General features: G+C 59.3%; 92 protein-coding genes, 1 tRNA gene, 1 other RNA gene and 6 pseudogenes (1 of these 100 only partly in view). 41 read left to right on the top strand and 59 right to left on the bottom strand.

Features of this window, described 5'->3' with window-relative positions:
* The first annotated feature begins 10 nt into the window (after window positions 1-10).
* Window positions 11-325 (top strand): helix-turn-helix domain-containing protein, encoded by a 315-nt coding sequence (locus ACYZTX_RS11615; RefSeq protein WP_462034161.1) that lies wholly within the window; start codon window positions 11-13, stop codon window positions 323-325.
* Between the two features lie 183 nt (window positions 326-508).
* On the opposite strand, the gene ffs is transcribed toward ACYZTX_RS11615, so the two are convergent.
* Together ffs and ACYZTX_RS11605 are read right to left on the bottom strand one after the other, a co-directional pair.
* Window positions 509-605, bottom strand: an RNA gene (gene ffs, locus ACYZTX_RS11610) — signal recognition particle sRNA small type.
* Window positions 606-835: 230 nt separating this feature from the next.
* Window positions 836-1003: pseudogene (locus ACYZTX_RS11605) on the bottom strand (redoxin family protein); the annotation flags it as partial.
* A 234-nt stretch (window positions 1004-1237) separates the two neighbouring features.
* On the opposite strand from ACYZTX_RS11605, the gene ACYZTX_RS11600 reads away from it, so the two are divergent.
* Both ACYZTX_RS11600 and ACYZTX_RS11595 read left to right on the top strand, forming a co-directional pair.
* Window positions 1238-2947, top strand: coding sequence for a M60 family metallopeptidase (locus ACYZTX_RS11600; RefSeq protein ID WP_462034160.1), 1710 nt, complete (start codon window positions 1238-1240; stop codon window positions 2945-2947).
* A 20-nt stretch (window positions 2948-2967) separates the two neighbouring features.
* The gene (locus tag ACYZTX_RS11595; protein WP_462034159.1) at window positions 2968-3951 is read left to right on the top strand and encodes a hypothetical protein; all 984 of its coding nucleotides are present in this window, start codon (window positions 2968-2970) and stop codon (window positions 3949-3951) included.
* A 165-nt stretch (window positions 3952-4116) separates the two neighbouring features.
* Here the strand turns inward: ACYZTX_RS11595 and ACYZTX_RS11590 are convergent, their stop codons facing one another.
* The 5 genes from ACYZTX_RS11590 to ACYZTX_RS11570 all read right to left on the bottom strand — a co-directional run bounded on the left by ACYZTX_RS11590 (window position 4117) and on the right by ACYZTX_RS11570 (window position 13122).
* On the bottom strand, window positions 4117-5280 hold the full coding sequence (locus tag ACYZTX_RS11590) for a zinc-binding metallopeptidase family protein (protein WP_462034158.1): 1164 nt from the start codon (window positions 5278-5280) through the stop codon (window positions 4117-4119).
* A gap of 80 nt (window positions 5281-5360) precedes the next feature.
* Complete coding sequence (ligA, locus tag ACYZTX_RS11585; protein ID WP_462034157.1) at window positions 5361-7718, bottom strand: NAD-dependent DNA ligase LigA; 2358 nt, start codon at window positions 7716-7718, stop codon at window positions 5361-5363.
* A gap of 140 nt (window positions 7719-7858) precedes the next feature.
* Entirely contained in the window at window positions 7859-8713 is an 855-nt protein-coding gene (gene zipA / locus ACYZTX_RS11580) for a cell division protein ZipA (protein WP_462034156.1), read from the bottom strand.
* Window positions 8714-8971: 258 nt separating this feature from the next.
* A complete protein-coding gene (gene smc, locus ACYZTX_RS11575) occupies window positions 8972-12460 on the bottom strand; it encodes a chromosome segregation protein SMC (protein ID WP_462034155.1) in 3489 nt (1162 codons plus the stop codon).
* A gap of 2 nt (window positions 12461-12462) precedes the next feature.
* Window positions 12463-13122 (bottom strand): GntR family transcriptional regulator, encoded by a 660-nt coding sequence (locus ACYZTX_RS11570; protein WP_462034154.1) that lies wholly within the window; start codon window positions 13120-13122, stop codon window positions 12463-12465.
* Window positions 13123-13389: 267 nt separating this feature from the next.
* Here ACYZTX_RS11570 and xdhA point away from each other — a divergent pair, with 267 nt between their 5' ends.
* The 4 genes from xdhA (at window position 13390) to guaD (ending at window position 19511) form a co-directional block, all read left to right on the top strand.
* Window positions 13390-14844 (top strand): xanthine dehydrogenase small subunit, encoded by a 1455-nt coding sequence (xdhA, locus tag ACYZTX_RS11565; protein WP_462034153.1) that lies wholly within the window; start codon window positions 13390-13392, stop codon window positions 14842-14844.
* On the top strand, window positions 14837-17236 hold the full coding sequence (gene xdhB, locus ACYZTX_RS11560) for a xanthine dehydrogenase molybdopterin binding subunit (RefSeq protein WP_462034152.1): 2400 nt from the start codon (window positions 14837-14839) through the stop codon (window positions 17234-17236). Before xdhA ends, xdhB begins: the two co-directional genes overlap by 8 nt.
* A 116-nt stretch (window positions 17237-17352) precedes the next feature.
* A complete protein-coding gene (gene xdhC, locus ACYZTX_RS11555) occupies window positions 17353-18198 on the top strand; it encodes a xanthine dehydrogenase accessory protein XdhC (protein WP_462034151.1) in 846 nt (281 codons plus the stop codon).
* Between the two features lie 8 nt (window positions 18199-18206).
* Window positions 18207-19511: a guanine deaminase gene (guaD, locus tag ACYZTX_RS11550; protein WP_462034150.1), complete on the top strand. Its 1305-nt coding sequence runs from the start codon at window positions 18207-18209 to the stop codon at window positions 19509-19511.
* A 179-nt stretch (window positions 19512-19690) separates the two neighbouring features.
* Here the strand turns inward: guaD and ACYZTX_RS11545 are convergent, their stop codons facing one another.
* On the bottom strand, window positions 19691-20455 hold the full coding sequence (locus tag ACYZTX_RS11545; RefSeq protein WP_462034149.1) for a GntR family transcriptional regulator: 765 nt from the start codon (window positions 20453-20455) through the stop codon (window positions 19691-19693).
* Window positions 20456-20800: 345 nt separating this feature from the next.
* Here ACYZTX_RS11545 and ACYZTX_RS11540 point away from each other — a divergent pair, with 345 nt between their 5' ends.
* The gene (locus ACYZTX_RS11540; RefSeq protein WP_462034148.1) at window positions 20801-21991 is read left to right on the top strand and encodes a benzoate/H(+) symporter BenE family transporter; all 1191 of its coding nucleotides are present in this window, start codon (window positions 20801-20803) and stop codon (window positions 21989-21991) included.
* Window positions 21992-22105: 114 nt separating this feature from the next.
* Here the strand turns inward: ACYZTX_RS11540 and ACYZTX_RS11535 are convergent, their stop codons facing one another.
* Window positions 22106-22450, bottom strand: a complete 345-nt coding sequence (locus ACYZTX_RS11535) for a YggL family protein (protein ID WP_007896965.1) — start codon at window positions 22448-22450, stop codon at window positions 22106-22108.
* Window positions 22451-22684: 234 nt separating this feature from the next.
* On the opposite strand from ACYZTX_RS11535, the gene dacB reads away from it, so the two are divergent.
* A complete protein-coding gene (gene dacB / locus ACYZTX_RS11530) occupies window positions 22685-24145 on the top strand; it encodes a D-alanyl-D-alanine carboxypeptidase/D-alanyl-D-alanine endopeptidase (protein WP_462034147.1) in 1461 nt (486 codons plus the stop codon).
* Window positions 24146-24251: 106 nt separating this feature from the next.
* Here the strand turns inward: dacB and ACYZTX_RS11525 are convergent, their stop codons facing one another.
* Window positions 24252-26651, bottom strand: a complete 2400-nt coding sequence (locus ACYZTX_RS11525) for a sensor domain-containing diguanylate cyclase (protein WP_462034146.1) — start codon at window positions 26649-26651, stop codon at window positions 24252-24254.
* A gap of 141 nt (window positions 26652-26792) precedes the next feature.
* On the bottom strand, window positions 26793-29063 hold the full coding sequence (gene rlmKL / locus ACYZTX_RS11520) for a bifunctional 23S rRNA (guanine(2069)-N(7))-methyltransferase RlmK/23S rRNA (guanine(2445)-N(2))-methyltransferase RlmL (protein WP_462034145.1): 2271 nt from the start codon (window positions 29061-29063) through the stop codon (window positions 26793-26795).
* Between the two features lie 529 nt (window positions 29064-29592).
* On the opposite strand from rlmKL, the gene rmf reads away from it, so the two are divergent.
* A complete protein-coding gene (gene rmf, locus ACYZTX_RS11515) occupies window positions 29593-29808 on the top strand; it encodes a ribosome modulation factor (RefSeq protein WP_003223300.1) in 216 nt (71 codons plus the stop codon).
* A 249-nt stretch (window positions 29809-30057) separates the two neighbouring features.
* Here rmf and ACYZTX_RS11510 read toward each other — a convergent pair whose 3' ends face one another.
* Window positions 30058-31077: a quinone-dependent dihydroorotate dehydrogenase gene (locus ACYZTX_RS11510; protein ID WP_462034144.1), complete on the bottom strand. Its 1020-nt coding sequence runs from the start codon at window positions 31075-31077 to the stop codon at window positions 30058-30060.
* A 228-nt stretch (window positions 31078-31305) separates the two neighbouring features.
* Here ACYZTX_RS11510 and ACYZTX_RS11505 point away from each other — a divergent pair, with 228 nt between their 5' ends.
* The 8 genes from ACYZTX_RS11505 (at window position 31306) to cobA (ending at window position 42910) form a co-directional block, all read left to right on the top strand.
* Window positions 31306-32517 (top strand): CmpA/NrtA family ABC transporter substrate-binding protein, encoded by a 1212-nt coding sequence (locus ACYZTX_RS11505; protein ID WP_462034143.1) that lies wholly within the window; start codon window positions 31306-31308, stop codon window positions 32515-32517.
* A 15-nt stretch (window positions 32518-32532) separates the two neighbouring features.
* Window positions 32533-33108, top strand: a complete 576-nt coding sequence (locus ACYZTX_RS11500; protein WP_008146285.1) for an ANTAR domain-containing response regulator — start codon at window positions 32533-32535, stop codon at window positions 33106-33108.
* A 338-nt stretch (window positions 33109-33446) separates the two neighbouring features.
* On the top strand, window positions 33447-34658 hold the full coding sequence (locus tag ACYZTX_RS11495) for a nitrate/nitrite transporter (protein ID WP_462034142.1): 1212 nt from the start codon (window positions 33447-33449) through the stop codon (window positions 34656-34658).
* Window positions 34659-34665: 7 nt separating this feature from the next.
* Window positions 34666-36333: a protein kinase domain-containing protein gene (locus tag ACYZTX_RS11490; protein ID WP_462034141.1), complete on the top strand. Its 1668-nt coding sequence runs from the start codon at window positions 34666-34668 to the stop codon at window positions 36331-36333.
* 293 nt (window positions 36334-36626) lie between these two features.
* The gene (gene nirB / locus ACYZTX_RS11485; RefSeq protein ID WP_462034140.1) at window positions 36627-39095 is read left to right on the top strand and encodes a nitrite reductase large subunit NirB; all 2469 of its coding nucleotides are present in this window, start codon (window positions 36627-36629) and stop codon (window positions 39093-39095) included.
* Window positions 39092-39409: a nitrite reductase small subunit NirD gene (gene nirD / locus ACYZTX_RS11480; RefSeq protein ID WP_007902067.1), complete on the top strand. Its 318-nt coding sequence runs from the start codon at window positions 39092-39094 to the stop codon at window positions 39407-39409. The genes nirB and nirD overlap by 4 nt, the downstream gene beginning before the upstream one ends.
* Window positions 39409-42126: a nitrate reductase gene (locus tag ACYZTX_RS11475; protein ID WP_462034139.1), complete on the top strand. Its 2718-nt coding sequence runs from the start codon at window positions 39409-39411 to the stop codon at window positions 42124-42126. Before nirD ends, ACYZTX_RS11475 begins: the two co-directional genes overlap by 1 nt.
* 10 nt (window positions 42127-42136) lie before the next feature.
* Window positions 42137-42910: a uroporphyrinogen-III C-methyltransferase gene (cobA, locus tag ACYZTX_RS11470; RefSeq protein WP_462034138.1), complete on the top strand. Its 774-nt coding sequence runs from the start codon at window positions 42137-42139 to the stop codon at window positions 42908-42910.
* Between the two features lie 112 nt (window positions 42911-43022).
* Here cobA and ACYZTX_RS11465 read toward each other — a convergent pair whose 3' ends face one another.
* The 8 genes from ACYZTX_RS11465 to ppsA form a co-directional block, all read right to left on the bottom strand.
* Window positions 43023-44057 (bottom strand): OmpA family protein, encoded by a 1035-nt coding sequence (locus ACYZTX_RS11465; RefSeq protein WP_462034137.1) that lies wholly within the window; start codon window positions 44055-44057, stop codon window positions 43023-43025.
* Between the two features lie 107 nt (window positions 44058-44164).
* On the bottom strand, window positions 44165-44755 hold the full coding sequence (sigX, locus tag ACYZTX_RS11460; protein ID WP_282378716.1) for an RNA polymerase sigma factor SigX: 591 nt from the start codon (window positions 44753-44755) through the stop codon (window positions 44165-44167).
* A gap of 87 nt (window positions 44756-44842) precedes the next feature.
* On the bottom strand, window positions 44843-45667 hold the full coding sequence (locus ACYZTX_RS11455) for a mechanosensitive ion channel family protein (RefSeq protein WP_008027407.1): 825 nt from the start codon (window positions 45665-45667) through the stop codon (window positions 44843-44845).
* A 2-nt stretch (window positions 45668-45669) separates the two neighbouring features.
* On the bottom strand, window positions 45670-45918 hold the full coding sequence (locus ACYZTX_RS11450) for a hypothetical protein (protein ID WP_045060997.1): 249 nt from the start codon (window positions 45916-45918) through the stop codon (window positions 45670-45672).
* 63 nt (window positions 45919-45981) lie between these two features.
* Window positions 45982-46977, bottom strand: coding sequence for a zinc transporter ZntB (locus ACYZTX_RS11445; RefSeq protein WP_462034136.1), 996 nt, complete (start codon window positions 46975-46977; stop codon window positions 45982-45984).
* Window positions 46978-47015: 38 nt separating this feature from the next.
* Window positions 47016-47507, bottom strand: coding sequence for a ribonuclease E activity regulator RraA (rraA, locus tag ACYZTX_RS11440; protein WP_462034135.1), 492 nt, complete (start codon window positions 47505-47507; stop codon window positions 47016-47018).
* Window positions 47508-47644: 137 nt separating this feature from the next.
* Window positions 47645-48634 (bottom strand): alpha/beta fold hydrolase, encoded by a 990-nt coding sequence (locus ACYZTX_RS11435; protein ID WP_462034134.1) that lies wholly within the window; start codon window positions 48632-48634, stop codon window positions 47645-47647.
* Window positions 48635-48730: 96 nt separating this feature from the next.
* Window positions 48731-51106: a phosphoenolpyruvate synthase gene (ppsA, locus tag ACYZTX_RS11430; protein WP_462034133.1), complete on the bottom strand. Its 2376-nt coding sequence runs from the start codon at window positions 51104-51106 to the stop codon at window positions 48731-48733.
* A gap of 174 nt (window positions 51107-51280) precedes the next feature.
* On the opposite strand from ppsA, the gene ppsR reads away from it, so the two are divergent.
* Window positions 51281-52099 carry a posphoenolpyruvate synthetase regulatory kinase/phosphorylase PpsR gene (gene ppsR, locus ACYZTX_RS11425; protein ID WP_131062994.1) on the top strand — a complete coding sequence of 273 codons (819 nt, stop codon included), beginning with the start codon at window positions 51281-51283 and terminating at the stop codon, window positions 52097-52099.
* Between the two features lie 119 nt (window positions 52100-52218).
* Here the strand turns inward: ppsR and ACYZTX_RS11420 are convergent, their stop codons facing one another.
* Window positions 52219-53628: an aminotransferase-like domain-containing protein gene (locus ACYZTX_RS11420; RefSeq protein ID WP_462034132.1), complete on the bottom strand. Its 1410-nt coding sequence runs from the start codon at window positions 53626-53628 to the stop codon at window positions 52219-52221.
* A gap of 137 nt (window positions 53629-53765) precedes the next feature.
* Between ACYZTX_RS11420 and ACYZTX_RS11415 the strand changes: the two genes are divergently transcribed.
* Window positions 53766-54650, top strand: coding sequence for a DMT family transporter (locus ACYZTX_RS11415; RefSeq protein WP_462037023.1), 885 nt, complete (start codon window positions 53766-53768; stop codon window positions 54648-54650).
* On the opposite strand, the gene prpD is transcribed toward ACYZTX_RS11415, so the two are convergent.
* The 6 genes from prpD to ACYZTX_RS11385 form a co-directional block, all read right to left on the bottom strand.
* Entirely contained in the window at window positions 54643-56127 is a 1485-nt protein-coding gene (gene prpD, locus ACYZTX_RS11410) for a 2-methylcitrate dehydratase (protein WP_462034131.1), read from the bottom strand. The two genes, ACYZTX_RS11415 and prpD, sit on opposite strands and share 8 nt — an antisense overlap.
* 221 nt (window positions 56128-56348) lie before the next feature.
* The gene (gene prpF, locus ACYZTX_RS11405; protein WP_462034130.1) at window positions 56349-57539 is read right to left on the bottom strand and encodes a 2-methylaconitate cis-trans isomerase PrpF; all 1191 of its coding nucleotides are present in this window, start codon (window positions 57537-57539) and stop codon (window positions 56349-56351) included.
* A 53-nt stretch (window positions 57540-57592) separates the two neighbouring features.
* Window positions 57593-60184 (bottom strand): Fe/S-dependent 2-methylisocitrate dehydratase AcnD, encoded by a 2592-nt coding sequence (acnD, locus tag ACYZTX_RS11400; protein WP_462034129.1) that lies wholly within the window; start codon window positions 60182-60184, stop codon window positions 57593-57595.
* A 203-nt stretch (window positions 60185-60387) separates the two neighbouring features.
* Window positions 60388-61515 (bottom strand): bifunctional 2-methylcitrate synthase/citrate synthase, encoded by a 1128-nt coding sequence (gene prpC / locus ACYZTX_RS11395; RefSeq protein ID WP_462034128.1) that lies wholly within the window; start codon window positions 61513-61515, stop codon window positions 60388-60390.
* 76 nt (window positions 61516-61591) lie between these two features.
* The gene (gene prpB, locus ACYZTX_RS11390) at window positions 61592-62482 is read right to left on the bottom strand and encodes a methylisocitrate lyase (RefSeq protein ID WP_149420202.1); all 891 of its coding nucleotides are present in this window, start codon (window positions 62480-62482) and stop codon (window positions 61592-61594) included.
* Window positions 62479-63198 carry a GntR family transcriptional regulator gene (locus ACYZTX_RS11385; protein ID WP_461979800.1) on the bottom strand — a complete coding sequence of 240 codons (720 nt, stop codon included), beginning with the start codon at window positions 63196-63198 and terminating at the stop codon, window positions 62479-62481. Before ACYZTX_RS11385 ends, prpB begins: the two co-directional genes overlap by 4 nt.
* Before the next feature lie 302 nt (window positions 63199-63500).
* Between ACYZTX_RS11385 and rloA the strand changes: the two genes are divergently transcribed.
* From rloA to pabB, 4 genes are all read left to right on the top strand, one after another.
* Window positions 63501-64037: a retropepsin-like aspartic peptidase RloA gene (gene rloA, locus ACYZTX_RS11380; protein ID WP_462034127.1), complete on the top strand. Its 537-nt coding sequence runs from the start codon at window positions 63501-63503 to the stop codon at window positions 64035-64037.
* A 5-nt stretch (window positions 64038-64042) separates the two neighbouring features.
* On the top strand, window positions 64043-65578 hold the full coding sequence (gene rloB, locus ACYZTX_RS11375) for an osmotic stress tolerance membrane protein RloB (protein WP_462034126.1): 1536 nt from the start codon (window positions 64043-64045) through the stop codon (window positions 65576-65578).
* Window positions 65578-66564: an alpha-L-glutamate ligase-like protein gene (locus ACYZTX_RS11370; protein WP_462034125.1), complete on the top strand. Its 987-nt coding sequence runs from the start codon at window positions 65578-65580 to the stop codon at window positions 66562-66564. Before rloB ends, ACYZTX_RS11370 begins: the two co-directional genes overlap by 1 nt.
* Window positions 66565-66792: 228 nt before the next feature.
* Complete coding sequence (gene pabB, locus ACYZTX_RS11365) at window positions 66793-68130, top strand: aminodeoxychorismate synthase component I (RefSeq protein WP_462034124.1); 1338 nt, start codon at window positions 66793-66795, stop codon at window positions 68128-68130.
* Between the two features lie 85 nt (window positions 68131-68215).
* Here the strand turns inward: pabB and thrH are convergent, their stop codons facing one another.
* On the bottom strand, window positions 68216-68833 hold the full coding sequence (gene thrH / locus ACYZTX_RS11360) for a bifunctional phosphoserine phosphatase/homoserine phosphotransferase ThrH (RefSeq protein ID WP_462034123.1): 618 nt from the start codon (window positions 68831-68833) through the stop codon (window positions 68216-68218).
* Window positions 68834-69006: 173 nt separating this feature from the next.
* Here thrH and ACYZTX_RS11355 point away from each other — a divergent pair, with 173 nt between their 5' ends.
* From ACYZTX_RS11355 to ACYZTX_RS11345, 3 genes are all read left to right on the top strand, one after another.
* Window positions 69007-69747, top strand: a complete 741-nt coding sequence (locus ACYZTX_RS11355) for a phosphoadenylyl-sulfate reductase (RefSeq protein ID WP_282378673.1) — start codon at window positions 69007-69009, stop codon at window positions 69745-69747.
* A gap of 454 nt (window positions 69748-70201) precedes the next feature.
* Window positions 70202-71743 carry an NCS1 family nucleobase:cation symporter-1 gene (locus ACYZTX_RS11350; RefSeq protein ID WP_462034122.1) on the top strand — a complete coding sequence of 514 codons (1542 nt, stop codon included), beginning with the start codon at window positions 70202-70204 and terminating at the stop codon, window positions 71741-71743.
* Between the two features lie 57 nt (window positions 71744-71800).
* Entirely contained in the window at window positions 71801-72529 is a 729-nt protein-coding gene (locus ACYZTX_RS11345) for an aspartate/glutamate racemase family protein (RefSeq protein ID WP_462034121.1), read from the top strand.
* Between the two features lie 129 nt (window positions 72530-72658).
* Here ACYZTX_RS11345 and ACYZTX_RS11340 read toward each other — a convergent pair whose 3' ends face one another.
* Window positions 72659-73582 (bottom strand): LysR family transcriptional regulator, encoded by a 924-nt coding sequence (locus ACYZTX_RS11340; protein WP_462034120.1) that lies wholly within the window; start codon window positions 73580-73582, stop codon window positions 72659-72661.
* A gap of 125 nt (window positions 73583-73707) precedes the next feature.
* Between ACYZTX_RS11340 and ACYZTX_RS11335 the strand changes: the two genes are divergently transcribed.
* Window positions 73708-74454: a 3-oxoacyl-ACP reductase family protein gene (locus ACYZTX_RS11335; protein WP_462034119.1), complete on the top strand. Its 747-nt coding sequence runs from the start codon at window positions 73708-73710 to the stop codon at window positions 74452-74454.
* A 138-nt stretch (window positions 74455-74592) separates the two neighbouring features.
* Here the strand turns inward: ACYZTX_RS11335 and ACYZTX_RS11330 are convergent, their stop codons facing one another.
* Window positions 74593-75288, bottom strand: a complete 696-nt coding sequence (locus ACYZTX_RS11330) for an HAD-IA family hydrolase (RefSeq protein WP_462034118.1) — start codon at window positions 75286-75288, stop codon at window positions 74593-74595.
* A gap of 263 nt (window positions 75289-75551) precedes the next feature.
* Here ACYZTX_RS11330 and ACYZTX_RS11325 point away from each other — a divergent pair.
* The 3 genes and pseudogenes from ACYZTX_RS11325 (at window position 75552) to ACYZTX_RS11315 (ending at window position 81226) form a co-directional block, all read left to right on the top strand.
* Window positions 75552-80409 (top strand): annotated as a pseudogene (locus ACYZTX_RS11325) (RHS repeat-associated core domain-containing protein).
* A 2-nt stretch (window positions 80410-80411) separates the two neighbouring features.
* Window positions 80412-80807: a hypothetical protein gene (locus ACYZTX_RS11320; RefSeq protein WP_462034117.1), complete on the top strand. Its 396-nt coding sequence runs from the start codon at window positions 80412-80414 to the stop codon at window positions 80805-80807.
* Window positions 80789-81226: a hypothetical protein gene (locus ACYZTX_RS11315; protein WP_462037022.1), complete on the top strand. Its 438-nt coding sequence runs from the start codon at window positions 80789-80791 to the stop codon at window positions 81224-81226. The genes ACYZTX_RS11320 and ACYZTX_RS11315 overlap by 19 nt, the downstream gene beginning before the upstream one ends.
* 143 nt (window positions 81227-81369) lie before the next feature.
* Here ACYZTX_RS11315 and ACYZTX_RS11310 read toward each other — a convergent pair whose 3' ends face one another.
* The 7 genes from ACYZTX_RS11310 to ACYZTX_RS11280 form a co-directional block, all read right to left on the bottom strand.
* On the bottom strand, window positions 81370-81582 hold the full coding sequence (locus ACYZTX_RS11310) for a hypothetical protein (RefSeq protein WP_462034116.1): 213 nt from the start codon (window positions 81580-81582) through the stop codon (window positions 81370-81372).
* Between the two features lie 107 nt (window positions 81583-81689).
* On the bottom strand, window positions 81690-81878 hold the full coding sequence (locus ACYZTX_RS11305; RefSeq protein ID WP_462034115.1) for a hypothetical protein: 189 nt from the start codon (window positions 81876-81878) through the stop codon (window positions 81690-81692).
* Window positions 81879-82004: 126 nt separating this feature from the next.
* Window positions 82005-82439: a glycine zipper domain-containing protein gene (locus ACYZTX_RS11300; RefSeq protein WP_462034114.1), complete on the bottom strand. Its 435-nt coding sequence runs from the start codon at window positions 82437-82439 to the stop codon at window positions 82005-82007.
* A gap of 183 nt (window positions 82440-82622) precedes the next feature.
* Window positions 82623-82994, bottom strand: a complete 372-nt coding sequence (locus tag ACYZTX_RS11295) for a hypothetical protein (RefSeq protein ID WP_059404653.1) — start codon at window positions 82992-82994, stop codon at window positions 82623-82625.
* Window positions 82995-83308: 314 nt separating this feature from the next.
* Window positions 83309-83491: a hypothetical protein gene (locus tag ACYZTX_RS11290; protein WP_462034113.1), complete on the bottom strand. Its 183-nt coding sequence runs from the start codon at window positions 83489-83491 to the stop codon at window positions 83309-83311.
* 143 nt (window positions 83492-83634) lie between these two features.
* Window positions 83635-83955 carry a YbjQ family protein gene (locus ACYZTX_RS11285; RefSeq protein ID WP_462034112.1) on the bottom strand — a complete coding sequence of 107 codons (321 nt, stop codon included), beginning with the start codon at window positions 83953-83955 and terminating at the stop codon, window positions 83635-83637.
* Between the two features lie 356 nt (window positions 83956-84311).
* A tRNA-Ser gene (locus ACYZTX_RS11280) sits at window positions 84312-84401 on the bottom strand.
* A 308-nt stretch (window positions 84402-84709) separates the two neighbouring features.
* Here ACYZTX_RS11280 and ACYZTX_RS11275 point away from each other — a divergent pair.
* The 3 genes from ACYZTX_RS11275 to ACYZTX_RS11265 all read left to right on the top strand — a co-directional run bounded on the left by ACYZTX_RS11275 (window position 84710) and on the right by ACYZTX_RS11265 (window position 87440).
* Window positions 84710-85399 carry a crotonase/enoyl-CoA hydratase family protein gene (locus ACYZTX_RS11275; RefSeq protein ID WP_462034111.1) on the top strand — a complete coding sequence of 230 codons (690 nt, stop codon included), beginning with the start codon at window positions 84710-84712 and terminating at the stop codon, window positions 85397-85399.
* 214 nt (window positions 85400-85613) lie between these two features.
* The gene (locus ACYZTX_RS11270) at window positions 85614-86336 is read left to right on the top strand and encodes a 1-acylglycerol-3-phosphate O-acyltransferase (RefSeq protein WP_462034110.1); all 723 of its coding nucleotides are present in this window, start codon (window positions 85614-85616) and stop codon (window positions 86334-86336) included.
* Between the two features lie 132 nt (window positions 86337-86468).
* Window positions 86469-87440 (top strand): magnesium and cobalt transport protein CorA, encoded by a 972-nt coding sequence (locus tag ACYZTX_RS11265; protein ID WP_462034109.1) that lies wholly within the window; start codon window positions 86469-86471, stop codon window positions 87438-87440.
* Window positions 87441-87564: 124 nt separating this feature from the next.
* On the opposite strand, the gene ACYZTX_RS11260 is transcribed toward ACYZTX_RS11265, so the two are convergent.
* The 3 genes from ACYZTX_RS11260 to ACYZTX_RS11250 all read right to left on the bottom strand — a co-directional run bounded on the left by ACYZTX_RS11260 (window position 87565) and on the right by ACYZTX_RS11250 (window position 91764).
* Window positions 87565-88293, bottom strand: a complete 729-nt coding sequence (locus ACYZTX_RS11260; RefSeq protein WP_462034108.1) for an amidotransferase — start codon at window positions 88291-88293, stop codon at window positions 87565-87567.
* Between the two features lie 95 nt (window positions 88294-88388).
* On the bottom strand, window positions 88389-90533 hold the full coding sequence (locus ACYZTX_RS11255; RefSeq protein ID WP_462034107.1) for a 3-hydroxyacyl-CoA dehydrogenase NAD-binding domain-containing protein: 2145 nt from the start codon (window positions 90531-90533) through the stop codon (window positions 88389-88391).
* Between the two features lie 25 nt (window positions 90534-90558).
* A complete protein-coding gene (locus ACYZTX_RS11250) occupies window positions 90559-91764 on the bottom strand; it encodes an acetyl-CoA C-acetyltransferase (RefSeq protein WP_462034106.1) in 1206 nt (401 codons plus the stop codon).
* A gap of 596 nt (window positions 91765-92360) precedes the next feature.
* Between ACYZTX_RS11250 and ACYZTX_RS11245 the strand changes: the two genes are divergently transcribed.
* On the top strand, window positions 92361-93167 hold the full coding sequence (locus ACYZTX_RS11245; protein ID WP_462034105.1) for a c-type cytochrome: 807 nt from the start codon (window positions 92361-92363) through the stop codon (window positions 93165-93167).
* 115 nt (window positions 93168-93282) lie between these two features.
* Here the strand turns inward: ACYZTX_RS11245 and ACYZTX_RS11240 are convergent.
* The 7 genes and pseudogenes from ACYZTX_RS11240 to ACYZTX_RS11210 form a co-directional block, all read right to left on the bottom strand.
* Window positions 93283-93738: pseudogene (locus ACYZTX_RS11240) on the bottom strand (transglutaminase-like domain-containing protein); the annotation flags it as partial.
* Window positions 93737-93886, bottom strand: a pseudogene (locus ACYZTX_RS11235) (alpha-E domain-containing protein); the annotation flags it as partial. The pseudogenes ACYZTX_RS11235 and ACYZTX_RS11240, both read right to left, overlap by 2 nt.
* A 13-nt stretch (window positions 93887-93899) precedes the next feature.
* Window positions 93900-94976, bottom strand: a pseudogene (locus ACYZTX_RS11230) (circularly permuted type 2 ATP-grasp protein); the annotation flags it as partial.
* Between the two features lie 166 nt (window positions 94977-95142).
* Complete coding sequence (locus tag ACYZTX_RS11225) at window positions 95143-95484, bottom strand: ribonuclease E inhibitor RraB (RefSeq protein WP_059404670.1); 342 nt, start codon at window positions 95482-95484, stop codon at window positions 95143-95145.
* 214 nt (window positions 95485-95698) lie between these two features.
* Complete coding sequence (locus ACYZTX_RS11220) at window positions 95699-95932, bottom strand: hypothetical protein (protein ID WP_461973342.1); 234 nt, start codon at window positions 95930-95932, stop codon at window positions 95699-95701.
* A 222-nt stretch (window positions 95933-96154) separates the two neighbouring features.
* The gene (locus ACYZTX_RS11215) at window positions 96155-96346 is read right to left on the bottom strand and encodes a PLDc N-terminal domain-containing protein (protein WP_253438614.1); all 192 of its coding nucleotides are present in this window, start codon (window positions 96344-96346) and stop codon (window positions 96155-96157) included.
* An 83-nt stretch (window positions 96347-96429) separates the two neighbouring features.
* Window positions 96430-96960 (bottom strand): hypothetical protein, encoded by a 531-nt coding sequence (locus tag ACYZTX_RS11210; RefSeq protein WP_462034104.1) that lies wholly within the window; start codon window positions 96958-96960, stop codon window positions 96430-96432.
* 178 nt (window positions 96961-97138) lie between these two features.
* Here ACYZTX_RS11210 and ACYZTX_RS11205 point away from each other — a divergent pair, with 178 nt between their 5' ends.
* Entirely contained in the window at window positions 97139-98620 is a 1482-nt protein-coding gene (locus tag ACYZTX_RS11205) for a methyl-accepting chemotaxis protein (protein ID WP_462034103.1), read from the top strand.
* Window positions 98621-98841: 221 nt separating this feature from the next.
* Window positions 98842-99057, top strand: a pseudogene (locus tag ACYZTX_RS11200) (Mpo1-like protein); the annotation flags it as partial.
* A gap of 27 nt (window positions 99058-99084) precedes the next feature.
* On the opposite strand, the gene ACYZTX_RS11195 reads toward ACYZTX_RS11200, so the two are convergent.
* The 3 genes from ACYZTX_RS11195 to ACYZTX_RS11185 all read right to left on the bottom strand — a co-directional run bounded on the left by ACYZTX_RS11195 (window position 99085) and on the right by ACYZTX_RS11185 (window position 101192).
* Window positions 99085-99882 carry an acyl-CoA thioesterase gene (locus ACYZTX_RS11195; protein WP_462034102.1) on the bottom strand — a complete coding sequence of 266 codons (798 nt, stop codon included), beginning with the start codon at window positions 99880-99882 and terminating at the stop codon, window positions 99085-99087.
* Window positions 99883-100100: 218 nt separating this feature from the next.
* A complete protein-coding gene (locus tag ACYZTX_RS11190) occupies window positions 100101-100868 on the bottom strand; it encodes a CHAD domain-containing protein (protein ID WP_462034101.1) in 768 nt (255 codons plus the stop codon).
* A 45-nt stretch (window positions 100869-100913) separates the two neighbouring features.
* A complete protein-coding gene (locus tag ACYZTX_RS11185; protein WP_462034100.1) occupies window positions 100914-101192 on the bottom strand; it encodes a hypothetical protein in 279 nt (92 codons plus the stop codon).
* A gap of 223 nt (window positions 101193-101415) precedes the next feature.
* Here ACYZTX_RS11185 and ACYZTX_RS11180 point away from each other — a divergent pair, with 223 nt between their 5' ends.
* Complete coding sequence (locus ACYZTX_RS11180; RefSeq protein ID WP_462034099.1) at window positions 101416-102456, top strand: patatin-like phospholipase family protein; 1041 nt, start codon at window positions 101416-101418, stop codon at window positions 102454-102456.
* 144 nt (window positions 102457-102600) lie between these two features.
* On the opposite strand, the gene ACYZTX_RS11175 is transcribed toward ACYZTX_RS11180, so the two are convergent.
* From ACYZTX_RS11175 to kdpF, 6 genes are all read right to left on the bottom strand, one after another.
* Entirely contained in the window at window positions 102601-103299 is a 699-nt protein-coding gene (locus ACYZTX_RS11175; RefSeq protein WP_462034098.1) for a response regulator, read from the bottom strand.
* Window positions 103300-103367: 68 nt separating this feature from the next.
* On the bottom strand, window positions 103368-106013 hold the full coding sequence (locus ACYZTX_RS11170) for a DUF4118 domain-containing protein (RefSeq protein WP_462034097.1): 2646 nt from the start codon (window positions 106011-106013) through the stop codon (window positions 103368-103370).
* A gap of 120 nt (window positions 106014-106133) precedes the next feature.
* Window positions 106134-106679 carry a potassium-transporting ATPase subunit KdpC gene (gene kdpC / locus ACYZTX_RS11165; protein ID WP_462034096.1) on the bottom strand — a complete coding sequence of 182 codons (546 nt, stop codon included), beginning with the start codon at window positions 106677-106679 and terminating at the stop codon, window positions 106134-106136.
* A gap of 154 nt (window positions 106680-106833) precedes the next feature.
* Window positions 106834-108891 (bottom strand): potassium-transporting ATPase subunit KdpB, encoded by a 2058-nt coding sequence (gene kdpB / locus ACYZTX_RS11160; protein ID WP_462034095.1) that lies wholly within the window; start codon window positions 108889-108891, stop codon window positions 106834-106836.
* Between the two features lie 10 nt (window positions 108892-108901).
* Complete coding sequence (gene kdpA, locus ACYZTX_RS11155; protein WP_462034094.1) at window positions 108902-110596, bottom strand: potassium-transporting ATPase subunit KdpA; 1695 nt, start codon at window positions 110594-110596, stop codon at window positions 108902-108904.
* 8 nt (window positions 110597-110604) lie between these two features.
* Window positions 110605-110694: a K(+)-transporting ATPase subunit F gene (gene kdpF / locus ACYZTX_RS11150; RefSeq protein WP_007899818.1), complete on the bottom strand. Its 90-nt coding sequence runs from the start codon at window positions 110692-110694 to the stop codon at window positions 110605-110607.
* Window positions 110695-111099: 405 nt separating this feature from the next.
* Here kdpF and eat point away from each other — a divergent pair, with 405 nt between their 5' ends.
* Both eat and ACYZTX_RS11140 read left to right on the top strand, forming a co-directional pair.
* Complete coding sequence (eat, locus tag ACYZTX_RS11145; RefSeq protein ID WP_462034093.1) at window positions 111100-112464, top strand: ethanolamine permease; 1365 nt, start codon at window positions 111100-111102, stop codon at window positions 112462-112464.
* Between the two features lie 228 nt (window positions 112465-112692).
* Window positions 112693-112860 carry a DUF2897 family protein gene (locus ACYZTX_RS11140; protein WP_462034092.1) on the top strand — a complete coding sequence of 56 codons (168 nt, stop codon included), beginning with the start codon at window positions 112693-112695 and terminating at the stop codon, window positions 112858-112860.
* Between the two features lie 57 nt (window positions 112861-112917).
* On the opposite strand, the gene ACYZTX_RS11135 is transcribed toward ACYZTX_RS11140, so the two are convergent.
* Window positions 112918-113769 (bottom strand): urea carboxylase-associated family protein, encoded by an 852-nt coding sequence (locus tag ACYZTX_RS11135; RefSeq protein WP_462034091.1) that lies wholly within the window; start codon window positions 113767-113769, stop codon window positions 112918-112920.
* Between the two features lie 15 nt (window positions 113770-113784).
* Window positions 113785-114438: a GntR family transcriptional regulator gene (locus ACYZTX_RS11130; protein ID WP_462034090.1), complete on the bottom strand. Its 654-nt coding sequence runs from the start codon at window positions 114436-114438 to the stop codon at window positions 113785-113787.
* A 176-nt stretch (window positions 114439-114614) separates the two neighbouring features.
* Here ACYZTX_RS11130 and ACYZTX_RS11125 point away from each other — a divergent pair, with 176 nt between their 5' ends.
* On the top strand, window positions 114615-115175 hold the full coding sequence (locus ACYZTX_RS11125) for a TetR/AcrR family transcriptional regulator (protein ID WP_462034089.1): 561 nt from the start codon (window positions 114615-114617) through the stop codon (window positions 115173-115175).
* On the opposite strand, the gene fabF is transcribed toward ACYZTX_RS11125, so the two are convergent.
* A protein-coding gene (gene fabF, locus ACYZTX_RS11120) for a beta-ketoacyl-ACP synthase II (RefSeq protein WP_462034088.1) crosses the window boundary here: on the bottom strand, window positions 115172-115343 show its final stretch. The gene runs 1103 nt beyond the window's last position; only the last 172 of its 1275 coding nucleotides appear in the window; its start codon lies off the right edge, out of view — the gene reads right to left on this strand; its stop codon occupies window positions 115172-115174. The two genes, ACYZTX_RS11125 and fabF, sit on opposite strands and share 4 nt — an antisense overlap.

Below are 115343 nucleotides of genomic sequence, written 5' to 3'. Positions count from 1 at the left end.
GAATTAAGCGATGCAAATTTCAAGTTTGGGTGCGGCCATTCGGCGCTACCGCAAGGTCGCAGGGCTGACTCAGGCTGAACTCGGCGAAAAAACCGGTTTTGACCCCAAAACCATCAGCCGCTTCGAAACCGGCACCTACACCCCCAGCGTGGAAGCCTTGTTCCTGCTTGCCGATGTGCTGGGCGTGAAGCTGAAAGCCTTTTTCGCAGATCTAGGCGATGAAGAAGAGCAGCGGGCGTATCTGTTCGGTGTCATACATAAAGCCACCCCGAAGGATCTGGGAAAGCTGATTGCAGCGGTTGACCAGGCCTTGTCCAAACCTTAGTGCCAGAAATAAAAAAGGAGGCCGACGTGTCGCATTCGACAGGTCGGCCTCCTTTTAAAGGTTCGTTCTGAAAAATCGGAAACGAAAAAACACCGCCCCGGACAAGATCCATGGCAGAGCAACAAGAACGTATTTTTTTGACCGATAACGCGAGAGAGGACTCGCGGTGCGTTATGGAGGCAACCCCACCAGCCACACCCCGGCACACAATGTTCCCGCTGTGGCTGCTCCCTTCCGGGTCTGACCAGGTTCACGGGTAATCGTTGCGGGGGGACCGATGGGGTCACCATAACGACGCTCACCTGACGGCGAGCCGCGCCATTGTACCTGTCTGAGACGAAGTTACAACCGTTCGGGCGGATTAAAAAATATGAGCCCGGTCAAGGACATGCGCTGGCCCTGGAACACCGTGACCTGTAGCGGCCTTCGGCAGCTACTACAGGGCTGCGATCTTTTGATCCTATTGCGCCAACACCTCATCCGCCCTGCCGGCTTGCTGCTGGATCAACGCTTGGTAATCAACTTGCGCACCGATGTGGCGCAGGCTGGGGTGTCCACGCTTGGGAAGATATTCAGAATTGTGCGCTTGTCAGCGAATCTCGCCAGGTTCACACCGGACAGATTACCGGCAACCAGGGAAAAGACAGGCCTCTTGGAACCGGGTTGCTCTTGAGCCATGAACGGAGTCCTTCTGACGCTGTTGTGGAAATAGTCGACTTCTACAAGCTTCCACCTTACCGCAAACAAAAACCTAGTAGTTTTGACAGTAGACAAGCCCTGCATTGGAGATAAAGCTGAAGGCGCTTTCTAACAGGTTTGGCCGGACCAACTCGACAGCCCAGTACAGCACTACCGGCGATCGATACATCAATACCCCCGGGCGCAACTTCAATTGTTCGAATGGAGAAAATCATGAATTCAATCATTGAAAATTTTTCGAACGCACTCCAACCAGTTGAACTGGTAGTCACCGATGAAAAGTCCATTCTTCGGGCTGATGCAGAAGTCGATGCTGATGCAGCCAGGAAAAGTGAGGGGCGGTGGTTTAACCACAGTAACCTTCAACCCACTGGCCGTTATGCCCGGAAAGGCACTCAATTAAACGTCATCGTTTCCCCATTGCTGAGCGGTCTCGAACTGGTCATCGGACTGTTTGGGAACTATGGGGAACATAATGGCGGGGAGGAGAAGTCACACGCACGGTTCGCTTTGAATCCGGGGGCGAACGTGATCGTGGCGCCGCTCGATGGCATGATCTACATTCAAAACCGGATATTCAACACCGTTGCGACCGTCGAAGTGAGTGGTGGAGAACCGGTTCCCACCTACATTAAAGGCGTGACCACCAACGCTGACTTCCGTGCGCAGGTCAATCGCTGGAAAACAGCGCCCTTCGTCGAGCTTATCGGTGACTATGTCATCGGTGACTTTCAGAGCCGCAGGGCTCTTCCGGGGCTACTTGATATCGACCTCGACAGAAGAATCGGCATGTTCGACGCGGTCGTCGCTCATACTAACGCCCTCTACGGATTATCAAAGTACGCGTACGATGTCGCGCATAAATCTTCAAACCGCATCTACATCGCCAATCCCGACACCGGAGCCGGTTATGCTTCAGCTACGGATGGGCGCATCACCTTCCAGGTCAACTCTGGTGCAGGTGCGGCTATTCTAACGGGCCCCGAAAATGATATGTGGGGTCTATATCATGAAGTAGGCCACACCTATCAACCCGAAGCTCGCTGGGCTGGCATGGGCGAAGTCTCGGTGAATTTATCATCGCTTGCGGTACAAGAAGCACTGGGTTTTCCAAACACTCTAGACGATACGCCGACACGAAATGCGGTGGCCGAGTTTCGCAAGACGCCAATTGCTGACCGTAACTATTCATCTATTTCCAACGTGTGGCTCAAGCTACTGATGCTCGACCAACTCCGCCGTGGTTTCGGAGGTAACTTTTACGCTCAACTTTCCCAACAGTTTCGCATTGAAAACTCGGCGGGTATTCCCGAGCCAGAAACTGCCCCAGCTGTTCAGCGGCACTTCATGCTCACCGCCGGGAAAGTGGCTAACCGTAACCTGACCCGGTTCTTCGAGGAGTGGGGCATGCCGCTTGATGCCGCGACCCGTTCGGAACTCGCCAAGCTTCCCGAACTCAAGCACGAGATCTGGAACAACATGAACCGACCCACCGACGTCATCGAACGCGACGCTCCTCCTCTCATGGTTCCTGCCACATTGACGTCTCCAGCCGGGGGGTCGTTTGGTGAGAGCCACGCACCTTTATATGAGGGTACAGGTTCGCCGGGGGCAACGGTCACCATCGAGCAGGGTCTGCCTGGCGGCCGCTGGCATCCTGTTGGAACGACCACGGTCAAAGATTCCGGTAACTGGTCGCTCCAGGGTCTGCCGCTCCCTGCCGGTGAGCGGGAAGCGCGGGCAACATTGAGCAATGGGGGCACTGGCTTCGCAAGAAATACCTTCACAGTCAAGGAGGTCGCTGATGTGATTCCTGTGACAATGACGTCGCCGAAGCCAGGCGCTACGTTTGATGTCAACCACGAACCGTTGTATGCCGGCAAGGGTACCCGGGAAGCCTGGTCAAAATCTCGCAGGGTTTGATTTGGGACCTGTTGCTACCTGTGGCAAACGTCAATGTCGGGACAAACGGTGAGTGGTCCAAGGTGGGTCCGAAACTCCCTGTGGGTTGGCGCAAGGCAGTGGCGGCCAACCCGCAAGTCGTAAAAATACATGTCTTCACGGTCACGGAGGTGATTAAGGCCCCAGTCACAATGACCTCGCCTGCGGAAGGTGTTTCGTTTGGTGAGAACCATGTACCTATCTACAGCGGCAAGGGTACTCCGGGCGCGACGGTCAGAATCGAGCAGGGTCCGCGCAAGGGCGCGTGGTATCCGGTCGGCACGGCCACTGTCAATGCTTTCGGGGACTGGCTCTTCATCGGCCAGCGACTCACTGCTAATGAACGGGAAGCGCGGGCGACGCAAGGCGACGGTGGCACTGATTTCGCGAGGAACAGCTTCACGGTTTCCGAGGTGGTTCAGATTCCTGCGACCTTAACGTTTCCTGCTGAAGGTGCTTCGTTTGACGAGAATCACATACCTGTCTATGCGGGCAAGGGTACTCCCGGCGCCACGGTCAAAATCGAGCAGGGTCTGCGTATTGGCGGCTGGCGCTTGGTGGGCGCGGCCATTGTCAACACGAACGGAGTTTGGTCTTACGTTGGCCTGAAACTCCCTGCTGGCGAGCGGGAAGCGCGGGCGACGCAAGGCGACGGTGGCACTGATTTCGCGAGAAACAACTTCACGGTTACGGTTTCCAAAGTGATTGAGATTCCTTCGACCTTAACGTTTCCTGCTGAAGGTGCTTCGTTTGATGAGAATCACATACCTGTCTATGCGGGCAAGGGTACTCCCGGCGCCACGATCACAATCGAGCAGGGTCGGCGTACTGGCCAGTGGTTCTTCGTGGGAGCGGCCATTGTCAATACGAACGGAGATTGGTCCTGCGTTGGCATGACACTAGCTGCTGGCGAGCGGGAAGCGCGGGCCACACAAAGCAAGGGAGGCAGTGGCACTGTGAAAAACAGGTTCACCGTCACAAAATAATCCAACCGGGTCAAAACACTGGACAAGCAAGTGGAACGCCAAGCCGCGGGGGCGCCCCCCCCCCCCCGCACAGACGCCGGATAGAGAATGGCAAGCCAAACACACGTCAACAACACAGAAAGGGGTAACCATAGATGAGCTGCCGCAGGCTGTGAACTTTTGATCTTACTGCGCCAACACCTCATCCGCCCGGCCGCCCTCCTGCTGGATCACCAAGTGGATGAAGTGCAGCTTGGCGATCACTGCCGGCGGCAGGACGAACGGGTAGAAATCCGGCTGGCCCATGCTGCGTGACAGCTCATTGAGCATGCCCGCCAGTTCGATCCACGCATTGACGAATGACAGGAACGCGGCACCGCCGGGATGCTGTGAATCGTAGAGCGTGTCGGGCGGAAATGGCTTGTAGTCGAAGTCCATTTCCCGCGCGCTCATGCCAAATCCCAACGCGGTATCCACCGCGTCCATCATGTGCAGGTAATGAGCCCAGGTTTCGGCCCAATCCTCCCATGGGTGCATGGTCGCGTAGGCGCTGACGTAATGTTGCTGCCAGTCGAGCGGTGCGCCTTGCTGGTAATGCCGTTCGAGGGCCTCGGCGTAGCTGGCGCGCTCGTCGCCGAACAGGCTGCGGAACGGTTCCAGCCAATGGCTGTTGGCGATCAGCCGATCCCAGTAGTAATGCCCGACCTCATGACGAAAATGCCCGAGCAGCGTGCGATAAGGTTCATGCATCTGCACCCGAATCTGCTCGCGATGGGCGTCGTCTGCCTCTTTGAGATCGAGGGTGATCAGACCGTTGGCGTGACCGGTGGTCGGCGGCTTGCCTTCGAGGTCGACACCAATGAAATCGAAGGCCAGGCCAGTCTCTTCGTCCACGGTTTTGGGGATCACCTGCAAACCAAGGCTGACCAACTGTGCGACCAGACGACGCTTGGCCGTTTCGACCTTGCGCCAGCGTTCGTGGTTCTCGGGAATCGACAGGTCGGGGATGGTGTGGTTCAGGCTACAAGCGATGCATAACGCATCGTGGTCATTGGCAGGGAGCAGCCAATTGCACGCGGCCGGGGAATCGAGGTTGGCGCAGCGGCGAAAGACACCCGCCTCGGGATCGGCGTCGAGTAACCAGGTGTCGGCCTGCAAGCCGGGCTGCAGCGACGACAAGCGACTCTGCTCCGGCTGATAACCCAACGCCGCCGAACAGGCCAGGCACTGACTGTTGCGAAAAAACAGCGACTGCCCGCAGCGGCACTGCCAGACCTTGCTGTTGCGCGAGCTTTCGCCAAGGAAGGGCGCAGCGATGCGTGAACTGAGCTGTTCGAAGAAGCGGTACATGGCGATCTCTCCCTGGGGCTTGCCAAGACTAGATCATTCGCTGACAAAGATCGTTCCCACGCACTGCGTGGGACGATCAACTAAACCGCAATACCGTGTTTACTCAGAAACTCGACAAACGCCTCTTCATCCAACACCTTCAATCCCAGCTCATTGGCCTTGGTCAACTTGGAGCCAGCGCCTGGCCCAGCGACCACGCAGTGGGTCTTGGCCGATACCGAGCCCGCCACCTTGGCGCCGAGGCTTTCCAGCTTGTCCTTGGCGATGTCGCGGCTCATCAATTCAAGCGAACCGGTCAGCACCCAGGTCTGCCCAGCCAGCGGCAAACCTTCAACGACTTTCTTCTCGCTCTGCCAGTGCATGCCGAAATCGCGCAGCTGTTTCTCGGCGGATTCAGCAACTTGACGATTTTGCGCAACCACGAAGAACTCGCGAACCGAAGTGGCCTGCTTCTCCGGCAGTGCCTGACGCATATCCAGCCAGTCGGCGCTGAAAACCCCTTTCAGCGAACCAAATTTGTCGGCCAATTTCTGCGCGCCACCCGGCCCCACCGAAGGGATGTGCAACTTGTCGAGGAAACCGCCCAACGTGGTGCTTGCGGCAAACTCCGCACCCAGATCGCCCTGATCCTGAATCTGCAGACCGTGCTTCAGCAGATCGGTAATCACCTGCTGGTTATGCGCATCTTCAAAGAAGCTGTGAATCTCATGTGCCACTTCCAGGCCGACATCCGGCAAGTACGTGAGCACTTGCGGCAAGGCCTGCTGAACCCGCTCCAGCGAGCCGAGTGAACGCGCCAGCACCTTGGCCGTCTCTTCGCCGACATCGGGAATCCCGAGGGCGTAGATGAAGCGTGCCAGGCCCGGCTTCTTGCTGTCTTCGATGGCGCTGAGCAGGTTCTTGCTCGACAGCTCGGCAAAGCCTTCCAGGTCGACAATCTGTTCGAACGTCAGGGCGTACAGATCGGCCGGCGAATTCACCAGGCCTTCATCCACCAATTGCTCGACGCTCTTCTCGCCCAGGCCTTCGATGTCCATGGCGCGACGGGAGACGAAGTGAATGATCGCCTGCTTGAGTTGCGCACCGCAGGCCAGACGTCCAACGCAGCGGTACACCGCGCCTTCGCTGACGGTTTCGCGACCCTTGCTGCGCTTGACCAGTTGCGTGCGCTCGACATGCGAGCCGCAGACCGGGCACTGCTCGGGAATCTGCACCGGGCGCGCGTTATCGGGGCGGCGCTCGGTGACCACTTGCACCACTTGTGGAATCACGTCGCCCGCGCGGCGGATGATCACAGTGTCGCCGATCATCAGACCAAGGCGCGCCACTTCGTCCATGTTGTGCAACGTCGCATTGGCCACGGTGACGCCGGCCACCTTGACGGGTTTCAAGCGCGCTACGGGCGTCACCGCACCGGTACGGCCGACCTGGAATTCCACGTCGAGCAGTTCGGTGAGCTCTTCCATCGCCGGGAATTTGTGAGCAATCGCCCAGCGCGGTTCACGAGCGCGAAAACCCAGTTCACGCTGGGACGCGATGCTGTTGACCTTGAACACCACGCCGTCGATTTCATAGGGCAGCGAATTGCGGCGCTCACCGATGTCGCGGTAGTAATCCAGGCATTCATCGATGCCCTTGGCCAGCTTCAACTCATGACTGACCGGCATGCCCCAGGCTTTGAGTTGCTGCAGGTTGCCAATGTGCGTATCGGCAATATCGGCGGAAATCTGACCGATGCCATAACAGCAGAATTCCAGTGGACGGTTGGCGGTAATCTTCGAATCCAGTTGCCGCAAGCTGCCGGCCGCCGCGTTGCGCGGATTGGCGAAGGTCTTGCCGCCGACTTCCAGTTGCGTGGCGTTAAGGCGCTCGAAACCAGCCTTGGACATGAACACTTCGCCGCGCACTTCCAGGGTCGCTGGCCAGCCAGTACCGTGCAGCTTGAGCGGGATGTTGCGCACGGTGCGCACGTTGACGCTGATGTCTTCGCCAGTCGTGCCATCTCCGCGAGTGGCTCCGCGCACCAGCACGCCGTCCTGATACAGCAGGCTGACCGCCAGGCCATCGAGCTTGGGTTCACAGCTGTATTCCACCGCCGCGCCGCCACCGAACAGATCGCCGACCGGCAGGTCCAGCCCTTCGGTTACCCGACGATCGAACTCGCGCATGTCCGTTTCTTCGAAGGCGTTGCCGAGACTCAGCATCGGCACTTCGTGACGCACCTGAGTGAACGCCGACAGCGCCGCGCTGCCGACGCGCTGGGTCGGCGAGTCGCTGGTGATCAATTCGGGATTGGCCGCTTCGAGGGCCTTGAGCTCATGGAACAACCGATCGTATTCGGCGTCCGGAATGCTCGGCTCGTCCAGCACGTGGTAGCGATAGTTGTGCTGATCCAGCTCAGCGCGCAGCTCTAGAATGCGGTTTTTGGCGGCGGTCATGGGTGTTCTCTCATAAAGCAAAAGAGCAGCCGAGGCTGCTCTATCTCATCTAATCAAGATCAAAAAATCGCAGCCTGCGGCAGCTCCTACAGGGATCGCTAGCTTCTGTAGGAGCTGGCGAAGCCTGCGATCTTTTGACTTTAGCGCTTCTGGGTCAGGGCGCGACGTTCGAATTCAACGATGCGCTGACGGTAGTGCTCGATGGTCTGGGCGGTCAGCACGCTGCGCTGATCGTCTTTGAGCTCACCGTTCAGCTCCTGGGACAGTTTGCGCGCTGCGGCCACCATCACGTCGAAGGCTTGCTTGGGATGACGCGGGCCTGGCAGACCGAGGAAGAAACTCACCGCCGGTGTGCTGAAGTGGTCGATGTCGTCCAGATCGAAGACGCCTGGCTTGACCGCATTGGCCATCGAGAACAGGACTTCGCCATTGCCGGCCATACTTTCGTGACGGTGGAAGATGTCCATCTCGCCGAAACGCAAACCGCTTTCCAGAATGTTCTGCAACAGTGCCGGGCCTTTGAAGCCAGCGGCGTCGCGGCAGATCACGCTGATCACCAGCACTTCTTCGGCGTGCGGTTGTTCCTTGTCGCTGGCCGAACCCGACACCTTGGTGTCATCCGGGAAATCGTCGTCACGGCTGCTGAAGCTCGGGCCGCCGTCCAGATCCAGGCTGAGGTTCATGTCGCCCTGGGAAGGCTCGCCGTGGCCACGCTTGCCGCGCTTGGAACCCGACTCACGCGGCTCACGGGCAGGCATGCTCACCGACGGCAGATCGTGCTCGTCCAGTTGCGGTTCTTTATGGGCATCCAGCACGCGGGGCGGACCCAACAGCTCGGCGCTGGCGTCCTCGTCCGGCAGATTGGACAAACTCCGGTCAAGACGAAATTTCAGTTTTCCCTTGCCGCCGCGCATGCGACGCCAGCCGTCGAAAAGAATACCGGCAATGACAATAATGCCGATGACGATCAGCCACTCGCGCAGACCGATTTCCATGTAATCCCGTGCCTCTATAAAAAATGCTGAAAAATAAGGGGTTTACAACTCGCAAACCGCTTTAAAACGTGGCGCCAACTCTATGTTCTGACAGGCGTTTTGCCCACGTATACGAAAAATTGACATTAAACTAGCACGACCAAAGGCAACTTTACACCGTCTGTCACAATGGCTTGCGCGAATATGTCGATTGGCCAGCAAGTAGGGGCAGGTAAAAAGGTCCTACAACTCAATATCACCTCTCCTACAAGCACCCCTTCAGGCATCCACCATCGCCATCGCCTCCTCGACATCCACTGCCACCAGACGCGAACAACCCGGCTCGTGCATCGTAACGCCCATCAGTTGATCGGCCATTTCCATGGCGATCTTGTTGTGGGTGATATAGATGAACTGCACCGTCTGCGACATCTCTTTGACCAGCCGAGCGTAGCGTCCAACGTTAGCGTCATCCAATGGCGCGTCAACTTCATCGAGCATGCAGAACGGCGCCGGATTCAACTTGAAGATGGCAAAAACCAGAGCCAAGGCAGTCAGGGCTTTTTCGCCACCGGAGAGCAAATGGATGGTGCTGTTCTTCTTACCGGGCGGCTGCGCCATGATCGTCACCCCTGTATCGAGTAGATCTTCGCCCGTCAGTTCCAAATACGCGCGACCTCCACCGAAAACTTTTGGGAAAAGCGCCTGTAATCCGCCATTGATCTGATCAAAGGTATCTTTGAAGCGGTTACGGGTTTCCTTGTCGATCTTGCGAATCACGTTTTCGAGCGTATCCAGCGCTTCTACCAGATCGGCGTTCTGCGCATCCAGATAACGTTTACGCTCGGATTGTTGCTGGTATTCGTCGATGGCCGCGAGGTTGATCGCACCGAGTCGCTGAATGCGTGCGGCAATGCGTTCAAGTTCTTCCTCGGCGTCTTTCTCGTTAGCCTCCGTCGTCAGCGTGGCGAGCACGCCATGGAGGTCATAACCGTCCTCGAGCAATTGATCTTCGAGGGTCTTGCGGCGCACGCTCAGGGCTTGCCATTCCATGCGCTGCTGTTCGAGCTGGCTGCGGATCAATTGCGATTGCTGCTCGGCCTGGTTGCGGCGCTTCTCGGCGTCGCGCAATTCGCGATCCGCGTCTTCCAGGGCGATCTGCGCAGTCTTGAGTTCTTCGTCGACCGTCATGCGCTTGTCGAGCAGCTCTTCAAGTTTCAACCGCAGTTCTTCCAGCGGCGCCTCGCCCTCCTCCAGGTTGAGACTCAGCTGTTCGCGTTTTTCGGTCAGGCGCTCGGACTGCATTTCCAGACGTTCAAGCGCCTGACGCGTGGAATCATGCTGGGCCTTGAGCGACCCCAGACGCACCGCCAGTTGATGCGCGTGATCCTTGTGCTGCCGGGCTTCCTGACGCACCCGATCAAGCCGCTCGCGCAAGCTGTCGCGCTGAGCCAGCAGCAACTCACGCTGCTCGGTGTCCAGCGCCATGCTGTCGATGGCTTCCTGCAATTGCAGGCGCGCTTCGCCGATGTTTTCGTGCTCGAGTGCACGCTGCTCGCCCAGCTCGGTCAGCTCTTCGTCGAGACGGGTACGACGTAACTCAAGCTGTTCGGCCTTGGCTTTACCGGCGGATAACTGAGCTTTCAACTCACCTTGCTGACGCGCTTCGTCTTGCAGCAGACGGCGCAAATGTTCGCGACCGTTTTCTTGCTGACGCTGTTGCGCCCTGAGATTTTGAAGTTGGGTTTCCAGGGTCTCGACCGTGGCTTCGCGCTCATCACGCTCAAGGCCCAGGCGCTGGATTTCCTGACCACGAGCCAGCACACCGCTTTCCGCTTCACTGGCCCGACGCACACGCAAAAAGTGTCGACCGACCCAGTAACCATCGCGGCTGATCAGACTCTCGCCGGCGGTCAATTGACTGCGCAGGGCCAAGGCCTGTTCAAGGCTGTCGACCGGTTTAACCTGCCCCAACCAGGGCGACAGATCGATCTGCGCTTGCACTTTATCGAGCAAGCTGCCGGGCACGCGCGCGCCATCACTGGCCGGGCTGAGCAAGCGCAAGTCGCCTTGGGCAAAACCGGCCAGATCGAAATCGCCGAAGTCATCCACCAGCACCGCTTGCAGGTCGGCGCCGAGCACGGTCTCCACCGCCAGCTCCCAACCGGCTTCGACTTTCAGGCCTTCGGCCAGACGTGGACGGTCGGCCAAATGCTGCTCGCGCAGCCATTCAGCGGTGCCAGTGCCCGGGTCGAGTGCGGCTTGCTGCAAAGCTTCAAGCGAGGCAAGGCGGCCGTTCAGACGCTGCAAATCACCCTGAGCCTGCTGCTGATTCTGCAGCGCCAATTGCAATTCCTGACGCAGTTGCTCAAGGCGTTCGACCTGGGCTTCTTCGCTGGCCTGCAAATCTTCAAGCGTGGCCTCGGAAGCGGCCAACTGCTCGCTGAGCTCCATGATTGCCGCGTCTTCCGGGTCCGCCGACAGCAACGCGCGCTCCTCGCCAAGACGCTTCTGACGATCGGCCAGTCGCTCCATGCTGGTTTCCAGCTGCTGGATCCGCGACTGCTGAACTTCGGATTGGCGACGAGGCTCGGCAGCGGTGAGGTTGAACGTGTCCCACTGTTCCTGCCAGGCGTGCATGGTGGTTTCGGATTCTTCCAGCGCGGCGGCGGCCTCTTCGGCGGCGGCGCTGGAGACTTCCTGTTCCGGGGTGAGCAAGTCCAGCTCTTCGCCGAGTGTCTGCAGCAAGGTGCGGTCGAGGCCCAGATGAGACTCGGTTTCCAGACGCGCACGCTCGGCCTCTTTCAGGTCGTCCTGCAATTGGCGCAGGCGCTGCTGTCCGTGTTGGATGCTCTGCTCGACCCGGGCGATGTCGCCGCCGACCGAATAGAAGCGCCCCTGCACCAGATTGAAGCGCTCGGACAGGTCGTGGTGACCGTCACGCAAGCGTTCGATAGCCGCGTCGGCGTTGCGCTGCTCGGCGACCAACGCTTCGAAAGTGACTTCCTGATTGCCGATGATCGCTTCGCGCTGACCGACCTGCTCGTTCAACGCCTGCCAGCGCAGGGCCGACAGCTGAGCCTTGAGCTGACGCTCCTCGCCCTTGCATTCCTGATACTTCTTGGCAGCTTCGGCCTGGCGGTGCAAGCGCTCCAGCTGACGTTCGAGTTCTTCACGCAGGTCGGTCAAGCGTTCCAGGTTTTCGTGGGTGCGACGAATGCGGTTTTCAGTCTCGCGCCGACGCTCCTTGTACTTGGAGATGCCCGCCGCTTCTTCAATAAAGTTGCGCAAGTCTTCAGGCTTGGACTCGATCAGCTTGGAGATCATCCCCTGCTCGATGATCGAGTAGCTGCGCGGGCCCAGGCCTGTACCGAGGAAGATGTCGGTGATATCGCGGCGGCGGCATTTGGTGCCGTTGAGGTAATAGGTGGTCTGGCTGTCGCGGGTCACTTTGCGGCGAATGGAAATTTCCGCGTAGGCGGCGTATTCGCCGAGCAGGGTGCCGTCGGAGTTATCGAACACCAGCTCGATACTCGCCTGGCTCACCGGCTTACGGCTGGTGGAACCGTTGAAGATGACGTCGGTCATCGACTCGCCGCGCAGGTTCTTGGCCGAACTTTCGCCCATCACCCAGCGGACGGCGTCGATGATGTTCGACTTGCCGCAGCCATTGGGCCCGACCACGGCCGCCATGTTACTGGGGAAGTTCACTGTGGTCGGGTCGACGAAGGATTTGAACCCCGCCAGCTTGATGCACTTTAGCCGCACGCTTAAGCGTCCGTCAGCGCAGAAACCACCAGATCGCAGCTGCGCTGGGTGTACGCCGTCAGCACGATGCGGATCTGCAGAAAATCACGGGCCAGCACGGCGGCGAGCAAGCGTTCGAACAGTTCGAGAAACTCGCTCATCGAGGCCTTGCGCTGGTCCAGGGCGAGGAAATACGCACGGCTCATGGCTGGCTGCAAATTCTCGACGGTTTCCTGCAAATACGGGTTGTTGGCGAACGGATACGCGGCGCGCATCACATTAAAGCTGTCGTCGACGAAGGTGCGGATGTCCTGACGTTCGTAGCTGGCGGTCAGACGCTGCTGGATTTGCACGAACGGCGCCATGTCGGCCTGGACTTGCCAGCCACTGGCCACTGCATTGCCCAGCAGAATGTAAAGCTCGCTCATCAGCGTGCACAGGCTCTGGACCTTGTGGGCCGTGAGTTCTGTCACGTGGGCGCCGCGTCGCGGCAGGATCGCGATCAGGTGGCGGCGCTCGAGGATCAGCAAGGCCTCACGGACCGAACCGCGGCTGACATTGAGGGCCAGCGTGACCTTCTGTTCCTGAATGCGCTCCCCGGGCTTCATTTCGCCACGAATGATGCGTTCGGCGAGGTGGTGAGCGATTTGCTCGGCGAGGCTGTCCGGCGCCTTGAACGTCATGATTGTCCCTTCAAACTCTTCGATCTGCACAAGCGGCGCAGTGTACCGCACATAAAGGGTCATGGCGGAGTGCCCTCTCGGCGGTTTTTGGCACGATTCAAGCAAAAAGCAGGCTATCCCGTGAGGGTCAATAATGAAGGAACGAGTTGTTGATCGACAAAATGCCATTTCCTGACCTTTAAGTCAGAAAACCATTGACCGGAAAGTCAGACCTGATAAATTCGGTTCAAGTCGGTTAACAACAATAATGAGTCTGCGAGGCCTTCCGTGATCCAGTTTTTACTTAACCAGGAACTCCGTAGCGAGCACGCCCTGGACCCAAACCTGACCGTGCTCAATTATCTGCGCGACCATGTGGGCAAACCCGGCACCAAAGAAGGCTGCGCCAGCGGTGACTGCGGTGCGTGCACCGTGGTGGTCGGCGAGCTGCAAACGGATGACGATGGCCGCGAACACATTCGCTATCGCAGCCTCAACTCGTGCCTGACGTTCGTTTCGTCACTGCACGGCAAACAACTGATCAGCGTCGAAGATCTCAAGCATCAGGGCCAACTGCACAGCGTGCAGAAAGCCATGGTCGAATGCCACGGCTCGCAATGCGGTTTCTGCACGCCGGGCTTTGTGATGTCGCTGTTCGCGCTGCAAAAGAACAGCGATCAACCGGATGCTCATAAAGCTCACGAAGCCCTGGCCGGCAACCTCTGCCGCTGCACAGGCTATCGGCCGATTCTGGCCGCCGCCGAACAATCCTGCTGTGGCAAGCAACCGGATCAGTTCGATGTTCGCGAAGCCGACACCATCGCTCGACTGAAAGCCATTGCACCTACCGACATCGGCGAACTCAACAGCGGCGACAAACGCTGCCTGGTGCCGCTGACCGTCGCCGATCTGGCTGACCTCTACGACGCTTATCCACAGGCTCGCCTGCTGGCCGGCGGTACGGATCTGGCGCTGGAAGTCACGCAATTCCACCGCACCCTGCCGGTGATGATTTATGTAGGCAACGTCGCCGAGATGAAGCGCGTCGAACGCTTCGACGACCGCCTGGAAATCGGCGCCGCCACGGCACTCTCCGATTGCTACGAGGCCTTGAAGGCCGAGTACCCGGACTTCGGCGAATTGCTGCAGCGTTTCGCCTCTTTGCAGATCCGCAACCAGGGCACCCTCGGCGGCAACATCGGCAACGCCTCGCCGATCGGTGACTCCCCGCCCCTGCTGATTGCACTCGGCGCGCAGATTGTCCTGTGCAAAGGCGAAGTCCGCCGCACGATGGCGCTGGAAGATTACTTCATCGATTACCGAGTCACCGCGCGTCAGGAAAGCGAGTTCATCGAAAAGATCATCGTGCCTCGCGCCAGCGCCGAACAACTGTTCCGCGCCTACAAGGTGTCGAAACGCCTGGACGATGACATTTCCGCGGTCTGCGCCGCGTTCAACCTGCGCATCGACAATGGCGTGATCGCCGACGCCCGCGTCGCCTTCGGCGGCATGGCGGCAACGCCAAAACGTGCCAAGGCCTGCGAAGCTGTATTGCTCGGCGCCACCTGGAACAACGACACCGTCGAACGCGCCTGCGCTGCATTGGCCGAAGATTTCACGCCGCTCTCGGACTTCCGCGCCAGCAAGGAATATCGCCTGCTCAGCGCGCAAAACCTGCTGCGTAAATACTTCATCGAACTGCAAACACCGCACATCGAGACTCGGGTGACCGCTTATGTCTAATCATCACGCCGTAGAGAAGACCCAAGCCGAACTGGCTGAACTGTTCGCCAAGGACCTGACCACCGGCGTCGGCCGCAGCGTCAAGCACGACAGCGCCGACAAGCATGTATCCGGTGAAGCGCAGTACATCGACGACCGTCTGGAATTCCCCAATCAGCTGCACGTTTACGCACGCCTGTCGGACCGCGCCCACGCGAAGATAATCAGCATCGACACCAAGCCCTGCTACGCCTTTGAAGGCGTACGCATAGCAATCACCCACGAAGATGTACCGGGCTTGAAAGACATCGGTCCATTGCTGCCGGGCGACCCGCTGCTTGCCATCGACGATGTGCAATTCGTCGGTCAACCGGTGCTCGCCGTTGCCGCGAAGGACCTGGAAACCGCACGCAAAGCCGCGATGGCCGCGATCATCGAGTATGAAGATCTCGAACCCGTTCTGGACGTGGTCGAAGCCCTGCGCAAACGCCACTTCGTACTCGACAGCCACACCCATCAGCGCGGCGATTCGGTCAATGCTTTGGCCACCGCCGAGCATCGCATCCAGGGCACGCTGCACATCGGTGGCCAGGAACACTTTTACCTCGAAACCCAGATCTCTTCGGTGATGCCGACTGAAGATGGCGGGATGATCGTTTATTGCTCGACGCAGAACCCCACCGAAGTGCAGAAACTGGTGGCCGAAGTGCTCGATGTGTCGATGAACAAAATCGTCGTCGACATGCGCCGCATGGGCGGTGGTTTCGGCGGCAAGGAAACCCAGGCCGCGAGCCCGGCATGCCTGTGCGCAGTGATCGCGCACCTCACCGGACAGCCGACCAAGATGCGCCTGCCGCGTGTCGAAGACATGCTGATGACTGGCAAGCGTCACCCGTTCTACGTCGAATACGACGTGGGCTTTGATAGCACCGGCCGCTTGCACGGCATCGCCCTGGAGCTGGCCGGCAACTGCGGTTGCTCGCCAGACTTGTCGGCGTCGATTGTCGACCGCGCAATGTTCCACGCTGACAACTCGTACTACCTGGGCGATGCGACCATCAACGGTCATCGCTGCAAGACCAACACCGCGTCGAACACCGCTTACCGGGGTTTCGGCGGCCCGCAGGGGATGGTCGCCATCGAAGAAGTGATGGACGCGATTGCCCGCCATCTGGCCCTTGATCCGCTGGCCGTGCGCAAGGCCAACTACTATGGCAAGACCGAGCGCAACGTCACCCATTACTACCAAACCGTCGAGCACAACATGCTCGAGGAAATGACCGCCGAACTCGAAGAAAGCAGCCAGTACGCCGAGCGCCGCGAAGCGATCCGTCGCTACAACGCCAACAGCCCGATCCTGAAAAAAGGCCTGGCGCTGACCCCGGTGAAATTCGGTATTTCCTTCACCGCCAGCTTCCTCAATCAGGCCGGCGCGCTGATCCACATCTACACCGACGGCAGCATCCACCTGAACCATGGCGGCACTGAAATGGGCCAGGGTTTGAACACCAAGGTCGCGCAGGTTGTGGCTGAAGTTTTCCAGGTGGAAATGGACCGCGTGCAGATCACCGCGACCAATACCGACAAGGTCCCGAACACCTCGCCGACCGCCGCTTCCAGCGGTGCCGACCTCAACGGTAAAGCCGCGCAGAACGCCGCTGAAATCATCAAGAAACGCCTGGTTGAATTTGCCGCGCGGCAGTACAAGGTCAGCGAAGAAGACGTGGAATTCCACAACGGCCACGTGCGTGTTCGCGATCACATCCTGACCTTCGAAGCGCTGATCCAGCAGGCGTATTTCGCTCAGGTTTCGCTGTCGAGCACCGGGTTCTACAAGACCCCGAAAATCTTCTACGACCGCAGCCAGGCTCGTGGTCGGCCGTTCTACTACTACGCCTTCGGTGCAGCCTGTTGCGAGGTGATCATCGACACCCTGACCGGCGAGTACAAGATGCTACGCACCGACATCCTCCACGACGTCGGCGACTCGCTGAACCCGGCGATCGACATCGGTCAGGTCGAGGGCGGTTTCATCCAGGGCATGGGTTGGCTGACCATGGAGGAACTGGTGTGGAACAACAAAGGCAAACTGATGACCAACGGCCCGGCCAGCTACAAGATCCCGGCGGTGGCGGACATGCCGCTGGACCTGCGCGTCAAGCTGGTGGAAAACCGTAAAAACCCGGAAGACACGGTGTTCCATTCCAAGGCCGTGGGTGAGCCGCCGTTCATGCTTGGCATCGCGGCGTGGTGTGCGATCAAGGACGCTGTGGCGAGCCTTGGCGACTACAAACATCAACCGAACATCGACGCGCCGGCGACGCCGGAGCGGGTGTTGTGGGGCTGTGAGCAGATGCGCCAGTTGAAGGCGGCGAAAGCTGCCGAGGCTGAGCCGGAGTTGGCTTCGCTCTAGACCGAGGCGCGGCCTTCGCGAGCAGGCTCGCTCCCACAGGGGGATGCATTCCAAATGTGGGAGCGAGCCTGCTCGCGAAGAGGCCCGAACAGACAACAGAGATGTTGAGGTGAAACATGTACAACTGGATCGACGCCCTCGCCGACCTGCAAACCCGGGGTGAACCCTGCGTGTTGGTGACCATCATCGAAGAGCTCGGCTCGACGCCGCGCAATGCCGGCTCGAAGATGGTCATCAGCGCCACCCAGGCCTTCGACACCATCGGTGGCGGGCATCTGGAATACAAAGCCATGCAGATCGGCCGCGAGATGCTTGCCAGCGGCAAGCAGGACACCCATTTGGAGCGCTTCAGCCTCGGCGCCAGTTTGGGCCAGTGCTGCGGCGGCGTGACCGTGTTGCTGTTCGAACCGATGGGCCAGGTCCAGGCGCAGATCGTCGTGTTCGGCGCCGGCCATGTCGGGCGGGCGCTGGTGCCGCTGCTCGCCAGCCTGCCCTGCCGGGTGCGCTGGATCGACTCGCGGGAAACGGAATTCCCCGAACAGATCCCTCACGGCGTGCGCAAAATCGTCGCCGAAGAACCGGTGGATGAAATCGATGACCTGCCCGCCGGCAGCTATTGCATCGTCATGACCCACAACCATCAGCTCGACCTCGAACTCACCGCCGCGATCCTCAAACGCAACGACTTTGCCTACTTCGGACTGATCGGCTCGAAGACCAAACGGGTGAAATTCGAACACCGCTTGCGTGACCGTGGTTTCGACAGCGCCGTGCTGCAACGCATGCGCTGCCCGATGGGCATTGGCGAAGTCAAAGGCAAGTTGCCTGTGGAAATCGCCATCTCCATCGCCGGCGAAATCATCGCCACCTATAACGCGAATTTCGGCCAGCACACTGCCAGCGCCGGATCATCGATTGCCAAACTGCTGCCAGCTTCACGCCGCAGCCAGGCCTCTAACTGAGAACTCTCATGCCTCTGACTCGCAAAGCCTACCGCGCCGCCATTCTGCACAGCATCGCCGACCCCGCTGAAGTGGGTATCGAAGCCTCGTATGAGTATTTCGAGGACGGTTTGCTGGTGGTCGATAACGGCCAGATCAGCGCCGTTGGCCACGCCAGCGAATTGCTGCCGACTCTGCCGGCCGACATCGAAATCACCCATTACCAGGATGCGTTGATCACCCCAGGCTTCATCGACACCCACATTCACTTGCCGCAAACCGGCATGGTCGGTGCCTATGGCGAGCAGTTGCTGGACTGGCTCAACACTTACACCTTCCCTTGCGAAAGCCAGTTCGCCGACAAGGCTCATGCCGACGAAGTCGCGGGCATTTTCATCAAGGAACTGCTGCGCAACGGCACCACCACCGCGCTGGTGTTCGGCAGCGTGCATCCACAATCGGTGAATTCGTTCTTCGAGGCCGCCGAGCAGCTGGACCTGCGGATGATCGCCGGTAAGGTGATGATGGACCGCAACGCCCCGGACTACCTGACCGACACTGCCGAATCCAGCTATGTCGAAAGCAAGGCGCTGATCGAACGCTGGCACGGCAAGGGTCGACTGCACTACGCGGTCACCCCGCGCTTCGCCCCGACCAGCACCCCGGAACAACTGACCCTCGCCGGCCAATTGCTCGGTGAATACCCAGACCTGTACATGCAGACCCACATCAGCGAAAACCTCAAGGAAGTCGAGTGGGTCAAGGAACTGTTTCCGGAGCGCAAGGGCTACCTGGACGTCTACGACCACTACAAACTGCTCGGCGAGCGCTCGGTATTCGCCCACGGCGTGCACCTGTGCGACGACGAGTGTGCGCGGCTGGCGGAAACCGGCTCGGCGATCGCCTTCTGCCCGACTTCGAACTTCTTCCTCGGCAGCGGCCTGTTCAACCTGCCTATGGCTGAGAAGCACAAATTGAATGTTGGGTTGGGCACAGACGTCGGTGGCGGCACCAGTTTCTCGCTGCTGCAGACCTTGAACGAAGCTTACAAGGTCATGCAGATGCAAGGTGCGCGACTGAGCCCGTTCAAGTCGCTGTACCTGGCGACCCTCGGCGGTGCCCGCGCGTTGCGCCTGGAAGACAAGATCGGCACCCTGCAACCGGGCACCGACGCCGACTTCCTGGTACTGGACTACAACGCCACGCCGCTGCTGAGCTATCGCTTGAAGCAGGCCAATAACATTGCCGAAACGTTGTTCGTATTGATGACGCTGGGGGATGACCGGACGGTGTTGCAGACGTATGCGGCGGGGAATCAGGTGCATCAGCGCTAAGATTTTCCAGGCATAAAAAATCCCCCGCAGCTATACAGCCCGGGGGATTTGTTTTGCCTGTCCTATCGCCTTCGCGAGCAAGCCCGCTCCCACAGTTGATCTCTGGTAGACACAGGATTTGCATTCACAACAAAACCCTGTGGGAGCGGGCTTGCTCGCGAAGGGCGCGCCGCGGTATTTCAGAGCTTCGCGGTCGAGCGACCTGGCTTCTTGGTCTGCAACAAATGCGAGAACACCGCATGCAAATCATCCGACGCGCTTTCTTCATCGAGGTTGAGTTTGCTGTCGATGTGATCCATGTGATGCATCATCAGGTCCACCGCCAGCTCAGCGTTGCGCGCTTCGATGGCGTCGATCAGCTGGGTGTGCTCATCGTAGGAACAGTGGGAACGATTGCCGCTTTCGTACTGGGCAATGATCAACGAAGTCTGGGACACCAGGCTGCGCTGGAAGCTGATCAGCGGCGCGTTTTTCGCCGCTTCGGCCAGCTTCAAGTGAAACTCGCCCGACAGACGGATGCCGGCACCGCGATCGCCACGGGAGAAGCTGTCGCGCTCGTCGTCGACCATCTGCCGCAATTCAGCGATCTGCTCGGCAGTGGCGTGCTGCACCGCCAGTTCAGTGATCGCCCGCTCCACCAGACGACGTGCGAGGAACACCTGACGAGCCTCTTCGACACTCGGGCTGGCGACGACAGCGCCACGGTTCGGACGCAGCAGCACGACACCTTCATGGGCCAGGCGCGACAGCGCGCGGCGAATAATGGTGCGACTGACCCCGAAAATTTCCCCCAGCGCTTCTTCGCTCAACTTGGTGCCGGGCGCCAGACGCTGTTCGAGAATGGCCTCGAAGATATGCGCGTAGACAATATCGTCCTGGGTACCGATACGGCCGGCTTTGCCTGCTCGCGGTTGTTTCTTTAGGGGTTGCAACTGTTCGTTCATGGGCACTCGAGTCGGAAGAACTGCGGCGAATTGACCGTGACTGTAATACGGCACAGTGGGTCGCTGGCAAGTATCGCGTAAAAAACACTGCGATTGTACACAATGGAGGGTGGCAACACGACTGTACGGCTGTTTGCGGACTCGGCTGTATTGCAACGCCTGGTTACTTTTGAGTTTAGGCTTGAACCCAGAATCCTGTAGGAGCTGTCGAGTGAAACGAGGCTGCGATCTTTTGATCTTAGAAAATCAACATCAAAAGATCGCAGCCTCGTTTCACTCGACAGCTCCTACATTGGAAGACTTCACTTCGGAACATCTTCATACGTAAAAAGGAACACCGCGGTCATGAACGACGCCACGCACACGCAACTCCGTCCTTTGGCCGATACGTCGCCTTCGGCGATCGTCGCCGGATTCATCGCGATGATGACCGGTTACACCAGCTCGCTGGTCCTGATGTTCCAGGCCGGGCAAGCGGCGGGTCTGACCAGCGGGCAGATTTCGTCGTGGATCTGGGCGATTTCCATTGGCATGGCAGTGTGCTCGATTGGCCTGTCTTTGCGCTATCGAACCCCCATCACGATTGCTTGGTCGACCCCCGGCGCAGCGTTGCTGATCACCAGTCTGGGCGGCGTGACGTACGGCGAAGCCATTGGTGCCTACATAACCTGCGCGGTACTGGTGACCCTTTGTGGCCTGACCGGCAGCTTTGAACGGTTGGTGAAAAAGATTCCAGCGTCATTGGCCGCAGCTTTGCTGGCGGGAATTCTGTTCAAGATCGGCAGCGAAATCTTCGTCGCCGCCCAGCATCGCACTGCGTTGGTACTGGGGATGTTCTTCACTTACCTGGTGGTCAAACGCCTGTCACCGCGTTATGCCGTACTGGCCGCGCTGTTGATCGGCACGGCGCTGTCAGGGTTCATGGGGCTGCTGGATTTCAGCGGTTTCCATCTGGAAGTGGCGACGCCAGTCTGGACCACACCGCACTTCTCGCTGGCCGCGACCATCAGCATTGGCATCCCGCTGTTTGTCGTGGCAATGACGTCGCAGAACATGCCGGGCATCGCCGTGCTGCGTGCTGACGGTTATACCGTGCCGGCCTCGCCGCTGATCACCACCACCGGCATCGCCTCGTTACTGCTGGCGCCGTTCGGTTCCCACGGAATCAACCTCGCGGCCATCAGTGCGGCGATTTGCACCGGGCCGCATGCCCATGAGGATCGTAACAAGCGTTACACGGCGGCCGTCTGGTGCGGGATTTTCTACGGGATCGCCGGGGTGTTCGGCGCGACGCTGGCGGCGCTGTTTGCCGCGCTGCCGAAAGAGTTGGTGCTGTCGATTGCCGCGCTGGCGTTGTTCGGCTCGATCATCAATGGCCTGAGCATTGCCATGAGCGAAGTGAAGGAACGTGAAGCGGCGCTGATTACCTTTATGGTCACGGCGTCGGGGCTGACGCTGTTTTCCATTGGTTCGGCGTTCTGGGGGATTGTGGCGGGGGTGTTGACGCTGGTGATTTTGAATTGGCGTAAAAGCTGAAAGATCGCAGCCTCGTTTCACTCGACAGCTGCTACAGAGTGAAACGAGGCTGCGATATCTTAATCTTTTGGGCATAAAAAAACGGCGACCCTTGGGTCGCCGTTTTTTAGAACATCAAGCTACCGGATTGATCGGCTTTTCCGGGTACCAGACGTCGATCAGCGGGCTGACGGTTGCTTCAGTCAGTTCGCTGCGGCCTTTGAGCCAGGCTTCAACAGCGGCACGCTGCTCTTCGGACACCGAGCCACGCTTCTGCAGGCAAACCAGACCGAAGTCGTCGCCGCCAACATAGCCCAGACCGTTGGCTTCCATGGCTTCTTTCAGGAACGCGTCGAGGAAAGCATCAATGGCTTCATCAGCCAAATCTTCTTTGAAATCCAGGTTCAGTTCGAAACCCAGCTCTTGAAATTCATCGACGCACAGTTTTTTGCGCAGACGCTGGGAACGGTTAGTCGCCATTGGAACAATCCTCATAAGTAATAACGGGCGGCACTTTAGCAGTTTAAGGCGCCGATTGCCCGTCTCTCTGGGTTGCAGGCCCTACCGTCGGTAAAAAAATAGCGGATTAGACGACCAGGGTACGGCACAAGCCGCTACACCTTGGGGCATAATGCCGACACTTTCATGACCGCTGAGGGAATTTATCTTCATGCCCTCGTCTTTTTTCCCCTCGGCTGTAGGGTTTTATTTCACATGATCAAATCTTTGCGTCCATTGTTACTGGCCGGTTTTCTGCTCCCGCTGGCCTTCTCTGTTTGCGCCGCTCCGATCAACACCGCGCTGTCGCCCAACGTTGAAAAAGCCCTCAAGGCCAGCAAGATGCAGGACAACGCCCTGTCGCTGGTGATGATCCCGCTCAATGGCCCTGGCACCCCAACCATTTTCAACGCTGACGTCTCCGTCAATCCGGCCTCGACCATGAAACTGGTCACCACTTACGCGGCGCTGGAAATGCTCGGCCCGAACCACCAGTGGAAAACCGAGTTTTACACCGACGGCATCCTCAGCGGCGGCATCCTCAACGGTAACCTCTACCTCAAGGGTGGCGGCGATCCGAAGCTGAACATGGAAAAACTCTGGTTGCTGATGCGAGACCTGCGCGCCAATGGCGTGACGCAAATCACCGGCGACCTGGTGCTGGACCGCAGTTTCTTCGTACAACCGCAACTGCCCCAGTTCAACGACGATGGCAATGACGACAACAAACCGTTCCTGGTCAAACCCGATTCACTGCTGGTCAACCTCAAGGCCCTGCGTTTTGTGGCGCGTAACGACAACGGCAGGGTTCTGATTTCGGTAGAACCGCCGATTGCCAAGATTCGCATCGAAAACCTGGTCAAAGCCGTCAACTCCAAGCAATGCACCGGTGGCGTGCGTTACAACCCGGTGACCCAGGCCGATGGCAGCGTCACCGTAACGGTCGGCGGCCAGTTGGGCGAGGGCTGCAGCTCCCAGACTTATCTGTCGCTGCTCGACCACGCGACCTACACCGCGGGCGCCGTGCGGGCGATCTGGAAAGAACTGGGCGGCAGCATTCAGGGCGTGGACCGTCTGGCGCCAACGCCCAAAGACGCCAAGGTCCTGGCTCGGGCCTTCTCGCCGGACCTGGCGGAAATCATCCGCGACATCAACAAATACAGTAACAACACCATGGCCCAGCAGCTGTTCCTGAGTCTGGGTCAGAAATTCCGCACCGACGCTGATGGCGATGACGCCAAAGCCGCACAGCGTGTGGTCCGTCAGTGGCTGGCGAAGAAAGGCATCACGGCGCCGCACCTGGTGATGGAGAACGGCTCCGGCCTGTCCCGCGCCGAACGCGTCAGTGCCCGGGAAATGGCCGCGATGCTGCAAGCCGCATGGCGCAGCCCTTATTCCGCCGAGTTCATCAGTTCGATGCCGATTGCCGGCACCGACGGCACCATGCGCAAACGCCTGAAGACCACAGCGATGCGCGGTGAAGCTCACGTCAAGACCGGCACCCTGAACACCGTGCGCGCCATTTCGGGTTACAGCCGCGACATCAACGGCAATACCTGGGCGGTGGTGGCGATCCTCAACGACAAGGCACCGTTTGGCGCCTCTTCGGTGTTGGATCAGGTGCTGCTGGACCTGTACCGCCAGCCGAAACTGCCGGAAACGGCTTCGGTACTCTAACCTTTAAAATCAAAAGATCGCAGCCTTCGGCAGCTCCTACAGGTGTACACATGACCCCGTAGGAGCTGCCGAAGGCTGCGATCTTTTCAATTCACCGCAGAATCGCCTAGTTCATCTCCCCTTCTACCCGATCCCGTCCCGCCTGTTTCGCCGCATACACCCCCGAATCCGCCCGCAGCAGCAGCGCATCCGCGCCCTCCCCGACTCGCCAACTGGCAATCCCGAAACTTGCGGTCACTGTCCCGACGCCTTCGATCGGCGAACTGCGCAACCCTTGCCATAGCTGCAAGGCCAGGACATTCGCATGCTCGCCGTTGATGTCCGGGCAAAGCACCATGAACTCCTCGCCACCCAGGCGACAGAACACGTCGGTGCGCCGCAGCCGATGGCCGATACGTTCGCACACAATCTGTAACACCCGATCGCCGACAGCGTGGCCATGCTGGTCATTGATACGTTTGAAGTGGTCGATATCGAGCATGATCACTGACAGTTCGCCGCCACCGCGCTCGACCCGGGCCATTTCGGTGGTCAGGCGTTCCTGGAAATAGCGGCGGTTGTGGATCCCGGTCAGCGAGTCAGTGATCGACAGCGCGCGCAATTCTTCTTGCACCCGCTTGAGGTCGGAGATGTCCGAGATGTAGCCATGCCAGAGCACGCCGCCACCGGGCAGTTCCTCCGGCGTCGCCTCGCCACGAACCCAGCGCAGGCCGCGCAGGGGCAGCAGCACGCGGTATTCCTCGCGCCAAGGGCTGAGGGTGTCCGCCGACGCCCGGATCGAGGCGCGAACTCGGGTGGTGTCCTGCGGATGAATCCGCGTGAAAATCGCTTCGGCGTTGAGCAACAGCACATCCGGCTCAAGTTCGTAGATCTCGCGAATGCCGTCGCTGGCGTAGATCACGCTGAAGCGCCCATCGAACTCCATCTTGAACTGGTAGATCCCGCCGGGCACATGAGCGCTGAGTTTCTTCAGCAACAAGTCCCGTGCCGCCAGGGCCTCGTGGACCCGCTTGCGCTCGGTGATGTCGATACAGATCGCCAAGTGCCCGACCCACAGGTCTTGCTCGTCGAGTACCGGGGTCGCGAGCATGTTCACCGTCAAATGGCTGCCGTCGCTACGTAGCAGCGTCCATTCCCGCGCTTCGTGACCGCCCTCCTCGCCGCCCTCGACCAACATCGCCTGACAGGTCGGAATCGGCTTGCCATAGCGCGCACTCAACTCCGCCGAGCGGGCGAGGAGCTCCCGGGGCAGGTGCAGGTTCTCCAGGGTCATGTGGCCCACCACCTCAGCATTGGTGTAGCCGAGCATGTGCTCTGCACCGGCATTAAAGGTGCTGATGACCCCGCGCAAGTCAGTGGCGATGATCGCCACCTGGGTCGCGGCATTCAGCACGCCGCGCAACTGGCCATGGGTGCCGCGCAACTCCTGCTCGCGGGCGCGCAGTTCCTGGGTTCGTTGCTCGACCATTTTCAGCGCCCGTTGACGCTGACTGACCAGCACATAGAGCAAGGCACTGAGCAACAGACTGAGCAAGCCACCAAGCACCATTAGGCTGGTCACTGGAGAGTGGTTGGCTTTCAGGAAGGCATCGCTGGGCTTGATGTCGACTTGATAGTCATGGTCCGCAAGCCGCAGCAGCCGGGTCGCGGCCAACTCACTGCGGGCCGGCGTATTGGGGGACTCATAAAGCACTTCGTGCTGATCGTCTGTGGATAAGTCGAGGATGCGCACCGATAGGTAGTCACGGCCCGCCTCCGGCAGCCCGTCCGCGAGCAACTGGCGCATGCTGATCACGGCCATGACATAACCGAACGGTTTCAACTCCGTCGTTGCCGGGTTATTGCGCAGCAGCACCGGCGCGACCAGCAGCACGCCACGCGCATAGGCCGGCTCGATATTGACCAGATGCATCGGCTGCGATACCGCCATGCCGCCATGCTGATCTGCCCGTTCAAGGGTGGAACGGCGCAAGGGTTGAACCAACAAGTCATAGCCCAGTGGTGAGCCAAGCTTGCTTTGGGTCTGGCTATAAAGCACCGCCACGTACTCATTCCGTTCGGCCGCCAGTTGCAGCTGGCCGTCGGCATTGAGTTCCCGCAGGGTGAAGTCGGGTAAACCCTGTGCACGCACCTGGCGTTCAAATTCCGCTCGTTCGGCGCGGGTTATCCGTTTGGCGAAGGTATAGGCCTGAGTCCGGTGCAGCAGCGGTTGGGTGTAACCGTCGAACTCCTCGCGGGAGACCGAATCGGAATTGGCAAAGAACCGGCGCAGGCCATCGAGGCGCTGCTCCTGATCTTCGAAACGTTCTTCGATACGGCTGTAACGTTCACTGGCCAGCAGTTGGAAACGTTGCCGCAATTGATGGTGAAACAGATTCAGCGTCGACCACGCCAGCAATCCCGTGAGAATTGCGCCGACGACCAATACCAGCAGCGTGACCAACCAGGCCGAAGCATCTTCACTGATAAAACCCAGGATCTTCGGGCGCACGGCGTGCAACGACATAGACGCAACTCAAAACGCCAGGTGCGGGAAAGCCCATTGGCCATGCGTTGAGTTATAGCTATTAGCCATCAATTTGACCAGTACAGAAAGAAGCCAAGAGCCTTTGAAAATCAAGGCTCTGTGGATCCAATGCAGGAAGTGTCAACGGGCCGTGATTTTCCAGGCACGGTGGATTTTGCCATTACGGGCGAAATCCGGATCGATGGTCTGGGCGGTGATTTCCTCGACCGCGTAACGCTCGGTGAGGTTTTCCTCGAGCTGGAACTTGCGGAAGTTGTTGGAGAAGTACAACACGCCGCCCGGTGCCAAACGCGCCATGGCCAGATCGATCAATTGCACCTGGTCGCGCTGCACGTCGAAGATCCCTTCCATACGCTTGGAGTTGGAGAAGGTCGGCGGATCGATGAAGATCAGGTCGTACTCGTCACGGCAGGCGTCGAGCCAGGCCATTACATCGCCCTGCTCCAGACGGTTCTTGTCAGAGAAACCGTTCAGCGACAGGTTGCGACGCGCCCAGTCCAGATAGGTTTTCGACAAGTCGACGCTGGTGGTGCTGCGTGCGCCGCCCTTGGCTGCGTGAACACTGGCGGTCGCGGTGTAGCTATACAGGTTGAGGAAGCGCTTACCTTCGGCCTCTTTCTGGATGCGCATGCGCATCGGCCGGTGGTCGAGGAACAACCCGGTGTCGAGGTAATCCGTGAGGTTCACCAGCAGCTTCACGCCACCTTCGTTGACCTCGACGAACTTGCCCTGTGCCGCTTGGCGTTCGTACTGTTTGGTGCCGCTCTGACGCTCGCGACGCTTGACCACCACGCGACTCTTGTCGATATTCAGGGCCTGCGGAATCGCGGCCAGGGCATCGAACATACGCGCCGAGGCTTTTTCCGGATCGATGGATTTCGGCGCGGCGTATTCCTGGACATGCACCCAATCCTGATACAGGTCGATGGCCATGGAGTACTCCGGCATGTCGGCATCGTAGACGCGGTAGCAGTCGATGCCTTCACGCTTGACCCACTTGCCGAGGGCCTTGAGGTTCTTTTGCAGACGGTTGGCAAACATCTGCCCGCCTTCGCTCAAGCGCGGCTGCTCGATTACCACCGGTGCCGGTTTGATCGGATTACCGTTCTTGTTGTACTTCTCGTACTTGCCCGGTGCCACATCGTTGTCGGCGACTTCGACTTCGGCTTGCTCGCGCTCGACCTGACGCTGTTCCGGAGTGCGACGCTCGCCGGTGACGAACTGGTCCGGCGTGACTTTGATCAGCAGCAATTTGCACGGCAAGGCGCCGTTCCAGAACGAATACTGTTTGTGGCTGCGGATGCCCATGCGCTTGCCCAAGTCCGGGGCGCCGGTGAATACCGCCGCTTCCCAGTTCAAGCAGGCCTGACGCAGACGTTCGCCGAGGTTCTGGTAGAGATAGAGCAAGCTCGCTTCGTCACCCAGACGCTCGCCGTACGGCGGGTTGCAGATCACCAGACCTTTCTGGTTCTGGTCCGGACGTGGCTCAAACGTGCCAACTTCGCCCTGGTAGATCTTGATCCACTCGCTCAGGCCGGCACGTTCAACGTTGTTGCGGCCCGGTTGAATCAGGCGCGGATCGGCTTCGTAACCGCGAATCCACAGCGGTGGCTTGGCCAGGCCGGCGGCGCAACGCTCGGTGGCTTCTTCGTGGAGTTTTTTCCACAGCGCCGGGACGTGACCGAGCCAGGCGGTGAAGCCCCACTGCTCGCGGCGCAGGTTCGGCGCCATGTCGGCGGCGATCATCGCCGCTTCCACCAGGAACGTACCGACACCGCACATCGGGTCAGCCAGCGCGCCGCCATCGGCCGCAATGCGAGGCCAGCCGGAACGGATCAGGATCGCTGCCGCGAGGTTTTCCTTCAGCGGCGCCGCGCCCTGCTGCAAGCGATAGCCGCGCTGATGCAGGCTGTGGCCGGAGAGGTCGAGGGAGAGAATCGCTTCGCCGCGATCCAGGCGCAGGTGAATGCGCAGGTCCGGGTTGAGCTTGTCGATGGAGGGACGGTCGCCCTGCGGTGTGCGCAGTTTGTCGACGATGGCGTCCTTGACCTTCAAGGCACCGAAATGGGTGTTGTCGATGCCCGAGCCGTGACCGCTGAACTCGACGGCCAGGGTTCCGTCATTGAGCATGTGGTCTTGCCACTCGATATCGAGCACGCCGTGATAGAGGTCTTCAGCGTCTTTCATCGGGAAACGCTTGAGCACCAGCAGCACCCGGTTCGCCAGACGCGACCACAGGCACAGGCGATAAGCGGTTTCCATGGTTGCCATGCCGCGCACGGCAGAGGTGTGCTCACGCGCTTCTTCAAGGCCAAGCCCGACGGCTTCCTCGATGAGCAGGCCTTCAAGGCCTTTTGGGCAAGTGAGGAAGATTTCGAATTGATCGGACATTGGAATTTCAGAGCCTTTGGCTAAGTGAACCGACAACGCATTGCCGGCCCGGTTTTCAATCAGGCGCTTTTCTAAAAGAGCGCCCGCGTGGCACGAAGGTGTGCCGTTCCACCCTTGCTGCTCGGGTTAAAAGAGCTTAGATGCAAAGGCAGATAAAAAAGTTGATGCAACAAAATGTCATAAGTCGACCCTTCGTCGAATAGTTCCCCTGCTCAACAGGAGGCATTCTCACTTAGGTATTTAATCCATCATGCAGCGCAGGGCCGATCATACCGGGGTTTTGTCAATAAACACGGGACAACATCGTGTTACTTATGGCCATACCACCTTAATAGTTACGTCCTTATGACAAAACGATCATTCCCTCGATGTGACGCATTGGTTAGAACTCAACACAGGTTGACGCCGCAATGACGTCAACACCTTGGCTCGCGACGCCGGCAGCGAGCCCCAACGGCAGGAGTTTTTCTGCCAGACCTCAATTGAGGTCGACGCGATAAATACAGTCAACAAGTGAGGGCAACACCCTATGAGAAGACTTAAGCGTGATCCGTTGGAAAGAGCATTTTTGCGCGGATATCAATATGGCGTTGGTGGCAAATCCCGTGAGCTTTGCCCATTTACTCTACCGTCGGTACGCCAAGCCTGGATTAACGGCTGGCGAGAAGGACGCGGCGACAACTGGGACGGTATGACCGGCACTGCGGGAATCCATAGACTCAACGAACTTCACGCCGTCGGCTAATTACAGGGCTTAACACACTCCGACACGACAATCTGATGACTGAATGACTTAACCACGCACGCCCCATCCGGGCGGCGGGCTTCGGCCCAGGGGCTCCTTCGAGGAGCCCTTTTTTATGCCTGCAAAAACTCACCTCGAGCTGCAAACACATTCCCTGTGGGAGCGGGCTTGCTCGCGAAAGCGTTGTTTCAGTCAGCATCATCTTTGAAGGTTAAATCGCTTTCGCGAGCAAGCCCGCTCCCACAGGGGTTAGCGCAATGCTGCGATGGCGTCTACGGATTCACGAATCAACGCCGGCCCTTTATAGATGAAGCCGGAATAGAGCTGCACCAGGCTCGCCCCCGCAGCGATTTTCTCAGCCGCGTGCTTGCCTTCGGTAATGCCGCCCACGGCGATGATCGGCAAGCGACCGGCCAACTCGGCCGCCAGCACCTTCACGGTGTGAGTGCTCTTGTCGCGAACCGGCGCGCCGGACAGACCGCCCGCCTCCTCGCCGTGCTGCATGCCTTCAACGCCGACGCGGCTCAATGTGGTATTGGTGGCGATCACCGCGTCCATCCCGGTTTCGATCAGAGCTTGCGCGACCTCAGCGGTTTCTTCGTCGGTCATGTCCGGCGCTATCTTGATCGCCAGTGGGACATGTTTGCCGTGGCGCAGCGCCAGTTCAGCGCGGCGCGTAGCCAGGTCCGCCAACAATTGCTTCAGCGAATCGCCGAACTGCAGGCTACGCAGGCCCGGGGTATTCGGCGAGCTGACGTTGACCGTCACGTAGCTGGCGTGGGCGTAGACCTTGTCCAGACAGATCAGGTAGTCGTCGACCGCCCGCTCAACCGGGGTATCGAAGTTTTTGCCGATATTGATACCCAGCACGCCCTTGTACTTGGCCGCCGCCACTCGGGCCAGCAGGTGATCGACGCCGAGGTTGTTGAACCCCATGCGGTTGATGATCGCCTCGGCATCCGGCAGACGGAAAATTCGTGGCTTGGGGTTGCCTGGTTGCGGACGCGGGGTGATGGTGCCGATTTCGACAAAACCAAAACCCAGTTGCGCAAAACCGTCGATGGCCGCGCCGTTCTTGTCCAGACCGGCCGCCAGACCTACCGGGTTCGGGAAATCCAGGCCCATGACGGTCACCGGCATTTTCGCCGGCGCCTTGCACAGCAAGCCGTTAAGGCCCAAACGCCCGCCCGCGCCGATCAGGTCCAGGGACAGATCGTGGGAGGTTTCCGGGGAAAGTTTGAACAACAGCTGACGGGCCAGGGTGTACATGGGCGGGTTTGACTCTGGGCTACGAAAAGTGGCGGCGATTATAGCCGGGCATCGAGGTTGCAGGCGAGGCGCGCGACAAAATCAGTGAGCGATGGCATATGCCTTGCACCGTCACAGGCATATGCACTCATGCCAACGGCGGGATGAGTGGAAGGACAATGGCGTCGTCACCTGGCTTTGCTTGCGCGAGGGACTGGGACGACGCTTTTTTTTGGAAGGTGTTTAGCCATGAATGAAACCACAGCGGGCCCTCTGGCCTGGGTCAACGGCAGCGATGCCCCGGAAAAGACCGAAATCAACCTCGGCTTCATGGCCCTGAGTGACTGCGCCTCCGTGGTGGTCGCCGCCACGCAGGGCTTCGCCCAACCTTATGGCCTGACCCTGAATCTCAAGCGTCAGTCGTCCTGGGCCAACCTGCGGGACAAACTGGTCAGTGGCGAACTCGACGCCGCCCATAGCCTGTACGGTTTGATCTACGCCGTGCATTTGGGCATCGGCGGTGTCGCGTCGACCGACATGGCGGTGCTGATGGGCCTGAATCAGAATGGCCAAAGCATCAATCTCTCCCATGGCTTACAGGCCCTGGGCGTGACCAGTCCTGAAGCACTCGACCGCCACGTGCACCAAAGTCGCCCAAAACTCACATTCGCCCAGACATTTCCTACGGGCACTCACGCCATGTGGCTGTATTACTGGCTCGCGAGTCAGGGTATCCATCCGCTGCAGGACGTCAACAGCGTGGTGGTGCCGCCGCCGCAAATGGTCGCGCACCTGCAAGCCGGACGCATTAATGGCTTCTGCGTCGGCGAGCCATGGTCCGCCAGTGCGGTGCAGCAGAACCTGGGGTTCACGATGGCCACCACCCAGACCATCTGGCCCAATCATCCGGAAAAGGTCCTCGGTTGCACCCGCGCGTTTGTCGAGCAATACCCCAACACCGCCCGGGCGCTGGTGATGGCGATCCTCGAAGCCAGCCGCTTCATCGAACAAAGCACGGAAAATCGCTGCAGCACTGCGAAGCTGTTGAGTGCGCCCGAATACCTCGACGCGCCACTCGACTGCATCGCGCCGAGGCTGCTCGGTGACTACGCCGATGGCCTCGGTAATCGTTGGCAGGATCCGCACTCCCTGCGTTTCCATGCGGACGGCGAGGTCAACCTGCCTTATTTGTCCGACGGCATGTGGTTCATGACCCAGTTCCGCCGCTGGGGTTTGTTGCGCGATGACCCGGACTACCTCGGCGTGGCCCGTCAGGTCCAGCAACTAGACTTGTATCGAGAGGCCGCCACGGCGGTGGGTGTCGCCACCCCCGATCAGGCAATGCGCAGCAGCCAGTTGATCGACGGCAAGGTCTGGGACGGCTCGGACCCCACCGGCTATGCCCGCAGTTTCAAGCTGCACGCCATGAGCGACAGCTCGCCCCTTCTCGCCAGCCGCTGACAGGAGACTGCGAATATGTTGCGTATCCTGCTGATCAACGACACCGCGAAGAAAGTCGGTCGCCTGAAGGCGGCGCTGACCGAAGCCGGGTTCGAGGTGATCGACGAGTCGGGCCTGACCATCGACCTGCCTGCACGCGTCGAAACGGTGCGTCCGGATGTGATTTTGATCGATACCGAGTCACCGAGCCGCGATGTGATGGAGCAAGTGGTGCTGGTGAGCCGCGACCAACCGCGGCCGATTGTGATGTTTACCGATGAACATGACCCCGATGTGATGCGTCAGGCGATCAAGTCCGGGGTCAGTGCCTACATCGTCGAAGGCATCCACGCACAGCGCTTGCAGCCGATTCTCGACGTCGCCATGGCACGCTTTGAAAGCGACCAGGCCCTGCGCGCCCAACTCAACGCCCGCGACCAGCAACTGGCCGAGCGCAAGCGCATCGAGCTGGCCAAAGGGCTGTTGATGAAAATGAAGGACTGCAACGAGGAAGAGGCCTACACCCTGATGCGCCGCCAGGCGATGAGTCGGCAGCAGAAGCTGATTCAGGTGGCGGAACAGATCATCGCGATGAGCGAGTTGCTCGGCTGAGGTTTTGTGGTGCCGTTGAAGGCCCCTTCGCGAGCAAGCCCGCTCCCACAGGTTTTGTGTACACCAAAGATCCATGTGGGAGCGGGCTTGCTCGCGAATGGCCGCAACTCGGTTTTCGCCTGTTGGCACAGATCTCGCTAAGTAATCGCTACAGGTAACCAACGGCGGTTGCCCCACCTACGACAAAGACGTCGCTCACCTCATTTGCCCATGGCGAATCCGGTGGCGGCGTTTTTTTGTTTTGGCCCCAGAGACCGGGGCCGGTGGTGCGGCCGATGCGGCGCCCCACCTGCAAGCTCATGACTCCTTCTCGAGACTCCTAACAGCTGAGGTGCGCGATGAATTCAAGCTTCTGGAAATCCGGCCATACCCCGACATTGTTCGCGGCCTTCCTCTATTTCGACCTGAGCTTCATGGTTTGGTACGTGCTCGGCCCACTGGCGGTGCAAATCGCCGCCGACTTGCACCTGACCACCCAACAGCGCGGGCTGGTGGTGGCCACGCCAATTCTGGCCGGGGCCGTATTGCGCTTTGTAATGGGCTTGCTGGCTGATCGCCTGTCGCCAAAAACCGCCGGGCTGATTGGCCAGGTGATCGTCATCTGCGCCCTGTTCGTCGCTTGGAAACACGGCATTCACAGCTACGAGCAAGCGCTGCTGCTGGGCCTGTTCCTCGGCATGGCCGGCGCGTCCTTCGCCGTCGCCCTGCCGCTGGCGTCACAATGGTATCCGCCAAAACACCAAGGCAAAGCCTTGGGCATCGCCGGTGCTGGTAACTCGGGCACCGTACTCGCGGCACTGATCGCCCCGGTACTGGCCGCTGCATTTGGTTGGAGCAACGTGTTCGGCTTCGCCCTGATCCCGCTGATTCTGACCATCATCGTCTTCGCCTGGCTGGCCAAAAACGCGCCTGAGCGGCCGAAAGCCAAGTCCATGTCCGACTACTTCAAGGCCTTGGGCGACCGCGACAGCTGGTGGTTCATGTTTTTCTACAGCGTGACCTTCGGCGGCTTCATCGGCCTGGCCAGCGCTCTGCCCGGCTATTTCAACGACCAATATGGCCTCAGCCCGGTGACCGCCGGCTATTACACCGCAGCCTGCGTGTTCGGCGGCAGTTTGATGCGTCCGTTGGGCGGCGCTCTGGCAGATCGCTTCGGCGGGATTCGCACGCTATTGGGGATGTACACGGTGGCGGCAGTCTGCATCGCCGCGGTCGGTTTCAACTTGCCGAGTTCCTACGCAGCATTGGCACTTTTCGTGTGCACCATGCTCGGTTTGGGTGCGGGTAACGGCGCGGTATTCCAGTTGGTTCCGCAGCGTTTTCGTCGGGAGATCGGCGTAATGACCGGACTGATCGGCATGGCCGGCGGCATTGGTGGTTTCGCCCTCGCGGCAGGCATGGGCGCGATCAAGCAAAGCACTGGCAGCTATCAGTTGGCGCTGTGGTTGTTCGCCAGCCTCGGCGTCCTCGCCTGGTTCGGTCTGCACGGCGTAAAACGTCGCTGGAGAACCACTTGGGGTTCGGCTGCCGTCACCGCTGCCCGGGTGTGAGGGCTGAATGAGCCTGCAACTGAGTTTTGCCGAAGCCAGCGCCATCGGCCCTCGCGAGGAGAATCAGGACGCCCTGCGCCTGGTGACCCCGGCCCCGGCGCTGGCAGCGAGCAAGGGTTACCTCTTCGCCATCGCCGATGGCGTCAGCCAGTGCGCCGACGGTGGCCTCGCCGCCCGCTCGACGTTGCAGGCCCTGGCGCTGGATTACTACGCCACACCGGAAACCTGGGGCGTCGCTCAAGCGCTGGATCGCCTGCTACTGGCGCAAAATCGCTGGCTACAGGCCAACGGCGGTGGGCAACCGCTACTGACCACTGTCAGTGCTTTGGTCATGCGCGGTAGGCGTTTTACCCTGGCCCATGTCGGCGATTGCCGGGTTTATCGCTGGCACGCCGATCAGTTGCAGCGGGTCAGCGAGGATCACGTCTGGGACCAACCGGGCATGCAGCATGTGCTCAAGCGGGCGCTCGGGCTCGATCAGCATTTGGTGCTGGATTTTCTCGATGGCGAACTGCGCCTTAATGAGAGCTTCGTGCTGCTCAGCGACGGCATCTGGGCCGTGCTGGGCGACACCGCGATTGCCGCGATTCTGCGCGATCAGCCAGATCTGAACAGCGCGGCGCAGACCTTGGTCAACGCGGCGCATCTGGCCGGCAGCCAGGATAACGCCAGCGCCTTGCTGGTGCGGGTCGATGCCCTCGGTGAAACGAGTATCGGCGATGCGTTGATTCATTTGCAGCAATGGCCGCTGCCGCCAGCACTGAAACCGGGTCAGACGTTCGAGGGTTGGCAAGTCGAAGGCATACTCGCTCAGAGCCAGCAGTCGTTGCTCTATCGGGTACGCGACGGGCAACAACAACCCTGGCTGCTGAAAACCTTGCCCGGTGCGCTGCGCGACGATCACTTGGCCGGGCAAGCATTGCTGTCGGAAGAATGGTTTCTCAAACGCGTGGCCGGCCGGCATTTCCCTGAAGTCCATGCCGCCAGTCAGCGTCAGCATTTGTACTACGTGATGCGCGAATATTCCGGATCTACGTTGGCTGCGTTGCACGCAGATGTCGGACCGCTGCCTCTGCCCCAATGGCAGGATCTGGCCGAACGCCTGTTGCGAGCGGTTGGCATGCTGCATAGACGGCAGATTCTCCATCGCGATATCAAACCGGAGAACCTGCTGCTGGGGGACGACGGCGAATTACGCCTACTGGACTTCGGCCTCGCCTACTGCCCCGGCCTGTCCGAAGATCAGCCTTCTGCCCTGCCCGGAACGCCCAGCTATATCGCGCCGGAAGCCTTTCGCGGGGAAACACCGACACCGCAACAGGACCTGTATGCCGTCGGCGTGACCTTGTACTTCCTGCTCACCGGGCATTATCCCTACGGCGAAATCGAAGCTTTCCAGCGCCCCCGGTTCGGAATTCCTGTCAGTGCCAGTCGCTATCGACCCGACCTGCCGGAATGGATCGCGCAAAGTCTGGAGCGCGCCGTGGCGGTGGATCCGGGTCAGCGATTTGAAACGGCGGAAGAATGGTTGCTGCTGCTGGAACAGGGTGAGCGACACAGCTTGAGCGTGCGACCCAGACCGTTGCTTGAGCGCGAGCCATTGAAGGTCTGGCGGACCTTGGCGCTGGCGTCATTGCTGGTGAATCTGGTGCTGCTGGTTGTGGCGCTCCATTAATGGGCAAGGCGCTTTGATTCGGTGCAATAAATCACACCCTTCGATTTGAGACCGCGCCAAAACCCAACAAATCCGGGCCCCTGAAGAACTTGGCACAACCACTGCATTACCTCTCTCATCAACTATAAAGCCCAGCCTTCAACGACGAAGGATGCGCTTCCCGAGAGAACGGGACCAGGACAAAGGCGTCCTCGCTAGGCAACTAGCGGGACGCCTTTTTTTGTTTGCGCAAAATGTGTCGAGCAAGACCTGACAGCCCTGATGAGGCGGGTCTGAGCTCCCCGGAGAACCTGATGAAAAAACTAAAACTGGTGATGATCGGCAACGGCATGGCCGGGGTTCGCACCCTGGAAGAGTTGCTCAAGCTGAGCAATGAGCTGTACGACATCACGGTCTTCGGCGCCGAACCCCATACCAACTACAACCGCATCCTGCTGTCTCCCGTGCTGGCCGGCGAGCAGACGTTTGAAGAGATCGTGCTCAACGATCTCGACTGGTACCTGGACAACAACATCAAATTGCTGCTCAACCGCAAAGTGATTGAGATCGACCGGATCAAACGCCGCGTGATCGCCGAAGACGGCACCGAGGCTGAATACGATCGCCTGCTGATCGCCACCGGTTCGACCCCGTTCATCCTGCCGATCCCCGGCAACACTTTGCACGGCGTGATCGGCTACCGCGACATCGCCGACACCCAGGCCATGATCAACACGGCGAAAACCCATAAGCACGCCGTTGTGATCGGTGGCGGCCTGCTCGGTCTGGAAGCCGCCAACGGCCTGATGCTGCGCGGTATGCACGTCACCGTGGTGCATATCGGTGAGTGGCTGCTGGAACGGCAACTGGACAAAACCAGCGGCCAGTTGCTGCAAACCGCCCTGGAAGCCCGCGGCCTGCACTTTCGTCTTTGCGAGCAAACCCAGGCCCTGCACGATGCCGGCAATGGCCGGGTCGGCTCGGTTGAGTTCAAGAATGGCGACATCATCCCCGCCGACCTGGTGGTGATGGCCGCCGGCATTCGCCCCAACACCGAACTCGCGGAAAAATCCGGCATCCCTTGCAACCGCGGGATTCTGGTCAACGACACCCTGCAAACCTACGACCCCCGCATCTACGCCATCGGCGAATGCGCCAGCCACCGCGGCATCGCCTACGGCCTGGTGGCGCCACTGTTCGAACAGGCCAAGGTCTGCGCCAACCACCTCGCCCAACTGGGCTTCGCCACCTACAAGGGCTCGGTGACGTCGACCAAATTGAAAGTCACCGGCATCGACCTGTTCTCCGCTGGCGACTTCATGGGCGGCGAAGGCACCGAAACCATCACCCTCTCCGACCCGATCGGTGGAATCTACAAAAAACTGGTGATCAAGGATGACGTGCTGGTCGGGGCCTGTCTGTACGGCGATACGGCAGACGGTGGCTGGTATTTCCGGCAGATCCGTGAGAATCACGACATCGCGCAGATCCGCGATCACCTGATGTTCGGCGGCTCTTCATCCATGGAGCTGGCCTTGGGCGACGTAGGACATCAAGGCCAGGACAAAGCCATGAGCATGGCCGACACCGCCGAAGTCTGCGGCTGCAACGGCGTGTGCAAAGGCACCATCGTCAAGGCGATTCAGGAACACGGATTGTTCAGCGTCGACGACGTCAAGAAACACACCAAGGCGGCCAGCTCCTGCGGTTCCTGCGCAGGGCTGGTGGAACAGATTCTGATCAACACCGTGGGCGGCGCGGCGGACGTTAAACCGAAAAGCGAAAAAGCCATCTGCGGTTGCAGCGACCTGAACCACGGGCAAATCCGCCAGGCCATCCGCGAGCAGCATTTGCTGACCATCGCTGGCACCCTGAACTACCTGAACTGGCGCACCCCGAACGGCTGCGCCACGTGCCGCCCGGCGCTCAACTATTACCTGATTTCCACCTGGCCGGGAGAAGCCAAGGACGACCCGCAATCGCGCCTGATCAACGAACGGGCCCACGCCAACATTCAGAAAGACGGTACTTACTCTGTAGTCCCACGGATGTGGGGCGGTGTGACCAATCCCTCGGAACTGCGGCGCATTGCCGACGTGGCCGACAAATACAACGTGCCCATGGTCAAGGTGACCGGCGGCCAGCGTATCGATTTGCTGGGGATCAAGAAGCAGGACCTGCCGGGCGTCTGGAAGGATCTCGACATGCCATCTGGCCACGCCTACGGCAAATCCATCCGCACCGTGAAGACTTGCGTGGGCAGTGAGTTCTGCCGCTTCGGTACCCAGAACTCCACACAACTGGGCATCGAGCTTGAGCACGACCTGTTCAACATGTGGTCGCCGCACAAAGTGAAACTGGCCGTCTCCGGTTGCCCACGCAACTGTTCGGAAGCGGGCATCAAGGACGTCGGAATTATCGGCGTGGATTCCGGCTGGGAGATGTACATCGGCGGCAACGGCGGGATCAAAACCGAAGTCGCGGAGTTCTTCGTCAAACTGAAGACCGCCGAAGAAGTGCGCGAATACAACGGTGCGTTCCTGCAGCTGTATCGCGAAGAAGCCTTCTACCTCGAGCGCACCGTGCACTACCTGCAACGGGTCGGCATGGAACACATTAAGAAAGCCGTGCTGGAAGACCCGGAGCGACGCAAGGCACTCAACGATCGCCTGCAATTTTCCCTGTCGTTCGAACAGGATCCGTGGAAGGAACGCCTTGCGCAGCCGCTGCTGAAAAAAGAATTCGACGTCATTGCGGTGAAGAATCTGGAGGTGCCGGCATGAACTGGCTGGATATCTGCGCACTGGAAGAGATCAACACCCTTGGCTCGCGGATCATCGCGGGCCCGAAAGGCGACATCGCGATTTTTCGTACGAGCGACGATGAGGTTTTCGCACTCGACGACCGCTGCCCGCACAAGGGTGGTCCGCTGTCCCAGGGTTTGATTTACGGCAAACGGGTCGCCTGCCCGCTGCATAATTGGCAGATCGACCTGGAGACCGGCGAAGCACAGGCCCCGGACATCGGTTGCGCTCACCACCATTCAGCACGGGTCGAAAATGGCCGGGTGCTGCTGGCTCTGCGGGAAGCAAGCTGATGAACCGCCAGAGCACCGCTTCCACCTGCTGCTACTGCGGGGTCGGCTGCGGCGTGCTGATCGAGCATGACGGCGAGCGCATTCTCGGCGTCAGCGGCGATCCGGCCCACCCGGCCAACTTCGGCAAACTGTGCAGCAAAGGCTCTACATTGCACCTGACCGGCGACCTGGCGGCCCGGGCGTTGTATCCCGAACTGCGCCTGGGTAAAGGCATCGCCCGCAGCCGCACCGACTGGGACACCGCCCTCGATCACGCCGCCAGCGTTTTTGCCGAAACCATCGCCGAACACGGCCCGGACAGCGTGGCGTTCTATATCTCCGGGCAATTGCTGACCGAGGATTACTACGCCTTCAACAAACTGGCGCGAGCGCTGGTGGGCACCAACAACATCGACAGCAATTCGCGCCTGTGTATGTCGTCGGCTGTGGTCGGCTACAAGCGCAGCCTGGGGGCTGACGCACCGCCGTGCAGCTACGAAGACCTGGAACTGAGTGATTGCGTGATGATCGTCGGCAGTAACATGGCCTACGCCCACCCGATACTTTTCCGTCGGCTGGAGGAAGCGAAATCCCGTCGGCCGCAGATGAAAGTCATCGTCATCGACCCGCGTCGTACCGACACCTGCGATTTGGCTGACCTGCACCTGGCGATTCTGCCGGGTACCGATGTCGCGTTGTTCCATGGGATTTTGCACCTGCTGTTGTGGGAAGACTGGGTCGACCGCGACTTCATCAAGGCCCACACCGAAGGCTTGGCCGAGCTGAAAAACCTTGTGCGTGATTACACCCCGACAATGGTTTCGCAGCTCTGCGGGATCAGCATCGAGCAACTGCAGCAATGCGCGGAATGGATCGGCACTTCACCGAGTTTTCTGTCGCTGTGGTGCATGGGACTGAATCAGTCCACCGTCGGCAGCGCGAAGAACAGCGCGCTGATCAACCTGCACCTGGCCACCGGGCAAATCGGCCGCCCCGGCGCCGGACCTTTCTCGCTGACCGGTCAGCCGAATGCCATGGGGGGGCGGGAAACCGGCAGTTTGTCGAACCTGCTGCCAGGCCATCGCGAAGCAGCCAATGCTGAACATCGCGCGGAAGTGGCCGCCTATTGGGGCGTAGAACAACTCCCCGAGAACACCGGCCTGACCGCCATTGAACTGTTCGAGCAGGTGCGTAGCGGGAAAATCAAGGCGCTGTGGATCGCTTGCACCAACCCCGCGCAGTCAATGCCGGATCAAACCGCCGTGCGCGCGGCACTGCAAGCCTGCCCGTTCGTGGTGTTGCAGGAAGCCTTCCGCACCACCGAAACCGCTGCATTCGCTGATCTGCTGTTGCCTGCCGCCAGTTGGGGCGAAAAGGACGGCACGGTGACGAACTCCGAGCGGCGCATTTCCCACGTTCGTCGAGCCATCGTCGCACCGGGCGAAGCCCGCCCCGACTGGGCTATCACCGTCGATTTCGCACAACGCCTGGAAAAACATCTGCGTCCTGAGCAAACCAGCCTGTTTACCTTTGAAACCCCGGCGCACGTCTTCGATGAGTACAAACAACTGACCCGCGGGCGTGACCTGGACTTGTCCGGCATCAGCCACGAGCTGATCGACCGCCTCGGCCCGCAGCAATGGCCCTTCCCCGAGGGTGCCAGTGAAGGCACAGCTCGGCTGTACCTGGACGGGATTTTCCCGACGGCCAGTGGACGTGCGCAATTCGTGGCCGACCCGTATCGCGCCGCCAAGGAACAACGCGATGCGCGCTTCCCGCTGACCCTGATCACCGGCCGCCTGCGGGATCAATGGCACGGCATGAGCCGCACCGGCACCGCCGCGCAGCTATTCGGCCACGTCAGCGAAGCCGTGTTGAGTTTGCACCCGGATGAACTGCGTCGGCATCGGCTGCAATCGGGCGACCTGGTCAGCCTGAAGAGTCGTCGTGGCGCGGTGATTGTTGCCGTCGGCAGCGACGACAGCGTGCGCCCGGGCCAGGCCTTTCTCCCCATGCATTGGGGTGACCGCTTCCTCAAGGGTGGCGTGAATGCACTCACCCAACCGGCTTTCGACCCGTTGTCGAAACAACCCGAACTCAAGCACAGCGGCGTGCGCCTCGAACCTGTGCAACTGCCGTGGAACCTTTTCGCCCTGATAGAGGGCGATGCTCAACAGCATTTTGAGACGCTACGACCGCTCTGTGAGGCGTTTTCCTACGTCAGCCTCAGCCTCGCTGGCCGTGAACGCCCCGCGCTGCTGATACGCGCTGCCAGCGCCGGCGCGCCAGATCCGCAACTGTTGCGTGATATCGATCAATGCCTGGGGCTCAACGACGGCCCGGTTTTGGCTTACGACGACCCACGACGCTCCATCGGCAAACGCGTGCGGATCGAGAACGGTCGAATCACCGCGATTCGTCTGGCCGGCGAAACCCTCGCCCAACACTGGCTGCAAAGTCTGTGGCTCGAAGGTCGCGCCGATGAACAACTGCGCCGCTGGTTGCTGGCACCGCTGAGCGCACCACCGGGCAACGCCAATACGCCGGCGGTCGGTAACAAAACCCTGTGCAATTGCAAAAACGTCAGCCAGAGCGCGGTCTGCGCGGGCATTAGCCGCGGCCTGGATCTGCAGGGTTTGAAACAAGAATTGGGCTGCGGCACGCAATGCGGCTCCTGCGTCCCGGAAATCAAGCGTTTGCTGGCGGCCACTGCGCAGCCGATCGCCGTCATCTCGTGAGGAGAACACTATGAGCGCAAAAGTCTGGCTGGTGGGTGCGGGTCCTGGCGATCCGGAATTGTTGACCCTCAAGGCTGTGCGAGCGTTGAGAGAAGCAGATGTGGTGCTGATCGATGACCTGGTTAACGACGCGGTGCTGGAGCATTGTCCACAGGCGCGGATTATTCCCGTGGGCAAGCGCGGCGGCTGCCGCTCCACACCTCAGGCATTCATTCATCGCCTGATGCTGCGATATACCCGCCACGGTAAATGCGTGGTGCGGCTCAAGGGCGGTGATCCGTGCATTTTCGGCCGTGGCGGTGAAGAGGCGCAGTGGCTGCGCGAACGCGGCGTCGAGGTTGAGTTGGTCAACGGCATCACGGCCGGGCTTGCCGGCGCAACGCAATGTGACATTCCGTTGACCCTGCGTGGCGTCGCGCGAGGCGTGACGCTGGTCACCGCCCACACTCAGGATGGCAGCAGCTTGAACTGGCAAGCCTTGGCGCAAGGTGGCACGACGCTGGTGGTGTACATGGGTGTAGCAAAACTGAGCGAGATTCGTGAGCAGCTGCTGGCCGGCGGAATGGCGGCGGATACACCGGTGGCGATGATTGAAAATGCTTCCCTGCCACACCAACGGCAATGTCGGAGCGCTCTGACAGCGATGGAAGAAGATGCCTACGCCTTTGAGTTGAAGAGTCCGGCAATCCTGATCATCGGTGCTGTGGCGGGATGTGATGAGATCAAAAGATCGCAGCCTTCGGCAGCTCCTACAGTGGATCGACACATCGGCGCAGTCCGGTAGGAGCTGCCGCAGGCTGCAATCTTTTCGGAACACCGCCAAACCCTCACTGAAACCTAAATCGCAGACAAAGAAAAGCCCGGCCTAAGCCGGGCTTTTCAAAGCTGCAAGCTAATTACTTAGCGTTAGCTTCTACCGACGCTTCTACGCGACGGTTTACAGCTTGGCCAGCTTTAGTTGCGTTGTCAGCAACTGGGCGGGATTCGCCGTAGCCAACAGACTGAACGCGGGTCGATTCAACACCGTACTGGTTGGTCAGAACTTGCTTAACGGCGTTTGCACGACGCTCGGACAGTTTCTGGTTGTAAGCGTCAGGACCGACGGAGTCAGTGTGACCTTCAACAGTAGTGCTGGTGGATGGGTACTGCTTCATGAAGTCAGCGAGGTTTTTGATGTCGCCGTAGCTGTTAGGCTTGACTACCGACTTGTCGAAGTCGAATTTCACGTCCAGCTCAACACGAACAACTTCAGCAACTGCTGGGCAGCCATCAGCGTCAACAGTTACGTTGGCTGGGGTGTCCGGGCACTTGTCAACGTTGTCGCACACGCCATCGTTGTCGCTGTCGGAGCAGACTTCAGCTGGTGCTGGAACTGGAGCAGCAGCAGGCTTGGAGCCGCCACCGAAGTTCACACCGATACCGACGCTTGGAGCCCACTCGGTGTCGCCCTGGTCGATGTTGTACTGAGCTTCAACGCCAGCACGGGCGTAGAAGTTCTCGGTGAAGTACAACTTCGCACCGCCGCCAACGTTGGCGAAGGTGGAACGGTCACGACCGCCGGAGCCGTTCTGACCGATGCTTTGATCGGAGAAACCAGCCGAAACGTACGGACGCAGCATGTCGCCCGGGTTGTTGAAGTGGTACAGAGCGTCCAGAGCGGTGTTAGCGCCCTTGATGTTACGACCGTCGTCGGAACGAACGTTATGCACTTCGTCGTAAGCCAGACGCAGTTCAACGTCGTCGGTCAGGAAGTAACCAACCGAACCACCGAACAGGTTGCCGTTGTTCTTGAAGTTATGAGCGCTGTCGAATTGTTCTTTCTTTGCGAAGCCTTCGATTTCAACTGCGCCTTGGCCTTGTGCCAGAGCGCCGAAAGAAGTGGCGGCAATCAAAGAACCAATGGCCAAGCCCAAGGTGTTTTTCAGTTTCATCCGTTAAATCCCCATCTGGTGATTGTGAAGCAGTCCCGCAAACCGGGGGACAACTCGGCGGCAAGTCTATCAGAACTTGCCTACACGTAAGAGATATTTGCGCCGAACTAAGTTTCAGCAATGCCTGCAAATTTCTCACGCAATTTATCTAGAGCGCGTTTGTACCGCATTTTTGTTGCACTCAAACCCATGTGCATGATGTCTGCGATCTCCTGAAACTCCAGCTCTGCGACAAATCGTAGCACCAGAATTTCACGGTCAATCGGGTTCACATACACCAACCAGCGATCAAGTCCACCCGTTTCCTCGGGTTTCGGCGCCTTTTCTTCAGACGCTTCCTCGAGGGGGTCCAGACTCAAAGCATCCATCAAGCGACGCTTTCGCCGTTCTTTTCGATACTGCGTGATGCACTCGTTGTACGTGATGCTATACAGCCACGTCTTGAACTTCGATTTACCCTCGAAGTTCTTCAGGCCATACAGCACCTTCAACATCACTTCCTGACAGACATCGTCTGCATCACGATCGTTCCCAAGATATCGCGCACAGACGTTAAATAATGTTCGCTGGTAACGCCGCATCAGTTCTTCATAGGCGCGCGTTACGTGAAACAGCTCGGTATGCGAGCGCGCGACCAACTCCTCATCAGAGAGCTCGCGGGGGTCGTAGCGCGTGGACAGCGATTGAGCTTTATTCAAAACAAGTCGGGCCGACAGTCAGGTCAATGTCCGCCGAAGCGCCTTCAGGGCACTTTGCGGCGGCATACATTAGCAGGGTTTGCCGGGTTAGCGGCTACTCACATGCTGCTCCAGGAGAATCCGATTGGAGAGAGAGACTAGCTCACCTTCATCGGTCAGCAATGTGGTTTTAACCGTGCCGATCTCTTCGATCTGACCTTCGACCTCGCCAACACGCACTTGTTGCCCAACCTGATACAACTCACGCACATAGATTCCCGCAAGAATCTGACCGGCAATTTCCCGGCTTCCCAACCCCATGGCCAGCGCAACCGCCAGACCAACGGTAATCAAAACGATCACAATCACATGGTTGAGCAGGTCAGTCTTGACCTCCAACTGGCTGATTGCGACCGAAATACTGATGATAATCACCAGGCCCTGGGCAATTCGCCCCAGGCCCGCAGCGTAATCCAGCCCTACACCCTCTGCCGCACCCCGCACCAGCCCATTGGCCAGTTGCGCGAGCAATACACCCACCAGCAGCACCAGCGCGGCGCCGAATACTTTCGGCAAATACAGCGCAAGCATGTCAAGCGTAGCCGAAACTCGCTCAAGTCCAAGGGATTCTGCGGCAGAAACCAGAAAAATCAGCAAAACGAACCAATACACGATCTTGCCGATCAAGGTCGAGATCGGCACTTGAAGGCCAGCCCGGGACAGCAATTTAGTCAGACCGGTACCACCCATCAAGCGATCGAGCCCCAGCTTGGCGAGCAACTTGGACAACAAAGTATCCAAAAGTTTCGCCACGACGAAACCCAACAGCAACACAACCAGTGCACCGAACAGGTTCGGGATGAAATTTGCAACCTTGGTCCATAACGCAGTCATTGCAGTGACGAGGCTCTGAGTCCAGAGATCAAGTTCCATATTCAATCAGCCTTATCAGCAGTGCGAACGGTAGGTTTACGGTGACGGGATACCGGCGAGACGTGGGCCGAGCCGTTGTTGAGGGCAATCATCAGCGCGGGCAGCCAACGGCCCAGCAGGCTGAACAGATCACCGGCGCCGACCTGACGGTTAGCGGTTTTCAGTACACGCCCCAGGCATGCATCGTCGTCCCGGGTGGACGGTGATGCCTTGAGCATGTCACGCAAAGATTGTTCAAACGGATCGTGCATACGCACCTCTCGTGATGTCTGTGAAAGACGCGATCAAATTTGCTCGGGTCACATGACTCACCCTCAGACCCAGCGCAAACGTCGGAATAACCACCACTGCCCCAGTGCCACCGAGACCATCATCAGGCAGGCAATCGGGAAGCCATAAGGGCTTGCGGAGAACGGAATCCCGCCGACGTTGATACCCAAGAGACCTGCCAGAAAACTCATCGGCAAAAAGATCCCGGTGATGATCCCGAAGCGGTACATCGTGCGGTTCATGCGCACGCTCAAACGTCTATCTTCGGCCTCGAGGACCAACCCCACCCGCTCCCGGGTCAATTCAAGCTCCTCGAGATATCGGGTCAGGCTGTTGTTCAATTCGTTCCAGTAATCGCCATCGTCTTCGACGAACCAGGGCAGTCTTATCCGTGTCAGCTGACCAAAAATATCCCGCTGCGGCGCAAGAAAACGTTTCAGCGCGGCAGCCCTGCGACGGATCTGCAAAACGGCTCCGTGCTCGGGTGTATACCGTTCGTCGGTATCCAGCTTTTCTTCTTCCTCATCGACCACTTCCGAGAGGCAACTGACCAGATCCTGCACCTTGTTGGTGAGGTATTGCGCCATATAAAGGATGAGTTCTGACGCAGTTTTCGGTCCTTTACCTTCGCCGAGCTGCACCAGCAACTCATCGGTGGCGCGCAACGGACGCAAACGCAGAGAAATAACCCGCTGGGCCGACGCAAAAATCCGCACCGAGACCATGTCTTCCGGCTCGGCGCCCGGGTTCAGATTGACCCCACGCAAAAATAGCAGCAGTTCGCTGTCCGAAAGCTGTACAAGACGCGGCCGGGTGTTTTCTTCAAGCAACAGGTCACAGCTGAATTCACTCAGACCGCTGGATTTGCGCAGCCATGTCTGGGTTTGCGGGTGACTTCGATCCCAGTGCAGCCACAGGCTTTCATGGGCCTGCAGCTGCAAGTCATCGAGTTCAGTCCGGGCTATCGAACGCGCACCGCCTTTACCGTCCAGCACCAGGGCATGCACCAGCCCCCACTGCGCGTTTTCTTCCTCGAACATCCTCACCCCTAGTCCTGAAACAAAAAGCCAGCAGTGCTTTATTCAGGCATCGCAAGCGGGCTTGGCGAAATGATCACGCCGTTGTTGTCCGCATAGATGTAGTGACCTGGATGGAAGGTCACGCCAGCAAAGGTCACGGCCACGTTGAGATCACCGATACCGCGCTTGTCGGTTTTCATCGGGTGACTGGCTAGGGCCTGAACCCCCAGATCGGTTTGCGCGATGACGTCGACGTCGCGGATACAACCGTAGACCACCAGCCCTTCCCAACCGTTTTTCGCGGCTTTCTCGGCCAGCATGTCGCCCAGCAGCGCGCGGCGCAGGGAACCGCCGCCGTCGACCACCAGCACCTTGCCATTACCTTTGAGCTCGACCTGCTCCTTGACCAACGAGTTGTCTTCGAAGCACTTGATGGTCACGATTTCGCCGCCGAAGGAATCTCGACCGCCGAAATTGCTGAACATCGGTTCAAGCACCTGCACCAGTTCCGGATAGGCGTCGCACAGGTCAGGCGTGAGGTAATGGTTCATCGAGAAACTCCTGTAAAGAGGAAGACAACACGAACATCACTGATAGCTCAGCAACCGAAAATGACCAGAACAGCTCAATGCGTCGTATCTTAGCCGCAAGCCGAACGGAGCGAAATGCCCTTGTTAGAGCATCAGGCTCAGACCGTCCTGGCCAGATCTGGTTTTTCACCCGGCAATGGCGTCTGCTGATCGACCAACCAGCGCGCCACCAACGGCCAGACTTCAGTCTGGGCGGCTTTGCTGACGAGCATTTCCACATGACCGAAATTTTCGCCAAAGCCTTGGTCGCGACCCAGGTTGATAAATTGCTTCTGCTCGGAACCGAGCTGATCGAACAGTTTGCGACAGGCCCAGGTCGGGTCCTGATGATCGCCCACTGCGCTCACGGCCAATACCGGCAACTGAACCTCGGCCAATCCGGCCCACCAATCCTTGTCGGCATCACCAAAGCGCCCGAACAAGCCATTCCAGCGCATGCTTTCCAGTGCCAGGCCAATCGGCTCGTCCTCCGGGCCGCGCTTGAGCCGTGAACCGGACAGCTGGGCAAAACGCTTGAGAATGAAGCGCCCGCTCCACTCCACCGGCGGAATCTTCAACGGCCAGTAGGTGCGACTGACTTGCGTACCAAAAAAGGCCGCGGAAGCCACGACCGGTTCGCCGATGTACTCGCCACCCAGCGCCGCCGCCAGCGTAATCCCGCCGAGCGAATGACCGATCCAGTGCGGGACCTGGCCGCTCTGCTCACGCACGAACGCGCCAATGGCCGGCAAATCGTAACGAGCGTAGTCGGCGACGCGGTTCTTGCGGTAGTTCTGGTTGCGCTGGGACAGGCCATGACCGCGCATTTCCGGAATCCATACATCGAATCCCAGGCGCGTCAGATAGGCGCCCAGCCCCAAACCTTTGGGGGAAAACCAGAACCGGCGATTTGAAAAGCTGCCATGAAGCAAAATGACCGGAACGCCGCGCGCGTCAGAGCCATCCGCCATGCCCAAACGTGTCACAGCCAGTTCGACGGTGCCGTCAGGGCTGTTGCCGGGTTTCAGACGATAGACGTCTTCGCTCAGATCGCCGCGCCGCTCGGCGCTGATCAGCGCGACAGGAAATAGGTTGCTGCTGCTTTGCATAATGCTCTTGCACAAAAAAGGGCGGCTTCCAGAGGAGCCCGCCCTACTTGAATCTCGAAAAGGGCCGATCATTGATCGGCCCTTTCACTCACACCATCAAGCCGGAGCTTGACCTTCAGCCAGGAAGAACCAGGTTTCCAGTACGGAATCGGGGTTCAACGAAACGCTTTCAATGCCCTGCTCCATCAGCCATTTGGCCAGATCAGGGTGGTCCGAAGGGCCCTGACCGCAAATGCCGATGTACTTGCCAGCCTTGTTGCACGCGGCGATGGCGTTGGCCAGCAGCTTCTTGACCGCAGGATTACGCTCGTCGAACAGGTGAGCGATGATCCCGGAGTCACGGTCCAGGCCCAGCGTGAGCTGAGTCAGGTCGTTGGAGCCGATGGAGAAACCGTCGAAGAACTCGAGGAACTCTTCAGCCAGGATCGCGTTGGACGGCAGTTCGCACATCATGATGATGCGCAGGCCGTTTTCGCCGCGCTTCAGACCGTTCTCCGCTAGCAGGTCGATGACCTGGCTGGCTTCGCCCAAGGTGCGGACGAATGGCACCATGATTTCGACGTTGGTCAGGCCCATCTCGTTGCGCACGCGCTTGAGGGCACGGCATTCGAGTTCGAAGCAGTCACGGAACGCTTCGCTGATGTAACGCGAGGCGCCGCGGAAGCCCAGCATTGGGTTTTCTTCTTCCGGCTCGTAGAGCTTGCCGCCGATCAGGTTCGCGTATTCGTTGGACTTGAAGTCCGACAGACGCACGATGACCTTTTTCGGCGTGAACGCAGCGGCCAGGGTGCTGATGCCTTCAACCAGCTTCTCAACATAGAAACCGACCGGATCGTCGTAGCCGGCAATGCGCTTGTCGACGCTCTCTTTGATTTCCTGCGGCAGCCCGGCGTAGTTCAGCAGCGCCTTGGGGTGAACACCGATCATGCGGTTGATGATGAACTCCAGTCGGGCCAGGCCCACACCAGCGTTCGGCAACTGTGCGAAGTCGAAGGCGCGGTCCGGGTTGCCGACGTTCATCATGATCTTGAACGGCAGATCAGGCATGGCGTCCACGGAGTTTTTCTTGATGTCGAAGCCCAGTTCACCTTCGAAGATGTAACCGGTGTCGCCTTCAGCACAGGAAACGGTCACGCCCTGGCCGTCTTTCAACAGCTGGGTGGCGTTGCCGCAACCGACCACGGCCGGAATGCCCAGTTCGCGAGCGATGATCGCCGCGTGGCAAGTACGACCGCCACGGTTGGTGACGATGGCACTGGCGCGCTTCATGATCGGTTCCCAGTCCGGGTCGGTCATGTCGGAAACCAGAACATCGCCTGGCTGGACTTTGTCCATCTCGGACACGTCCTTGATGATCCGCACCTTGCCGGCGCCGATACGCTGGCCGATGGCGCGACCTTCAACCAGCACGGTGCCGGTTTCTTTCAACAGGTAGCGTTCCATGACATTGGCCGAGGTACGGCTCTTCACGGTTTCAGGACGGGCCTGAACGATGTAGAGCTTGCCGTCGTCGCCGTCTTTGGCCCATTCGATGTCCATCGGGCACTTGTAGTGCTTCTCGATGATCATCGCTTGCTTGGCCAGTTCGCTGACTTCGGCGTCGCTCAGGCAGAAACGTGCGCGATCAGCCTTGTCCACGTCGATGGTCTTGACCGATTTACCGGCCGTGGCGACTTCGCCGTAGATCATCTTGATGGCCTTGCTGCCCAGGTTGCGACGCAGGATGGCCGGACGACCGGCTGCCAGCGTGCCTTTGTGGACGTAGAACTCATCCGGGTTCACCGCGCCTTGTACGACGGTTTCACCCAGGCCGTAGGCGCCGGTGATGAACACCACGTCACGGAAGCCCGATTCGGTATCGAGGGTGAACATCACGCCGGCGGTGCCGGTTTCGGAGCGGACCATGCGCTGCACGCCGGCCGACAGGGCCACCAGCTTGTGGTCGAAGCCCTGGTGCACACGATAGGAAATGGCGCGGTCGTTAAACAGGGAAGCGAACACCTCTTTGGCGGCGCGAATAACGTTTTCGACACCACGGATGTTCAGGAAGGTTTCCTGCTGACCGGCGAAGGAAGCGTCCGGCAGGTCTTCGGCAGTTGCGGAAGAGCGCACGGCCACGGCCATGTCAGGGTTGCCGGCCGACAGCGTAGCGAACGCAGTGCGGATCTCGGCGTTGAGCTTTTCGGGAAACTCGGCTTCCATGATCCATTGGCGAATCTGGGCGCCGGTCCTGGCCAGGGCGTTGACATCATCGACGTCCAGGGCGTCGAGGGCGGCATGGATCTGATCGTTCAGGCCGCTCAGTTCCAGAAAATCACGATAAGCCTGAGCTGTCGTGGCGAAGCCACCGGGCACCGATACACCGGCACCTGCAAGATTACTGATCATCTCGCCGAGGGATGCGTTCTTGCCCCCTACGTGCTCTACATCATGGACGCCGAGCTTATCGAGGGAAACTACGTACTCTACCAAGGTGATCTCTCCACTAACTGTGTTGGAAAAGCTCAGAAGCCGGCTGCTACAGGGAGCGTTTGCCGGCTGTATGGCCTGGACCTGGAAAATAAGTGAGAATGCGGGCCACTGGCGGCCGGCAAATCGCGCCTATCATATCCAAGATTCGTCACTAGCTTAAGGCCCAAGGTGCAAATGAAACGATCTGCTTTCTTTATTTCCGACGGCACTGGCATCACAGCCGAGACCCTCGGTCAAAGCCTCCTGGCGCAGTTCGAAAACATTACCTTCAGCAAATTCACGCGGCCCTACATCGACAACGTGGATAAAGCGCGGGCTATGGTACAACAAATCAACAAAGCCGCCGAAAACGACGGCTTTCGGCCGATCATCTTCGACACCATTGTCAATCAGGACATTCGTGAGATCCTCGCAACGTCCAATGGTTTCATGATCGACATTTTCTCGACCTTTCTGGCGCCGCTTGAACAGGAATTGACCGAGCATTCTTCCTACACCGTCGGCAAGTCCCACTCGATTGGCAGCAACTCCAATTACATGGAGCGGATCGAGGCGGTGAACTTCGCCCTCGACAACGACGACGGTGCGCGCACGCATTATTACGACAAGGCGGACCTGATCCTAGTGGGCGTGTCGCGTTGTGGTAAGACGCCGACGTGCCTGTACATGGCCATGCAATTTGGCATCCGTGCGGCCAACTATCCGCTGACCGAAGACGACATGGAGCGCCTGCAACTGCCAGGCACCCTGCGTGCCCACCAGCACAAACTGTTCGGCCTGACTATCGACCCGGACCGCCTCACTGCGATCCGCAACGAGCGCAAGCCCAACAGCCGCTACTCGAGCTACGCCCAGTGCGAATTCGAAGTGCGCGAGGTGGAAAATCTGTTCCGCCGCGAGAACATTCCGCACATCAATTCCACGCATTTTTCGGTGGAAGAGATTTCGGCGAAGATCCTGGTGGAGAAAGGCGTAGAGCGGCGGTTCAAGTAGATTTGTAGTACCTGATACACCGCTTTCGTCGGAACGCCGCCCGGAGCAGGCTCGCTCCCACAGGGATTTATGGCATTACATAGATCCAGTGTGGGAGCGAGCCTGCTCGCGAAGAACGATTACACGGTTTCAGTTAATGCCCCCACCAACGCTTCAAACCCTTGAAGCAGCAACCTGTCATCCCCCGCCGAATTGCAAACACTCGCCCGAACATACTGCGGCACCGCCCCCTGCCCGACCGCAAACGCCTCGGCAGTGGCGATCAGATAGTTATTCTCCTTGAGCTCCGCTGCAATCTGCGACGCCCGCCAAGGCTCAGGCACTTCAATCCAGAAGTGCGGACTATGGGGATGGGTTTTGTACGCCAAACTCTCCAACAACCCACTGACCAACGCCTTGCGCCGACTGATCTCAACAATCTGCTGGCCCAGCAACTGCTCGGCCATCCCGTTTTCTATCCACAGACTCGCCACCTCCAGCGACAGCGGGCTGGCCATCCAGCACATCCCGCGCACCGCTGCGCTCAAGCGTCCGATCAATGGTTGCGGCGCATGCAGGTAACCGACCCGCAAACCGGCCGATACAGCCTTGCTCAGACTGCCGATCAGCACCGAGCGCTCCGGGGCGAAATGGCTCAAGGGTAACGGGCGCTGTTGCGCCAGCACGGCATGGGCTTCGTCTTCGAAGATCAGCAGATTGTGCTGCCGACAGACTTCAGCGATCGCCTCGCGTCGTGCGAAGGACATCACCGCCGCCGTAGGATTCTGGATCGTCGGTGTGCAATACAGCGCTGAGACACGATGAATGCGGCAAACCTCCTCCAGGGCCTCGGGCATCAGACCTTCATCATCCATCCCGACGCCGATGAGTTTGATCCCCAGCTGGCGTGCGACGCTGATCAACCCCGGGTAGGTCAGGTGCTCCGTCACCAACGTATCGCCTGCCTTGAGCAACCCCATCAAGGCACACAACAGGCCGTGCTGGCCGCCGTTCACGCAAACGATTTGCTCGGCGCTCGGGACAAACCCTTGATGCCTGAGCCAATGCGCGCCCGCCGCTCCATAGCGCGGCAAACCGACATCGGCGGTGTAGCCGCTGATGTGATGCAACGCTTCAGGATCAAGGGACAACGCGTGCAGGCTCTGACTCAAAAAAAGCGCTTCCTGCCCGGGAATCGGTTGATTGCGGCTCATGTCGAAAAACGCTTGCGGCTCATCGCTGACATTGCGAAAGCCACCGTCCCGCGGCCGTTCTATCCCGCGCTGACGCACATAGGTGCCGTCTCCTACGCGAGCGACCACCAATCCCACACGTTCGAGTTCACCGTAAGCGCGACTGATGGTACCGATGGTCACACCGAGGCTATCCGCCAGCAACCGATGAGGCGGCAATTTGCAGCCGGGCTCGATCAACCTTTCAGCGATGCCTTTTTCGATTGCGTCGGCGAGGCGCTTGTATTTGACCCCCAGACCGTTGGCGAGGCCGTCGCGCAGGATTGACACCATGGCAATACTTGTTTTGACAGTCATTCCAGCCCCGAATAGCGTGCTTGAAACAGGTTCAATCAGGGATAGACCTTTTGCAGAAGGAGGTCAATTCCGACGATAAAAGGAGTTCGATCATGTCCATCGCCGTCAGCGCACCTTCACGTACTGCCAAACCCTGGCTGGCCGCCCTGATCACCAGCGTGTTGTTCCTGATCGTATGCCTGAGCTGGGGCACGACATGGCTGGGGATCAAGATTGCCGTTGAAAGCGTGCCACCGCTAACTGCTGCCGGTTTGCGGTTCCTGATCGCTTTTCCGTTGTTTCTCGGCTTCGCTTTGATCCGTCGTGAACCGCTGCTGTTTCCCAAGGAAAGTCGCTGGTTCTTTGTCTTCGTCACGCTGACGTATTTCAGCCTGCCGTATTACTTGCTCAACTACGGCGAGATGTACGTGTCATCGGGTCTGACGGCGCTTTTATTCAGCTGCATGCCGGTGTTCATCCTGTTGTTCTCCGCACTGTTTTTGCGGGAGAAAATCTACCCGTCGCAAGTGCTCGGCATCGCCATCGGCTTCGGCAGTCTGTTCATGATCATCCGCAGCCAAGGGCTGCATCTGGACCATACCGAATTGCTCGGGGTGTTGGCGATCCTCTGCGCGGCGGTGATGCATTCGCTGTGTTACGTGGTGACTAAAAAACACGGTACGGCGATCAGCGTTATCACCTACAACACGCTGCCCATCGGCATTGCCGGGCTGATGCTGTTTGTCGCCGGATTGAATGTCGAAGCACCCGTGTTCGATGCCATCACCGCGCGTTCATGGAGCGCCCTGCTCTATCTGGGGCTGGTGGCGTCGGTGGGCGGGTTTATCGTTTACTTTCTGCTGCTCAAGCGGCTGAGCCCGATCATTCTGTCGTTTGTGTTCATCATTTTTCCGGTGTTCGCGGTGATCATCGGTGCCTGGTACGAGGGACAAGCCTTGTCCCAGGAACTGATGATGTACTCGGCGATTTTGTTGACGGGGTTTGCGATCACCAAATTGCCTGTGGAAAAGTGGCTCAAATGACGAATAAGTCGACGAACCGATTCACGGGTGTCGCCTCAAGCGCCGCCTGGTCCTTGCACAACGCAAAGATCTCAGCGCTGCGCTGGGCGTTGAAGCGGGTCGCCAGGTTGGCCTTGAACTTGTCTTCCAGCAACGGAATGCCGTCGGTGCGCCGACGGCGATGGCCGATCGGGTACTCCACCAATACGTTATCGGTGCTGGAGCCGTCCTTGAAGAACACCTGTATCGCATTGGCGATGGAGCGCTTATCGGCCTCCAGGTATTCGCGGGTGTAGCGCGGGTCTTCGACGATGACCATTTTTTCGCGCAGCACGTCGATGATCGGATGCGCCGTGTGGAAGTCGTCCTCGTACTGCTCGGCCACCAGATCGCCGAACGCCAGCGGCACGGCAGTCATGTACTGAAGGCAATGGTCACGGTCCGCAGCGTTGGCCAACGGGCCGACCTTGGAGATGATGCGGATCGCCGATTCGTGGGTGGTGATGACGATTTTGTCGATCTCGTGCAGGCGATTTCTGACTTGCGGGTGCAGGGTCACCGCCGCTTCGCACGCCGTTTGCGCGTGGAATTCGGCCGGAAAGCTGATCTTGAACAGCACGTTTTCCATCACGTAACTGCCGTACGACCGGGAGAAGCTGAACACGCGTTTGTCTTCAGGCTTGAGCGCCAGATCGTTGTTGGTATGGCTGAACAACACGTCGTAGAAGCCCCACTGTTTGGCAGTCAGCACGCCGGGGATGCCCATCTCACCGCGCATCGCAATGTCCGCCAGTCGCACACCGCGACTGGACGCATCGCCTGCCGCCCAGCATTTACGCGATCCGGCATTCGGCGCATGACGGTAAGTGCGCAGCGCCTGACCGTCGGCGAAGGCATGAGACAACGCGGACAACAACTGCTCGCGATTGGCGCCCATCAGCTTGGCGGTGACAGCGGTCGAGGCGACTTTCACCAGGATGACGTGATCGAGGCCCACGCGATTGAAGGAGTTTTCCAGCGCGATCACGCCTTGGATTTCGTGGGCCATGATCATGGCTTCGAGCACCGCGCGAACGGTCAGCGGCGCGTCGCCATTGGCCAGACGCTTTTGCGAAAGATGATCGGCCACCGCAAGAATGCCACCGAGATTATCGGACGGATGGCCCCACTCGGCCGCAAGCCAAGTGTCGTTGTAGTCAAGCCAGCGGACGATGCAACCGATGTCCCACGCAGCTTTGACTGGATCGAGACGGTAAGGAGTGCCGGGGACGCGAGCGCCGAAAGGGACGACGGTGCCTTCCACCATGGGCCCGAGGTGTTTGGTGCATTCGGGGAAACGCAAGGCCAGGAGACCGCAGCCGAGGGTGTCCATCAGGCAGTTGCGAGCGGTGTCCAAGGCTTCTTGGGATTCGATGTTGAAGGTCAGGACGTAATCGGCGATGTCCTGCAGGACCGTGTCGTAGTCGGGGCGGTTGTTCAGGTCGACGTTGGCGCTCATGTTCGATTCACTCTTGAAGTGGTTCGTTGATGGGACCTCGGTTCAGGGGGCAATCTCAGTCAGTTATTGCTTTCTTATTCTGGAAATGGGATCAACTGTAGGAGCTGCCGAAGGTTCGGGCCGCGTTCGGACGATCTTTTGATTTTTCTTTTTAAAGACAAGATCAAAAGATCGTCCGAACGCGGCCCGAACCTTCGGCAGCTCCTACAGGGTATGTGCATTTAGAAAGAGTCGCCCGGCACACGAACAAACCCTTCCATCAACACCCGCGCACTGCGGCTCATGATGGCTTTGTTCACGGTCCATTCACCGTTCACCTGACTGGCCTCAGCACCCACGCGCAACGTGCCGGACGGATGTCCAAAGCGCACAGCATTACGTTCAATACCACCCGCCGCAAGATTCACCAACGTGCCGGGAATCGCCGCCGCCGTACCGATCGCCACTGCCGCCGTGCCCATCATCGCGTGATGCAACTTGCCCATCGACAACGCGCGCACCAGCAGGTCGACATCATCCGCCGCAATCGCCTTGCCACTGGAGGCAACGTAGTCCGCTGGCTTGGCAACAAAGGCAACCTTCGGCGTGTGCTGACGCTTGGCCGCTTCGTCCAGATCCTTGATCAGGCCCATGCGCAACGCGCCGTAAGCCCGAATAGTTTCGAACATCGCCAACGCTTTCGGATCGCTATTGATCGCGCCTTGCAGCTCAGTGCCGGTGTAGCCGATGTCTTCGGCGTTGACGAAGATGGTCGGAATACCGGCATTGATCATGGTCGCCTTGAAGGTCCCGACACCCGGCACCTCCAGGTCATCCACCAGGTTGCCGGTAGGGAACATCGAACCACCGCCGCCCTCTTCTTCCGCCGCCGGATCCATGAATTCGACCTGCACTTCCGCGGCCGGAAAGGTCACGCCGTCGAGTTCGAAGTCGCCGGTTTCCTGTACCTCACCCTGGGTGATCGGCACGTGGGCGATGATGGTCTTGCCAATGTTGGCCTGCCACACGCGAACCACCGCAACGCCGTTCTGCGGAATGCGGCTGGCATCCACCAGACCGTTGCTGATAGCGAACGAACCCACCGCTGCCGACAGGTTGCCGCAGTTGCCGCTCCAGTCGACGAAGGGCTTGTCGATGGAGACCTGACCGAACAGGTAATCGACGTCGTGATCGGCCTTGATGCTTTTCGACAGGATCACGGTTTTGCTGGTGCTGGAGGTCGCACCGCCCATGCCGTCGATTTGCTTGTCGTACGGGTCGGGGCTGCCGATCACGCGCAGCAATAAAGCATCGCGAGCCGGGCCGGGAATCTGTGCCGCTTCGGGCAAGTCTTGCAGGCTGAAGAACACGCCTTTGCTGGTGCCGCCACGCATGTAGGTGGCAGGGATTTTGATTTGAGGTACGTGAGCCATGTCATTCCTCTATTGGCCGCCAGGGGATTCGAAATCCCCTGCGGCTCTGCGTTTTAAACGGCGACGGCCGATTCCAGGAAGTCTTGTGCGAAGCGCTGCAATACGCCGCCCGCCTCGTAGATCGACACTTCTTCGGCGGTGTCGAGGCGGCAGGTCACCGGCACTTCGACGCGTTCGCCGTTCTTGCGGTTGATCACCAGCGTCAGCTCGGCACGCGGGGTGCGTAAACCAATCACGTCGTAGGTTTCGCTGCCATCGATACCCAACGTCTTGCGGTCGGTGCCCGGTTTGAACTCCAGTGGCAACACGCCCATGCCCACCAGGTTGGTGCGGTGAATGCGCTCGAAGCCTTCGGCCGCAATCGCTTCCACACCCGCCAGACGCACACCTTTGGCCGCCCAGTCGCGGGACGAACCCTGACCGTAGTCGGCGCCGGCGATGATGATCAGCGGCTGCTTGCGCTCCATGTAGGTTTCGATGGCTTCCCACATGCGCATGACCTGGCCTTCCGGCTCGACGCGAGCCAAAGAACCCTGTTTGACCTTGCCGTTCTCCTGAACCATTTCATTGAACAGTTTCGGGTTGGCGAAGGTGGCGCGCTGCGCAGTCAGGTGGTCACCGCGGTGGGTTGCGTAAGAGTTGAAGTCCTCTTCCGGCAGGCCCATTTTCGCCAGGTATTCGCCGGCGGCGCTGTCGAGCATGATCGCGTTCGATGGCGACAGGTGATCGGTGGTGATGTTGTCCGGCAGTACCGCCAGCGGGCGCATGCCCTTGAGCGGACGAGCGCCAGCCAACGCGCCTTCCCAGTACGGCGGACGACGAATGTAGGTGCTCATCTCGCGCCAGTCGTACAGCGGCGTCACTTTCGGACCGGTGTCTTCGTGGATGGCGAACATCGGGATGTAGACCTGACGGAACTGCTCAGGTTTGACCGATGCTTTCACCACTGCGTCGATTTCTTCGTCGCTTGGCCAGATGTCTTTCAGGCGGATTTCCTTGCCATCAACCACGCCCAGCACATCTTTTTCGATGTCGAAACGGATGGTCCCGGCGATGGCGTAAGCCACGACCAACGGCGGCGAAGCCAGGAACGCGTTCTTGGCGTACGGGTGAATCCGGCCGTCAAAGTTGCGGTTGCCGGACAATACTGCAGTGGCGTACAGGTCGCGGTCGATGATCTCTTGCTGGATCACCGGATCCAGGGCACCGGACATGCCGTTGCAGGTGGTGCAGGCGAAAGCGACGATGCCGAAACCGAGTTGTTCCAGTTCGCTGGTGAGGCCGGCCTCGTCGAGGTACAGCGCGACGGTTTTCGAGCCCGGCGCCAGGGACGATTTGACCCACGGCTTGCGGGTCAGCCCGAGCTTGTTGGCATTGCGCGCCAGCAGGCCGGCGGCGATGACGTTGCGCGGGTTGCTGGTGTTGGTGCAACTGGTGATGGCGGCGATGATCACCGCGCCGTCCGGCATCTGGCCGGGCACTTCGGTCCACTGGCCGGAGATGCCTTGGGCGGCGAGGTCCGAGGTGGCGACACGGGCGTGCGGGTTGCTCGGGCCGGCCATGTTGCGCACCACCGAGGACAGGTCGAAGGTCAACCCACGCTCGTATTGCGCATTCTTCAAGCTGTCAGCCCACAGGCCTGTGGTCTTGGCATATTGCTCTACGAGCTGCACCTGCTCGTCTTCGCGGCCGGTGAGTTTCAGGTAGTCGATGGTCTGCTGGTCGATGTAGAACATCGCCGCCGTGGCGCCGTATTCCGGGGCCATGTTGGAAATGGTCGCGCGGTCGCCGAGGGTCAGCGCGGAGGCGCCTTCACCGAAGAACTCCAGCCACGCACCGACGACTTTTTGCTGACGCAGGAACTCGGTCAGCGCCAGCACCATGTCAGTGGCGGTGATGCCCGGTTGCAGTTTGCCAGTCAGCTCGACGCCGACGCTTTCCGGCAGACGCATCCACGACGCGCGGCCAAGCATCACACTTTCCGCTTCCAGACCGCCAACACCGATGGCGATCACGCCCAGTGCATCGACGTGCGGAGTGTGACTGTCGGTACCGACGCAAGTGTCGGGGAACGCCACGCCGTCGCGCACCTGGATCACCGGAGACATTTTCTCCAGGTTGATCTGGTGCATGATCCCGTTGCCCGGCGGGATCACGTCGACGTTTTTGAAGGCCTTTTTGGTCCAGTTGATGAAGTGGAAACGGTCTTCGTTGCGACGGTCTTCGATGGCGCGGTTCTTCTCGAACGCCTCCGGATCAAAACCACCGCGCTCGACGGCCAGGGAGTGGTCGACGATCAATTGCGTCGGCACCACCGGGTTCACTTGCGCCGGATCGCCACCTTGCAGGGCGATAGCGTCACGCAGGCCGGCGAGGTCGACCAGCGCGGTCTGGCCGAGAATGTCGTGGCACACCACGCGGGCCGGGAACCACGGAAAATCGAGGTCGCGTTTGCGCTCGATGAATTGCTTCAGGGATTCGGTGAGCGTGGCCGGGTCGCAGCGACGCACGAGGTTTTCCGCCAGCACACGGGAGGTGTACGGCAGCGTGTCGTAGGCGCCGGGCTGGATGGCTTCGACAGCCGCGCGGACGTCGAAGTAATCCAGATGGCTGCCGGGTAGCGGTTTGCGGAATTCAGTGTTCATCGTCAGGACTCGGTCACGGTGGTTGCAAAAGGTGGGGCCAGACACAGCTCCTGAAGTGAACACGGTCCACTGTGGGAGCGAGCCTGCTCGCGAAAGCGGTACATCAGTCGACATCATTGCTGGATGTCAGTCCGTATTCGCGAGCAGGCTCGCTCCCACAGGGTGCCCGGTTCCTTCAGTTAGCTGCCTCAGCTCCCCACCATTCAGCGTTGTTCGATTGGCACGAACTTGCGCTGTTCGACGCCGACGTACTCGGCGCTCGGGCGGATGATGCGGTTGTTGGCACGCTGTTCGAACACATGCGCCGCCCAGCCGGTCAGGCGCGAGCAGACGAAAATCGGTGTGAACAACTTGGTCGGGATGCCCATGAAGTGGTACGTCGACGCATGGTAGAAGTCGGCGTTCGGGAACAGTTTTTTCTGCTCCCACATGGTCTTGTCGATGGCTTCGGAGACCGGGAACAACACCGTGTCGCCCACCTCGTCAGCGAGTTTTTTCGACCAGCCCTTGATCACCTCGTTGCGCGGATCATTGTCCTTATAGATCGCGTGGCCGAAGCCCATGATCTTGTCCTTGCGCTCGAGCATGCCGAGGGTGCCTTTGATCGCCTCTTCCGGCGAGCTGAAGCGCTCGATCATTTCCATCGCCGCTTCGTTGGCGCCGCCGTGCAGCGGACCACGCAGCGAGCCAATGGCCGCCGTGACGCAGGAATACATGTCCGACAACGTCGAGGCGCACACCCGTGCGGTGAAGGTCGAGGCGTTGAACTCGTGTTCCGCGTAGAGGATCAGCGAAACGTTCATCACTTTGACGTGCAACTCGCTTGGCTTCTTGTCGTGCAGCAGGTGCAGGAAGTGGCCGCCGATGGATTGCTCGTCGCTCACGCAGCTGATGCGTTTGCCGTCGTGGCTGAAGCGATACCAGTAGCACATGATCGCCGGGAAGGCGGCCAGCAGGCGGTCGGTAATGTCGTGTTGTTCAGAGAAGTCCTTCTCCGGCTCGATGTTGCCCAGGAACGAGCAACCGGTGCGCATCACGTCCATCGGATGGGCGTCGGCGGGGATGCGTTCCAGCACTTCTTTGAGCGCTTGCGGCAGGTCGCGCAGCTTGCTCAGTTTGCTCACGTAAGCCGCGAGTTGTGTTTTGGTCGGCAGTTCGCCGTAAAGCAGCAGGTACGCCACTTCTTCGAATTGTGCGTCAGCCGCCAATTCGCGAACGTCGTAGCCGCGATAGGTCAGGCCTGCGCCCGACTGGCCCACGGTGGACAGAGCGGTTTGCCCGGCAACCTGGCCACGGAGCCCGGCGCCACTGAGTACTTTTGCTTCGGCCATTGCTGTCTCCAATCTTGAATTTGTTTGAGAATCTGTAGGAGCTGTCGAGTGAAACGAGGCTGCGATCTTTTGATCTCTATTTCTTCGCCGCAAACAACGCATCGAGCTTCTGCTCGAAGGTGTGGTAGTCGATGCGATCGTAAAGCTCCATGCGGGTCTGCATGGTGTCGATGACGTTTTGTTGCGTGCCGTCGCGGCGGATCGCGGTGTAGACGTTTTCCGCCGCCTTGTTCATCGCGCGGAACGCGGACAATGGGTATAGCACCAGCGACACGTCCGCAGCGGCGAGTTGCTCGGTGGTGTACAGCGGCGTCGCGCCGAACTCGGTGATGTTGGCCAGGATCGGCGCTTTCACGCGGCTGGCGAACAGCTTGTACATGTCCAGTTCGGTGATGGCTTCCGGGAAGATCATGTCGGCGCCAGCCTCGATGCACGCGGCGGCGCGATCCAGCGCAGATTCCAGACCTTCCACCGCGAGGGCGTCGGTGCGGGCCATGATCACGAAGCTGTCATCGGTGCGCGCATCGACGGCAGCCTTGATGCGGTCGACCATTTCCTGCAGGGACACGATCTCTTTATTAGGACGGTGACCGCAGCGCTTGGCGCCGACCTGGTCTTCGATGTGAATCGCCGCCGCGCCGAACTTGATCATCGACTTGACGGTGCGCGCGACGTTGAACGCCGAGGAACCGAAGCCGGTGTCCACGTCCACCAACAGCGGCAGGTCGCAGACGTCAGTGATGCGACGCACGTCGGTCAGCACGTCGTCCAGGCCGGTGATGCCCAGGTCCGGCACGCCGAGGGAGCCAGCAGCCACCCCGCCACCGGACAGATAAATAGCCTTGAAACCGGCGCGCTTGGCCAGCAGTGCGTGGTTGGCGTTGATCGCGCCGACCACCTGCAAAGGATGCTCGCTGGCGACCGCATCGCGGAAACGCTGGCCTGGAGTGCTCTTGTTCAAACTCATGACTCACCTCGTTGAGTGGCTGTCGGGTTAGCGCCGTCCTGGTAGTGACGGGCAATATTGCGTTTGGAGGCGCCGATGTGACGGCGCATCAACAACTCGGCCAGCTCACCGTCACGGTCGGCGATGGCATCGAGAATTCGGTGGTGCTCGGCAAAGGCCTGACGCGGGCGATTGGGTGTGGTGGAAAACTGGATGCGGTACATGCGCACCAGTTGATAAAGCTCGCCGCAAAGCATCTGCGTCAGGGTGCGGTTGCCGCTGCCCTGGATAATTCGGTAATGGAAGTCGAAATCGCCTTCCTGCTGGTAGTAGCCGACACCGGCCTGAAACGCCGCATCACGCTCATGGGTTTCGAGGACCCGGCGCAATTCGTCGATTTCTTCGAGGGTCATGCGCTCCGCTGCCAGACGGCAGGCCATGCCTTCGAGGGATTCGCGGATCTCGTAGAGTTCCAGCAGCTCGGCGTGGCTCAGCGACACCACCCGCGCCCCGACGTGCGGCACACGAACCAGCAGGCGCTGGCCTTCCAGACGGTGGATCGCCTCGCGCAGCGGCCCGCGGCTGATGCCATAGGTGCGCGCCAGTTCCGGCTCGGAGATCTTGCTGCCTGGGGCGATCTCGCCCTTGACGATGGCCGCCTGAATGCGTCGGAAGACGTTCTCGGAAAGTGTCTCGGAATCGTCTTGAGCAATGACCGGGGGATCGAGTTGATCCAGCATATTGTCGACACCTTGAAAGCTGATGCGGCAAAAACTAGCGAAGACAGACCTTTTAGTCAAAGGATAAATAGGTATTGTCGACAATCGTCTAATAACCGACAGCACCATAACGACGCAGCCCCTCTGTTTATGACCGCCTCCCGGCGCTGGCGCCATAAAACCACCGTGCTAGAATGCCGGCCGCATTTGTTTGTGACATTTGCACTGCTTGTCATAAACAGTTGATAGGCATACGAGGGAGCTTGCGCAGCGATGCCAAGGCCTTGAATAGAAGTACGGACCGCTGCGCACCAGGATTTATGAGACTCAAGCCCTTCCCCACCTTCCTTTATCTTCTTTGCCTGCCAGGTGTCGCCGCGGCGGGGGGAAAGACCGTGTACGGCCTTAACGAGTACGCCTCCCTGGGGGGCATCGACCTGGAAGTCGCCGCCAAACTCGACACCGGGGCGAAAACCGCGTCCCTGAGTGCCCGCGACATCAAACGCTTCAAACGCAATGGCGAGTCCTGGGTGCGTTTTTATCTGGCGATTGACACTGCGCACTCGCACCCCATCGAACGGCCACTGGCCCGGGTCAGCAAGATCAAGCGCCGGGCCGGCGACTTCGACCCGGAAGAAGGCAAGAAGTACACCGCCCGTCCGGTCATCGAGTTGGATATCTGCATGGGTTCGGCTTTACGCAGTATCGAAGTGAACCTGACCGACCGCAGCGCGTTCCAATACCCGCTCCTGATCGGCTCCGAAGCACTGAAACGCTTCGATGCGCTGGTCGACCCCAGTCTTAAATACGCTGCTGGCAAACCCGCCTGCGCCACCGACGCTCATACCGCAGAGTAATTCCAATGCGCTCTCTTACCCTCCATCTGAAATTCCTGATCGCCATCCTGGTGGTGCTGGGTATTTCAGTCACGGCCTATCAGATCTTCGTGCTCGGCATTCCAGTGACCGAAGACGCCACCGACGACTTATGGAACATCGACGCCAAAGTCGAGTTCGTCGCCAGCGCCAAGGACCCGGTCAAGATCCAGATGTTCGTGCCGCCGCTGAGCCGCGATTACGTCAGCCTCAACGAGAGTTTCATTTCCAACAACTACGGCGTGTCCGTGAACCGTGCCGACGGCAACCGCAAGGTCACCTGGTCGGCGCGCCGAGCCAAGGGCAATCAGACGCTTTATTACCGCTTGGTGCTGACCAAGCGTTACACCGGCGAAAAATCCAAGATCAAAGGCCCGACCTTCCGCGATAGCATTGCGGTTGAAGGCGCGGAAAAAGTCGCCGCCGAAGCCCTCCTTGCGCCCATTCGCCAGCACTCGGCCGACGTCGAAACCTTCATCGGCGAAGCCATCAAGCGTGTCAACAATCTCAACGACGACAACGTGAAGCTGCTGCTGGCTGGCGATCCGTCCGCCGGGCACAAGGCCAAAATCGTCGAGCTGGTGCTGTCCATCGCCCACGTGCCGGTGGAAAAGGTCCACACCATCCGCCTGGTGGCCGACCAGCCGCAAACGCCGGAACTCTGGCTGCGCAGTTTCAATGGCACTGACTGGCTGTATTTCAACCCGGAAACCGGTGAACAGGGCCTGCCCACCGACCGCCTGCTGTGGTGGACCGGCGACGAAAACCTGATCACCGTCGATGGCGGCAAGAAAGCCAACGTGACGTTCAGCCTGAACAATAGCGAGATGAATGCGATTCGCCTGGCCAAGCTGACCGACGAAAACACCGACGCCAACTTCCTCGAATACTCGCTGTACGGCCTGCCGCTGCAAACCCAGCAGACCTTCATGATTATGGTGATGATCCCGATCGGCGTGCTGGTGATCCTGATCCTGCGCAACCTGATCGGTATTCAAACCCTCGGCACCTTTACTCCCGTGCTGATCGCCCTGGCGTTCCGGGAAACCCAGCTCGGCTTCGGTATTGTGCTGTTTACGATCATCACGGCGCTGGGCCTGTCACTGCGTTCCTACCTTGAGCACTTGAAGCTTCAAATGCTGCCGAGGCTGTCGGTGGTGCTGACCTTCGTGGTGGTGCTGATTGCGGCGATCAGCCTGCTCAGCCATAAACTCGGCCTGGAACGCGGGTTGTCGGTGGCGCTGTTCCCGATGGTGATTCTGACGATGACCATCGAACGCCTGTCGATTACCTGGGAAGAACGCGGTTCCGGCCACGCCATGAAAGTGGCAATCGGTACGCTGTTTGCCGCGTCGCTGTCGCACCTGATCATGAGCGTTCCGGAGCTGGTTTACTTCGTGTTCACCTTCCCGGCGATCCTGTTGATCCTGGTGGGCTTCATGCTGGCGATGGGTCGCTATCGCGGCTACCGCCTGACCGAACTGGTGCGTTTCAAGGCTTTCCTGAAAAAGGCTGACGCCTGATGTTCGGCTTCTGGAAAACCTGGAAGGCCCTGGAAGCCCGGGGCATCATGGGGATCAATCGGCGTAACGCCGACTACGTGCTCAAGTACAACAAGCGCAGTCTGTACCCGATTGTCGATGACAAGATCATCACCAAGGAACGCGCCATCGCCGCCGGCATTCATGTACCGGAACTGTATGGCGTGATCTCCACCGAGAAAGAAATCGACAACCTCGACGGCATCATCGGCGGGCGCAACGACTTCGTGATCAAACCGGCCCAGGGCGCGGGCGGTGACGGCATCATTGTGATTGCCGACCGTTTTGAGGGCCGCTATCGCACGGTGTCCGGCAAGATCATCAGCCATGAGGAAATCGAGCACCATATTTCCAGCATCCTCACCGGCCTCTACTCCTTGGGCGGTCACCGGGATCGGGCGCTGATCGAGTACCGCGTGACCCCGGACCAGATCTTCAAGAGCATCAGCTATGAAGGCGTGCCAGACATTCGGATCATCGTGCTGATGGGCTACCCGGTGATGGCCATGCTGCGGCTGCCAACCCGCCAATCCGGCGGCAAGGCCAACCTGCACCAGGGCGCCATCGGCGTCGGTGTCGACCTCGCCACCGGCCTGACATTGCGCGGCACCTGGCTGAACAACATCATCACCAAACACCCGGACACCACCAACGCGGTGGATGGCGTGCAACTGCCCTACTGGGACGGTTTCATGAAACTTGCCGCGGGCTGCTATGAGCTGTGCGGGCTGGGTTACATCGGTGTCGACATGGTGCTGGACCAGGAGAAAGGACCGCTGATTCTTGAGCTCAACGCCCGGCCAGGGCTGAACATTCAGATTGCCAATGATTGCGGGCTGACGTTGCGCACCCATGCGGTAGAAGCGCGGCTGGAAGCGTTGAAGGCTCGCGGGGTGACCGAGACGGTTGAAGAACGCGTGGCGTTTGTGCAGGAGATGTTTGGGCATATTCCTGCTGTAGAAGGCTGATCCTGAACCGCGGCGCGCCCTTCGCGAGCAAGCCCGCTCCCACATTTGATCTGCGGTGTGACACAAATCGAGTGTGGGAGCGGGCTTGCTCGCGAAGACTGACTCCCAGTCACTACAGCACCCAACGCCTGCCCCCAATCTGCCAAACCCCGACATGCCCTCTAGGAGCAATTCCCCGAGAGGACTACAATCGCCCCCCCCCGCCTCGTTGGCTGATCTGCCCCGCCCATGTTGACCTGTTCCGTACACCCGCTCCCCTATCGCGCCAACCCCGCCGAGTACTTCGCGGCGATTCGTCATGCACCCGGTGCCGTGCTGCTCGACAGTGGCCGGCCGACTGCCGAGCGTGGGCGTTATGACCTGCTCAGCGCCTGGCCGCTGGAACAACTGGCGGTGTTGCCTGACGAAAGTGGCAGCGATTTCCTGCAACGCCTTCGCGACAATCTGACACGACTCGGTGAAGCGACGGTACCTGCTGACCTGCCCTTCGCGGGAGGCTTGATCGGTTACCTGAGCTACGACTTCGGTCGGCATCTGGAAAACCTGCCGAGTCAGGCGCAGGACGATCTGCAACTGCCCGACGCACGTTTCGGGTTGTACGACTGGGCACTGATCAGCGATCACCAACTGAGTACCAGTCAGTTGGTCTTCCACCCATCGCTGATCGACAGCGAACGTCAGCGTCTGATCGCACTGTTCAGTCAGCCTTCAGCTGAAGCAGTCGAGCCGTTCAAGTTGAAAGCCCCGATGAAGGCCGACCTGAGCGCTGACGAGTATCGCCACGCGCTGGAGCGCATTCACCACTACATCCAGGCTGGCGACTGCTACCAGGTCAATTTCGCCCAGCGTTTCCGCGCACAGTGCCAGGGCGATCCATGGGCTGCGTATTGCGCGCTGCGGGCGGCGTGTCCGACGCCGTTCTCCGGTTTTCAGAGCCTGCCCGACGGCGGCGCGGTGCTGAGTCTGTCGCCGGAGCGGTTCGTCAAAGTCAGCGAACGCCATGTCGAAACCCGCCCGATCAAAGGCACCCGCCCTCGCGGGCTGACCGCTGCAGAAGATGCGGCAAACGCCGCCGAACTGCTGGCCAGTCCCAAGGACCGCGCGGAAAACCTGATGATCGTCGACCTGCTGCGCAATGACCTCGGCCGTACTTGCCGTATCGGTTCGGTGCGGGTGCCGGAGTTGTTCAGCCTGGAAAGCTACCCGAACGTGCATCACCTGGTGAGCAGCGTGACCGGGGAACTGGCGGATGACCGGGATGCGCTGGACCTGATCGCTGGCAGCTTCCCTGGCGGTTCGATTACCGGTGCGCCGAAGATTCGCGCGATGCAGATCATTGATGAGCTTGAGCCGACTCGGCGCGGGTTGTACTGCGGGTCTTTGCTCTATCTGGACGTGCGCGGCGAGATGGACAGCTCCATCGCGATTCGCAGTTTGCTGGTCAAGGATGGGCAAGTGTGTTGCTGGGGCGGTGGCGGAATCGTCGCGGACTCGGAGTGGCAGGCCGAGTATCAGGAATCGATTACCAAAGTGAAGGTGTTGCTCGATACCCTTCAAAACCTCTAAAAGCATCGCGGGCAAGCCCGCTCCCACAGGGGTTCGCATTCCAATGTGGGAGCGAGCCTGCTCGCGAAGGCGTCTTCGAAAACGACTATAAACTCAACGCCCGATTCGAAGCCTTGATGAATTCCTGCTTCAGCTCTTCAAAGCTGTGCACCGCCGGGAATTGCGGAAACTCGCGAATCACATTGTCCGGCGCATGGAACAGAATCCCCGCATCCGCCTCACCCAGCATCGTGGTGTCGTTGTAGGAATCCCCCGCCGCGATCACCCGGTAGTAAAGGCTCTTGAAGGCCAATACCGACTGGCGCTTGGGATCTTTCTGACGCAATTGATAGTTCGTCACCCGCCCGGCATCGTTAGTAATCAGACGATGGCAAAGCAAGGTCGGGAAGCCCAGTTGACGCATCAGCGGCTGGGAAAACTCGTAGAACGTGTCCGACAGAATCACCACCTGGAAGCGCTCGCGCAGCCAGTTGACGAACTCGATGGCGCCGTCCAGCGGCTGGAGCGTGGCGATCACTTCCTGAATGTCGGCGAGCTTCAGGCCATGCTCATCAAGGATCCGCAGGCGCTGCTTCATCAGCACGTCGTAGTCAGGGATGTCCCGGGTGGTAGCCCTCAAGGATTCAATCCCGGTTTTTTCGGCGAAGGCGATCCAGATTTCCGGGACCAGTACACCTTCAAGATCCAGACAGGCAATTTCCACAAGACACTCCCATTTGTATTGATTATTGAGTCGAGCGAGCAAAAGGACTGCCGAACTCTAGCGACTCAGGCAGGCCCGCGCAACGCAGAGTGCGCGCCAGCGGCTGCAGGATTTTGTTACCATCAGGGCCATATAGAGCGCCCAGCGCCACCGACCTGTAGGAAGCCGCCCTGATGAGCCCATCGTTCGATGTCGTGGAACTCGCCACGACTTATGCCAACAAATCCGCCCAGGACATCCTGAAACTCGCGTTCGCCGAGTTTGGCGATGACCTGTGGATATCTTTCAGCGGCGCCGAAGACGTGGTGCTGGTGGACATGGCCTGGAAGCTGAACAAGAACGTCAAAGTGTTCAGCCTCGACACTGGCCGCCTGCACCCCGAGACCTACCGTTTCATCGATCAGGTGCGCGAGCACTACAAGATCGACATCGAACTGGTGTCGCCGGACTACACGAAACTGGAACCGTTCGTGAAGGAAAAGGGCCTGTTCAGTTTCTACAAGGACGGCCATGGCGAATGCTGCGGCATCCGCAAGATCGAGCCGCTTCGTCGCAAGCTCTCCAGCGTGACGGCCTGGGCCACCGGCCAGCGTCGGGATCAAAGCCCTGGCACTCGCAGCGCCGTCGCGGTGCTGGAAATCGACAGCGCGTTCTCCACCCCGGAACGCACCCTGTACAAATTCAACCCGCTGGCACAAATGACCAGCGAGGAGATCTGGGGTTACATCCGCATGCTGGAGCTGCCGTACAACAGCTTGCACGAACGCGGGTTCATCAGCATCGGCTGCGAACCGTGCACCCGTCCGGTGTTGCCGAACCAGCACGAGCGCGAAGGTCGTTGGTGGTGGGAAGAGGCAACGCAGAAAGAATGCGGCTTGCACGCAGGCAACATCATCAGTAAATCCAAGGCCTAACCCCCCCTCTACAAAAAATGTGTACACACGACTGTCACCATAGGTGCCATTTGTGTGTGCACTTTTCATTTCTACGCCCCCAAAAGTTACACACTCCCGCCCTGACTTCCTCAGTCGACCTTTCGTACAAACTCTGCTGAAAAATAAATACCTGTTCAAGTGGTCAATTTATATCGTCTTTATTTCAGCTACTTATCGACAACTGATAACAAAACGAAATTAGCGATGAAATTCATAGATCGGGATCTGGCATGGATCTGGCTTAAGTGCATACATGTTTTGTATACAATCATGCCAAAACATACACACACTTTAGATCCGCAAGCCTGAAGCGCCCTATCCCGTACAGGCTGCAGATGCCCCGTAACCAATGATGCTGACTGCCCGCGACGAAGATTTGTCGAGCCAACGCTCATGCACAGTCATCGCGGTGCCAAGCTCGGAGCCTGCCGGAATGCGTACTAGCCTCTCCAATAACAACATCGCGCTGGATCTGCCCTCCTTCCCACCTACTTCAACCACTCCCGACCAAACGTTTGAAGAACCCGTCGTGCTCAGCCCTCGCCTGCACAACAAGGACCTGGCGCCCACCAAGGCCGAAGGTCGACGCTGGGGCCGCTACAGCATCTTCGCCCTGTGGACCAACGACGTTCACAACATCGCCAATTACTCTTTCGCCATAGGGCTGTATGCCCTCGGGCTGGGTGGCTGGCAAATCCTGCTGTCCCTGGGGATCGGTGCGGCGTTGGTATATAGCTTCATGAACCTATCCGGTTACATGGGGCAAAAGACCGGCGTGCCGTTTCCTGTCATCAGCCGGATCAGTTTCGGTATTCACGGGGCGCAGATTCCTGCGTTGATCCGCGCCGTTATCGCCATCGCCTGGTTCGGAATTCAGACGTACCTCGCCTCGGTGGTTTTTCGAGTATTGCTGACAGCGGTTCATCCAGGCTTCGCTGACTACGACCACAACTCGATCCTCGGCCTATCGAGCCTGGGCTGGGTATGCTTCGTCGCGATCTGGTTTGTGCAACTGGCAATTCTCGCCTACGGCATGGAAATGGTGCGGCGCTACGAGGCGTTCGCCGGGCCGGTGATTCTGCTGACCGTCGCAGCCCTCGCCGGGTGGATGTACACCCAGGCCAACGCGACCATCGCCTGGTCGATCCGCGAACCGCTGACCGGCGCCGAGATGTGGCGCAACATCTTTGCCGGCGGTGCGTTGTGGCTGTCGATCTACGGCACGCTGATCCTCAATTTCTGCGACTTCGCGCGTTCTTCGCCGTGCCGCAAGACCATCAAGGTCGGCAATTTCTGGGGCCTGCCGGTGAATATTCTGATGTTCGCCATCATCACCGTCCTGCTCTGCGGCGCGCAATTTCAGATCAACGGCCGGATCATCGAAAGCCCGACCGAAATTATCGCCTCGATTCCCAACACCTTCTTTCTGGTGCTCGGCTGCCTGGCATTCCTGATCGTCACCGTGGCGGTGAACATCATGGCCAACTTCGTCGCCCCGGCCTTCGTGCTGAGCAACCTGGCGCCCAAGTACCTGACGTTCCGCCGCGCCGGCCTGATCAGCGCGACCATCGCGGTGCTGATCCTGCCATGGAACCTCTACAACAGCCCGCTGGTGATCGTGTATTTCCTGTCCGGCCTTGGCGCCCTGCTCGGCCCGTTGTACGGCGTGATCATGGTCGACTACTGGCTCGTACGAAAAGGTCAGGTCAACGTGCCGCAGTTGTACAGCGAAGATCCCAACGGCGCTTATTACTACAGCCGCGGTGTCAATTTACGCGCCGTCGCGGCGTTTGTTCCTGCCGCGCTGATCGCTATCGTCCTGGCGCTGGTACCGGGCTTCGACAGCGTATCGCCCTTCTCCTGGCTGATCGGTGCCGGGATTGCCGGGACGCTCTACCTGATCATCGCCAAACGGCAGCCCCATTACGCAGACGTCAGCGGCGAAGCCATCGCCGTCGATAACGTCAGCCATTAATCCCTTGGCGGCCCGGCACCGTCGGGCCGCAGAACCACCCCGCTATAAGGACTACCCATGCGAATTCTCGTGGTCAACGTCAACACCACCGAATCCATCACCCAGGCCATCGCACGCTCGGCCCAGTCCGTGGCTGCGCCCGGCACGGAAATCATCGGCCTGACGCCCTATTTCGGTGCCGACTCCATTGAAGGCAATTTCGAAAGTTACCTGGCCGCCATCGCGGTGATGGACCGGGTGATGTCCTACGACCAACCCTTCGATGCCGTGATCCAGGCCGGTTACGGCGAGCACGGCCGCGAGGGTTTGCAGGAGCTGCTCAACGTGCCGGTGGTGGACATCACCGATGCAGCGGCCAGCACCGCCATGTTCCTCGGCCATGCCTACTCGGTGGTCACCACGCTGGATCGTACCGTGCCGCTGATTGAGGATCGCCTCAAACTGTCCGGGCTCTGGGACCGCTGCGCATCGGTGCGGGCCAGTGGCCTGGCGGTACTGGAGCTGGAGTCCGATCCCGAACGTGCGCTGGAGGCGATTGTTCGTCAGGCGGAGCTGGCCGTGCTTGAAGACAAGGCCGAGGTGATTTGCCTGGGCTGCGGCGGCATGGCCGGGCTGGATGAACAGATTCGTCAGCGCACTGGCGTGCCGGTGGTGGATGGTGTGACGGCGGCGGTGACCATTGCCGAGTCGTTGGTGCGGTTGGGCTTGTCGACTTCCAAGGTGCGGACTTATGCGACGCCGCGGCCGAAGAAGATTATTGGTTGGGCGGAGCGGTCTGGTCGGTAGACCGCGTTATCGTTCTTCGTCGGATCGCCGCCCAGAGCAAGCTCGCTCCCACAGGGATCTATGTCGTTCACAATTCCAATGTGGGAGCGAGCCTGCTCGCGAAGGCAACACCTCGGTCTTGAGCCTGACTCAGAGCGCACTAAACCGCCGCCCCAACCCCTGCTCCGCAAACTGCTCAATGATGAAATCAACAAACGCCCGGGTCTTGCCCGGCAACAGTTTGTGCTCCGCGTAATAGATAGAAATGTTGCCATCGTCGACGTACCAATCGGGCAATACTCGCTGCAAGGTCCCCGCCTCCAGATAGCCCACGGCAAACGGCATGCTCACCAGCGCAATGCCCAACCCTTGAGCCGCCGTGGCACACGCCGCTTCCGAATCACTCATGGTCATCCGAGCCTTGAGCGTCAGCGGGCTGTGTTGCTGAGTGCGACTGGTCAATTGCCAGGAGCGCACACGACCGGTCTGCGGCGACCGAATCAGGATGCCATCGTGATGTTTGAGATCATCCGGCTCGACGATCGCCTCACGCCCCGCCAGATACTCCGCAGATGCCACCAGCACCCGATGCGCCGGCGTCAGCTTGCGCGCCACCACGCCCTGCGGCAGCTCGAATCCTCCACCAATCGCCGCATCGAAACCCTGAGCGATCAGATCGACCTGACGGTTATCGAAATGCCAGTCCGGGTTGATCGCCGGAAATCGACGTAGAAACCCTCCAAGCAACGGCACGATGTACAAACGCCCGAACACCGTGCCCATGCTGACTTTCAGTGTTCCCGCCGGTCGCCCCTCGGCGCTGGCCAGATTGGCCACGGCGTTCTGGATCGTGTGAAGACTGGAACTCACTTCGCCCAGAAACAAATGACCCGCTTCAGTGAGCGTCAGACTGCGAGTGCTGCGCTGAAACAGCCGCACACCCAGTCGCGCCTCGAGTTTGGCGACGCTCTTGCCCACCGCCGCCGGGGTCAGACTCAGCCGGCGGGCGGCTTCGGCGAAGCTGCCGACCTCGGCACTGCGCACGAAGCATTCGATACTGCTGAAGGTTTCCATAAGCGCCACTATAAACTTTTGGTTTACACAGACTATCGCAATTACCGTCTACACAGCCTGTAATCCTGCATCGATACTAGGCTCCATCAACCGAGACATTTCGCCTCGGGACTTTGGAGATCGATATGACTACTCAGAACCTCAGCGGCAAAGTGGCTTTGATTCAAGGCGGATCCCGCGGTATCGGCGCCGCCATTGTCAAACGCCTGGCTGCTGAAGGCGCGACAGTTGCCTTCACCTACGTCAGCTCCACGGCCAAAGCCGAAGAGTTGCAAAACAGCATCACCGGTAACGGCGGCAAAGCCCTCGCCATCAAGGCTGACAGCGCCGACGCCGAGGCCATCCGCAACGCCGTGACCGCCACCGTAAAAGCCTTTGGCCGCCTGGACATTCTGGTCAACAACGCTGGAGTGCTGGCCGTTGCCCCCTTGGAAGACTTCAAACTCGAAGACTTCGACCAGACCCTCGCGATCAACGTGCGCAGCGTATTCATCGCCACCCAGGCCGCGGCCAAACACATGACCGAAGGCGGTCGCATCATCAACATCGGCAGCACCAATGCCGACCGCATGCCCTTCGCCGGTGGCGGCCCCTACGCCATGAGCAAATCGGCGCTGGTCGGCCTGACCAAAGGCCTGGCGCGTGACCTTGGCCCGCGCGGGATCACCATCAATAACGTGCAACCAGGCCCGGTCGACACTGACATGAACCCGGCCAGCGGTGACTTCGCCGAAAGCCTGATCCCGTTGATGGCGGTGGGTCGGTACGGCAAAACGGAAGAAATCGCCAGTTTCGTTGCCTACCTCGTCGGCCCCGAAGCCGGATACATCACCGGTGCCAGCCTGACCATAGACGGTGGTTTCGGCGCCTGATGAGTTAAACGCAATACAAAATGTGGGAGCGAGCCTGCTCGCGAAAGCGGTAGTTCAGCCGACATCAATGTTGCCTGATCCACAGCCATCGCGAGCAGGCTCGCTCCCACATTTACCAGTGTCTTAGCACCTATCGCATCAAGCCCATTCAAGCGCCGGCAGGCCGAAGGCGCTCGGTTTGAACGCCGTCAGCGTACGAAGAATGCCATCGGCGTGTGCGTACTTTTCGTCCGCCATCGCCGCATCCGGGATCGCAATCGCCGTCATCCCCGCCGCTTTCGCCGCTGTTACACCAAACGGCGAATCCTCGAATACCAGGCAATCCTCGGGCGCGACACCCAGGCGCCGTGCCGCCGTGAGGAAGATGTCCGGCGCCGGTTTGGCCGCGCCGACTTCCGGGTCATCGGCCGTCACGATGAAATCGAACAGGGCGAACCAGTCGCGGTGCAAAGTGGTTTTCTGGCCGAACGACTGACGCGAAGAACTGGTGCCCACCGCGATCGGAATGTTGTTGGCCTTCAAGTGCCGAACCAGCTCCTGTGCGCCAGGCATCGCCAACGCTGTAGGAAAACGCTCGCGCATCAGCGGTTCGCGGATCACCAGAAACTCTTCGGCGGTAATCGGCAACTCCAGAGCCTCGACCACATAACGCGCCAAATCACCTGCGCCACGGCCGATGATGTTCTGTTTGACGCTCCAGTCGAAGACTCGACCGTAACGCGCGGCAATCATGGACGTGACCTCGGTGTAAATGCCCTCGGTGTCCAGCAACAAGCCGTCCATATCAAAAATCACGGCCTTGATCGGGCCGAACTCATTCAGCGGTGCATTCATCGCATCTGATCCGTTTTCTAATGACATCCCAGAGGCGGCTCAGGTACGGCCGGGTCCGCGATCGATTAAAGGTTTCAGCAGCATAGCGAGCGCGGCTGGCATAGGGCAACGGGCAATGCCTGAGCGGTACTAAAACCTGCGCCGAAGTGCTCTTCGTCATTTAACGATTTCCCCTACACCAAACACCTACTTTCCCGACTTCTTTCCACGCCGATCCTCCGCAAAGTCCCGCGTTCTGAATTGATCCACGCGAGAGACTGTGAATGTTCGTTCCTGACAAGGTCCTGGCCTTGAATAACACCATCGGGCTGCTGGTGGTCGCCGCCATGAATCCTGAGCAGCCGAACGTCGAAGCGCTGCTCGGTGATTTTCGTCTTTGCCTCAACGACTACGACGCCTGGGCTGAAAGTTTCTGGACCGGCAAGACACTGGATGTCGAGCAAGTGTTCAAGGTGGGTAACGAAGTTCGTCTTGTCGCGCCGAAGAACTCCACCACGCCTGTCAGTTCGACAGTCGCTGCGTGCTCTGCCAGTGGTTCTTTGACCCTGGTGCACATGTTCGATGCCGCGCGGTTTGTGCCGATCGGCAATACGCCAGTGATGCTTGAGCCGTTCATCTCTGAAGGCACGTTTGGCGAACCGATCTACCGCGAGATCGGCCCCAGCGGCATCCTGGAAATCCCCGATTGCGAGCGCAGCCTGCGGTATCGCATCACCTTTTTCCCCGACGTTTGCGCTAATCACGTCAAAGCGCTCTATGCCTCTTATCAAGGCGTCATCAGCGACCTGGAAGGCTGGCTGCGAAACGAATGGGCGACCGAATTCGAACGCTCGTGGGCGGAGTTCTCTGAGGCCGCTTTCAGCGAACGCTACCGCCTGCTGCAACAGGCTGATTGGCGCGGTTTCGAGAACTCGCTGAATGGTTTGTGGGATGACGTGAAGCAGGTCTACGCCTTGATCGCGGACCTGCAAGCCAACAGCGAAAAGCTCCTTGAGTACCTGACCGAGGTCGAACTTAAAGCGCTGCTGGACGCTTCGGCCGAGACCATTGCCAACGTGTTGCTGATGCTGAGCGATGAGCCGTTGATGTTCATTCATCTCGCGGCGATCACCAGTTGGCTGAGGATGTTGCCGCCGCAGCATATCGCTGAGGTCGTGGCGGAAATTCGCACAGGAATATTGATCGGATTGCTGTTGGCGCGCTTCACCGGCGCTACAGGACTGAAACTTGGCCTAAGTGCCAAGGTGCTGAACAAGGTCAAGTCGGAGCGAGCACGGAACTGGCTGGCGGCCGCGAGTTTGCGGCTGGCCGAACTGACCGCCAAGTCCGACCTGACCGCCCACGCAGGCGTACTCAAACCCCTCGCCGTCAGCGCCCGGCATGTTCCGCTGAACCCCGCACCCGAAGTGTCACTGCAGATCAGCGCGGGGGCTGCACCGGTTGTGCGGGTAAAGAACCCGGTCGCAATTGCTCGCGACAAGTCAGAGGCCATGACCCGCCTGGTTCGTCAGGAACATCGTGACGATGCTCCCGATCAGGCGAAAAACCCCAACGGCGACAGCGCCGATTGCGGACCGTTGACCTGTACCAATGGCTGTCCGGTATCGATGGTCACGGGCGAAGAACTGCTCACGCTGACCGATGGTTCGCTGGACGGGATTTTGCCGTTCGATTTCACCCGCCTCTATCGCACCAGTGCGGTGGAGATCGATTGCGGGCTCGGATTCGGCTGGAGCCATTCCCTCGCACATCGGCTGGATATCAATGAAGCACAGGTCGTCTGGACCGACCACGAAAGCCGTCGTACGACTTTTCCTCTTCCGAGTGTCGAGCGCCCGGCGATTCACAACAGCCTGTCGCGAGCGGCGATTTATCTGGGAGACGAGCCGGAAGAGCTGGTCCTTGCATTGGCTGGCGAAAAAGCGCGTTTTTTCCACTTTCGTGCAGGACGTCTGACGGCCATCAGCGATGCCTATGGCAATCGGCTGACAGTGCAGCGGGACACTTCTGACAGGATCAAGCGCCTCGACAACGGCGCCGGGCGCTCCCTGCTGTTGCGCTATGACCGCCGGCACCTGGTCGCCGTCGAGTATCAACGTTTTCATCCGGCCGACACCCTGGAAGACGCCTGGCGTACCGAGCAAACACTGGTTGCCTACCGCTACGACGCTTGTCAGCGCTTGATCGAAGCGACCAATGCCGCCGGCGAAAGCGAACGGTACGACTACGACGAGCAGCACGTGATTCTGCAGCGGCAGTTGGCCGGCGGAGCAAGTTTCTACTGGGAGTGGGAAAGGTCCGGCAAGGCTGCCCGATGCATCCGCCACTGGGCGTCGTTTTCGCAGATGGATGCGCGGTATGCCTGGGATGACCAGGGCAGTGTCACCGTTCAGAACATCGATGAGCAGCGAAGAGGTTTACGTCCACGACGATCGGGCGCGGCTGGTGCGCAAGGTCGGGCTGGATGGTGGCGAACACCTCAAGGCCTACGACGACCAGGGTCGGCTGATTGCCGAACAGGATCCATTGGGGGCGATTACCCAATACCGCTATGACGAGATCGGGCGGCTGGTCGCGCTGATCCCGCCGGAAGACGAGCCGACGTCCTACGAGTATCGCAACGGTTTCCTGCACGCGCGCTATCGCGGTAAAGCGGTCTGGAAGTATCAGCGCAATGCTCAGGGCGATGTCACTGAAGCGACCGACCCCGACGGCCATGTCACTCACTATCACTACGACGCTCAAGGACGGGTGCTGTCGATCCGTTATCCAGACAACAGTCGGCATGTCTTCGGGTGGAGCGCCCTAGGGCAACTGCTCGAAGAGACCTTGCCGGACGGTGGCCAGCGACGGTTTTCCTACGACGCTTTGGGCCGTCAGATTACCCGTCAGGATGAACACGCCGCTGTCACCCAATACCAATGGGACGCTGTCGGGCGTTTGATCCAGACGATTCTTCCCACAGGCGCCAGCCGCGCTTTCAGCTACAACGCCTACGGCAAGATCACCGCCGAACGCGATGAACTGGGGCGCGTCACCCGTTTTGAGTACGACGAAGACCTGCATCTGGTCAGTCGCCGTATCAACCCTGACGGAACGCAACTGCGTTATCGCTACGACAACGCGCAGCTATTGCTGACGGAAATCGAAAACGAATCCGGCGAACACTATCGACTGGACTACACACCCAACGGATTGATCCGACAGGAAATTGGTTTCGACGGCCGACGCACGGGGTATGCCTACGACCTCAACGGCCACCTGCTGGAGAAAACCGAGTTCGGCGATGACGGCACACAGCTGTTTACAAGTTACCAACGAGATTCGGCTGGACGTCTGCTGGTCAAAAACCTGCCCGATGGTGTCAACGTCGAGTATCGCTATGACAGCCTCGGCCGGTTGGTCAGCGTCGATGACAGCAACGATCACCCACTGGAGTTCGAGTACGACCAACAGAATCGCCTGATCACCGAGCATCAGGGTTGGGGCACTTTGCGCTATGCCTACGACGCCTGCGGCAAGCTCAACCACCTGCGCCTGCCGGACAACAGCAAACTCGATTACCACAACGCCAAGGGAGGTGCGCTGACGGCCATCGACCTCAATGGCGCCCGACTCACCACCCACCACTTTGCCTCCGGCCGCGAACAAAACCGCCAGCAAGGCCTGTTGCTCAGCGAATATGCCTACGACGATCAGAGTCGCCTGAAGGCTCACGCCGTCAGCCAACAGCAACAACCGCTGTATCGCCGCGACTATGCCTACAGCGCCAACGGCAATCTCGACAGCATCGCCGACAGCCGTCACGGCCAACGCAGCTATCAATACGATCTACTCGACCGCCTGATCCGCGTCCGACACTCCCGCGACCAACAGCCCGAAAGCTTCGCCCACGACCCGGCCGGCAACCTGGTGATGCAGGATCGTCCAGGCCCGACCACCGTCAAAGGCAATCGCCTATTGATACAAGGCGACCGCCATTACGATTACGACGCCTTTGGAAACCTGATCCGCGAGCGCCGCGGCACCGCACAAAAACTGGTCACCGAGTACCGTTACGACTGTCAGCACCGGTTAGTAGGCGTCACGTTGCCGGATGGACGTTGTGCCAGTTATCGCTACGACGCCTTCGGCCGCCGCATCGCCAAAACTGTCGACGGCAACACCACCGAATTCTTCTGGCAGGGCGACCACCTCGTCACCGAAAGCAGTCGCGAGCACTACCGCAGCTATGTCTACGAACCGGGCAGCTTCCGCCCACTGGCGATGCTCGACGGAAAAGGCCCGAAAAAGGCTTGCCCGTTCTACTACCAACTCGACCACCTCGGCACACCGCAAGAACTCACCGACTACAGCGGCGACATCATCTGGGCCGCCCGATACACAGCGTATGGCCGCCTGACCCGCCTCAACCGCGACACCCATCAGGTGCTTGATCAGCCGTTGAGGTTTCAGGGGCAGTATTTCGATGCGGAAACGGGCCTGCATTACAACCGGCATCGCTACTACAATCCGGATGTTGGACGGTATCTGACACCGGATCCGAGTAGGTTGGCGGGTGGGTTAAACGGGTATCAGTACACGCGGAGTCCGACGGGGTGGGTTGATCCGCTGGGGTTGAATGAGTGTCCTGGAGGGGATGGGTGTAAGAGGCCTTCGTTTGGGGATGAGGATCCGGTTGGGAAGATTAAGGTTGGTGAGGGGGAAGTAACAGCTCCCGTACCTGGCGTAAAAACTGAATATCTCTATCGAGGAGATTCGAAGCACCCCGAGGAAATATTCAGAACGGGATTTCGGAGTAAAGGGGAAAGCCGCGACCTATTGCTTCATGCTATTGACAGCGATGATCCGCCAAGCAATTTCATCAGCACATCTCCATCCCGGCGTACTGCCATCCAATTTGGTACAAGATTTGAAACAAGAAAAGGTTTCTTGTACACATTGAGAAAAATTGACGGCAGAGACGTCAATAAAGAGCTGAAAAATTTTGTTCCGTTTGCAGATGAAACCGAAATTGCGATTCCAGACAAAATTGATACCGCAGACATATTAGGTGTAACACCGTTAAAGAAGGACGGGGCCTATGTCGGATACTCCACGCCAAACCCAAGCAGGAGATAAAAATGGAAACCATCAGCATATCCATAGTCGTTGATGATCATACGGAGCAGGCACAACTGCAATTTGATGTTGCTAAAATATTTATAATTTTCACAATGAAAAATGGTTTTCGTAAAAAGTATGAAAGCGAAGACCTTTATTTATGCCTGGCAAAAATCAGGCATGATCTTCCACGTGTGAAATTCCTATGCAAAGGGTCCAAACTTAATGTAACCCCATCCAGAATGTGTTCTCAAATGAGTGGTGGATTCGTCGCATACGAACTAACAATGGGAAAATCCGCAACATTCAACGACATAGTTCACATATTCGATTACGAGGAAAATGATATTGCAAAGACATTGGAAGAACAGAAAGAATTTTATAAAACTTGGCTACAATCGCTAGAGACGGAGTAATCAAGAAAGTCAAATGGACAAATCTATTTAATACGATAGAAATATCTATCAACACCCACGGAATCACTAGAAAAGCCACTATCGAATGTGACCGGCAAAAGCGGACCTTAACTTTCATAATGGAAAACGGCTTAAGAAGAACATATACAGCCCAGGATCTTTACGCATGCCTTGGACTGCTGCGAGCAGACTTTCCAGAAGTAAAGTTTCTATGCAAGGGCGCCAAACTCAATGTTTACCCTTCACGTATGTCATCCCAAATGTCTGGCGGTGTAGTGGCGTATGAACTTCAGATGGGGAAACCGGCTAAAAATGAAGACGTGGTCAACATTTTTGACTTCGAAGAAAACGACATCACACATGATATTCAACAACAAAGGGATTTTTACAATCGCTGGATCACTTCGTTGGCAGAATAAATTGGTGTATCCCCCCGACTTGGTCGGCTAGCGCACTAGCATGGGGTGCTAGCACGTAAAAAATTAACGCCCTCCAAAAGCCCAGCAATTAGCTGGGCATGGGTATCGCATTAACGATTACGCATCGACTCGTATACATCTACCTAAACTCGGCCCTCCGAACGACCATCACCGGCACTGTCTGGATCTTCCAGGCCTGCTTCCACATCAGAGCGCTTCACATCGTCGCTCGGCACTTGCTCCACACCAGCGTCATCATCCGGCGGACGTTGATCGCGACTCAGGGAATCGGTCGGTGAAGGCAATGGATACTCTGGTGTTTCGTCGATGTCGGCGTCTTTCGGATCAGCGTTCATAAAGCACCTCTCGAGGGGCCTGAAAAGCAGGCCCTGACATTTCGAGGATCGCGCCATGCATGCGTTCGATCTGAGAGACGATCGGTCGAGTGTGTCGCCAAGCATGGTCAATTGTCGTCCTGGTCCTCATCCTCGTCTTCAAACTCGATATTTCCTACATCACCTGCATCATCGGAATCATTGAGCGGCACCGTTGCGTCATCCATCAGCGAGCCAGGGTCTTCGTTACCCGGATCGTTAATGAACGGAAGCCCGCTCGGGCCTTTTTCTTCCTTGCCTTCGGTTTCAGGAGTCATGGCATGCCTCACAACGTTCTGGGGTGTATGAAGTTCGAGGCGACCTGCGAGCAAACGTTCCAGATTCCTGCTACCAGAAACGAAAAACCCGGCGCAGGGCCGGGTTTTTGGTGTAGCTCGATGCACTCAGTGATGTTTGTTTTTGTGCTTATTTTTGTGCTTATGTTTGTGACCGCTACCGGAGTGCGAACTGCCGCTGTCGCTGTCGCGACCCAAGTTGTTGCCGACTGCCCCGCCCGCCGCGCCGCCAAGGCCTGCGCCAATGGTCGAACCGGTAGAACCGCCGAGGCTATTGCCAATCACCGAGCCACCAGCCGACCCTAAACCACCACCAATCGCCGCTTCTGTGCGACTGCCTTTGTTTGCGCCGACCGCGCTACCTGCCGCGCCGCCCAAACCGGCGCCAATCGCTGCACCCGTGCTACCGCCCATTTGCTGGCCGACCACGTTACCTAACGCACCGCCAATACCACCGCCAACTGCAGCGGTGCCGTCACCGGCTGCCATTGCACCTTGAGCGACCAAAAGTCCCAGAACCAACGTGGACAATGTCAAACGCATGATATGAACCTCTAAATTCCGTATCGGGGGTAAGAGAACGCGTTACGGATGGCGTGAGTCTATCTTCTTCTTCACGTCAGCGCTGTTCGTTGGACAGCTGTAGACCTAAAGAGTATGAAGAAGAAACATCCAGATACGAAAAGCCCGGCATTAGGCCGGGCGTTTTGAACTTAGCGATCAGGATCAGTGACGCTTGTGACCTTTGGCCAGGTTGCTGCCCACGCCGCCGCCCAATGCGCCGCCCAAGCCTGCGCCGATGGTGGAACCGGTCTTGCCGCCCAGGCTGTTGCCGATCACCGAACCGCCGGCCGCGCCGACACCACCACCAATGGCTGCTTTAGTGCGACTGCCTTTGCGTGCGGCAACAGCGCTGCCGGCTGCGCCCGCTACACCAGCACCAATCGCTGCACCGGTGCTGCCGCCCATACTCTGGCCGACCACATTGCCCAGCGCGCCACCCAAACCACCACCGATCGCGGCAGTGCCGTCACCAGCAGCCATTGCACCTTGAGCAACCAAAAGCCCCAGAACCAGAGCAGGCAGTGTTAAACGCATGACAAGAACCTCAAAAAAGGAGTAACCGAAAGGGGCGAGATTGAATGCTTTAGAGGAGACAAAGTCCAGACCCGCACGGGTTCAACCTCGCTATAGGCGACGGTTGGACAGCGTTTTTAGAAAAGGTTTTATGACAGGCAAAAAAAAGCCCGCTGGGGAACGGGCCAGGTACTGCTTTCTAACGGATGAGTTGAGCTTACGTAGGTAGGTGTGAAAAGTTTGTGAAAAAAAATTACCAACAGCTAGTTATGTACCTGTAGTCCAATCCCAAATGAAAACCCCGCTCAATGGCGGGGGGGCTGTACGGTTGATAGTCACTTCCTGGTAGGCACCTTGGGCATAAACTTCGCCTTGGGCCCTCGGCGCACCGCAGCTTTCAATTTCTTGTTTTGGACCGTGTCTTCGCCAAAGCCCGACACATACTCCGTTTGGCCACACTGGACGCAATTGTTGATCGGAAACTCTGCCCCTTCCTCTTCGATATACGGATCAGTCATACCTTTCCCCTCTCAAAAGGGTCGACTCCGGCAAGAACTATTTGCCTAAAAAATATCGACCACCCAGGATTTTGAGACTAGCCGGTCATTACTGGACTTGTGATTCAGATTGTTGCATGCCCGACGAATGGCTCCAGCCTCACTCACCTCAGTTTGACTGCCGTCCCGGTCACAAACACCACCACCATCCCGCCCTTCCCTGCTGGCATGCTGATCTCAAAATCAAGCCCCACCACCGCATCAGCCTGAAGTGCCCGTGCCCGCTCCTTCAGTTCGTCGGTTGCCTGAATCCGTGCTTCCTTCAACGCCTGCTCCAATGTCTGAGAGCGCCCACCGAAAAAATCCCGCATCCCGGCGAACATATCGCGGATGACGTTGACACCCTGCACCGACTCGGCACTGACGATGTCCAGGTAAGCGGTAATTTGTCGGCCTTCGATGGTGTGGGTTGTGGTGGTGATCATTAAATTTCCTTCCTCACACTCGGGAATATTGACTCAAGGCAACCTTGACAGATGTTGAGCCAGCGCATCAAACGCGGCAAGGTGACCGGATCGTTAGCCGGGTTACTGGCAACAGGATGCGAGGCATAGCGAACGATCACCATCTCGGCTTTCGGGTCGACATAGAATGAAAGCACCCAGCCACCTGGCTTTCCAGCATGACTTCCCACATGCCTATCACGCGTCCTACATTAATTTCGGAAGCGCCTTCGCCGATAGGCTTGGGTCAATAACATTGCCATCCACAAAATCCAGACAGCAGAAACCACAAAACCCCTGACTTCTCTCGAAATCAGGGGTTTTGGTTACATCGAATTTGGCGGTGAAGGAGAGATTCGAACTCTCGATACAATTTCTTGTATACACACTTTCCAGGCGTGCTCCTTAAGCCACTCGGACACTTCACCGTATCTCTTCAAACATGTTCTGTCTGTCGAGGCGCGCTAATGTAGTCGAAAGCTTTTCTGATGGCAAATATTTTTTTGAGAATTTTCATGCGGTTAGCGATTTAGTCGTTCCGGGGAGTTGCGAGCCATGGCAAACCGGCCAATCTCCGGCGTCGCGCCCCGCTTCTATATAGAGGGGAATGCGCCGCTGGCGTGGCGGGCGACGCTTGCCGGGCGGGATAAGGGTGACTGGGTGGTCAGTCACGGCGCTTTACCTTGCCTGCGGCGGTGGGTAACGTCTGCCCTACTTTATTCAAAGGAATAGCGTCATGAGTGAGTTGATTTCCTACCATCTCGAAGACGGTATCGCGACCCTGACCTTGAGCAATGGCAAGGTCAATGCCATCTCCCCGGACGTGATTGCTGCGTTTAACGCTGCGCTGGATCAGGCGGTGACTGATCGTGCGGTGGTGGTCATTACCGGTACGCCCGGGATTCTGTCGGGCGGTTATGACTTGAAGGTGATGACCTCCGGCCCTAAAGAGGCCGTGGCGCTCGTGACTGCCGGTTCGACGCTGGCCCGTCGTCTGTTGTCGCACCCGTTCCCGGTAATCGTCGCGTGCCCTGGGCATGCGGTGGCCAAGGGCGCGTTCCTGTTGTTGTCGGTGGATTACCGCATTGGTGTCGACGGCCCGTTCAGCATTGGCCTGAACGAAGTACAGATCGGCATGACCATGCACCACGCAGGGATCGAACTGGCACGTGATCGTCTGCGCAAGTCGGCGTTCCACCGCTCCGTCATCAACGGTGAGATGTTTAATCCGCAGAGCGCCGTGGATGCCGGCTTCCTCGATCTGGTGGTGTCGGCCGAAGAGTTGCAGGGCGCGGCGCTGGCGGCGGCTCGTCAGTTGAAGAAGATCAACATGACCGCTCACAAAAACACCAAGCTGAAAGTGCGCAAAGCACTGCTGGAGACGCTGGACAACGCGATCATCCAGGATCAGGAGTTTTTGGTTTAAGCCCAACGCTGGAAAACCGAAAAGCCCGACCGTCGTGTCGGGCTTTTTCTTACGCACTCTATTGAAAAGCCTACAACCGCTCTAGGTCGCGTCTGACCCATAAGTCGGAAACATGCGCTCAAACATCGCCTATCTCCCACTTCTATAGCGGCAATTGCCGAAAACAGTGCACATCCGTACACTGCGCCACCTTTTGTCTCGGTGGGGCCTGTAAATGCTCTTTGTGTTTCGTATGTTGTTGATGAGCCTGCACTTTATTCTGGCCGGTGTGCTCGGGGTGATACTCGGTCTGTGCCGACCGTTCAATCCCGACAACAGCCGTTTGTGCGCGCGACTTTATGCATGGCCGGCGATGTGCATTTTGCGTCTGCGGGTGAAGACCGAAGTCGGAGCCTTGATGGATAAACCCGACAGCTGCGTGATCATCGCCAACCACCAGTCCAACTACGATCTGTTTGTGTTCGGCAACGTGGTGCCCCGCCGCACCGTGTGTATTGGCAAGAAGAGTCTGAAGTGGGTGCCGCTGTTTGGTCAGTTGTTCTGGCTGGCAGGCAACGTGCTGATCGATCGCGGCAATGCGCAGAAAGCGCGCCAGTCGATGTTGACTACTACCCACACGCTGCAGAATCAAGACACCTCGATCTGGGTCTTCCCGGAAGGCACGCGCAACTTGGGCGAAGAGCTGCTGCCGTTCAAGAAAGGCGCCTTTCAAATGGCCATTGCTGCCGGGGTGCCGATTGTTCCGGTGTGTGTCAGCAGTTACGTTAAACACATGCGATTGAACCGTTGGCACAGTGGGGAGATTCTGATCCGTTCGCTACCGGCGATTCCTACGGCTGGATTGAGCCTGGATGACATGCCGCTGCTGATTGCCCAGTGCCGCGAGCAGATGCGCGAGTGCATCGCATCGATGGATCGACAACTGCAAGCCGCGTAAAAGAAACCCGCCCTGTGCGGGTTTTCTTTTGCCAGCGAACTCTAAAGATTTCACTGACTCTCAAACAACAGACAAGGCTAAGCTGAACACTGCCTGCCACTGCCATCTGCTAATAAGAAGTGAACCACCATCATGGGTAGAGTTGTTGCTGCTGCGGTTTACAGCGCCGGTAAGAAAGTCACCAATATCTCCCTCGATGAAGGCGCTGCCTGGGCTGCAAAGCCTGACCACTTTGTGTGGATCGGCATGGAAGAGCCGAACGCGCAGGAGCTGGCCAACCTGCAACGCCAGTTCAACCTGCACGAACTGGCCATTGAAGACGCCCTGGAAAAACACAGCCGACCGAAACTGGAAACCTTCGGCGACGCGCTGTTCATCGTCACGTATTCGCCGATCCGGCATGAAGGCAAACTGCAGTTCATCGAGACTCATATCTTTGCGGGCAACGGTTACATCATTACCGCACGCAACGGTCACTCGGCGTCCTACGCTCATGTCCGACAGCGTTGTGAGGCGCGTCCACTGTTGTTGGAGCACGGGGAAGATTTCGTACTCTATGCCCTCCTCGACTTCGTGATCGAAAACTACCAGCCGGTGGGCGAAGCGATCCATGCCGAGATCGATGCGCTGGAGATCAACGTGCTGTGTAGCCACCTGAATGAACGCGATATCCAGAAGCTCCACAGCTTGCGTCGCGATGTAGTGCGTTTGCGCCGGTATGCGGCGCCGATGGTGGAGATCAGTGAGGAACTGCAGAAGCTGAACTTCCCGTTCATCGACAAGAACATGCGCCCATACTTTCGCGATGTGCAGATTCACGTCACGCGGCAGATGGAAGACCTGACGACCCTGGCGGATATTGCCAGCCAGACCATTGAGGTTGGGGTGTTGCTGGAGGCATCACGCCAAAGCGTGGTGCAGCGCAAGTTTGCGGCGTGGGCGGCGATTCTGGCGTTCCCGACGGCGGTGGCCGGGATATACGGGATGAACTTCCAGAACATGCCGGAATTGACGTGGCATTACGGGTATTTCGCAGTGTTGGGGTTTATAGCGGTCGGGTGTGTGGGTTTGTGGGCGAGTTTCAAAAAATCCGGGTGGTTGTAGGATCCCGTTCTTTCAGTGAGAACCGGTTGTCCCCATTCGCGAGCAAGTCGAATCGTCGCACCGCCGCTCCCACATTAAACCGCGGTCAAATGTGGGAGCGGGCTTGCTCGCGAAGCTTTTGACTTTATAGCGCTTCAGTTGATGGCTTGTGCGCCACAAACCGCATCATCCACTCCGCAACGGTCGTGCCGTGATGCTCGAGGTCAAGGCTCGCCATTCCCTTCGAATAAATCTGCTCGCCCAGCGCTTGCTGACGAATATCCAACAGCGCGCGCGAGTAATCGTGAATGAATTCCGGATGCCCCTGGAAGCACAGCACCTGATCGTTGATGTGGTACGCGGCAAACGGGCAGAATTCGCTGGAAGCGATGACCGTGGCGTTTTCCGGGAGCGCGGTGACCTGATCCTGGTGGCTGATCAACAAAGTCAGCTCTTCCCTCACCGGGCTCATCCATGGCGCCTTGGCGGCGAGTTTGTAGCTGTGCGTGCCGACGCCCCAGCCCTGGGTCGCACGTTCGCTTTTGCCACCCAGCAGCAGCGCCAACAGTTGATGGCCGAAGCACACGCCCAGCAGTTTGTCGCCGCGCTCGTAGCGGGTCAGCAGGTAAGTCCTGAGGGTTTCAATCCACGGGTCGGTGCCGAAGGAATCGGCCTTGCTACCGGTGACCAGGTAGGCGTCGAAGGTCAGCTCATCACTCGGGTACTCGCCCTGCATCACGTTGTACACGGTGAACTCGGCAGCGATGGGTTGCTGCGAAAACAGACGCTGGAACATCTGCCCGTAACCCTGATATTGACCGATCAGTTCCGGACGCAGGATGTCGGTTTCCAGAATGCAGATGCGTAACGACATAAAAAATACCTGACACTTGATGGGAATAATGCACACCCCAGAGCCTGCCTTGAAACAGGGTGGCAAGGCAAGCCCCGGAATGCGTCACCCGTCCCCTAGAACGCCTCCCCTTTGGCCGCTTTTTCCAGCAGCAGTGCAGGGGGGGCGAATCGCTCGCCATACTGCTCCGCCAGGTATTGGGCGCGGGCGACGAAGTCTTTCACCCCGTACTGGTTGATGAACTGCAGCGCGCCGCCGGTCCAGGCGGCGAAGCCGATACCGAAGATCGAACCGACGTTGGCGTCCGCCGTCGAGGTCAACACACCCTCCTCCACACAGCGTACGGTTTCGATGGCTTGCACGAACAGCAGCCGATCACGCACGTCCTTCGGCGAAATCTGCCCGTCAGCCTTCTCGAAACGGATTTTCAACTCCGGCCACAGATGCTTCTGGCCACCGGCCGGGTAATCGTAGAAACTGCCTCCAGCGGCTTTACCGGGCCGCGTGTATTCATTGAGCAGCAAGTCAATCACAGCGAATGCTGGGTGCTCAATCAGCGGTTTCCCTTCCGCTTGCAGGTCTTTGGCCGTTTGCTGGCGGATATGGCTCATGAGGCTGAGGGAAACTTCGTCGGAGATCGCCAGAGGCCCGATCGGCATGCCCGCCTTGCGCGCTTCGGTCTCGATCATCGGCGCGCTCACGCCTTCGCCCAGCATGGCGATGCCTTCGTTGGTGAACGTGCCGAACACCCGCGAGGTGAAGAAGCCGCGGCTGTCGTTGACCACAATCGGGGTTTTCTTGATTTGCACGACGAAATCGAACCCGCGAGCCAGGGTTTCGTCGCTGGTACGGGCACCTTTGATGATTTCCACCAGTGGCATTTTCTCCACGGGGCTGAAGAAATGCAGGCCGATGAACTTGCTCTGATCCGGCACGGCGGTAGCGAGGCCGCTGATCGGCAAGGTCGATGTGTTGGAAGCGATCACCGTGTCCGGGCCAACGACTTTTTGCGCAGCCGAAGAAACGTTGGCTTTCAGATCGCGATCTTCAAACACCGCTTCAACAATCAGATCGCAACCGTCCAGATCGGCATCGCTTTCAGTGGGGTGAATTCGCGCCAGCGTTGCATCGCGCTGATCAGCACTCAATTGGCCACGAGCAACCTTCTTGTCCAGCAGCGCCGCCGAATGAGCCTTGCCCTTCTGCGCTGCCGCAAGATTGATGTCCTTGAGCACCACGTCGATGCCGGCCGATGCGCTGACAAAGGCGATACCGGCGCCCATCATGCCGGCGCCCAGCACACCCACGCGACGCGTCACGTAAGGCGCAAAGCCCTGGGGCCGCGAGCCACCGGCATTGATCTCATTGAGTTGAAACCACAACGTGCCAATCAGGTTCTTCGATACCTGGCCGGTGGTCAATTCGGTGAAGTAACGGGTTTCGATCAGGTGCGCAGTGTCGAAATCCACCTGAGCACCTTCCACTACGGCGCAGAGGATTTTCTCTGGTGCGGGCAGGCAGCCATTGGTTTTGCTGCGCAGGATCGACGGCGCGATGGCCAGCATTTGCGCGACTTTCGGGTTGGACGGCGTACCGCCCGGAATCTGGTAACCCTTCACGTCCCAGCGCTGCACAACCGAAGGATTGGCGATAATCCAGGCGCGCGCCTTGGCCAACAGTTCATCACGATCCGTCGCCAACTCATCAACCAAACCTGCCCGCAACGCCTGCTGCGGCCGGACTTTCTTGCCCTCGAGCAGGTACGGCAAGGCTTTTTCAATGCCGAGCATCCGCACCATGCGCACCACCCCGCCACCGCCCGGCAGCAGGCCAAGCGTCACTTCCGGCAAGCCGAGTTGCACCGAAGAATCGTCCAGCGCAACCCGGTGATGGCACGCCAGGCAGATTTCCCAACCGCCGCCCAACGCGGCGCCGTTGATGGCCGCGACCACCGGTTTACCGAGGGTTTCCAGGGTGCGCAGCTGCCCTTTGAGGGACAGCACCATGTCATAGAAGGCTTTGGCTTGGGGCTTGCCGACCTTGATCAACTCATTGAGGTCGCCACCGGCGAAGAAGGTTTTTTTGGCCGAGGTGATGATCACGCCAGCGATAGCATCTTTGTCGGCATCGAGTCTGGTGACACAAGCGGCCATGGCTTCGCGGTAGACCGCGTTCATGGTGTTGGCGCTCTGTCCCGGCATGTCGATGGTCAGGACGACGATCTGGTCCTGGCCTTTTTCGTAACGAATGGCTTCGGTCATGTCAATTGTTCCTTAAGGTCGGGGCTCAGAGGCGTTCGATGATGGTGGCAATGCCCATGCCGCCGCCGACACACAGCGTCGCGAGGCCATAGCGCAGGCGCCGGGTTTCCAGTTCATCGAGCAGCGTGCCGAGAATGGCGCAGCCGGTGGCACCCAGCGGGTGGCCCATGGCGATGGAGCCGCCGTTGACGTTGACCTTGTCCGGGTCGATCGCCATGTCCTTGATGAATTTCAGCACCACCGAGGCGAAGGCTTCGTTGACCTCGAACAGGTCGATGTCTTCGACCCGCAACCCGGCCTTGGCCAAGGCCTTGCGGGTAGCCGGTGCGGGGCCGGTGAGCATGATGGTCGGATCAGTGCTGGTGACGGCAGTGGCAACGATCCGCGCCCGTGGCTGTAAGCCCAACGCCCGCCCCTTGGCCTCGGAACCGATCAGCATCAGCGCCGCGCCATCGACGATGCCCGAGCTATTGCCCGGCGTGTGCACGTGGTTGATCCGTTCGACATGGCTGTAGACCCGAAGCGCGGTGGCGTCGAAACCCATTTGCCCGATCATCTCGAAGCTCGGCTTGAGCTTGCCCAAGCCTTCCAGGGTCGATTCGGCGCGGATGAATTCATCGTGATCGAGCAGGATGATGCCGTTCTGGTCCTGCACCGGCACCAACGACTTGTTGAACGAGCCGTCGGCCCTGGCCCGCGCAGCCTTTTGCTGGGAGTGCAGCGCATAGGCATCGACGTCCTGGCGGCTGAAGCCCTCCAGCGTCGCGATCAGGTCAGCACCCACGCCCTGAGGGATGAACTGGCTATGAAAGTTGGTTTCCGGGTCCAGTGCCCAAGCACCGCCATCACTGCCCATCGGCACGCGGGACATGGACTCGACGCCGCCGACCACCACCAGGTCTTCGAAGCCGGAACGCACTTTCATCGCGCCGAGGTTCACCGCCTCCAGCCCCGATGCGCAGAAGCGATTGATCTGTAGCCCCGACACGCTGACGTCCCAATCGGCCACCTGCGTCGCGGCTTTGGCGATGTCGGAGCCCTGGTCGCCGATGGGCGTCACGCAGCCGAGCACCACATCGTCGACCTGACTTGTGTCGAGGGAAGTGCGCTGTTGCAGCGCCTTTAGCAGTCCGGCGATCAGGTTCACCGGTTTGACGCTGTGCAAGGCGCCATTGGCCTTGCCTTTGCCGCGGGGCGTGCGTATCGCGTCGAAAATCAAAGCTTGGGTCATGACGTCCTCGAACCTGGGCGGGGAGTAAATACAGAGTTCCCACCTTAGGCCGAGCGGCCATGGATTCAATGACCGCAGCGCTCACTGACGTTGACGGACACGCTCAGACGGACGGTAGAGAACCATCGGTTTGACCGATTCAGGACACCAAGCTGTCTAGCCAACGGGCGGCCAAGAAGCTGGCAATAGGCCTCATGCCATTTTAAGAGCAATTTATATGAAGACCATACGAATGGATCTAAGCCAAGCGTGACGCGGGCTCTAAGGTGAACATGTACGAAGTTGTCGTCGGGTTTTGCCGAGGCGCTCGTCCAACAGGAAGTGCAACGCTCTGCCGTCATGGAGAAATGCAGGCAGGCATCGGGAAATAACAATAAAGGCGGTCAAGCCATGTTCAAACAATCGAAAGTACGTCAAGCCGGGCTCATTCTATTCGCCACTACGCTGTTGTTGATTTTGCCGAACCTGACCAAGGTGATCGGCTGACTTAGCGACAGGTTTTATATCGCCCTATTAAAAATGTGACTGGCTCGCTACCCGGGCCAGCGTGGGTGTGCCAACCTTTGCGGCACTTCCACGACATGGACGGCGATTAATTGAAAACGCTCATTCTGTTTGGGGCCTTGCTGCTCAGCACGCCTCTGTCTGCCGCTCAGTTGAACCTTGAGCTGGGCGCGAGCAGTCGCATCTGGCAAACCGAGGAATTGCTCAAGCATCCTCAGGTTCAGACCATCACAATCAGCAACGACGTCGCCTACAAACGGGACATGAGCTATCGCGCTGTTCCGTTGGCTGCGTTGTTGACCGGCATCAAGCCTGACGACCACCTACAGGCTGTTGCCCTGGATGGTTTCGCCGCAGAACTGTCGGCTGCGCCGTTGCTCGATACCCAGGGTGCGCGCGCATGGCTGGCGATTGAAGAGCCCGCCAAGCCGTGGCCAGCGCTGTCGGAAGGCAAGCCCGGCGCCGGACCGTTCTATCTGGTCTGGACCGATCCGCAGGCGGGCAACATCAGCCCCGAGCAATGGCCATTTCAGGTGGCGAGCATCAAGCGCATGGCACCAGTGAGCCAACGCTTCCCTGCCCTGCTGCCCGATCCGGCGCTTAAGGCCGACGATCCGGTGAACAAGGGCTTTGCGCTGTTCCAGAAGCATTGCCTGGCGTGTCATCGATTGAACGGTGCCGGGGATGCGCAGTTTGGGCCGGACCTGAATATTCCGTTTAACCCGACCGAGTACTTCGGCGCGGATTTCCTCAAGCGCTACATTCGTGATCCGCAGAGTTTGCGGCAGTGGCCGCAGGCGAAAATGCCCGGGTTCTCGGCGACGGTGTTGCCGGACGGGGATCTGGAGATGTTGGTGGGGTATTTGAGGCATATGGCTGGGCGCAAGGTTAAACCCTGACACTATCCCCCTGTGGGAGCGAGCCTGCTCGCGAAAGCGCTCTTTCAGTCAGCAAACTTGTGGCTGACACACCGCTTTCGCGAGCAGGCTCGCTCCCACAGGGGGGTGTTCAGGACTACTGTTGTTGCACCGAAATCACAGGAGCCGGCATCGGCGTTGGTGACACAAACACCTTCGCATGCATCTGCTCACACCCACCGCCACGCCGCATGCCCCGCACCGGGCAGGCATCCAGGTAATCCAGACCCACCGCCAGTTTCAGATGACGCTCAGGCCGTGCCAATTCATTGGTCACGTCGAAGCTGTACCAGGCGTCATCGAGCCAGGCTTCCGCCCAGGCGTGACTGGCCAGGTGTTCGCTGTTCTCGCTGTACAAGTAGCCCGACACATAACGTGAAGGAATGCCCAGACTGCGAGCGCAGGCGAGAAACGCATGGGTGTGGTCCTGGCAGACGCCCGAACGCCCGGCGAAGGCCTGAGCGGCGCTGGTGTCCACTTCCGTGGAGCCCGGCGTGTAGGTCATGTGCTGGTTCAAGCCATGCATCAAATCGATCAGCGCCGTGCGATCCCGGCATGGCCAGTTCGTGCAGACCGTCACCTCGGCCATCCTGCGGCATCAGCGACAGCGAATAACTGATGTCGAGCATCCGTGCGAGGTTTTCCGCCCGCTCCAGGTAACGCGACATCCAATACAAATCCGAGGCAGTTCTACTTAACATGGCAGGCTTCCTTTCAATCCTCGACCACCCAGGTGTCCTTGGTTCCACCGCCCTGGGAGGAGTTCACCACCAGGGAGCCTTCGCGCAGGGCAACACGGGTCAAACCGCCGGGCACAACCCGGGTTTCGCGGCCAGACAATACAAACGGACGCAGGTCGATGTGGCGTGGAGCAATGCCGTTTTCGACAAAGGTCGGACAGGTAGACAGGGACAACGTCGGTTGCGCGATGTACGCATGGGGCTTGGCTTTGATCCGCGCGCGGAATGACTCGATTTCCGCCGCCGTCGCCGCCGGCCCCACCAGCATGCCGTAACCGCCTGAGCCCTGGGTTTCCTTGACCACCAGATCCGGAAGATTGGCCAGTACGTGGGACAGTTCGGAGGGATTACGGCACTGCCACGTCGGCACGTTCTTCAGAATCGGCTCTTCATCCAGGTAGAAACGGATCATGTCCGTGACGAATGGATACACCGACTTGTCATCCGCCACACCGGTACCGATCGCATTCGCCAGCACGACGTTGCCGGAGCGGTACGACGACAGCAGCCCTGGAACGCCAAGCATCGAGTCCGGGTTGAACGCCAGCGGATCGAGGAACGCATCGTCGAGGCGACGGTAGATCACGTCGACGGCTTTCGGCCCGTCCGTGGTGCGCATGAACACCTTATCGTCACGTACGAACAGGTCCGCGCCTTCCACCAGTTCAACGCCCATTTCCCGCGCCAGAAACGCATGTTCAAAGAACGCGCTGTTAAAGCGGCCCGGCGTCAGCACCACTACGCTCGGGTTATCGATCGGGCTGGAGCTTTTCAGGGTGTCGAGCAACAGGTTCGGATAATGGTCGATGGGGGCAATGCGCTGGGCCGCGAACAACTCGGGGAACAACCGCATCATCATCTTGCGGTCTTCGAGCATGTAACTGACGCCGCTCGGAGTACGAAGATTGTCTTCGAGCACGTAGTACGTGCCGTCGCCATCGCGCACCAGATCGACGCCCGAAATGTGGGAATAGATATCGCGGTGCAGATCCAGCCCTTGCATCGCCAACTGGTATTGCTCGTTGGCCAGCACCTGTTCGGACACGATCAAGAGATCGCAGCCTCGTTTCACTCGACAGCTCCTACAGGAGAACGCATTCCAAGGTAGGAGCTGTCGAGTTAAACGAGGCTGCGATCTCTTGATCTTTCCAAACCCCACAAACGAAAACGGCCAACCCGAAGGTCAGCCGTTGCTGAGTGTTATCACTGTTCATAAGTTATGCGAGTAGCCCTCGTACCTCCTGCTTGACGCCCCATCCTTCGATGATGCCGCCCAAAGGCTCGACCACCGCCTCGAAATCCTGCTCAAAGTCGCCGATCCCGTCATAGGTGGCGTACATCACTTTGCTCAGTTCCAGGTACCACGCGCCGTCGTCGCGCACGCTGATTTGTGCATTCAAGGATTCACCACAGTAATGCCCTGCCGCCCTGCGCGCCCGCTCCTCGTCCGGGAAAATGGCGTAGAACTCGATGGGATGGAATCGTGAAAAGTCAAAACCGCCTTCTTTCATGCGGCGCAACACGCTGCTGCTGATGTCTTCTTGATAGGCTGTGCTCATGAAACGTCCCCCTCAGACTGATGGATAGACTTTCCGTATTCCCGGCACTCGCAACCGAATGGGGCGAGCGATGCGGCAACAACATTGCCGGTGGGAAGCAAGCATGTAGCTGACAAGACCAGACCTTAGCGATCCGTTCGCTGATCTCGCTTGCAGAGTAGCCCCAAGATAGAGCCGCTGCCAAGGCCTGGTTGTGAATGTGAGGGGAGAGGTATCAGACAGGAGTAATGCCGAGGATTTGTATGCTGTTCTGGGTTTTAAGATTTTTGACGCTCGCATCAGCGGTTCGCCCTTCCAGATCATTCAGATCCAGTTCGGCGGCGACAGGAAGGAGCCGAGCCTTAATGAGTTTTGCGGCTTGCTCGTTATCCGGGCACTCGTCGCACTCAAAGACTTCATCAACTGTTTCACCGTGATCATCCACGAAAGTGATTTTCCACTTTTGCATCAGTGCCTCCTCGATAAAACCCGCGAATGGGCTTACCTCTATCTGGACTTTTACCCTGACTGATCGTTCAAATCGATTACGGCGTAGAAGCATGAAAAACGCAGATCCTGTGGGAGCTGGCTTGCCTGCGATGGGATCGCCGCGGTATGCCTGACAGACCGTGCCGCCTGAATCGCAGGCAAGCCAGCTCCCACAGGTTCGGTGTCGTTTTCGGGAATGCAATCAGATCCGCACGTTACCCCGTGGCCCGGCGATGGCCCAGATGATCAGGCCCAGGACCGGCAGCAACAGGATCAACAGCACCCAGACGATTTTCATCCCGGTGTCAGCACCACTTTTCAGCACGTTGATGATCGCCCAGATGTCCAGGGCAAGAATAATCAGGCCAATCAGACCGTTGAACGTGGAACCCATGGTGACGCTCCATAAGAGTTGTTTGCACTCTTAGGACCGCCGGGCCATGGCGAGGGTTCCTTTTTATTAGCGCCCTGTAGGCTTCAGACGTGGATCGCCACTTTCAGGGCTTCCAGGGAAGGTGCGGCAGTGATGCCGACTTCGGCGCACAACTCGAGCACGCGCGGCACGTCGTTACCGTAGACCAGCACCACTTGCAGTTCGTCGTCGAGCAGCTGACTGAAGTTCATCAGCACGTAGCCGCCGCTTTCCTTGTTCATGCTGCTCATCTGCACCTGAATGCGATTGAGCGCGGTCAGCGCTTCGGTCTTGGCCAGTTGCTTGGGTTTGATGTTGAAATCAACGCCGGGCCCGAACGAGGCGACGATCTGGGCGAACAGGTCCATGTAGGTGTCAGCCTGGAACAGCACGGTTTCCGGCAGGCTGCCCACGACCACCCACTCACCCAGCGGAATCGGGAACGTGTCGTCGTAGTTGATGTCCGGATTGGCCGTCAGAAAAGCCTCGGGATCGGCGTAGGCCTGGGCCGCTTCGTCAGCGACTTTCAGGATTTCGTCATCGCTCATGCACCCGGAGCTTATTTTGCTGATGAGTTCGACGAGTGCGGCTTTCATGGGGCGGAATCCTGTAGCGAGGGAATTTTGAAGCCGCGAAGGATAGCGCATTACGCTGCGCAATTCCTGTGCGCGAGCAGGGTCGGGATTGTTGACCCACATCAAGATCTGGCGCACTGAGTAGCGGCAAAATACTGGCACCTTGCCGAAATTGTTTCCGCTATCAGAGAAGACCTCCATGGGTGCCTGGCTTAGCAATATCTCACTGAAATATAAATTCTGGGCGGTCAACGCTGTCGCCTTTGTCACGACCTTGTTGCTGGTGATCTATGCCGTGCAACTCGAACAACAGGCCCGCAGCCATGCCTCCCAGGCATCGGCACAGGCCCAGGCGCGACTGCTCAGCGCCTGGCCTGCCGGGCAACCACTGCCCAAAGCCGATAACGTGCTGACTTACAGTCGCGGGCAGGCACCGTTGCTGAACGAGCAACCGGTACTGGAATTGACCGATACCAATGGCTGGGTCGGGATCAATGCCATGCCGCTGTTCGGCAACAACCCGTTGATGGGCGCCGAAGTGTTTACGCACACGGATGGCAATCAGGTTGCGGTGATTGCCCATGGCCCGAGCCTGACCCAGGTATTTGGCGAGCGTTTACCCAACTATGCAGTGGCGGTAGCGATCCTGATGCTGGCGATGCTCGGCGCTTCGCAGTTGTTGATCCGCTTCCTGCTCAGCCAGCTCAATACGCTGAAAGACGTCATGCTTCACGTCGAGAAAACCGGTGACCTGTCGGCCCGTGTGCCGCTGGCCTGTACAGACGAAGTCGGGCAGATGGCCAACGCATTCAACGCCATGCAGGCCGGTTACCAGCGGGTAGTCAACACCGTTGCCAACACCGCCCGGCAACTGGATGTCGGCGCGGCACGGCTGGCGTCGAGCATGAACGAGGTGCGTCACGGCATGCTCGGTCAGCAAAGCGAAACCGATCAGGCCGCCACGGCGATCAACGAAATGACTGCCACGGTCCATCACATTGCCCAGCACGCTGGCGCCACTCGCGACCTCTCGCAAGCCGCCGACACCCTGGCCGGCAGTGGGCAGGAAGTGGTCAGTCGGGTGCAGAAGTCGATTACCGGATTGTCCAGCGGGGTGCAGCAGACTGCCGAGATGATTCAGCGTCTGGCCGAGGACAGTCAGAAGATCAACGGCGTGGTCAGTGTGATTCACAGCATCGCCGAGCAAACCAATCTGCTGGCGCTGAACGCAGCGATCGAAGCGGCCCGTGCCGGTGAAATGGGTCGCGGCTTTGCGGTTGTCGCTGATGAAGTGCGCAACCTGGCCAAGCGTGTCCAGACGTCCACTGACGAGATCACGATCATGGTTTCGGCGTTGCAGGCCGGGACCCGGGACGCAGTGGACTTCATGCAGGAAAGCTCGTTCAAGGCCGACGATTGCGTGCAGCAGGCTCAGGAAGCCGGCGCAGCGTTGGCGGAAATCACCAGCGCAGTGGCGCAGATGCGTGAAAGCAATACGCAGATCGCTGTGGCCGCCGAGCAGCAGAGCCACGTGGCGGAAGAGATGAACCGGTCGATCGTGAGCATTCGGGATGTGACCGAGACCACCGTGCAGCAGACTGTGAATTCGGCGACCACCAGTCATGAACTGGCGGCGTTGGCTGGGGAATTGAGCAAGGCTATAGGGCAGCTGAAGCTGTAAGGGCCCCTTCGCGAGCAGGCTCGCTCCCACAGTGGATCGCATTTCTTCTGGAAGAACTCGGTCAACTGTGGGAGCGAGCCTGCTCGCGAAGGCGTCAGCTCAATCAACATCGATTCCGAACATGGCCACCTATCATTTCGATAGCCAACCTTGATTCGCCGCCCGCATTGGCCCGGCCTATTCTTCAATCATGTGTTCAACATGGATCGAGGAGTACCATCATGGGCAAACGTCACCCAAACCTGCCCGCCTGGCAATGGCGTGTGTACCCGAACAATCACCAGCACCCGACCAATCGGGTGCTGCACCTGATTGCCGTGCCGCTGTTCATCGTAGCTTTTTTGCTGATTGTCACGGGGGTGTTCAGTCTGAGCTTTGCGAATGTCGCGATCGGTGTGATCGGCCTGCTCGCAGCGATCGGCCTGCAACGCCATGGTCAGCGTGAGCGCCACCGTCGTCACTGATCAGGCGAAAATCGTCACCGTCTGCCGGCTTATGGCAATCAACTGACCGTCCGCGCTCCACAGCTTCGCAGCCGCATGACCGTAGCCGTCAGCGGCATGCTCGATGTCGACGAGGTATTTGCACCAGTCCAGCGTACTCAGTTCAAGCAACGGCTGGACGAATTCGATGGTCCAGGTCAGCGTGCTGCCCATCGCCGGTTTTTTCAGGTGCGGCAACAGCGCCGGTGGCCAGGCGTCGACCAACGCCAGGATATGCGACTCGCTGACGGCCTCTTCCTTCACGTCCCCGCGCAAGCGCACCCAGCCGCCCATCTGGCGCGATGTGTTGCCAGTGAACGGCAGACCGCCGACGCTCCAGCGCATCGCCAGATGGCGCATGAATTCCGGGGTCACGCCTTTGATGTAAGGCAATTCCTGGCAGTCGTCCCAATGCTTCATCTCGGGTGCCGGTTCGGCGGACACCGCCACTTCCGACGGTCGCGAGGCGCCGAAGCTGCCCTGGACCAACGTCACCACCTGACCCTTCTGCATCGCCCGGCCCAGCACCTGGCTGACGGCCTTGCCTTCGCGCAGCACATCGACTTCAAAGCTGACCGGCACTTCAGGCTCGACAGGGCCGACAAAGGTGATCGCCAGCGAACGCACCGGACGATCCGCCGGGACTTTTGCGCGCATGGCTTCGTATTGCAAGGCGGCCACCAGGCCACCGAAACTGGCACGCCCCTGAGCCCATTCGGCCGGGATAGACAGCTCCAGCGGCTGGCTGCGGACGGCGTCGAGCAAATCGGAAAAGCGCATGGAAACCTCAGTGCGGGAAAAGGATGAAGGGATCTTAACCAGCCTGCGAGGACGGCACAGCGCCTATTCCGGCCAAAGACTCTGACAAATAGGCCGGATACACATGTTCTACCTAGGAGCTGCCGAAGGCTGCGATCTTTTGACTTTCGGTGTCAGTGATGACGCTAAAGATCAAAAGATCGCAGCCTTCGGCAGCTCCTACAGTGATCTCGGTGGTTTCAGGATTTGAAACAGGCGGCGCTGAATTTGTCGAGGACGCGGTCGGCGCGGTCTTCGGCCTTGGCCATGGTGGTTTTCCAGACGGCCACACAAGGCTGCAAATCGGCTTCCTGTTCGGACCGGGCCAACCATTGCCAGCAATCGTGCCAATCGCCCAACGCACCCTGGGCCGATTTGAGTCTGGGCAGCGCCGGTTTCGGCAATCGATCAAGCTCGGGATAGGCTTCGATCCCATAGCGCACACGCTTGATCAGCAAGCGCAAACGATGACGATCATGGGCAGGATCGTGCAGGGCCTTATCGAGTTTTTTCCATTGGTTGGCCAGGCGTTTTTCGATGCGCTGACGCAAGCCCTTGAGCAAGCCCTGACGCTGGGAGGCCCGTAAAAAACGCGGAAAGGCGTCGAGGATCATCAGCAGCTGCGCCACTTCAGGACTTGCCGCCACCGCCGGATAAGCCTCGGCCATTTGCGCCATGCGCCGATGGGCAGCCTCGGGTTGATCATGCTGGAGCAAGTACGCCGCCAGCACTTCGCGATCGCGCAACGGCGTGGTCAGGTCGCCGACCCGGGACGCCGCCGCTTCCAACTGTTCGACCCCGGGCAAGCCGCGCAATGGCCGCAGCAGACTGCGCAAACGGCGAACCGTGGTGCGCAGATCGTGCAGCGCTTCAGGGTCGGTGCGGGCACTCAAACGCGCCTGACAGGCCAGCAGACGAACTTCCAGGCCCAGGACATGAGCCACCAACCGATCAACCAAGGCAGACATCATTTGCTCCCTGAATCGAATTCCCCCAATTGCCTACATCATGCCTCAACGGCCGGCGCGTGACTCACGAATATAGAAGCGCGCCTTTTCGGCCTTCTTGGTGCAGCCTTCGAACGCTTCGAATTGCTGCTGGGTCTTGGCGCCGGTCAACAGCGACAGGGCCTTGGAGTAGCTGACGTTGCCAGCGAAACCGTCGGCCTTGGCCAGGTCGAGTTCACGCCACGCCGCATCGATCCCGCTGGCGCAGCTGTCACGGTAAGCGGTTTTGCCGGCGCAACCGGCGAGGGCCAGGGCAATCAATGGCACACAGATCCAGGCTTTCATCACTCACACCTCAAAAATAGGTCAACAGTCGTGCAGTTAAGACGGTCTGGCGCGTGAAAAGTGCCTTGGTCCCACCGCGGAAAATTTAGCACTCGCGAGAATACCCATCTGCCGCCATGGAGTGTCGAAAAAAAAGACGCACTCGCCTCACGAAACGACCTTAGCGATTGAAGCGCGCCCCTCGATGGGTGCATTGTTGAACCTTGTCAGACGAGGGCGATTCATGAAAAAGCGTGTCGCACTGGTGCTGGGCTCAGGTGGAGCCCGGGGCTATGCCCATATCGGTGTCATTGAAGAGATCGAGCGGCGTGGCTACGACATCGCCTGCATCGCCGGTTGCTCCATGGGCGCGGTGGTCGGCGGGATCTATGCGGCCGGCAAACTCGACGAGTATCGCGACTGGATCGAAAGCCTGGACTACCTCGACGTCTTGCGTCTGGTGGACGTCAGTTTTCGTCTGGGGGCGATTCGCGGGGAGAAGGTCTTCGGGCAGATCCGCAAGATCGTCGGCGAGATAAATATTGAAGACCTGCGCATCCCTTACACGGCGGTGGCGACCGACCTGACCAACCAGCAGGAAATCTGGTTCCAGGAAGGCTGCCTGCATCAGGCCATGCGCGCTTCGGCGGCGATTCCCAGCCTGTTCACTCCGGTGATGCAGGGCAATCGCATGCTGGTGGACGGCGGCATCCTCAACCCTTTACCGATCGTGCCGGTGGTGTCGAGTCATTGCGATCTGATCATCGCGGTCAACCTCAACTCCACCAACCAGCGCCACTATCAATTACCGGTGATCCAGCGTCCGGCGGCGTTCAAAACGCGTTTCGACAGCCTGATCAACTCGCTCGGTTCAAAATTTCCATTTCGCCGCAAACAGGCGGAACAATTGCTGCTGCTGGAAAAGGAAGCGTTGATGGCAGAAGCGGCCGAGATCAACCCGTGGATCGAATCCGCCGAACCCGAAGCCCAGCAACCGGCAGCCGCCCCTGAACGCGCCGGCGCCCCGAAGTCCGCCACAGGTTCGTTCATCATTGACAACGTCGGCCCGGCCTCTTTGCTGGACCTGATTAACCAGAGTTTCGAGGTGATGCAAACCTCATTGGCGCAGTACAAAATCGCCGGTTACCCGCCGGATATTTTGATCAACGTGCCAAAGCGGGTGTGCCGGTTTTTCGAGTTCTATAAAGCGCCGGAGCTGATCGCGCTGGGGCGGGAAATTGCGCGGGATACGATGGATCGGTATGAGAAAGAGCGGGATTCCTGAGATTCTCGGGTGAAGGTGAGGGCCTCATCGCGAGCAGGCTCGCTCCCACAATTGATCTTTGGTGCACACAAAATTTGTGTATTACCTAAATCCACTGTGGGAGCGAGCCTGCTCGCGAAGGGGCCGGAACTTTCAACACTAAAACTAAAGGCTGCCCTCACTCAACAACCGATACCCGACCCCCGCCTCGGTGACGATGAACCGCGGCTGGGTCGGGTCGTCTGCCAGTTTCTGGCGCAAGTGCCCGACCACAATCCGCAAATAGTGAGTGTCTTCGGTATGGGTCGGCCCCCAGATGTCCTTGAGCAGTTGCTGCTGGGTGATGACCCGCCCAGGATGTCGCGCCAGTTGCGCCAGCACCGCGTATTCCTTGCGGGTCAACGCGACTTCGGTGCCATCGAGCAGTACCCGGCGATAAGCCAGATCGACGGTCAACGGGCCGAAGGTCAGCGCCGCCGTTTGAGCTTCTCCCGCCGGTGCCTGGCGCAACAACGCACGAACCCGGGCCAGAAATTCCTGAATACCAAACGGTTTGGTCACGTAGTCGTTGGCGCCGCCATCGAGCGCTTCGACTTTCTGCCCTTCACTGGCACGCACCGAGAGCACCAGCACCGGCACCGTCGACCACTCGCGAAACTCGCGCAGCACTTGCTGGCCGTCCATGTCCGGCAAACCGAGGTCGAGCACCAGCAGGTCCGGTTTATTCAGCGCGGCCTGGGCCAGGCCTTCGGTTCCGGTACCGGCTTCGAGTACTTTGTAGCCCTGGGAGACGAGGCTGATGCGCAGGAATTTGCGGATCTGCGGTTCGTCGTCGATGACCAAAATGGTCGCGGTCTGGCTCATGAATTCACATCAACACAAAGAGGTGGCAAGAGAGTAACGCAAGCGCGATCAGGCTTCACTTTCGGCTCTTAATTTTCAAAGGCCGGCTGAGCCTGCAACGGCAGGTGCAAGGTGATGCAGGTGCCCCGCCCTTCGATGCCATCGGCGACGCTGATCCGCCCGCCATGGGCACCGACCATGCCCTGACAAATCGCCAGCCCCAGCCCTGTGCCCTGCCCGCCACGATCACCGCGCGCGGCGGTGTAAAACATGTCGAAAATCTTCGCCCGTTCTTCGTGCGGAATCCCCGGTCCTTCATCGCTCACCGAAAAAAACAGCTCGCGGTCATCAGCCCCGGTGCGTAATTGCAGGCGGCCGTGCAACGGTGAAAAACGCGCGGCGTTCTCCAGCACGTTGACCAGCGCCTGTTCGATCAGTGCGGCGTGGACGTAAAGCAGCGGCAACTCCGGCGGCACTTCGGTGGTCACCTGCAACGGCGCCAGCACGGCGCGCAGACGATTGAGTGAACTGCCGACGATGTCGGCCGGCGACACCCAGTCCCGCGCGAGCTTCAGGGCGCCGTGCCCGAGGCGGGTCATGTCCAACAGGTTTTGAATGTAGCGATCGAGCCGTTCGGCTTCATCGCGAGTACCTTCGAGCAGTTCGCGGCGATCCTCCAGCGGGATCGCTTCACCGAGGGCCAACAGGCTGTCGATGCTGCCGCGCATGGAGGTCAGCGGCGTGCGCAAATCGTGGGACACCGAGGCCAGCAAGGCACTGCGCAGTTGCTCGGTTTCGCCGTGCAGCCGAGCGGCTTCCAAGTCTTCGGCCAATTGCGCACGCGCCAGCGCCTGGGCCAGCGGCTGGCTCAACGCGGTCAACAAACGGCGACGCTGACCGCTCAAGGTCTGGCCCTCTTTGGCACACACACCGAGCAATGCCAGCGGCCCGTCTTCCACCGACAACGGCCACCACCACCAACGCCCGAACGGCAGCGTGCCGGTGCCCGCGCCCGCCGGTTGATCGTGTTGCCAGGCCCAATCGGCGGCAGCGCGCTCGGCTTCGGAAAACTCGAGCGGGCCACCGGTTTCAACTTTCCAGCCACCCTGCCCGTCTTGATTGAGCAGGCACAATTGCAGATCACTCCAGCCGTTGAGGTGCTGGGCCGCTGCGTTGACCACCGCCTGACGGTCGGTGGCGGCCGTGAGTTTGCGTGACAGGTCGAGCAGTTCGGTGGTTTCTTCCTGAGTGTCGCGCAGGGCTTGTAACTGCCGCCGCTGTCGGGCCGCGAGGTTACCGGTGAGCGCCGCCATCAGCAGGAAGAACAACAAGGTCAGCACGTCTTCTTCGCGCTGGATGCTGAAAGAGAAAGTCGGCGGAATGAACAAAAAATCGTAGGTCAGAAACGACAACGCCGCACAGGCCAGCGCCGGGCCGAGGCTGCTGCGCACCGCCACCAGCAACACCGCGGCGAGAAACACCAGCGAGATATTGGGCAGCGGCAACACACTCGCCACCGCCCAGGCCAAGGCGCTGGCGAGCACCGTCGCCATCAGCGCCAGCGCGTAGTCGAACCACACCAGCGTCTGCGCCGAACGCTGACGCGGCTGATGCTGTTCGTGATCGCTGTCGAGGACGTTGATTTCCAGCCCGCGCGCATTGCGCAGCAAGCGTGACGCCAGACCGCCGCCGAACAAGCGCCGACGCAACCGCTGCCGGGACTGCCCCACCAACACCAGGCTCGCGCGACGTTCGGCGGCATGCTGGATCAGGGTTTTCGCCACTTCACCCGCGCGCAGCAGCACGACTTCGCCACCGAGGCGTTCGGCCAGTTGCTGGGCACTTTGCAGACGCAGGCGCGATTGCTCGTCACGCACGCTGCCGTTGTCCACATGCACCAGGCTCCACGGCAAATGCCGACGCTGGGCGACGCGACTGGCGTGACGCACCAGACGCTCGGCTTGTGCATCACCATCGACACCGACCAACAGGCGACCGCGTACCGCTGGCGCCGCTTGACCGAGCTGGCGATAGCCCTGGGCCAAATCATCATCGACCTGAGCGGCGGCGGTTTGCATCGCCAGTTCACGCAGGGCCGTGAGGTTGGTCTGAGTGAAGAAAGCATCGATGGCCGCCCTCGCCTGCTCCGGCACGTAAACCTTGCCATCGCGCAGACGCTCGAGCAGCTCGCGCGGCGGCAGGTCGATCAGCAGCAGTTCGTAGGCCTCTTGCAGCACCCAGTCCGGCAGGGTTTCGCGGACCTGCACGCCGGTGATGCCACGCACTTTGTCGTTAAGACTTTCCAGGTGCTGGACGTTGACCGTGGTGAACACGTCGATGCCGGCGGCGAGCAGTTCCTGAATGTCTTGCCAGCGTTTGGTGTGGCGACTGCCGGGCGCGTTGCTGTGGGCCAGTTCGTCCACCAGCACCAGTTTCGGTTTGGCGGCGAGCAGGCCGTCGAGGTCCATTTCTTCGAGCATCACGCCACGGTATTCCGAGCGCACCAACGGCTGCTGCGGCAAGCCGCCGAGCAGCGCTTCGGTTTCGGCGCGGCCATGGGTTTCGACCACGCCGGCAATGACTTTCACACCCTGGCGCAGTTGGGTGTGTGCCGCTTGCAGCATGGCGTAGGTTTTGCCGACACCGGGTGCGGCGCCGAGAAAAACCTTGAGCCGGCCACGGCCGTCCCGGGGCAGGTCTGCTAACAACGCGTCGGCGCGGCCGGAGTCACTCATCTGTCATTGCCTTGTTCGATTTTGGATTGTGTGCTGCCTTAAAAGATCGCAGCCTTCGGCAGCTCCTACAGGGTGTACGCCATTCAATGTAGGAGCTGGCGAAGCCTGCGATCTTTTGATCTACAGCTTTTCCAGCGCCGCATTCAACGCCAGCACATTCACCACCGGCGGCCCCACCAACGGCTGCTCGATGTGCGCATCAAGCAACTGCTGAAGGGTCGCCACCGGCAGATTGCGCGCCGCCGCAACACGCGCCAGTTGATAGACAATCGCTGCCGGTGGCAAGTGGGGATCGAGACCGCTGCCAGAGGTGGTCAACATGGCCAATGGCACTGGACCCTGGCCTGGCACCTGCAGTTTATTGGCATCGTCGATCACCCGAGTGGCCAGGGCCGGGTTGCTCGGCGAGAGATTACTGGCACTGCTCGACACGGTGGCAAAGGCACCGGCCGATGGCCGTGGATGGAACCAGGCGTCACCGACGAAATCCTGGGCGATCAGTGAGGAGCCGCGGACCTTGCCATCGGCGTCGTGTATGAGGCTGCCGTTGGCCTGGTCCGGAAATGCGACCTGGGCGACACCAGTGACTACCAGTGGATAGGCGACGCCGGTGATCAGGGTCATCAGGACGAGCAGGCTCAGGGCCGGGCGTATCATTGTGGACATTTCAGAATCCTCGAATTCAATGAACAAGTCAGCGTTTATTCAGCTACGCCGTGGTGCATTCATCGCGAGCAGGCTCGCTCCCACAAAAGCACCACATTCCCATGTGGGAGCGAGCCTGCTCGCGAAGGCGGTGTGCCTGGCACACCGCAAAGGGTCAAACCAAATGCAACGCAGTGAGCAGCATGTCGATCGCCTTGATCCCCACAAACGGCACCAATAGCCCGCCCAATCCATAGATCAATAAATTGCGACGCAGCAACGCCGCCGCACTCGCCGCCTGCACGCGCACGCCGCGCAATGCCAACGGAATCAGCACCACAATGATCAAGGCGTTGAACACAATCGCCGACAGAATCGCGCTCTGCGGACTGCTCAGGTGCATGACGTTCAGCACGCCCAGTTGCGGGTAGATCGAGGCGAACAGCGCCGGCAGAATCGCGAAGTACTTGGCCACGTCGTTGGCGATGGAAAACGTCGTCAGCGCGCCGCGGGTCACCAGCAGTTCTTTACCAATCTGCACCACGTCCAGCAGCTTGGTCGGGTCGCTGTCGAGGTCGACCATGTTCGCCGCCTCGCGCGCCGCTTGCGTCCCGTCGTTCATCGCCATGCCCACGTCCGCCTGGGCCAGGGCCGGAGCGTCGTTGGCGCCGTCGCCGCACATGGCGACCAGGCGACCGTCGTTCTGCTCGTGGCGAATGCGCGCCAGTTTCTTCTCCGGCGTGGCTTCGGCCAGCACGTCATCCACGCCCGCTTCGGCCGCAATCGCCGCAGCGGTCAGCGGGTTGTCGCCGGTCACCATGACCGTGCGAATCCCCAGTTTGCGCAGCTCGGCGAAACGCTCGCGGATGCCGGGCTTGACCACGTCCTTGAGGTGGATCGCGCCGAGCAATTTACCGTCGGCGCAGACCAGCAACGGCGTGCCGCCGCTCTGGGCGATCTTGTCTATTTCCCGGGACAGCGGCGCGGCCAGGTCGGCGCGTTTCAGGCCGACGAAGGTCAGCAGCGAATCCACCGCGCCTTTGCGATAGACCCGGCCCTGATAGTCGACACCAGACAGGCGGGTTTCAGCGCTGAACGGCACGGCGGTCAGCACCTCGGGGGACGGCTCGGGTTGCGGGTGAAGACCGCGCAGGTACTCGACGATGGATTTACCTTCAGCGGTGTCATCGGCCAGCGAGGCGAACAACGCACCCTCGGCGAGTTCCTTGACGGTAACGCCAGGTGCCGCGTAAACCGCGGTGCAACGACGGTTACCGAAAGTGATGGTGCCGGTCTTGTCCAGCAGCAGGACGTGTACGTCCCCCGCCGCTTCCACGGCGCGACCGGATTTGGCGATCACGTTCAGGCGCACCAGACGGTCCATTCCGGCAATACCGATGGCCGACAACAGACCGCCAATGGTGGTCGGAATCAGCGTGACCAATAACGCCACCAGGAACACCAGCGGCAGGCTGCCGTTGGCGAAGTGGGCGAACGGTTGCAGCGTGACGACCACCAGCAGGAAGATCAGGGTCAGGCCGATCAGCAGGATGTCGAGCGCCACTTCGTTCGGGGTTTTCTGGCGTTTGGCGCCTTCGACCAGGGCGATCATGCGGTCCAGCGTCGACTCGCCAGGATTAGCAGTGATCCGCACCAACAACCAGTCTGAGACCAGCCGGGTGTTGCCGGTGACGGCCGAGCGGTCGCCGCCGGACTCGCGAATCACTGGCGCGGATTCACCGGTAATCGCCGCTTCGTTGACCGCCGCGATGCCTTCAATCACCTCGCCGTCACCGGGGATCATTTCCCCCGCTTCAACACGGACCACATCGTCCTTGCGCAGGCTGGTGGCCGGCACCACTTGAAAGGCACCGTTGCTGGTTTTGCGTCGAGCGCTCAAGCCTTCGCTACCGGCCTTGAGGCTGTCGGCGCGGGCCTTGCCGCGACCTTCGGCCAAGGCTTCGGCGAAGTTGGCGAAGAGCACGGTGAACCACAGCCACAGCGCGATTTGCGCGGCGACAAAGGTCGGCACCGCCGTGTCGGGAATGAAGCACAGCACGGTGGTCAGGATGGCGGTCAGTTCGACCACCAGCATCACCGGCGCACGCTGCAATTGCCGTGGGTCGAGCTTGACGAAGGCTTGCACCAGCGCCGGGCGCCAGAGGGCCGAGATCGCGGTTTTCGGTTGTTCCGGCGCCTTGACGGTGGCGGTTTTGGTTACGGGCATATTCATCATTAACTCCTTAGAAGCCCATGCTCAAGTGTTCAGCAATCGGACCAAGCGCCAGCGACGGCAAGAAGGTCAAACCACCCACCAGCAAAATGGTCACGGTCAGCAAGGTCACGAACAGCGGGCCATGAGTCGGGAAGCTGTTCTGGCCGATCGGTGCGGCTTTCTTCATCGCCAGGCTGCCGGCCAGTGCCAGAACCGGGAGGATGTAACCGAAGCGACCGATCAACATGCCAAGTCCCAGCATCAAGTTGTGGAACGCGGTATTGGCCCCGAAGCCGCCAAACGCCGAACCGTTGTTGGCACTGGCCGAGGTGTAGGCGTACAGCAACTGGCTGAAACCGTGAGCGCCGGGGTTGCTGACTGCTGCGACCGGGCCGGGCAGGCTCGCGGCAATCGCGCCGAGCACCAGCACGCCGACTGGCATCACCAACAAGGTCACCACCAGCAGCTGGACCTCTTTGGCTTGCAGTTTCTTGCCGAGGTATTCCGGGGTGCGGCCGATCATCAGGCCGGCGAGGAACACCGCGATCAACACGTTCAACAACATGCCGTAGAGCCCGGCACCGACGCCGCCGAAGATCACTTCGCCGACCATCATGTTGACCATCGCGACCATGCCACTCAGCGGGTTAAGGCTGTCGTGCATGCCGTTGACCGAACCGTTGGACGCCGCGGTGGTAGTCACCGACCACAGCACGGTGGCGGTGGTGCCGAAGCGCGCTTCCTTACCCTCCAGCGGTGCGGTCTGTTCGACGGCGACGTTGTTCAGGGTCGGGTTCGGCTGGTATTCAGCCCACAGCGACGTGGCGCCGCCGATCAGGAACAACGCCAGCATGCAGGCGATGATCGCGCGGCTCTGACGCAGGTCTTTCACGTAGTGGCCGAAGGTGAACACCAGCGCCACAGGGATCAGAATGATCGAGCCGACTTCAAACAGGTTGCTCCACGCCGTCGGGTTCTCGAACGGGTGCGCCGAGTTGACGCCGAAGAAACCACCGCCGTTGGTGCCCAGTTGCTTGATCGCAATCTGACTGGCGGCCGGGCCAAGCGGGATCACCTGATCGACGCCTTGCATCGTCACGGCATTCACGTAGTGCGCGAAGGTTTGCGGCACGCCCTGCCAGACCAGATACAGCGCCAGCAGCAGGCACAGCGGCAGCAGGCCGTAAAGGGTGGCGCGGGTCATGTCGACCCAGAAGTTGCCGAGGGTCTTGCTCGACTTGCGGCCGATCCCGCGACACAGGGCAACCAACACGGCGAGGCCGGTGGCGGCGCTGACGAAGTTCTGCACGGTGAGGCCGACCATCTGACTCAGGTAGCTCAGGGTCGCTTCGCCACTGTACGACTGCCAGTTGGTATTGGTCATAAAGCTGACGGCGGTATTGAACGCTTGCGTCCACTCTTGACCCGGCAGGTTCTGCGGGTTCAGTGGCAAGTGGTCCTGGAACAACAGAATCGCGAACAACAGCAAAAAGCCCGCGAGGTTGAAGGCGAGCAAGGCCAGGGTGTACTTCTGCCAACTCTGTTCGGCCTGCGGATCAACGCCGGCCACCCGATAACATCCACGCTCCACCGGTCCGAGGATCGGTGAAAGCCAGGTTCGCTGTCCTTCCATCACCTTGTAGTAGAAGCGCCCCAGGAACGGTGCCGGAATCAGCACCACGGCGAAGAAGGCGAGGATCAGCCAATAGTCATAACTGTGCATAGCCGCTCCTAGTTCCGGTCCGCGCGCAACAGCGCAACCAACAGATAAATGAACAGCCCCACTGCCAATAGCAGTGACACCCCGTCCAGAACGCTCATGGAAATTCTCCGTGTTACGGCGTATTGCCGCGTGTGGAGCCATTGTCGGCAGGGAGGCTGTAAAGGAACGAGACCGAGGGGGTTGGCTGTGCATAAAGAACGCGTAAAGAGTGGGTTTATGCCGGCGTTACAGCGGTGTTCTGACGGGCCTCTTCGCGAGCAGGCTCGCTCCCACAGGGGATCGGCATTGTCTGGACGACTGCATTCCAAATGTGGGAGCGAGCCTGCTCGCGAAGGGGCATAACAAGCGCTGCTGCTCCCAACTGGCGCAAAAAAAGCAGTCATCCAGCACCGAACATCCGCGATACGACAGTTTTCAGCGCTTTGCGACGCACAAATACAAAATGGCACGCCCGCTGCAAACACCCTCCCCCGAGCTTTCCAAACCGTTCAGGGAGCAAACGCATGAACACACAACTCAAACCCACGCTGGGCACGCTGCACCTGTGGGGCATTGCGGTCGGGCTGGTGATTTCCGGTGAGTATTTCGGCTGGAGTTACGGCTGGGGCGTGGCAGGCACACTCGGTTTTCTGGTGACGTCCTTTATGGTCGCCACGATGTACACCTGCTTCATCTTCAGTTTCACCGAGCTGACCACCGCGATCCCCCATGCCGGCGGTCCCTTTGCCTACAGCCGTCGCGCCTTTGGCGAGAAAGGCGGATTGATCGCCGGGCTGGCGACGCTGATCGAATTCGTCTTCGCCCCGCCGGCCATCGCACTGGCAATCGGTGCCTACCTCAACGTGCAGTTTCCCGCCCTCGATCCGAAGCACGCAGCGGTCGGCGCCTACATTGTGTTCATGGGCCTGAACATCCTCGGGGTGAAACTGGCGGCAACCTTTGAACTGGTGGTCTGCGTACTCGCAGTAGCGGAACTGCTGGTGTTCATGGGCGTGGTCGCCCCGGCGTTCAGCTTCAGCAATTTTGCGCTCAACGGCTGGGCCGGTTCCGATGTGTTTGGCGCCCCGGCGATTGCCGGGATGTTCGCGGCGATTCCGTTTGCCATCTGGTTCTTCCTGGCCATCGAAGGCGCCGCCATGGCCGCCGAAGAAGCCAAGGACCCGAAACGCACCATTCCGAAAGCCTACATCAGCGGGATTTTGACTTTGGTGGTGTTGGCCATGGGCGTGATGTTCTTTGCCGGCGGCGTCGGTGACTGGCGCACCCTGTCGAACATCAACGATCCGCTGCCGCAAGCGATGAAAACCGTGGTCGGCGAAAACTCGGGCTGGTTGCACATGCTGGTGTGGATCGGCCTGTTCGGCCTGGTGGCGAGTTTCCACGGAATCATCCTTGGCTACTCGCGGCAGTTCTTCGCCCTTGCCCGTGCCGGTTACCTGCCGGCATCCCTGGCCAAGTTGTCCCGTTTTCAGACCCCGCACCGGGCAATCATCGCTGGCGGCGTGATCGGCATTGCCGCGATCTACAGTGATGGTTTGATCAACCTGGGCGGCATGACGCTGACGGCAGCGATGATCACGATGGCGGTATTCGGGGCGATCGTGATGTACATCATGAGCATGCTCAGCCTGTTCAAACTGCGCAAAACCGAACCGAATCTGGAGCGTACCTTTCGCGCGCCTTGCTACCCATTTGTGCCGATGATTGCGCTGGTGCTGGCGGTGGTCTGCCTGGTGGCGATGGCCTGGTTCAACACGTTGATCGGGCTGATCTTCCTGGGCTTCATGGCGGTGGGGTTCGTGTACTTCATGCTCACGGCACAGTTGCGCGCGGATGCACCGGTGGACGCGATGCTGACTGGCTTATAAAGACACGATCCGCGTAGGAGCTGCCGAAGGCTGCGATCTTTTGATCTTTAGCAATCGTAATGATGCCAAAATCAAAAGATCGCAGCCTGCGGCAGCTCCTACAAGGATGTACGGTGTCTACGGCAGATCAGGCATAGAATGGAACCACTGCGAAAATGAATCGCTCAAAGTGGTATGCACGATCGGTTGGCGAAACCCGTCAATCGGCCTGCCCTTAAGGAGAGCCCTATGCCCTGGTATGCCTGGTTGATTCTGGTCGTTGCAATCGGCTCGATCGTTGGTGGTTTGATGATGCTGCGTGACACCGCCAACAAGGTCGATCTGACCGAGGAGCAACGCAAGCGCATCGCTGAACGCAACGCGGAAGCGGATGCCAAGGATGCGCAGGACCGCTAGATCAAAAGATCGCAGCCTTCGGCAGCTCCTACGCGAAGGCTGCGATCTTTTTGCTTCTTACTTTTCCCACTCCGCCTTGGCGATGTGCAGGCCATGCAGCCCTCTATAGGCCGCTCGTTCCGGTTGGCTCCAGCCCTCAAGCAACGAATCCTCCACACGATAAATCTCAACCCCTAGCGGGCGACACACGCTCAGCGGATCCTGCGCATCCGGCCCCCACATGGCCAGCGACAGGTCACCGCCCGGACAGGTCGAGAGTGCACACAACAGATCGATTTCTGCGAAAAATTCCAGGTAATCGCCCTTCTGCGCCGGACAGGCTTTCATGAAATACATGTCGTCGTGATTCAGGCCCGTGCACTGGAAAATGTTCAGCACGTCATGCACGTCAAACTCGGTCAGGCCATGGGGCAGCACCGCGCGGGTCAGGTTCGAATGGCAGTGATGATGGAAGTCTTCGCCGGTAAGCATTTTGTTCACATAGGGGTCGCAGCGGGTGCCGAGCAAATCATGCAAGCGACCGCCATGTTCATCGATCCCGTAGCCGGCCAGGCTGTCATCGGTGATGGTCACCAGCGGACGTAAAAACGGCAGGTTCGACCAGAGCCGGTCATGGGTGCTGACGTGTGCGCCTTGTAATTGCCGGGTGCGTGCCGCCCACAAACGCTCCCGTGGATCGTTGGCATTCCAGACGTTGAAATCGCCCACTTGCGGACCGACGGGAGTGGTCACCCGGAACACGTGCCCGGCCGGCACTTTCCAGGCGCGACCGGTGCGGATCGGCACCTCGAATTCCTCGATCAGCGTGCGCCCATCCTTCTTGTCGCGAATCCGCTCGTAGAAGGCTTTGTCCACCTGCAAGGCTGAGCCTTTGCTGACTTGATAGGCCGCCGGATAGTCTTTGTACATGGCACGAATCCTCGATCAATGATGGGAAGAACGGGTAAGCATCTGCAACAGGAGGTGTTCGGAATCGTCGAGATAAAGGCTCATGGCGTCCTCGGCCGCGCGTTTGTCACCCTCGGCCAGCCACTCATGTATGTGCCGGTCGCGCGCCAGCCAGGGCGCCTGAAAACTTGATTCGTCAGGAGCAGTGCAGAACACCAAACGCAGTTGCGCGACGACGTTGGTGAAGAACTCATCGAACAGTGGACTGCGCAGCAATCCGACGATGTGTTGATGAAAAGCCAGGCTGTGGGTGCCGACGGCGCGCCAGTCCTCGCGCTCCCGGGCCAGCTCGGTGGCCTCCAGGGCTTCGAGCATCCGGTCGGATTGATAATCGCGCAGCGGCTGACTCGCGCTGATGGCCTGCAGCTCCAGGGTGCGCCTGACCTTGAACAGATCCCGCACGTCCTCGACGCCCAGCCTGCGCACCATCACACCTTTGTTGCGCACATAACGAGTGAGGCCTTCCTGCCCCAGACGGTGCAACGCTTCGCGGATGGTATTGCGGGAGGCGTTGTAGGCAGACACCAGATCGTTCTCCACCAACGCCATGCCGGGCAGCAAACGACCGCCAATGATGTCGGCGCGCAACTCAAGTGTGATGTGGTCGGCGAGGGACAGTCCGCTGTTCATACTCATTGCCTCGTGATTGTTCAACAATCGTCAATTAATGAGCAATCACTATTCGTGCCAATTAATTCGAAACAGCAGAATGGAGTTGGACGCATCTGCATGCTTTTTAGAAGTAGAAGTACAGTCACCATCCCATTTTCATTGGTTAAGATGGCGCATTGTTGCGGAGACACACGATGCGTTACTCGCAGAACCATAAAGCCCAGACCCACGAACGCATCATCAAGGAAGCTTCAGCGCGCTTTCGCCGCGATGGCATTGGCGCGACCGGTCTGCAACCGCTGATGAAAGCACTGGGCCTGACTCACGGTGGCTTCTACTCGCATTTCAAGTCCAAGGACGAACTGGTTGAAAAGGCTTTGCAAGCCGCAGGCGAGCAGGTCGATATCATTTGCGCCGAGCTCTTCGCTCAGGATCGCCCGCTGGAGGCGTTCATCGACGCCTATTTGTCCGAATGGCACCAGACCTCGCCTCATGAGGGTTGCCCGCTGCCGACCATGTCATCGGAACTCGGCCTGCGCGGGCAGCAGAGCCCGACCACTGACGCGGTGCTCAACGCACGGCTCGAACAAGTGCAAGGCACCCTTGAAGACGACGGCGTCGCCGCTGACCAAAGCATCGTCATCATGTCGACGTTGGTCGGGGCGTTACTGCTGGCACGGAGTGTCGAGAATCCAGAGCTGGCTCAGCGGATTCTCGACGTGACTCGCGCCTACCTCAAACAAACTCGGGACTAGCCCTCCCAACGCTTGAACAGCACGCTGGCATTCACCCCACCAAATCCAAAGCCGTTGGACAGCGCGTATTCGATTGCCATCGGCCGCGCCTTACCATGGACGATGTCCACGCCTTGGGCAGCGGGGTCCGGGTTATCGAAGTTGAGGGTGGCCGGCACGACCTGATCG

This window comes from Pseudomonas sp. MDT1-17 (assembly GCF_054898105.1).
The sequence above is the reverse complement of the archived record's forward strand: the minus strand, read 5'-3'. Positions and strand labels throughout refer to the sequence as shown.

What these genes read in the sequence shown, in the direction of transcription:
- ACYZTX_RS11615 (WP_462034161.1), top strand. Translation starts at nt 11, where the DNA reads ATGCAAATTTCAAGTTTGGGTGCGGCCATTCGGCGCTACCGCAAGGTC.
- ACYZTX_RS11600 (WP_462034160.1), top strand. Translation starts at nt 1,238, where the DNA reads ATGAATTCAATCATTGAAAATTTTTCGAACGCACTCCAACCAGTTGAA.
- ACYZTX_RS11590 (WP_462034158.1), bottom strand. Translation starts at nt 5,280, where the DNA reads ATGTACCGCTTCTTCGAACAGCTCAGTTCACGCATCGCTGCGCCCTTC.
- ligA (WP_462034157.1), bottom strand. Translation starts at nt 7,718, where the DNA reads ATGACCGCCGCCAAAAACCGCATTCTAGAGCTGCGCGCTGAGCTGGAT.
- zipA (WP_462034156.1), bottom strand. Translation starts at nt 8,713, where the DNA reads ATGGAAATCGGTCTGCGCGAGTGGCTGATCGTCATCGGCATTATTGTC.
- ACYZTX_RS11570 (WP_462034154.1), bottom strand. Translation starts at nt 13,122, where the DNA reads ATGACGTTCAAGGCGCCGGACAGCCTCGCCGAGCAAATCGCTCACCAC.
- xdhB (WP_462034152.1), top strand. Translation starts at nt 14,837, where the DNA reads ATGTCTAATCATCACGCCGTAGAGAAGACCCAAGCCGAACTGGCTGAA.
- xdhC (WP_462034151.1), top strand. Translation starts at nt 17,353, where the DNA reads ATGTACAACTGGATCGACGCCCTCGCCGACCTGCAAACCCGGGGTGAA.
- guaD (WP_462034150.1), top strand. Translation starts at nt 18,207, where the DNA reads ATGCCTCTGACTCGCAAAGCCTACCGCGCCGCCATTCTGCACAGCATC.
- ACYZTX_RS11545 (WP_462034149.1), bottom strand. Translation starts at nt 20,455, where the DNA reads ATGAACGAACAGTTGCAACCCCTAAAGAAACAACCGCGAGCAGGCAAA.
- ACYZTX_RS11540 (WP_462034148.1), top strand. Translation starts at nt 20,801, where the DNA reads ATGAACGACGCCACGCACACGCAACTCCGTCCTTTGGCCGATACGTCG.
- ACYZTX_RS11535 (WP_007896965.1), bottom strand. Translation starts at nt 22,450, where the DNA reads ATGGCGACTAACCGTTCCCAGCGTCTGCGCAAAAAACTGTGCGTCGAT.
- dacB (WP_462034147.1), top strand. Translation starts at nt 22,685, where the DNA reads ATGATCAAATCTTTGCGTCCATTGTTACTGGCCGGTTTTCTGCTCCCG.
- ACYZTX_RS11525 (WP_462034146.1), bottom strand. Translation starts at nt 26,651, where the DNA reads ATGTCGTTGCACGCCGTGCGCCCGAAGATCCTGGGTTTTATCAGTGAA.
- rlmKL (WP_462034145.1), bottom strand. Translation starts at nt 29,063, where the DNA reads ATGTCCGATCAATTCGAAATCTTCCTCACTTGCCCAAAAGGCCTTGAA.
- rmf (WP_003223300.1), top strand. Translation starts at nt 29,593, where the DNA reads ATGAGAAGACTTAAGCGTGATCCGTTGGAAAGAGCATTTTTGCGCGGA.
- ACYZTX_RS11510 (WP_462034144.1), bottom strand. Translation starts at nt 31,077, where the DNA reads ATGTACACCCTGGCCCGTCAGCTGTTGTTCAAACTTTCCCCGGAAACC.
- ACYZTX_RS11505 (WP_462034143.1), top strand. Translation starts at nt 31,306, where the DNA reads ATGAATGAAACCACAGCGGGCCCTCTGGCCTGGGTCAACGGCAGCGAT.
- ACYZTX_RS11500 (WP_008146285.1), top strand. Translation starts at nt 32,533, where the DNA reads ATGTTGCGTATCCTGCTGATCAACGACACCGCGAAGAAAGTCGGTCGC.
- ACYZTX_RS11495 (WP_462034142.1), top strand. Translation starts at nt 33,447, where the DNA reads ATGAATTCAAGCTTCTGGAAATCCGGCCATACCCCGACATTGTTCGCG.
- ACYZTX_RS11490 (WP_462034141.1), top strand. Translation starts at nt 34,666, where the DNA reads ATGAGCCTGCAACTGAGTTTTGCCGAAGCCAGCGCCATCGGCCCTCGC.
- nirB (WP_462034140.1), top strand. Translation starts at nt 36,627, where the DNA reads ATGAAAAAACTAAAACTGGTGATGATCGGCAACGGCATGGCCGGGGTT.
- nirD (WP_007902067.1), top strand. Translation starts at nt 39,092, where the DNA reads ATGAACTGGCTGGATATCTGCGCACTGGAAGAGATCAACACCCTTGGC.
- ACYZTX_RS11475 (WP_462034139.1), top strand. Translation starts at nt 39,409, where the DNA reads ATGAACCGCCAGAGCACCGCTTCCACCTGCTGCTACTGCGGGGTCGGC.
- cobA (WP_462034138.1), top strand. Translation starts at nt 42,137, where the DNA reads ATGAGCGCAAAAGTCTGGCTGGTGGGTGCGGGTCCTGGCGATCCGGAA.
- ACYZTX_RS11465 (WP_462034137.1), bottom strand. Translation starts at nt 44,057, where the DNA reads ATGAAACTGAAAAACACCTTGGGCTTGGCCATTGGTTCTTTGATTGCC.
- ACYZTX_RS11455 (WP_008027407.1), bottom strand. Translation starts at nt 45,667, where the DNA reads ATGGAACTTGATCTCTGGACTCAGAGCCTCGTCACTGCAATGACTGCG.
- ACYZTX_RS11450 (WP_045060997.1), bottom strand. Translation starts at nt 45,918, where the DNA reads ATGCACGATCCGTTTGAACAATCTTTGCGTGACATGCTCAAGGCATCA.
- ACYZTX_RS11445 (WP_462034136.1), bottom strand. Translation starts at nt 46,977, where the DNA reads ATGTTCGAGGAAGAAAACGCGCAGTGGGGGCTGGTGCATGCCCTGGTG.
- rraA (WP_462034135.1), bottom strand. Translation starts at nt 47,507, where the DNA reads ATGAACCATTACCTCACGCCTGACCTGTGCGACGCCTATCCGGAACTG.
- ACYZTX_RS11435 (WP_462034134.1), bottom strand. Translation starts at nt 48,634, where the DNA reads ATGCAAAGCAGCAGCAACCTATTTCCTGTCGCGCTGATCAGCGCCGAG.
- ppsR (WP_131062994.1), top strand. Translation starts at nt 51,281, where the DNA reads ATGAAACGATCTGCTTTCTTTATTTCCGACGGCACTGGCATCACAGCC.
- ACYZTX_RS11420 (WP_462034132.1), bottom strand. Translation starts at nt 53,628, where the DNA reads ATGACTGTCAAAACAAGTATTGCCATGGTGTCAATCCTGCGCGACGGC.
- prpD (WP_462034131.1), bottom strand. Translation starts at nt 56,127, where the DNA reads ATGAGCGCCAACGTCGACCTGAACAACCGCCCCGACTACGACACGGTC.
- prpF (WP_462034130.1), bottom strand. Translation starts at nt 57,539, where the DNA reads ATGGCTCACGTACCTCAAATCAAAATCCCTGCCACCTACATGCGTGGC.
- acnD (WP_462034129.1), bottom strand. Translation starts at nt 60,184, where the DNA reads ATGAACACTGAATTCCGCAAACCGCTACCCGGCAGCCATCTGGATTAC.
- prpC (WP_462034128.1), bottom strand. Translation starts at nt 61,515, where the DNA reads ATGGCCGAAGCAAAAGTACTCAGTGGCGCCGGGCTCCGTGGCCAGGTT.
- prpB (WP_149420202.1), bottom strand. Translation starts at nt 62,482, where the DNA reads ATGAGTTTGAACAAGAGCACTCCAGGCCAGCGTTTCCGCGATGCGGTC.
- rloA (WP_462034127.1), top strand. Translation starts at nt 63,501, where the DNA reads ATGAGACTCAAGCCCTTCCCCACCTTCCTTTATCTTCTTTGCCTGCCA.
- rloB (WP_462034126.1), top strand. Translation starts at nt 64,043, where the DNA reads ATGCGCTCTCTTACCCTCCATCTGAAATTCCTGATCGCCATCCTGGTG.
- ACYZTX_RS11370 (WP_462034125.1), top strand. Translation starts at nt 65,578, where the DNA reads ATGTTCGGCTTCTGGAAAACCTGGAAGGCCCTGGAAGCCCGGGGCATC.
- pabB (WP_462034124.1), top strand. Translation starts at nt 66,793, where the DNA reads ATGTTGACCTGTTCCGTACACCCGCTCCCCTATCGCGCCAACCCCGCC.
- ACYZTX_RS11355 (WP_282378673.1), top strand. Translation starts at nt 69,007, where the DNA reads ATGAGCCCATCGTTCGATGTCGTGGAACTCGCCACGACTTATGCCAAC.
- ACYZTX_RS11350 (WP_462034122.1), top strand. Translation starts at nt 70,202, where the DNA reads ATGCGTACTAGCCTCTCCAATAACAACATCGCGCTGGATCTGCCCTCC.
- ACYZTX_RS11345 (WP_462034121.1), top strand. Translation starts at nt 71,801, where the DNA reads ATGCGAATTCTCGTGGTCAACGTCAACACCACCGAATCCATCACCCAG.
- ACYZTX_RS11340 (WP_462034120.1), bottom strand. Translation starts at nt 73,582, where the DNA reads ATGGAAACCTTCAGCAGTATCGAATGCTTCGTGCGCAGTGCCGAGGTC.
- ACYZTX_RS11335 (WP_462034119.1), top strand. Translation starts at nt 73,708, where the DNA reads ATGACTACTCAGAACCTCAGCGGCAAAGTGGCTTTGATTCAAGGCGGA.
- ACYZTX_RS11330 (WP_462034118.1), bottom strand. Translation starts at nt 75,288, where the DNA reads ATGAATGCACCGCTGAATGAGTTCGGCCCGATCAAGGCCGTGATTTTT.
- ACYZTX_RS11320 (WP_462034117.1), top strand. Translation starts at nt 80,412, where the DNA reads ATGGAAACCATCAGCATATCCATAGTCGTTGATGATCATACGGAGCAG.
- ACYZTX_RS11310 (WP_462034116.1), bottom strand. Translation starts at nt 81,582, where the DNA reads ATGAACGCTGATCCGAAAGACGCCGACATCGACGAAACACCAGAGTAT.
- ACYZTX_RS11305 (WP_462034115.1), bottom strand. Translation starts at nt 81,878, where the DNA reads ATGACTCCTGAAACCGAAGGCAAGGAAGAAAAAGGCCCGAGCGGGCTT.
- ACYZTX_RS11300 (WP_462034114.1), bottom strand. Translation starts at nt 82,439, where the DNA reads ATGCGTTTGACATTGTCCACGTTGGTTCTGGGACTTTTGGTCGCTCAA.
- ACYZTX_RS11295 (WP_059404653.1), bottom strand. Translation starts at nt 82,994, where the DNA reads ATGCGTTTAACACTGCCTGCTCTGGTTCTGGGGCTTTTGGTTGCTCAA.
- ACYZTX_RS11290 (WP_462034113.1), bottom strand. Translation starts at nt 83,491, where the DNA reads ATGACTGATCCGTATATCGAAGAGGAAGGGGCAGAGTTTCCGATCAAC.
- ACYZTX_RS11285 (WP_462034112.1), bottom strand. Translation starts at nt 83,955, where the DNA reads ATGATCACCACCACAACCCACACCATCGAAGGCCGACAAATTACCGCT.
- ACYZTX_RS11275 (WP_462034111.1), top strand. Translation starts at nt 84,710, where the DNA reads ATGAGTGAGTTGATTTCCTACCATCTCGAAGACGGTATCGCGACCCTG.
- ACYZTX_RS11270 (WP_462034110.1), top strand. Translation starts at nt 85,614, where the DNA reads ATGCTCTTTGTGTTTCGTATGTTGTTGATGAGCCTGCACTTTATTCTG.
- ACYZTX_RS11265 (WP_462034109.1), top strand. Translation starts at nt 86,469, where the DNA reads ATGGGTAGAGTTGTTGCTGCTGCGGTTTACAGCGCCGGTAAGAAAGTC.
- ACYZTX_RS11260 (WP_462034108.1), bottom strand. Translation starts at nt 88,293, where the DNA reads ATGTCGTTACGCATCTGCATTCTGGAAACCGACATCCTGCGTCCGGAA.
- ACYZTX_RS11255 (WP_462034107.1), bottom strand. Translation starts at nt 90,533, where the DNA reads ATGACCGAAGCCATTCGTTACGAAAAAGGCCAGGACCAGATCGTCGTC.
- ACYZTX_RS11250 (WP_462034106.1), bottom strand. Translation starts at nt 91,764, where the DNA reads ATGACCCAAGCTTTGATTTTCGACGCGATACGCACGCCCCGCGGCAAA.
- ACYZTX_RS11225 (WP_059404670.1), bottom strand. Translation starts at nt 95,484, where the DNA reads ATGAGCACAGCCTATCAAGAAGACATCAGCAGCAGCGTGTTGCGCCGC.
- ACYZTX_RS11220 (WP_461973342.1), bottom strand. Translation starts at nt 95,932, where the DNA reads ATGCAAAAGTGGAAAATCACTTTCGTGGATGATCACGGTGAAACAGTT.
- ACYZTX_RS11215 (WP_253438614.1), bottom strand. Translation starts at nt 96,346, where the DNA reads ATGGGTTCCACGTTCAACGGTCTGATTGGCCTGATTATTCTTGCCCTG.
- ACYZTX_RS11210 (WP_462034104.1), bottom strand. Translation starts at nt 96,960, where the DNA reads ATGAAAGCCGCACTCGTCGAACTCATCAGCAAAATAAGCTCCGGGTGC.
- ACYZTX_RS11205 (WP_462034103.1), top strand. Translation starts at nt 97,139, where the DNA reads ATGGGTGCCTGGCTTAGCAATATCTCACTGAAATATAAATTCTGGGCG.
- ACYZTX_RS11195 (WP_462034102.1), bottom strand. Translation starts at nt 99,882, where the DNA reads ATGCGCTTTTCCGATTTGCTCGACGCCGTCCGCAGCCAGCCGCTGGAG.
- ACYZTX_RS11190 (WP_462034101.1), bottom strand. Translation starts at nt 100,868, where the DNA reads ATGTCTGCCTTGGTTGATCGGTTGGTGGCTCATGTCCTGGGCCTGGAA.
- ACYZTX_RS11185 (WP_462034100.1), bottom strand. Translation starts at nt 101,192, where the DNA reads ATGAAAGCCTGGATCTGTGTGCCATTGATTGCCCTGGCCCTCGCCGGT.
- ACYZTX_RS11180 (WP_462034099.1), top strand. Translation starts at nt 101,416, where the DNA reads ATGAAAAAGCGTGTCGCACTGGTGCTGGGCTCAGGTGGAGCCCGGGGC.
- ACYZTX_RS11175 (WP_462034098.1), bottom strand. Translation starts at nt 103,299, where the DNA reads ATGAGCCAGACCGCGACCATTTTGGTCATCGACGACGAACCGCAGATC.
- ACYZTX_RS11170 (WP_462034097.1), bottom strand. Translation starts at nt 106,013, where the DNA reads ATGAGTGACTCCGGCCGCGCCGACGCGTTGTTAGCAGACCTGCCCCGG.
- kdpC (WP_462034096.1), bottom strand. Translation starts at nt 106,679, where the DNA reads ATGTCCACAATGATACGCCCGGCCCTGAGCCTGCTCGTCCTGATGACC.
- kdpB (WP_462034095.1), bottom strand. Translation starts at nt 108,891, where the DNA reads ATGAATATGCCCGTAACCAAAACCGCCACCGTCAAGGCGCCGGAACAA.
- kdpA (WP_462034094.1), bottom strand. Translation starts at nt 110,596, where the DNA reads ATGCACAGTTATGACTATTGGCTGATCCTCGCCTTCTTCGCCGTGGTG.
- kdpF (WP_007899818.1), bottom strand. Translation starts at nt 110,694, where the DNA reads ATGAGCGTTCTGGACGGGGTGTCACTGCTATTGGCAGTGGGGCTGTTC.
- eat (WP_462034093.1), top strand. Translation starts at nt 111,100, where the DNA reads ATGAACACACAACTCAAACCCACGCTGGGCACGCTGCACCTGTGGGGC.
- ACYZTX_RS11140 (WP_462034092.1), top strand. Translation starts at nt 112,693, where the DNA reads ATGCCCTGGTATGCCTGGTTGATTCTGGTCGTTGCAATCGGCTCGATC.
- ACYZTX_RS11135 (WP_462034091.1), bottom strand. Translation starts at nt 113,769, where the DNA reads ATGTACAAAGACTATCCGGCGGCCTATCAAGTCAGCAAAGGCTCAGCC.
- ACYZTX_RS11130 (WP_462034090.1), bottom strand. Translation starts at nt 114,438, where the DNA reads ATGAACAGCGGACTGTCCCTCGCCGACCACATCACACTTGAGTTGCGC.
- ACYZTX_RS11125 (WP_462034089.1), top strand. Translation starts at nt 114,615, where the DNA reads ATGCGTTACTCGCAGAACCATAAAGCCCAGACCCACGAACGCATCATC.